We start from the raw sequence: 93,957 nt of genomic DNA on the forward strand, positions 1-93,957 counted from the left end.
AATTTTGATAGAGTTTTTTAAGAAAGAAAGCGGAGAGCCGGATTGACGAACCGATGTAATCATGCTAGAATTTCTTGTATGAAAAGAGGAAAGAAAATGTCTGTTATGAAATGGATTGTCCGTATCCTGCTGGTCTTTCTGTTATATGTGATTGCAGGAGCGCTGCTCCCCTTCGCTTTCCCTAAAAAGGTAAGCGAGGACTACAGCAGCAAGGTGGATCCCTCCGCCTTTTACGGGACGGGAACCGGTGTGGATCGGGCGGCGATCGTGGAGACCAATAAGGAAGCCCTGGATGTTCGGATACAGATGATACAGGAAGCGAAGGAGCGCATTATCCTGACCACATTCGATATACGTCCTGGGGACAGCTGCAACGACGTATTTGCGGCGCTTCTGGCGGCAGCCGACCGCGGGGTGAAGGTACAGGTGATGGTGGACGGATTGTACGGCACAGTGCATATGTCGGGCGATCCGCTGTTTTATGCCGCCGGCAGCCACCCGAATTTTGAAATCAAGTTTTATAATGTGCCGAATCTTCTGATGCCCTGGACAGCGAACGGCCGCATGCACGACAAGTATGTAATCGTGGACGATAAACTTCTGCTGGCAGGCGGGAGAAATACTTTCGATTACTTTCTGGGGGAAAATCAGACATCAAACCCCAGCTACGACAGGGAAGTGCTGATCTACAATACCGCCTATGAGGATGCCGCGAACCGCGAAAGCGTCCTGTTTGAGGTAAAGGATTATTTTGACGCGCTCTGGGAGGAAGATTCCTGTCAATATGTGTTTGACAGCGTTCCCGGCCGCCTTAAGGCGAAAACAGAATCCTCCGCCGAGTGGCTGCGCAGCCATTATCAGGAGATGGCGGATCAACAGCCGGAGCTGTTTGCCGAGTCCTTTGACTATGAGGCCGTGACAATGGAAACGCATAAGATCTCCTTTATCCATAACCCCACGCATATTATGGCGAAGGAACCCTATGTATGGTATGAACTGGAGCAGCTGATGAAGCAGGCAAAGAGCGGTGTCTACATACAGACCCCCTATGCGGTTTTCAGCAAGGATATGTATCAGGGGATGAAGGACATAGACCGAGCGGTGGGACAATTTTCCATGCAGGTCAATTCCGTTGCCGTGGGAGATAATTTCATGGCATCATCGGACTATGTCCACAACCGCGGTAAGATATTGGATACGGGTGTGGATCTGTATGAATTTCAGGGAGACCATTCCTCCCACGGCAAATCCATACTCGTGGACGATGATATCGCGGTGATCGGATCCTTCAACCTGGATATGCGCAGTGTTTATATTGATACGGAAGTGATGTTTGTCATTCACAGCGAAGAGATTAACCGGGATTTGAATGGAAAGATTGCCGCCATGCATGCGCAGGCGTTAAAGGTGGGACAGGACGGAAATTATGAAGAGAATCCGGATGTGCCTGCGGTACAGCTGCCCGGGCCGAAGAAGTTCCTCTTCGGTATCACCTCATGGGTGTTCCAGCTGTTCCGATATTTGATCTGAAAAAAGCTCCGGCGCCAATGTGCTGTATACGCATTGACGCCGGAGCTTTTTATTTCAGACAGGGCATTATGCCGCTAAAGCGATCCGCAGCAGCAAAGAATCCTGTTTGCAGCTTTTATTTAACAGGGCGGTTATATCGTGAGGTCGTTTTCCTGCTTCATCTGCCAGGCCTTTTCGATCAGATGGGACAGGACGGCGGCAATGACTGCAATAGCGATACCTGCGGCTATGATGAACAGGGCTGCGATAAAGAGAAAGATATGCAGCGAGTTGGCCAAAAGCAGCACCAGTATACCGATCAAACAATATGCGGTATCGATCAGGGCAAGGCGGCCGATGTTCTGCAGCGATTTTGCATTTTCATGGCTGAAGGAATTGTCCTTTCCGATCTGGACGCAGACCTTCCAGAACTGGTAGAGCGCCAGATAGCAGGGGATGGCGCCGATCCAGATCATGATCAGGTATAGATAGAACAGTGAAGAAAATTCCGGATAGAGCGTCAGCATATTCCTGCCATAGGTGGGAACGAATAAAAAGAAGAACAGCCCTCCGATGATTCCTACAAATATGGTAACGCCCTTTAGCCATTGTGATAATTTTAACTGCTGCATAATGTGTTTTCTGCTCCTCCCGCTCCGTCCGTTCTGCCGGATATTTGTTACTTGAATTATATAAGAAGAAAAACTGAAAGTCAACATCTATTTATCGAAAAACGATAACTTACCCTGTCTTGCGCGGGAACTTTACGGTAACTGTGAACGGTTACTTACCTGCCTTTGCATCGGTTTTCCCGCTGCCGAAACTGTTATATACAATAAATTATGGTTGCCGGAACGTTTTTATTTCGCTATAATTTAGATCAGATACAGACGGTGAAGGAAGGAGAGCTATGATTGAAAAAAATATATTAGAAAAAGTGCTTGCCAGGGCTATGGCCACCGGTGCGGATTTCGCAGAAGTGTTTGTGGAACGGACAAAAGAAAACGAAATCGTGATGACCGGAGGAAAACTGGATTCCATACATGACGGACTGTTGTCCGGAGCCGGTATCCGTGTATTCAATGGCCTGCGTTCTGTCCATGTTTCCACCACGGATATCACGCAAAGCGGTCTCATGGCATGTGCGGCGAAAGCAGCGGATGTGATCGGACAGAGCCGTTCAGAGAGGATGATCCGCTTGACGGAACGCTTAAACGGCGACCGGCATCCGATTAAAACAGTGCCGTCCAGCGTGTCAAATGCGGTAAAACTGGAGATTGTAAAGGAGGCTGATGCGGCGGCCCGGGGGTATGACAGCGCCATCGCACAGGTTAAGACCAGACTGATGGATTTTGACCACAATATACTGATTGCCAACAGCGAGGGGCTTTATACGGCTGACCGGCAGATACGGACCAGACTCATGGTGGTCTCCACGGCCAGCGACGGCATGTCCAACCAGCAGGGCTTTAGTTCACCGGGCCGGCGCATGGGTCTGGAGATGTTTGAAACCATATTGCCTTCTGAGGTTGGAAGGGCCGCGTCGGCGCAGGCAATGACCATGCTTAAGGCCGGATACTGCCCGGCTGGCAGGATGGCGGTGGCCATTGAAAACGGTTTTGGCGGTGTTATCTTTCATGAGGCATGCGGGCATTCGCTGGAAGCCTCGTCGGTGGCCTACGGCCAGTCTGAATTTGCCGGGAAACTGGGCTTACGGGTGGCCTGTCCCAAGGTGACAGCGGTAGATGACGGCACGATCCCAGGGGCATGGGGCTCGGTCAATATCGATGATGAAGGCACTCCCTCCCGGCGCAATGTACTGATTGAAAACGGCATCTTAAAATCCTACCTGGTGGATCGCTTTAACGGCCGGCGTATGGGCATGCCGTCTACCGGCAGCGCAAGGCGCCAGAGTTATTTGTTTGAGCCGACTTCACGCATGACAAACACATTTCTCCTAAATGGGCCGGATCGCAATGAGGATATTATAGCTTCTATAGAATACGGTCTTTACGCAAAAAGTATGGGCGGAGGATCTGTGAACCCTGTGACAGGAGCGTTTAATTTCAGCGTCAGGGAAGGGTATCTGATCAGAAACGGAAAAGTATGCGAACCTGTCCGTGGAGCGAGCCTGATCGGCAATGGGGCAGAGGTGCTGTCCGCAATCGATATGGTGGGGCAGAATCTGGCAACGGCACAGGGAATGTGCGGGTCATCCAGCGGAAGTATCCCGACAGATGTGGGGCAGCCGCTGATCCGTGTGTCTTCTATAACCGTGGGCGGAAGATAGGAGGGGTCAATATGGATTTTAATAGATGGAAAGAGCTGGCAGTTAAGGAAGCGAAAAGGCGAAACCTTACAGATTACGAACTATATTATGTGGAAGAAGAAATGGCAAAGATCAGCGCCTTTCGGGAGGATGTGAAGGGGTTTTCCAGCCAGAAGCAGGGAGGAATCTGTTTAAGGCTGACTGCGGACGGTCGGACCGGCTATGCGTCCACAGAGCTGCCGGATGAGAGTCAGATCGGAATGCTGTTCGACCGGGCGCTGGAAAATGCATCGCTCTTTGAGACGGCATCGGCGGAAGGGCTGCGTGCCGATGAAGAAATATATGGAGAGAAAACGGTGGAAGCATATGACATTCCCGATGTTGCAAGCCTTACGGAAGAAGTCCTTGCGCTCCAGAAAGCGGCCTATGCCGCGGATGCGCGGGTATCGGACGGCACAGAGAGCTGCGTGATCAGCCGCAGGCGTACAGTCAGGCTGTATAATCCCCTCGGACTGGATCTGGAAAATAGCACCGGCTATTCCGTGGCGTTTATTGAGGCGCTGGTAAGGCAAGGGGATGAGACCAATGTGGGCCGGTCTTTGGCAGTCGGTGATATGGCGCAGTTTGATCCGGATGGGATGGCAAAGGAAGCGGCCGGTGACGGATGCGCTAAGCTGGGCGCAGTTTTGGTGCCATCCGGAAGCTATCCTGTGATCTTTGACAGCCGACAGATGATTACATTTTTAGAGGCGTTTAGCGCAGTGTTTTCGGCAGAGAATGCGCAGAAGGGCTTATCGCTGCTTTCGGGACTGGAAGGACAGCAGACAGCAGCAAAGTGCGTTACCCTCATAGAGGACCCGCTGTGCCGTTATAGTCCGGTGCAGACGCCTTTTGATGATGAGGGAACAGCGGTTCGGGAAAAGAAGATCATAGACGGAGGAATACTGACCACACTTTTGTATGACCGAAAGACAGCCGGGGTGGCAGGCACGGTGAGCACAGGAAACGGAATAAAGGGAAGATATGACCAGACCGTCTCGCCGGGATATTTCTGTCTGTATCTGAAACCGGGAGTGAAAAGCCGTGAGCTGCTGTGTGCAGGAATCAAAGAGGGCGTACTTGTGAATGAAATTAAGGGGCTGCATGCGGGAACCAATGAGGTGACCGGAGATTTCTCTATTGAAAGCGCGGGATTTTTTATCAGAGACGGCAAAGTATCACACCCGATCAAGTCTTTTACGGTAGCCGGCAATTTCTTTGACCTGCTGAAAGATATTCTGGCGGTGGGTTCCGATCTGCATTTCGGCATGCCCAAAGGGGCATCCGTGGTCGGATCCCCCTCTGTTTTGATTTCGCATTTGTCCGTGGCAGGAAAATAACCGAACCGATCAGAGCCGCAGAAACGAAAAGCAGGATCATGTAAGCGGATGCTGCTCCAATAAGCTGTCAAAATCCGTCCGGTTTTTTAGAAATTCCATATCCTCATCGCTCTTAATGGAAGCTAAAAGACCTGGCAGTATTTCTGAAAGATCAGATTTATTCTGCGGGATCTTCTGCGGGACATGGCGGTAGAGCCTGGATTGGGAAAACAACCATGGCTTCTTTAATGCATCAGCCATCCCTGTCAGCATCTCCATACAGGTATCGCCGTCTTTTTTGGCGGCGGCCAGTTCGAATGCTGCCACATAGGAGTTGTATTCCCAGCTCTCCAGCAAACGTGAGGATTTTTGTGAAACCTCCGCGAGATAACCGGCGGTTTCCATATCATTTTCATTTAATGCCAGCGTCATGAGCGCCAGCAGGGCAGACTGAACATCGCTTGCCGCCGCCATCAGCTTGCGTTCCAGTATCTGCGCGGCCTCATCCAGCCGCCCCAGCTTGACGAACAGATTGGCCTTCATGTGGTTCTTGTCCACGGCCGGCTTATCGGTCAGCTGATCTAACAGTTCCTCGGCTCTGTCATAGTCGCCGTGCTGCATGCAGCGGGCAGCCAGCATATAATTGGCAAAGTCCCTGGTCGCCATATCGTCACACAGCGCGGCCCGCTCATAAAGCTGTTCAAGCTGTTCGGAATAGCTTTCCCTGGAGGCAGGAGCGAACATGAACAGCGCGCCGTCCAGCGTAGATGCGGTCATGCCAATCAGCGGACCGCAGTCCGGGTACTCCTGCAGCTTTTCCATTGCCACAGCATAACCTTTTTCAAAACCGTCCTGTTTTATGATGCTGCTAAGCTCTTCGCAGAACAGGCCGATTTCCTGTTCGGTCAGTTCTTCTCTGAAGGAGAACAGCGTATTCAGATCGGTTTTCAGGAGGCGGGCCAGCGCCGGAAGTACGGCAATATCCGGACAGGCGTTTCCCTTTTCCCATTTGTTAAAAGCTGAAGCGGATACGCCGAGCCGTTTGGCGGCCTCCTCCTGTGTCAGGTTTTGTTCTTTACGTTTTATTCGTATGATTTCGTTTAGTTTCATTTCTATCCTTTCCGCGCGCTCTAATATCATCGATCGATGTATTCATGTAGCTGCTTAGACGGCGCATCTTCTTGACCGAGAAAGCCCCGCCCTCCGAAACTGCTACATATTTATCATACCAGATACGGTCTGCGCATACAATGGAGCAGCATTCAAGAATCTCCGGCAAAAATTTACTGTACAGAAAGTTTGTTTCCAGCAGATCAGATCCCACCGTTTACGTCCGTAGTTCGCGCGTGGTCAGTGGCTGCCTGTAGTTCATGCGAGGTTCGTGGCTGCCCGCTGCTTGACAGCCGGCAGGGAAACATCTATACTAAACAGAGCTGATTTGGGCCGCATAGGGTGCGGCCGCACCTTACCGGCAATAAGGAGAAGTAAATAGAAATGGAAAAGGAATATCTGATACATAAAAAACCGATAAAAGCGCTCTTTCTGTTTGCGCTGCCGATGATCATCGGCAATCTGTTCCAGCAGTTCTATACCATGGCGGATTCAGTGGTGGTGGGCCGTTTTGTAAATGAAAATGCCCTGGCGGCGGTAGGCGCATCTTACTCGCTGACAACAGTATTCATATCTGTCGCCATCGGAGGCGGCATGGGCGCTTCCGTGATCACCAGCAGGTATTTTGGCGCCAGGGAGTACGGAAAGATGAAACGGTCTGTTTCCACCGCTCTGCTGTCGTTTCTGGTTCTGAGCATTATTCTGGGGATCGTAGGAGCGCTGTGCGGAAAGTCGATCATGCGGGCTTTAAATACGCCGGCACAAGTGCTGGATATGGCGTCGGAATACTTGAATATTTATTTTCTGGGCCTGCCCTTTTTGTTCATGTATAATGTGCTGTCGGCGATGTTTAATGCGCTGGGGCGTTCACGCATACCGCTGTATCTGTTGATCTTTTCTTCTATATTTAATATCCTTCTGGATATTTATATGGTGTGCTCTCTGCATATGGGAGTGGCAGGGGTGGCATGGGCTACGCTGATCGCACAGGGAATTTCCGCAGTGGCGGCTTTCCTGCTCTTCCTGAAGGAAATGTCCACTTATCCGGCCGACCGGCAACCTCTCTTTGACGCTGCAGAATTGGGCAGCATGGTCCGCATTGCGCTTCCGTCTATACTGCAGCAGTCCACGGTGTCCATCGGCATGATGCTGGTGCAGTCAGTGGTAAACAGCTTTGGCGCGGAGATGCTGGCAGGCTTTTCGGCCGCTATGCGGGTGGAAAGCATTTGCGTTGTGCCGATGGCGGCCATGGGCAATGCAATTTCCTCCTACACTTCGCAGAATATCGGAGCCGGAGAGATGGAGCGTGTTCCAAAAGGATATCACTCCGGTTTATGTCTGATTGGGGGATTTGCCATGGTGATCTGCGCGGCACTGGAGCTCTTTTACAGGCCGATCATCACCATGTTTCTGGGGGCGGACGGCACACAGCTCGCTATGCAGACGGGCATAGGCTACCTTAAGTTTATGGGCTGGTTTTTCGCTCTGATCGGATGTAAGATGCTGACGGACGGGCTGCTGCGCGGAGCGGGTGATATGAAGATGTTCACTGTGGCTAATCTGGTAAACCTGGCGATCCGCGTCATTATCGCTGTTACGCTGGCACCTGCCTTTGGTATACAGATGGTATGGTTTGCGGTTCCGATCGGCTGGCTTGCGAACTTCGTCATATCTTATCTGGAATACCGTACCGGGAAGTGGAAGAGGACGGGCAAAGCGATATCATAAAATAATTCATGTTTGGACGTTTTCGGGTACAGGGCTGTTTCTAGCGGATGGCTTGTCCGGAGGACCGATAAAGCAGCAAGTGCCAAGCAGAGAGATTGGCACTTGCTGTTATTAAAAAAGATCAAAGGTCCTTCTCTATTTTTATTCCGTACTCATGATATAGACGATTTCGAAATATCTCATCACCGGCTGCACGAAGAAGATCATCTGAACGGGAGTCTTGCAGCAGACGTGAGGTCAATTGGGCGAAATAGTCTTCGCCCTTTTTCACACCCTTTTTCACACCGAGTTCTGTATAGTATTCTCTGACGGTAGCTTCATCCGATTCCCGCATTTCACGGCGCGAGAGCGTGTCCCAATGAGGACCATGCTCTCTTCTGTCATATGCGGGAAGTTAACGGCAACAGTTTACGGCAACAGCAAAAAAACTGTTGAATTATTTCCAAACCTATGCTATTTTAGAGTAACAACCAATCAGATCGGGCATTTCTGCCCCTCCCAATCCCCAATAAGAGAACTGAAATAACAACAGCAGGCAGTCAGGAGACACCTGATGATAGTTTGTACAATTAAGGAGATCAATCCATGAGAAGACCTTATTTTTCTGCGCGCTCATTTTGGATAAGAGCGCTGGCTTATGTCTGTGCCTTGATTGCCGCATTCGGCATGTTTTGGGCACATCCTCTGACCGCGGAGGCGGAGGATTCATTTTACTCTTCAAAGGTGGGGACGCATTACATATCGGACAGCGATCCTGTCTACAGCCATGGCATGGCCTATGGGGTATACAACGCGTATTATCATAACGGAGTCCGCTGCTTCTGCTTAAACGGGGGGCTGGACGATCCGAAGGCATCCGATGCCTATGCTCCGGTGGACTCAGGGCAGATTCATTCAAGCGGGGGGATCCGGACCATACTGGAAAACGGCTTTCCGTACAACAGCGCCTATTGGTCGGCGCGGGGGCTTAGTGAGGAGGCACAGTGGCAGGCTACACAGCTTGCGATCTGGATGTATGTGCAGATTAACGATTCCTCCTACCATGGCAAGAACTACAATGCCAACCACCATACTCGCTATGGGAATCTGACCGGTGAAGACGCGGCCGGGATGGCGGATACCCTTTACCGTATTGCCCATTACGGAGATGCGTCTGTAAAAATTCCTCACAGCGTGGGGGTACAGGAAAAGAGTGTGGAGGGGGACCGGCTGACTTTCGTGATTCAGGCAGAAAATCTAAGCGGTTATGACGGGATCATAACTGGAATAGACGGCGGTGACAGCCTGTGGCTCAATGGGGAACCGATTACCCTGACGAACGGACAGTTTCACTCGGAAACCGGTAACGGAACAGACAGGCTTACCGTACAGCTTAAAAAGTCTGCCTCGGTACAGCTGGATCTGACCGGGTATTATGGGGAATACAACGCGGAGCTGGTGTGGTTTGAGAGCGGGAAATCCACCACCCAGGATATGCTGGAACTTCGCAGCCTTACATTTGGCACAGGACAGACAAACGCATCCGGACAGGAAAATGTGCAGGTTTACGGCTTTGGCAAGATAAAGAAGGTATGCTCGGAAACCGGTCGGGAGCTTGACGGCGCGCTGCTGGGATTTTATCGGGATAAAGGCTGCAGCGAATTGGCCGCACAATCGGCAGGCGGCCAGGAGGTACAGCTGGAACCGGGTATTTATTATGTAAGAGAGATTACAGCACCGCCCGGCTATTATAACGGACGTTCGGTGATTCAGATCGAGGTGAAGAGCGGTGAAACGGCAGAGATCACCTTGAAAAATGACCGCATAAAGGGCAGGATCGAGCTTGTAAAGAGAGATCTGGAGACGGGACAGCCGGTACCGCAGGGGGACGCGGCATTGTCCGGTGCAGTATACGGCCTGTATGCGGCAGAGCCGATCCTGCATCCGGATCAGAAGACGGGGCAGCTCTATGAAAAGGACCGGCTGGTTGCCGAGATGACCACCGACGGTCAGGCAAGAGCGGTATTGGAGGATCTGTATCTTGGCAGCTACTATATCCGTGAGTTACACAGAAGCACGGGATATGAGCTCTGCGCCAAAACTTATCCGGTAACGATCGCGGATCCGGGCCAGGACACGCCGGTAGTGACCGTAGAGGCCTCTGTGGAGGAACAGGTGATCCGCCAGGCGGTGGAGCTGCATAAAACTACCGATGAGGGAACACTGCTGGATCATTCGGGATTCTGCTTTTATCTGCGCAGTGATCTGGTGAAGCAGGGGCTAGGGCAGAACCCGGACGGCAGCTATGATTACAGACATTTTGACTTTTCGCTGGCAGAGCCTCTGAAAGCGGGAGAAAATGGGGAGACGGTGATCTATACAAACACCGATCATTTAAATCAGAGCATTGTGAGGACCGGGCTGCTTCCTTATGGTGTTTATACTGTGGCGGAACAGCAGCCCACGGAGCTTCCCAACAAGGAATATGAAACTGCGGCGCCCATAGAGATTGAGATACCCTTTGACGGTGTCCATAGGATGGAAGATATCGAGTGGAGCATGCTGCCGGAGCCGGGGAACCTGGCTGACCCGGATAAATCGGAAGGGTATCAGCATGTAAATGTCATGAATAAAGTTTACCGCTGCAGGCTGAAGCTGGTGAAAAAGGATAAAGAGAATAAAGAGCCGCTTTTGAAAGCAGGCGTTCTGTTTGAGCTTTACGACAGCGATAATCATAAGGTGATCCAGTATCAGGAGACCGGCAGCAGGCGCATCGGATATGAGGTTTACGAGACATCCGCAGACGGCAGCCTGCGCACCTATGAACCGCTTAGAGCGGGAGTATACCTGTTGAAAGAAATACAGCCTCCGGAAGGATACCTGCCGGCAAAGGATATCCTCATTGAAATCTATTCCGACCAGGTGAGCTTTACGGAGGAGGGAGAGCGCGTGCAGGAAGCGGAGGTGATTTCGGGAAGCGGAGGGGATACAGCTGTTGTGGAGGTATTGGATCAGCCGATACGGGTGTGTGTCCATAAAGTGGAAACCGGTTCAGAGGGAGAAATCCATGTCCCGGACGCCAGATTATGCCTGTACAAAGCGGAAAAGGTCGATCCGGAGCTGATTGAGATAAGTGAAACGGATGGCGAAATGGCAGCACTGTATCCGGCCGTGCGGGAACGTTTTGTCTGGAAGGAGAGAACGTTAGCTGATCAGACGGTGGTGCGCTATGTGGAAAAAGAAAATGTCACGGAAACCGTCCGCCTCTATTGTGATACAAAGTTAAAGGAACCGACGCTCATCGAAACGGATGAAGGGGATCTGCTGGCCTATCTTACCGATGAAACAGGAGCAAAGGAAGCCGTGCCAGGCGCGGCCTGGACTACGGAGGATGCCGGCCGCAGCCTGATGAGAATCCCTTGCGGCCATTATATACTGGAGGAGCTTCAGGCACCGTGCCATCTCGGATATGTGGCTTCTTTGCCCATGGGAATTTATGTTCCGGCGCTTGAAGAAGAACTTAATGTGTATTTTGAAGACAGCTATACCACCCTGGAGGTACACAAACTGGATGCAGAGAACGCAAAACCGCTCTCCGGAGCCTCTTTTGCCATTTACTGCTCAGATAAATCCGGCGGCAGAGGAGAGCTGTATGAAGAATTTGTTACAGACGGGACGCCGGTCGAGTTCACCCACATCCCTCCAGGTTTTTATATAATGGAAGAGACAAAAGCTCCGGACGGATATCAAAAAGCAAAGCCCATGCATTTTGAGATAATGGAAACCGTCGACAGGCAGAAGCTCATTGTTTATAACAGGACGGTTACAGAAAGCGTGCCAGAAACTCCGGTGGAGACAACACCTGCCCCGGAAACGGTGCCGGCTCCCACAACACAGGCTCCGGTTCAGACAACGCCGGCACCTTCGGATGCGTCATTGGTGCCGAGTCCTTCCGCCGATACCGGAGACGCTTTCGCGGCTCTCGTCTGGATTGCTATTTTTTGCTCATCTTTTGGCCTGATCTTATTCATATCGCATAAACTTTCAAAAAAACACCGTTAATCGGTTGCATTTTTCGTCAAAATGGGGTACGATACTTTCCAATAAAGTATGATCGCAAAAGACAAGTGTGCGCAAAGCGCATACGCACTGCGGAGGCGGTGCCGAAAATGGCAGCTTTTTTCCGCGGCGGATTTCCTGCGGTAATACCGAATGAGTAAGAAAAAGGAGAGTACGTTATGAGTGAAAAGCTTAAGGTAGGTATCCTTGGCGGTACCGGAATGGTGGGACAGAGATTCGTGTCCTTATTGGAGAATCATCCCTGGTTTGAGGTCGCGGCGATTGCTGCCAGCCCCAGAAGCGCGGGTAAGACATATGAGGAGGCTGTCGGTGGACGTTGGAAAATGAGCACTCCGATGCCGGAAGCTGTGAAACATATCATCGTTAAAAATGTAAACGAAGTGGAAGAGGTAGCTTCCTGCGTGGATTTCGTATTCAGCGCGGTGGACATGACCAAAGATGAGATAAAGGCCATTGAGGAAGCTTATGCGAAAGCGGAAATCCCCGTAGTCTCCAACAACAGCGCCCACAGATGGACGCCCGATGTGCCGATGGTGATCCCGGAGATCAATCCGGAACATCTGGAGGTAATCCCGTTCCAGAAAAAGCGTCTGGGAACTTTGCGCGGATTTATTGCCGTTAAACCCAACTGCTCCATACAGAGCTATACGCCCGCCCTCCACGCGTTAAAACAGTTCGGACCCAAGGTGGTGGTTGCTACCACCTATCAGGCGATCTCAGGCGCGGGTAAGACCTTTAAAGACTGGCCGGAGATGGTGGACAATGTTATTCCCTTCATCGGCGGAGAAGAGGAAAAGAGCGAGCAGGAGCCTTTAAGAATCTGGGGCAAGGTGGAAGACGGCGTGATTAAGAAGGCGGATGCGCCTTTAATCACCACACAGTGCATCCGTGTGCCGGTTTCTGACGGACATACGGCCGCCGTGTTCGTATCTTTTGAAAAAAAACCAACAAAAGAAGAAATCCTGAAATGCTGGGCCGAGTATAAGGGGGAACCGCAGGAACTGGGACTTCCCAGCGCTCCGAAGCAGTTCATCAAATATTTTGAGGAAGACAACCGCCCACAGGCAAAACTGGATCGCGATTACGAAAAGGGCATGGGCGTCTGCCTGGGCCGTTTGAGAGAGGACACGGTATACGATTATAAATTCGTGGGTCTGTCCCACAATACCTTGAGAGGCGCGGCAGGCGGGGCCGTTCTGGTAGCGGAGCTGCTGACAGCAAAAGGATATATAAAAGCAAAATAAGACAGGCGGAGGATGGTATGGCGATTACAGTCAGGGAGTTCGGGGTTACAAAAAGCGGGGAAAAGGCATCCCTTTACACGATGACAAATGAAAACGGCATGCGTGTCAGTGTCAGCGATTATGGCGCTACGCTGGTATCCGTATTGGTTCCGGATAAGGCTGGACAGATGGCGGATGTAGTTTTGGGTTATGACGATGTGGCTGAATATGAGGAGAAAGCCGGGCATTTTGGCGCTACGGTGGGAAGAAATGCCAACCGCATCGCGGGCGCGGCGTTCTTACTCGGCGGCAGACGGATTCAGCTTTCCACAGCCGGCGGTATAAATAATCTGCACAGCGGTCCGGACTATTACGGCAAGCGCTTCTGGGAGGCGCAGGCGGAGGAAGGAAGTCTTGGTTCTTCCGTGGAATTTTCTCTTTTCAGTCCGGATGGGGATCAAGGTTTTCCTGGCAATGCGGACATTACGGTCGTCTATACGCTGACGGCAGATAATGCGCTTATGATTTCCTATCATGGCGTCTGCGATCAGGACACGGTCATGAATATGACAAACCACAGCTATTTCAATCTGGCGGGACATGATTCCGGAACCGTGCTGGATCAGGAGATATGGCTGGATTCGGATTATTTTACGGCGGCTGACGAGGCGTCCATTCCTACAGGAGAGATCCGCCCTGTTAAGGGTACGCCGATGGATTTCACGGTTCCTAAGCCGATCGGCAGAGATATCGGTGCTGAGTATGACGCGCTGATTTTCGGCAAGGGTTATGATCATAACTGGGTGCTGAAAACAGACGGGGAACAGAAGCTGGTGGCCAGGCTGACAGACCCTGTATCCGGCCGCGTCATGGAGGTATATACGGATCTTCCGGGCGTACAGATCTATACCGGCAATTTCGTGGATACCGTCGGAAAGAACGGTGCGAAATACGATGCCAGAAGTGGAGTCTGCTTTGAAACACAGTACTATCCGGACAGTGTGAACAAGCCGGAATTTCCTTCACCGGTCGTTAAGGCGGGAGAAGAGTATGACACTGTGACAGTCTATAAGTTTTTATAATGTATGAAAATAAATAATCTGGGAGCTGGCGCACGGAGTGATTCGCGCGTCAGCTCCCAGATTATTTAAGCATGTCGTTAAAGCGGCCCGCCGCAGGCGGAAAGTCCCGAAAGAAGATTTTTACATATCTATGTATTTGCTGTTTACCATATACCGAGGACATGCTGCATCCCCAGGCTGACCAGCGCGATTCCGATCCAGCAGCACATGCCCATGAAGATGGGCTTGCCGCCGGTCTTTACCAGCTTGACAAGATTGGTGTTCAGGCCGATGGCCGCCATGGCCATGATGATAAAGAACTTGCTCAAATCCTTTAACGGGCCGGTTACGGAAGCGGGCAGAGAGAACACTGTGGTCACAACGGATGCCAGCAGAAAGAACAGTACAAAATAAGGAAATATTTTTTTAAGGCTCACATGATTCGCGGTCTGGCCGGCTTCTTTTTGGGTGCGGATAAAAGCCAGAACCAGCGTGATCGGTATGATGGCCAGCGTGCGGGTCAACTTGACGATAGCGGCTGAATCCAGCGTATTGCTCCCATGGATGCCGTCCCAGGCGGTAGCTGCAGCAGTGACGGAGGAGGTGTCATTGATAGCCGTGCCTGCAAAAAGGCCGAATCCTTCATTGGACAGGCCCAGCATGCTGCCAAGCGTCGGAAAGATCAGCGCTGCCGCCACATTGAACAGGAAGATTACGGATATGGCCTGAGCGATTTCCTCATCGTCCGCTCCGATGACAGGAGCGGTCGCGGCGATAGCGGAGCCGCCGCAGATAGAGGAGCCTACGCCGATCAGCGTGGAGATCCGTGAGGGTATTTTCATCAGTCGGCAGACCACAAACGCGATAATCAGTGACGTGGAGATCGTGGATAAAATGATCGGCAGAGACTGCCTGCCTTTGGAGAGTATATCGGTCAGATTCATGCCAAAACCCAGCAGTATCACCGCATACTGGAGGATCTTTTTGGAAGTAAAGGTGATGCCGGGCTGCAGCGTATCCCTGGATTTCAGAAACAGCGTGATAACCATACCGAGAAGAATGGCGAAAACCGGACCGCCCACCACCGGGAGCAGATGCCCCAGATACCAGGAAGGAACAGCGATGCAGAGACACAGAAGAAGACCCTTCCAGTTTTTCTTGATAAAGTTCATAATAAACTCCTTTCACCGATGCGTACATTATTGCCGCCCATTTTCAGCACAGACAGCGTGGACAATTATATCATTTTCTAAAGATAAAATGAAATTATAATTATTTATTTATAAATAAGATTATGTTATTATATTATACGATCCTAAGCGGCGTGTTGAACGCAGGCGGGTTGCTGGGCGGCTAAGCTGACTGCTGCTATATTTTAGTTTATTTCCATAGGAAATGTTTACGGAGGAAGAAAAATATGCTGGATTTTCGGATCGACACTTTTCTGGCGGTGTGCGCCCATATGAATTATACAAAAGCGGCAGAGGAATTAAACATCACACAGCCCGCCGTTTCACAGCACATACGGTATCTGGAGGAAACATACCGGACAAGGCTGTTTCAGCACAGGGGAAAGAAGATCGAACTGACAGCTGCCGGACGCCTGTTCCTAAGTTCCGCCATCACGATGAAGCACGATGATCTGCGCCTTAGGGAAAAGCTTGCCGAGGTGAGCCGCAAGAAAAACCGGCTGAATTTCGGAGTGACGCTGACCATCGGAGAATATGTAATGCCTGGGCCCATCGCTTCCTATCTGCAGAAATATCCGGATACCGCCATACGGATGCTGACGGCGAATACATCCGAGCTTTTAAAGCGGATGAATTCCAGTGAAATTGATTTTGCTCTGGTCGAGGGATATTTTCCAAAGGAGGAGTATGATTCATTGGTTTATTCCAGAGAGCGCTATATCGGCGTATGCAGGAAGGACTATCCTTTTCATAAAAAGGTACGCAGGATTGAGGATCTGCTGCCGGAACGGGTGATCATACGGGAACCCGGATCGGGCACAAGGGAGATTTGGGAGAACGTGCTGGAGAGCAAGAACCTCGGTGTTCACGATTTTCGGAATGTGGTGGAGATCGGCAATATCAATGCGATCAAGCAGCTGGTGGGAGACGGGCTTGGAATCACCTTCCTGTACCAGGCCGCAGTGCAGAAAGAGCTGGAAGAAGGACTGCTTGCAGAGATCTCATTGGAGGATTTTCATATAACGCATGATTTCACATTTATCTGGAGAAAGAACAGCATATTCGCAGAGGATTACCATGAACTGTTCGAACTGCTGGCCGGACGCGATGCCGTAACGGTTAACTAATAGAGCTGCTGTTCACAGTTACTGAAAAATTCCCGCGTGTGAACAGTAACAAACTGTTACTGAAATAGCGAATCAAAAACAGAATTTGCTGGAAAATTTCGATAATTTATATTATAATAAGGTATAGTTACATAAATAAGATGACAGTAATCGGAGGCCGGAGCATGAGATGCAGATCAGTCACGGATATAAGGATGGCATGCCGCGGCAGATGAACGGAAAGGCAGGGATTTTGTTATGAAGATGATTTATGCGATTGTACGCGCTGAAGACGGCAGTATTGTAATTGAAGAACTGAACAGGCAGGGGTTTAGCGTTACAAGGCTTTCAACCACCGGCGGTTTCCTGCGTAAAGGCAACAGCACCCTGTTAATTGGAACGGAAGACGAAAAGGTTGACGAGGCGATCGACATCATACGGAAAGAGTGCGGCAAGCGGCAGCAGATCGTATATAATATGCCTTATACCGCGGAGGGAGTTCCGATGAACACCAGCCAGGCAATCCCGGTCAATGTGGATGCGGGCGGAGCTACCATATTCGTTCTGGATGTGGACCGGTATGAGAAGGTATAAGCGATGGCTGTCATGCAGAAAAATCACATCTATCTGTTGAATGGACAGCAGATACTAAAGACAGATACTTTAGAGGCGGCAGAGGACGGTTTCACTGCCGCCTTTTATGATATGGAAGAACTTGAGAAACTCTGCCTGCAGGGAAGGTATCCGCAACAATTGTTTAATGAGGGGAAAAATCTGCGGATTACGAAACTGGAGGAGTACGAAGAGTCCGTTCTTTGCGCACTCTGTGTGCCCATAAAAAGCGATATATTGAAGAGCCATGCGAAGTTTACCATACTGATCCGTAAAGATCAGATGATTTTTGCGCTTTACAACCGGGAAGCGGAGGAACTTCTGGAGACATTTACGCCGTCCCGCCCTGCTAAGGGGATGACGCCGGAGCGGTTTTTATACGAGTACTTGGGCAGCCTGCTGGAAAGCGATCTTGCATTTCTGGGTGAACTTGAAAATCAGATTACACGGCTGGAAGAGCGCACTCTGAATAATATGCTGGACAATTTCAACCGTAAGATCGTTAAGGTACGCAAGGAACTGATGTATCTCCACAGCTTCTATGCCCAGCTTCTGGATCTGGCGGAAGGGCTGGAGGCAAATGAATATGACTATTTTGAATCCGGCAGGTATTTTGACCATCTATCCAAACGGGTGGAGAGGCTTTGCCAGTATGCGGAGCTGCTTCGGGAATATTCGGTGCAAATCCGTGAGATCTATCAGGCTCAGATCGATGTCAGGCAGAATCAGACCATGAAGCTTCTGACCGTGGTATCCACGATCTTTCTGCCTCTGTCGCTGATTGCGGGCTGGTACGGGATGAATTTTGTCAACATGCCGGAACTGGAGTGGAAGTACGGATATCCGGCCGTAGCGGTGATCAGCATAGCGGTGGCGCTCATATGCATCTGGTATTTTAAAAAGAAAAAGATGTTTTAAGGCGTTTTAAAAGGGATGGGGGTATAACAGGATGGGATTGATGACAAGATGGGGGCGGCAGCTGTCAGAAGAGCCGGAAGAGCAGGCCCTGGATGAGTATCCGCGCCCAGCCATGGTCCGGTCCGGCTGGAAGAACCTGAACGGATATTGGGACTACTGTTTTACAAAAGCCCGGTCATGTCCGGAGCGTTTTGACGGACGGATCCGTGTGCCGTTCTCCCCGGAAACGGAGCTGTCCGGTGTGCAAAGACAGCTGCAGCCCGGAGAATGCCTGTGGTATCACCGCACGGTGGACTGTGACGCCGACCTGTCAAAAGAGCGGGTGCTGCTGCATTTCGGCGCGGTGGACCAGTACTGTGAGATCTTTCTCAACGGGAGTCTGGCAGGAAGTCATATGGGCGGCTATCTGCCCTTTGATATCGATATCACTTCTTACCTGCATGAGGGAAAGAATGATCTATTGGTGATGGCGGAAGATGAGACGGACGCTTCCTATCACAGCAGAGGAAAACAGAAGCTTAAGCCCGGAGGAATGTACTACAGCGCCCAAAGCGGCATCTGGCAGACTGTCTGGATGGAAAATGTCCCGGCAGGCTATATACATAAACTGCGGATCGTTCCCGACCTGGACAGACAGGAAATCCGCATAAGTGCAGAATGCAGTGAGCGCATGCAGGTAAAAGCTGTCGTTTATGAGGGCGATCTTGCGGTGGGGAAGGCTGAATTTCTGTCGGGCAGCGAAGGGATGTGCCTTGCCATACCGTCTCCGAAGCTGTGGAGTCCAAAAGATCCCTACCTGTACCGGGTTGTGCTGTGTGCGGGAAAGGATCGGGTGGAGAGCTATTTTGCCATGCGCAAATGTTCCGTTCTGCCGGATAAACGGGGAATCCTGCGGTTTTACCTCAACAACCGCCCCTATTTATTTATCGGACTGCTGGATCAGGGATACTGGCCGGAAAGCCTGTACACGCCGCCTTCAGATCAGGCGATGGTTCAGGATATCCTCATGGCCAGACAACTGGGCTTTAATCTGCTTAGAAAACATGCAAAGGTGGAGCCGGAGCGCTGGTACTACCACTGTGACCGCCTGGGCATGCTGGTATGGCAGGATATGGTGAATGGCGGGAGCCCCTATAAGGACTGGTTTGTCACCTATCTGGGCACGGTGCTGTCCTGGACGCCCATCCGTGTTTCCGACCGCTTCCGCGGGCTTCTGTCCAGAAAAGATGTGGAAGGAAGGGACGAGTACAGGAGAGAGCTGGCGGATATGACAGAGCGCCTGGGAAATCATCCCTGCATCATAGCATGGGTGCCCTTTAATGAAGGGTGGGGGCAGTTTGATGCAGAGAAGATAACGGAGCTTCTCGTGCATCTGGATCCGGGCCGTCTGGTGGATCAGGCCAGCGGCTGGTTTGACCAGGGCGGAGGCGATGTAAAGAGCATCCATAACTATTTCAGAAAGCTTAAGGTTAAGCCCGGAAAGCGAGCGGTAGCCCTGACGGAATACGGCGGCTATTCGTGGCTGGTGAAGGGGCACAGCAGCAAAGAAAAGGTATACGGTTACCGCTGTTATGAGAGCGGCGAAGCGCTGACGCATGGGTATGCCGGCCTGATGCGTGACCAGATACTGCCCGCGCTCAAGAAGGGGCTCTCCGCGCTGGTGTATACTCAGCTGTCCGACATAGAAGAAGAGGTGAACGGACTTATCACCTATGACCGGGAGGTGATGAAGATGGATGCCGATACCGTGAGACAGTTAAACAGGCAGCTTTGGGAGGAATTTAAGAGAGTGACCGGAAAGGAAGACGCGTAAGGCTTATAACAGGATGTTCCAAAACACTCCGCAAAGTGAAGGCGATATGCCTTTGTTCTGCGGAGTGTTTTCTATCTTAAAGTTCCGGCCTCTATAGGTAGGGAACGGTGGCGCCGATTGCGGTGGCAAAGACGGCATTGTGGGGTATGATGAAATTCACGCTGTGCATATGGCTTAATTCGTTAAATACCGTTTTGGCCTGTGGGACATGGGCCAGGGAGCCGGTCAGAACGATGTCCTTTACAGGAGTATCCAGGCACGCGAAAACAGCCAGCATACCGACGGTCTGGTACAGCATGTTGAGAAGTCCCAGGGCAAAGTCTGCGCTGTCGGCGGTGTTTTCTATCTTGCCGAAGTTGGATGCCGTCGCGTGAGGGGGCAGCGACGGAATGATCGCATTGCTGATATCCTGTATGGAGAGATCCACCTTCTGCAGGTTGCCCTTAGAGGCCAGATCGGTGATGACGGAGAAGTCGTTCTCCTTAACCAGACGGGAGGCGAGGCCCATCAGCGTGCCGCCTCCCACGCCGCTGCCGCCGATATGCTTCATGCCGTCTTTTCCGGCCCTGACATAGGCGGTTCCGGTTCCCATGCTGACCACCAGCGCATCTGTAAGGCCGGACAGCTTCAGGCCGCCATAGCCGATTGCCTGGAATTCTTCCATTTTCACCGTGGGGATATCATAGATATCCTCCTGAAAATAGGAGGCACCCACCCCGGTCAGCACAATTTTGGAGACCTCCTTCAGCGACAGACGTGCCTTGCGTAAAAAGCTGCCGATGGCCCCATACATGGAGGTGATCTGATCCCCCGCTTTGACCTGAACTGTGTCCACCAGTGACTTATCGGATTGGAAGCCCACAATCTTAGTTGTGGAGCCGCCCACATCAATGCCCAATATAATACTCATAGATGATTCCTCCTAACTTTCCTGTCACCAACCGAAGGCCGATGACCGCTTCCACTCTAAGTGGTACTTATTAGTTTATCCTCCGCGCAAATCCTTGTCAAGCGCTGTTCAGGGCGAGGTTACTGTTCACGCTGCCGCAAACGCCCCACGCATAGTGGGGCAGCCGTGAGCAGTAACGCGGCGGGAGTTGCTGCCGACAGCGATTGTGCGTGAGAAAGATTTCTGATATAATGTCATCATCCGAAGATGAATATACGGAGGGCTATACGGCATGAAGAAAGTATTGTTCTGGGATTTTGACGGCACCCTGGTTTATTCCAATCATCTGTGGAGCGGATCCGTTTACCGGGTATTAAAACACAATATGCCGGAGAATCAAACCTCGTTCGACCGGGTGAGGGCATTTATGCGCACGGGCTTTCCGTGGCATACCCCTGACTGTGATTTTACCCGATGTCTGGACGGGCTGTGGTGGGAATATATGTATGCGAAGCTGGAGGCGGATTATGTGGGCATGGGCGTTGAACAAACACAGGCGCAGCAGTTTGCCCGACAGGTCAGAGAGGAGATCTTAAATCCCGAAAATTATCTGCTGTATGAGGATACTCTGGAGACGCTTACACGCTGCATGCAGAAAGGGTATCACAATTATGTGCTGTCCAATAATTATCCCGAGCTTGTGCAGGTCATGGAGCAGTTAGGGTTGATGTCCTATTTTGAAGAGGTGGTGGTTTCAGCCAGGGTGGGGTATGACAAGCCCCGCAGAGAGATCTTTGACTATGCAAGAAGGCTGGCCGGGATGCCGGAGGTCTGCTATATGATCGGAGATAATCCGGCGGCGGATATACTGGGAGCCGCCCGCGCGGGCATACCCTCCGTGCTGGTGCACAGAAAATTCGGTTCCGGAAGAATTTCCGATGCAGCCTATGAGTTTGAACGGCTTGAGAGCATACTTCTCATTCTGTAGAACGCAGGATTACTCTTGTCAGTAAATGTAAAAGGAAGATCCGCAGCGGATCTTCCTTTATACGTACGCCTGGCGGCGCACATCGCTATAACGTTTTATTATACATAATACAGGTTGGATGACTGATACTCCGGATCACAGGTGATATCCACGCCCAGCTTTCGAAACAGCTGCTCTTCAGGCTGTCCCAGCATGGCGCTGGAATGGGCCTGACACCCTCTTAAGCCCTTCAGATTGTCCACAGCCAGCTTTGCCACGGGGTTGGTCGCACAGCAGACACACAGGGCGTTTAAGATCTCCTGCGCGGTGAGAATGCCGTCCTTGCCTTCCAGGACCTCGATTTTTAATGTTACAATCGGCTTTATTACAACCGGAGAGATCATATGGATTTCATCGGCTATATTGCTTAAATACTTGATCGCATTGAGGATACAGGCCGCGCTGGCCGTCATCAGGCCGGATTTTTTGCCGGTGACAATGGTGTGATCATGCAGTTCTAAAGCCACAACCGGTGTCAGCTCACCGTTTTCTTCCGCCAGGGTCTCTGCGCGCATTCTTGCGGGCATTACCGTGCGGCGGTCGGTCACCTTCAGCCCCAGTTCGTCCATCAAAAGGCTTACGCGTTCAAATGTTTCCTTATCGACATACCCTTTTTTATATTCGCAGGCCGTTTTGAAATAGCGGCGGATGATCTCCTGTCGGGAAGCTTCTTTCACCACGTCATCGTTGATGATGCCGCAGCTGATGCGGTTAACACCCATATCCGTAGGAGACTGGTACATGGATTCTCTGCCGGTAATCTTTTCAATGATCCGTTTGATGACCGGAAACATTTCCATATCGCGGTTATAGTTTACCGCCATAATGCCGTAGGCATCAAAATGAAAGGAGTCGATCATGTTGACATCCTTTAAATCGGCGGTGGCGGCTTCATATGCAATATTCAGCGGATGCTTCAGGGGCACGTCCCACACCGGGAAGGTTTCAAACTTGGAATACCATGCTTCATTGCCCATTTTTTGTTCATGATACAGCTGGCTTAGACAGGTAGCGAGCTTTCCGCTGCCCGGGCCGGGGCCTGTTACGACCACGATTGGCTTGGTGGTTACAATATATGGATTGGCGCCGTATCCTTCGTCACTTACGATGGTCTCCACATCGGTGGGGTACCCCTTGGTGGCCTTATGGGTATAGGTGCGGATACCGCGGCGGTTCAGCTTATTGATAAATACTTTGGTGGCCGGCTGTTCTTCATAGCGGGTGATCACCACGCTGTTGACATCCAGATTGTATTCACGGAAATTATCGATGAGGCGGAACACTTCCAGATCATAGGTGATCCCATAATCGTCCCTCATCTTGTTGCGTTCAATATCCCCGGCGTAAACACAGATGATGATCTCTGCCTGATCTTTCAGCTTCTGCAGAAGCTTCAGCTTTACATTTTCATCATAACCGGGCAGAACACGCTTGGCATGCAGATCATTCATGAGCTTTCCGCCGAATTCCAGATACAGCTTCTGGCAGTTATTGACCCGTTCCAGGATATACTTGGACTGGTCAGTCAAATACTTTTCAGAGTCGAATCCTAATTCCATCTCTCTTTCCCCGCTTCTCATTCATTCGTCATTCCTGTTGTGCATGGGAGATCCCCCAGGCACACACATCATCCTATTATAGCATTGACGATACAGCAAGTAAACTAGAAAATCGACAAGATTTGTCATTGGAATTTGGTGAAATCACAGAAAATAATCGGGAACATGCGCACTTGACAGAAAGGCAGAAATAAACTATACTGATCACGTAAAAATCTGGGGAGCTTGCCATTTAAGCAGGCTGAGAGGAAACGTTAGCCGTTTCGACCCATAACCTGATGCGGATAATGCCGACGTAGGAAGATTGCAGCAGAAGCTTATTTTTTGTGAAATCTTGTGAGAGGATATATCCGGCCGGATGTATGCTCTTTTTTTGTTTGGCAGATAAGGATGTCTTTCTGAACAAACGCTCCACGAAGAATACTGCGGCCCTTCTCTTTAGCCGTGCATGCTCCGTATCCGCAGATCCGCCGTCCTCTATCCGCCGTTTTTTTTTCGACAGACGGCCGGGACATGGTAGAGCGTGTTTTGAAATTCATTTCCGCAATCTGCACGCCCCACATTGCGGTATATTACGGAAAGCAATTTTCAAACACGCTCTAGCGCAGGTACGGCCGCACAGGAGAAAGGAAGGGTATGGAATATAAGACACAGATGGAAGCTGCCAGAAAGGGTATTCTGACAGCGCAGATGAAAAAGGTTGCTTTAAAGGAGGCTTATGAGCCGGAAGAGCTTCGTAAGCTGGTAGCTTGTGGTAAGGTGGCAATTCCCTGCAACATACGCCACAAATGCTTAAGTCCCAACGGAATCGGCTCCATGCTAAAGACAAAGATCAATGTAAATCTGGGCATATCGCGGGACTGCAGGGATTTGGATGCGGAATATGAGAAAGTGGAGGCCGCGGTAGCGATGGGCGCGGAATCCATCATGGACTTAAGCAATTTTGGGAGAACCAGGGATTTTCGAACTAAGCTCATAAAAGAATGCCCGGCGATCATCGGAACGGTGCCGGTCTATGACGCCGTGGTCTATTATCACAAGGCGCTGAAAGAAATCACCGCCAGGGAGTGGCTGGATGCTGCGCGGATGCATGCGGAGGACGGGGTGGATTTCATGACGATCCACTGCGGTTTGAACCGGTCGCTTGCCCAGCGCTTTAAGGAGAACCGGAGGCTGACCAACATTGTATCCAGAGGCGGCTCCATGCTGTTTGCCTGGATGGAAATGACCGGAAATGAAAATCCCTTTTATGAGTATTATGATGAACTGCTTGCCATCTGCCGGGAATATGACGTGACATTAAGCCTGGGGGATGCCTGCCGGCCGGGATGCATCGCGGATGCCACCGATGCGGTCCAGGTGGAAGAACTGATCACTTTGGGTAAACTCACGAAAAGGGCATGGGAGAAGGATGTACAGGTGATCATTGAAGGGCCGGGACACATGCCTTTAGATCAGATTGAAGCCAATATGAAGCTGCAGCAGTCAGTCTGCCACGGGGCTCCCTTTTATGTGCTGGGGCCGCTGGTAACCGATGTGGCGCCCGGATACGATCATATCACAGCGGCGATCGGCGGAGCCATGGCCGCAGCCAGCGGGGCAGCATTTTTATGCTATGTAACGCCGGCCGAGCATCTTAGGCTGCCGGATTTAAACGATATGAAGGAGGGGATCATCGCGTCACGCATCGCCGCCCATGCGGCGGATATCGCTAAAGGAGTGAAGGGCGCGGCGGATTGGGATCATGAGATGAGCCTGGCCAGAAAGAATCTGGACTGGGACGGCATGTTCCGGCTGTGCATTGATCCGGACAAAGCGAAAGCATATCGGGCGTCATCCCGTCCGGAGAAAGAGGATACCTGCACCATGTGCGGAAACATGTGCGCATTAAAGAATATGAACAGAATACTGGACGGCGAAACCGTCAGCATCTTTGATGAGTGAAAAAATAGGCAGCACACTGAAGTGTGCATATGTCATCAGCCTTCAGCTGGTGACAGGAAAAGGAGAAAAAGATATGAACAGACTGAATCTGAAAAAACTGGCGGCCGCCGGGATGCTTACCGCCATTGCGGTGGTATTATCTTCGATTTCCATTCCTGTGGGAGCTTCCAGATGCTATCCGGTCCAGCATCTGATCAATGTGATGGCAGGGGTATTTCTGGGACCGCTCTACGGAGTTTCCATGGCATTTTGTACCTCGCTGATCCGAAACCTGATGGGCACCGGCAGCCTGCTGGCTTTTCCAGGAAGCATGGTGGGCGCTTTTCTGTGCGGCATGCTGTATAAAAAGACGGGGCACTTAAGCCTGGCGTATCTGGGAGAAATACTCGGCACAGGAGTGCTCGGGGCCCTTCTGTGTTATCCTGTCGCCGTGTTCTTTATGGGGAAGGAAACCGCGGTATTCGCCTATGTGATTCCGTTTTTGATGAGCACGGCCGCTGGGACCTGCATAGCGGCAGTGCTGACAGGAGCGCTGAACAGATCCGGCGCCATGGACTATATGAAACGTGCGCTTGAGGTGCACGCCGTATGAAACGGGCGCTTAGCATAGCCGGTTCCGACTGCAGCGGAGGAGCCGGCATACAGGCGGATTTAAAGACGTTTCTGTCCTGCGGAGTCTACGGCATGAGCGTTCTGACCGCCGTGACTGCGCAGAACACTGTGCATGCGGGCAGTATACTGTTGGTACCGGCAGAGCTGGTTGCCGAGCAGCTGGACGCTGTGTTTCAGGATATCGGAGCGGACTGTGTTAAGATTGGAATGCCGGGAACGGCCGGGACCGTCCGTGCCATCAGCGAAAAGCTTAACCTATACCGTGCGTGCAATGTGGTGGTGGATACGCCGGTCTGCGCCAGCACCGGGCGGATTCTCGCAGAGCCGTCCGCTGTTTTGGCGGTCAGGGAATATCTGTTTCCGCTGGCGGATCTGATCACACCCAACCTCTCGGAGGCCGGGCTGTTTACCGGCCGGCCCGTGGAGAAGAAGGCGGATATGGTAAGAGCGGCCGAAGAGCTAAAGAAGCTGGTGAAGGGTGCGGTGCTGGTAAAAGGCGGGCATCTGCCGGACTGTGCGGACGATCTGCTGTTTGACGGGGAGAATATGCTGTGGCTTGCCGGCGTGCGCTATGAAAATCCAAATACCCATGGCAGCGGATGCACGCTGTCCGCAGCGGCCGCCGCAGGAATGGCAAAAGGATTGTATGTCCGGGAAGCGGCAGAGGAAGCCAAGCGTTATATCACGGGAGCGATTGAAAGCGGTTTAAACCTTGGAAGAGGCTGCGGTCCGCTGAATCACGGATGGAGGATGAAGCTATGAGCGGGATCGGAGAAAGGGCCGTTTCTGCGGCAGCAAAAGGGCTTGCGGCAATCCGGATGCGGCGGCCGCTCATCCATGTGATTCCCAACAATGTATCAGCCGCATTCATGGCGGATGTGCTGTGTGCGGTGCGGGCCAGGCCGCTGATGGCAGTTGCGCCGGATGAAATGGAGGAGATCGTGTCGGGCGCCGATGCGCTGGCGGTCAATCTGGGACAGCCGGTGCCTGAAAAGTTTGAGGCCTGTAAGAAAGCCCTGTGGGCTGCGGCCTTGACGGACACTCCGGCGGTACTGGATCCTGTGGGAGCTGGCGCTTCCTCGTACCGGCTGTTTATGGCCCTTGCACTTAAGGAGATTCCCTGGAAAGGGATCATCAAGGGGAACCGGACGGAGCACCTGGCCCTGGAGGAAAACCGCCTAAGCTATACCGGAGTGGATTGCGTGGATGATGGCGTGGATTGTATGGACGCTCCTGATAGAGCCGCAGATAGGATAAAACCCTGGAGGCCCGCCGCAAAAGAGGCCGGGGGCCGGACTCTAGTCTTCACCGGCAGGGAAGATACGGTGCTTTCCGACCGTATGGAACTCACGCTGCTTCATACAGGAGACCTTCCCTATGATCTGACCGGCACCGGCTGTGCGGCCGGCGCACTCTGCGGAGCCTTTCTGGCAGTGCTGAACGAGCCTGAATTTGCGGCGGCGGCCGCACTGTCGCTGTTAGGCCTCGCCATGGAAAAAGCGGATGGCGCTGCAGGATATGGCAGTTATCGGATCCGTCTTTTGGATATGCTGTCAGATACGGGACCGGAGGAGCTGGCAGCCTTTACGAGCCGGTGTTTGTCCTATAAAACAAAAGAACCGGAACAGGAGTTAAGATGAACCTATTGAAAAGAGACCATGACATTCTATATCTGATTGCCAGCCTGGAGGCTGGCGAAGACCGCATAAATGAGGCGCTGAAGGCGGGAGTGGATGTGATCCAGCTTCGTGAAAAAGGCATCAGTTCTGCAGAATATCTTAAACGGGCCCGACTGATCCGCAGGATGGCATCCCTGTATGATGTGACCTTCATTATAAACGACAGGGTGGATATCGCTGTCCTTTCCGATGCGGACGGCGTGCACCTGGGACGGTCCGATCTTCCGGTAAGCGAAGCCCGTAAACTGATGGGGGAACACCGCCTGATCGGAGCCACGGCCCGCACTCCGAAAGAGGCACAGAAAGCACAGGCAGACGGTGCGGATTATATTGGAAGCGGAGCCTGGTTCAGCACCCGGACAAAATCGGATGCTGTATTTCTCTCCAGAGAGACCTACGGGAAAATACGGCGAAGCCTTGTTATCCCGAGTCTTGCGGTGGGCGGAATCACCGCGGAAAACTGCAGGGAACCCATAGCGATGGGCGCGGACGGCGTGGCGGTATCCGCCGGCCTGCTTGGCGAATCGGATATTCAAAATGCTGTGCTCCTGTTCCGGGCTAATATGCAGCAGTAAACTTATTGCTCCAATTTAACATGTGCTCATTCCCGTAAGAATAAATTAATATTTTTACCTCCAACAGCGACAGGGATTTATGTTACAATGTCGTTAGACATTGTTGCGCTGATTTTCGTCTGCAAAGCAGACAACTACTCTTGAAAATCATGCGCATCCCCCGGAGGGGCATGTCAGCTTGCTGACATGCGGCAATGTCGTTAGACATTGCTGCGCTGAATAGATCTATCCTATTTAGCCCACATTAGATATAGGTATGAATATAGAGGAGGAGCGGGATGAGCCTGACTGAGATAAACGGTCTGGTGCTGCGCTGTTTTGCTACCGGTGCGGCTGTGACCCTGTTGTTAATTCCCTTCTTTTTGATCGGATATTTTTTTGTTTACCGCAGGCTGTTTGGCGGGAAAAAACGGATTGGCAGGAAGCAGGCGGCAGCCTGGATGATTCTGTGCATTTATTTTATAATGGTCCTCGGGGTGACTTTTTTTAACCGGGACGGTGAGAGCGGAGGTGGGACAAACCTGCATCTGTTCAGCTCCTACCGGAATGCCTGGAACAGCTTTACGCTGAAAAACTGGCAGTATGTCACGCTCAATATCGTCATGTTTGTACCTCTGGGCATGCTGCTTCCGGTCTGTCATAAGAATTTCAGAAAAGGTTATATGACCGTGCTGGCCGGAGCACTGTTTACCGTCGGCATTGAGTGTACACAGTTGATGACGGGCTATGGGGTATTTGAATACGATGACATTCTGAACAATCTCATCGGAACTGTTGCAGGATATGGGCTGGTTATGGCATTTATGCCTCCTGCCGGGAAACGGCGCAGGATTCTTAGATCGGCGTTGTATCTCATGCTGCCGCTGTCGGTGCTGGCGTTGTTTGCGGGGATTTTTATCAAATACAGGAGACAGCCGTTCGGAAATCTTCCCGGCGATTATATCTACCGCATGGAGGTGGACGGCGCGAGGATATTTCTCAATACGGATTTAAACGAGCAGGAAGCGGAGGTTTTCGTGTACGGCCCAAAAGAACGGTCAGAGCAGGAAGGGACAGAGGAGGCATTGCGGTTGTTTGCCCTTTTGGGAGCGCCCAAGGAGAACCCGGCATCGGTGAAGCGCCAGGACGGAAACGTGATCGTAAGGTCAGCTTCGACGGATGAGTCCCTGGAATTTTGTTTGTCGGACGGAACCTTTATATATAGGAATTCCAGTAAAACACAGGCTGGGACGGGAAATGGAGATGGGGAGTACCTTCAGGATCTCTTAAGGAAGCTCGGGATATTTGGAAGCCGCATACCGGATCCGGAACAGCGCGCGGATGGGGGATACAGCTATAAGGCTGAGGATGAGCCCGGAGGGGATGAGTTCCGTAAAGGAGATCTGGAGGTGTGGCTTAACGCGGACGGAACGATAAGAACGCTGGCAAACGGGATCACAGTCTACCGTCCGGCCGCAGAGGTCCCGATCATCAGTGAAAAAGAGGCTTTTGAACGGATGGCCGGGGGATATTTCAGAATCTATCAGGAAGGCGACCGCATATCGTCTCTGGAGGTAAACCGTGTCCGGCTGGATTACCGCAGGGATACCAAGGGGTATTACCAGCCTGTTTATCTGTTTTCCACTAGAGCAAATGAGGTTGGCACCACGGTCATGATACCGGCGCTTCGTCGTTAACTGTGTGCAGGATGACGTTAGGGGGAGCATATGATGAAGAAAATGTTAAAACCGGCCATACCGGATGGGCTGCTGGAAGGCATGCCGTTTGAGGAGGCCGCGGCGACAGAAAAGATGGAAGAATACCATTTTTGCGGCGAATATGTGGAGGAATGCAGCATCCCTTCCCTGCTTGCGGGCGCCTGCCGCTTTACCAATATGACGTTTGCGGACTGCCGGTTTGAGAAAGCATCCTTTACCGATGTGATTTTTGAAAAATGCGATCTGTCTAACAGCAATTTTACAGGGAGCTATTTTGCCCGGGTGGAATTTAAAGACTGCCGCATGATCGGAACGAATTTCAGCGAATCGTCCATGCACTATGTGAGGATGGACGGCTGCAGCGGTTCTTACCTGAATGCTTCTTATGCCATGCTTAAAAATGCCATATTTCAAAACTGCAAGCTGGATCACAGCTTTTTCCAATACGTGAAATTACAGAACCTGGAATTTGAAGGGATCGACTTCACCGGTGCCAGTTTCGCGGAAACGCCGATGAATGGGCTGGATCTTAGCAGCTGCAAGCTGGATAGGATGTCTGTGTCCATGGATAAGCTGAAAGGTCTGACGGTGACCACGGAGCAGGCGCTGGATTTTATAGCGCTGCTGGGACTGAAGCTGAAGTAGCGAAAGCTCCGCTTTTTCTCAAGGAACTGAATAGTTATAACAAAACTACAGATATTAGTAACAGTGAGCAGTAAATTTCTGTAGGAGGGCGGGTCGATGGAAGCTCCCATTATACGGATTCAGCAAATTGAGATTGAAAACCTGAAAAATGTTTCCTGGGGCAGGATCAACATGTCAAAATACGGGAAACGCCGCTTTTATGACGGTGAAAGCAGTGTCATCGGGCTCTATGGCCAGAACGGATCGGGAAAGACTGTGGCCATAGAGGCTTTTTCTATTGTGCGGACAATGCTTTTGGGTGAAGCGCTGCCTAAAAATTTTGCCCGATGCATCCGTAACGGGGAGAGCTGCGCTTCCATAAAAGTGTGTTTTTATATAGAAGAGCCTGGCGTGCAGTGCCTGGCGGACTATCAGTTCGTGTGGGAGAGGGACGGAGAAGAGAAGACCGCTTTAAAGAGTGAACGTTTATCCGCCTCTGTAGGAAAGGACGGCCAATGGAAGCCCCGGCGGGATCTGTTTTACTGTGAACGGGCTGAGGGCGGTCTCTCCTTCGCGCCCAAATACCGTTTTGAACAATATGCGAAGCGGCCGGGCGCAGGGGACCTGCTTGAGCGCGCGGCCGGCAGAGCTCTGGGATGGAACGGGACGGGCTGTGAAACCGGCAGCTGCCTGTTTTCCGGCAGCATGCAGAAGCTGCTTGGCACGGAAGCGGATGAGGAGCTCGCACAGCTGACAGAGACGCTGAAAAACTACGCGGCGGAGAAGTTTACGGTACAAAAAAGTGGATGCGGTTTTGCCATGACAGTACCGTTTTCGGACTCGAATGTTTCATTGGACCTTTATGGTGTAAACATGCTCCCGCAGGCACAGGCGAAGGCTCTAACAGAGGCGGTGAAGGCTTTGGATACCGTGATGCAGTCGCTGGTTCCGGGCATCGGCCTTAGACTGCATACGGTATCTAGCGGCGGGAAAGAAAGCGAAGGGATGAGAGAGTGCCGGCTGGAGACTGTGAGAGAAGGAAGTCCCATACCGATGGCCCAGGAATCGGCGGGGATTTGTAAGATGATCACCCTGATCCTGATGTTTGCGGCCTGTTATCACGATCCGTCCTGCTGTGCGGTGATCGATGAGCTGGACTGCGGCATTTACGAATATCTGCTTGGAGAACTTCTGGTGCTCATGAAAAACGACGCGAAAGGTCAGCTGTTTTTCACCTCCCACAATCTGCGCCCGTTGGAGGTGCTGGAAAACGATTCCCTCACTTTTACCACCGCCAATCCAAAGAACCGTTATCTGCGCCCTTTTTCCGTGAAAAATACCAGAAATACCAGGCTCTGTTATTTGAGAGCGGTGGTGCTTGGCGGCAAGCAGGAAAATCTGTATGAGGAGACCAGCCTGTATGATATCAGCGCTGCGCTGCGCAGGATCCGGAGGGCCTTTGATGGAACGGAAAGCTGAAAAGAAGATACTTCTGTTTCTGGTGGAGGGGCTGACGGATATGCAGGCGTTAAGCCTGCCGGTTTCCCATATTTTCAGAGACTACAATGTGCGATTCCAGGTGATTCGGACGGATGTGACCAGCGATGAGAGCGTGACGCCCAAGACAATTGAAAAAGAACTGACGGGACGGGTGGACAGATTCCTGGCTGAATACCCGTTTGTCCGCAAGGGGGACATCGGGCGGATCATCCAGCTCATAGATACGGACGGCGCATTTGTCGGGCCGCAGTATATCAAACAGGCCGGTGACAGGAGAACTGCCTATTCGGAAGAGGAGATTCTGGCTAAGGATAAGGAACGCCTGCTCCTTAGAAATATGCGCAAACGCACGATCGTCTACAAGCTGGTGCACACGCAGGCGCTAAAGAGCACCATACCCTATGAAGTATATTATTTTTCCAGAAATATGGAACATGTGCTGCAAAAAGATGCATCCGACCGCCTCACCAAGCAGGAGAAGGAAGCCTATGCCTTCTCTTTTGCCGACCGTTATGACGGAAATGAGCAGGGGTTTTTAAGTCTGCTTGGATCGGACGAGCTGAATGTGCCGGGCACTTATGAGGAAACCTGGCATTTTATCATGGAGGGAACCGCCTCCTTAAGGAGATATTCGAATTTTTACCATCTGTTCCGGCAATTGCTTTAAAATATGCTTGTCCCTTTTCCCACGTTTGTGTATAATTAGATGCAGCGGGCTTATAAGCTCTTAGCCAATAAGATTAAGCCGCACAAGCGGCAGAGATTTGAAAGGATGAACATAGTGAAAAAAAACAGATGGAAAAAATGGGCTGCGGTCTTATCAGCCGCTGCCATTGCAGTTACTCTTACCGCATGTATGCCCAACATGATGGGGATGCAGAACAACAAAGAACCTGAATCTCTGGCTTTGGATAAAAACGCGCTGCAGGAGATGGATCTGAATGCGTTCTATTCAGAGGAAAACGGCTATTCTTTTCATGGGGTGAAATGGCACAGCACACCGGATGAGGTGGAGAAACAGCTGGGATATCCCATGGGAGAGCCGGTTGACCTGAAAAATTCCAGCATCACCTGCTACCGCCCGGAAGCAGCGGCGGAGCTGATTTTAGGACGGGTCTGTTCGGTTGTGGAGCTGGCGTTTAATGAAGAGGACAAGCTCTATAATGTCAGCTTTCAGTACAGCGCCGGGCACGATATGGATTCCGCTGGCCTGGATGCGTTTGTTACGGAGCTGGTAGCGGAGTTTGAGAAGCTTTACGGAGAATATACGGTAGCTTCGGAGACTTCGCAGCTGCCGACGGTGGAGATGCATTCCACCACTTATAAATGGGAACTGCCCATCGGAAACGATATGTATTCCAGCCTTCAGGTAGCGTTTGCCAATACCACAACGGAGGACACGGATATTGTGGTGGTCGGCGTGGTTGGTTATACCGCCGAGGAACGCGCCAAGGAAATGGACAAAGAATAATAATGGAATAAAAACTGACTGCAGTAGAAATGGTGCCGCCGGGCTGTGATTTTGAAATTCACAGCCCGGCGGCTTTTTTACCCGGATTTTACAAAGTTTTGACATTACCATGCTGTTTTCATACTCTGATTCATGTTATTTTCATTTCGTAGAGATGAGAGAATGATGACGATATGAAGGAGAGGAGAACGCATGGAAGAAAATAAGAGTTTTTCCATCGCAGGAAGCCACAAAACAAAATCGGCGGTGGAGAAGACCGCACAGGCTGTGTTTGTGGTCTGCGGCTTTGCCGCCGTACTGGCTGTGGCTTCTATCACACTGTATATGATTATCAGTGGTGCGCCGGCACTGTTTGAGGTGGGCCCGCTTGAGATTCTGTTCGGCCATGTCTGGAAACCTGCGGCGGCCGACCCGAGCTATGGCATACTTTATGTAATACTCACATCCATTGTGGGCACTTCACTCGCCTTACTGATCGGCGTGCCCATCGGCGTGGGAACGGCTATATTTCTGGCGGAAACCGGCCCCAAGATGCTTGTTAGGATCGTGAAGCCCGCGGTGGAACTGCTGGCGGGAATTCCCTCGGTGATATATGGCCTTCTGGGCCTGCTGATCTTAAATCCGTTTATGTATAAACTGGAACTGGCAGTCTTTAAAGACTCCGCCACCCATCAGTTTACAGGAGGCGCAAATCTGATTTCCGCCGTGCTGGTGCTGGCGGTCATGATACTGCCCACCGTGATCAATATCAGTGAATCCGCTATCAGAGCGGTTCCGCAGCATTATAAACAGACATCGCTGGCCATGGGAGCCACCCATATGCAGACTATTTTTAAGGTGATTCTGCCGGCCGCCAAATCGGGGATCGTCACGGCGATCGTTTTGGGAGTGGGCAGGGCCATCGGAGAAGCTATGGCAATCAGCCTGGTAGCCGGAAGTTCCGTGAATCTGCCGCTGCCGTTTAATTCCGTGCGTTTCCTGACCACCGCGCTTGTGAGCGAGATGGCTTATTCCTCGGGAACCCATAAGAAAGTGCTGTTTACGATCGGACTGGTGCTGTTTGTGTTTATCATCGTGATCAACCTGGTGCTGACCAAGGTGCTGAAAAAGGAGGATGCCGCAAATGACTGACACTTGTACATACAGTATCTGCCAGAAGAAGAGAAGGCCGGCAGACGACCTGCAGAAGGCATTGATCTATCTGGCGGCGGCTTTTTCCATCTTTATTCTGGCGGGCATCATGATCTATGTATTTTACCGGGGGATTACCTCCATCAGCATATCCTTCCTTACCACTGCTCCCAGCGCGCTGAACAATACCTTCGGCATTTTAGGCAACATTATCAATACACTGTATATCGTGGTGATTACGCTGCTCATCGCTACGCCCATCGGAGTCGGGTCAGCGATTTACCTCAATGAATATGCAAAACCGGGACGGATCGTCCGGCTGATTGAATTTACGACCGAGACGTTAGCGGGCATCCCATCCATCATATTCGGCCTGTTCGGCTATGTATTCTTCGGCACGACACTGAAGCTGGGATATTCCATTCTGACCGGTGCGCTGACGCTTTCACTCATGGTGCTTCCGCTGATCACCAGAAATACGCAGGAAGCTCTGAAAACCGTGCCCTTAAGTTACCGGAGCGGTGCGCTTAGCATCGGGGCGACCAAGTGGTACATGATACGTACAATTCTGCTTCCCAGCGCCATGCCCGGCATCATCACCGGAATCATACTGGCTGTGGGGCGGATCGTCGGCGAGTCGGCAGCACTTTTATTTACCGCTGGCAGCGGATACCTGCTTCCCAATCTGTCAAACGGAGCCGGAGCGCTGATAAGCAAGATCATGGAACCGGGCGGAACGCTGACGATACAGATGTATCTGTGCATGTCCAAGGCACAGTATGATTATGCCTTTGCTATCGCGCTGGTGCTGCTTGTTATCGTACTGAGCATTAATTTTTTGACCAAATACCTGTCGCATAAATTTGATGTTAACAGGGAGAAGAGGTGAACACATGTTAAGAGATAAAATAGTGACAAAGGATCTGGATCTGTATTACGGAAACAACCATGCCTTAAAAAAGGTGACCATGAGCATGAAGGAAAATGCGATCACAGCGTTTATCGGTCCGTCGGGATGCGGCAAGTCCACATTCCTTAAAACACTGAACCGGATGAATGACCTGGTTGAGAATGTGAGCATAAAGGGAACCGTATTGCTGGACGGCGAAAACATATACGATCCGAAGGTGGATACCACGCTGCTTAGAAAGAAAGTGGGCATGGTATTCCAGCAGCCCAACCCGTTTCCGATGAGCATTTATGACAATGTGGCCTACGGTCCGAGGATCCACGGGATCAGGAATAAGGCCAGGCTGGACGAAATCGTGGAAACGAGCCTGAAAGGCGCGGCGCTGTGGGATGAGGTGGGAGACCGCCTGAAAAAATCAGGCTTGAGCCTGTCCGGCGGCCAGCAGCAGAGGCTCTGTATCGCAAGGGCGCTGGCCGTGGAACCGGAAGTGCTTCTGATGGATGAGCCCACTTCTGCGCTGGATCCGATCTCCACTCTCAAGATTGAGGATCTGATGGAGGAACTTAAGAAAAAATATACGGTGGTCATTGTTACGCACAATATGCAGCAGGCTGCCAGAATATCGGATTATACCGCATTTTTCCTGGTGGGGGAGGTGGTGGAATTCGCGCCTGCCAATCAGATGTTTTCCGATCCTAAGGATAAGCGGACTGAGGATTATATCACGGGAAGATTCGGATGAGTACTGCGGCCGGCGCCGCGGCCCAAAGCATAATAATCTAATTTTGCGGCGCAGAAATGAGGAAATGATGACAGCGAGAATTACGTTTGAGCATGAGCTTCAAGTCCTGCATAATGATCTTAAGAAGATGGGAATCATGATCGAAGGCGCCATAGACTGCTGCATGGAGGCCTTTGAAAACCAGGATGAGGTTCTGGCAAGAGAAGTGATAGCAGGTGACCGCATGATCAACGACATGGAAAAGACGATCGAAACCGAATGCCTGTCCCTGATTTTAAAGCAGCAGCCGGTGGCCAGGGACCTGAGGGCCGTTTCCACGGCGCTGAAGGTGGTTACGGATATGGAGAGAATCGGTGACCATGCGGCGGATATTGCCGACCTGATCCAGAGGATGAAGGGAAAACCGCCTGTTTACCGCCTGGTGCAGCATATCCCGGAGATGGCCAGGGTGGCAAAGCAGATGGTAAAGGAGGCTTTGGAGGCGTTTGTAACGGGTGATATAGATGCTGCGAAGGATATCATCCCCAGGGATGATGTGGTGGATGAACTGTTTAATAATGTGAAACTGGAAGTGGTTCATCTGCTGCAGGATAGCAGTGAGCATGCGGATGAATGCGTGGATGTGCTGATGATCGCAAAATATATGGAAAGAATCGGCGATCACGCCGTGAACATCTGTGAATGGACAGAATTCGGTAAGACTGGCGTGCTGCAGGATGTGCGTATTTTGTAACTGCGCCGGTGAAAAGATGTAAAAAAGACACGCCGTACCTCCGGTTGAACCGGCAGTACGCGTGTCTTTTCTGGTGAGAGATATAACAAGTTTATCGGATAAATAACTGAACCCAGTAGGGAGTGCCTGAAGGGCTCTGCACATAGGCCACACCGATGGAACTGAAATTGCTGTTTAAGATATTTGCGCGGTGTCCCTGGCTGTTCATCCAGGCATTCATAACCTGCTTAGGCGTTCTCTGTCCCCAGGCGATGTTTTCACCGGCGCTTCTGAAAGAGATGCCATTATCCTTCAGAACGGTGCTGAAGCTGGTGCCGTTAGGACGGGTATGAGAGAAGCTCGTCTGGATTTCCTGCGCGCGCACCATGGCAGCAGAAGAGACCTCTTTGTTAAAGGCGAGTTCAGAGAGCCCGGCGTTTTTACGCTGTTCATTCACAAGGCTCACGACCTGCTCCGCATAAGAAAGGTTTTCATTCTGATCCGGCGCCGGAGTGGTTTCCTGCTCAGGTGTTTCCGGCTGATTCTGGTCCGGAACGGTCGGTATATCCGGAAGCGTCGGGAGATCAGGCACGGAAGGATTCGTTGGCTTTTCTTCCGGGATCACAGGCTTATCGGAATCGGGGGCTTCTGTTTCCGGCTGATTCTGTTCAGGCGTTTCCGGTGTATTGCTGCTCGGCGGTTTCGGCACAGAAGGCTTGTTGCCGGGTTTGATAATGATCGCACAATTCTTATCGTTTTCGACTTCCAGACCGAGAGCTTCCAGTTTTTCTTTCACAGCTTTGGTCAGTTCTGCCTTATTCTGCCAGACAGTCACTTTGCAGTTATCATCGCGCAGCTGTGAAGCAGTCTGCTGTGCGCCGTTTCCATTTGCTGAAAACGGGGTGAATGAGATTGCAGCTACAGCGGCAAGCGTCAGTATAGGTAATCGAGTCATAAAAAACCTCCTTCATATGTTACAAATTAATTATGTAAATGTTACATAATTGTTACGTTTGATATCTTAACATAAAAAGAGGCAGTTGTGAACTGGGAATTGCTGGAGAATAAATCCCGTCAGAGCAGCGTCTGCCCGTTGATATTGAGGCGGAAGTGCAGGCCCAGCTTTTCTGCAGCTTTACGGCATAGGATCATGCGGTCCAGAAAGATTTCAAAGTAATCCATAACGGAGCAGAAGCTGGTATCGATTTTCAGCTTCAGTTCAATATTGGTATGTGTGCTGTCGATGATCGTGGAAGATTCCTTTACGGAGTAGTTGACCCGGTCGTGGATGTCAAAGGTTGAGACATCGCTGTTGCGGACCCGTGTATGGCGCACATCTGTTTTGTCGGCCAGTATGAGTGCGGCGGCCACAGGATTGACCGCCTCGGCGGTATGTTCGTCATGGTTGCCGATCGCAGTGATGATGGTGGCGATATCGCAGTCATCCGCCCCCATTTTATCCAGAATACGGAACGCCATGACGGCTCCGCTCTGCGCATGGTCGATGCGGTTGACCACATTGCCGATGTCATGCATGTAGCCGGCGATCTGCGCCAGTTCCGCCTCCCGCTCGCTGTAGCCCATAGTCAGCAGGATATAGCGGGATACCGCCGCCACATGGCTGACATGGGCAAAGCTGTGCTCCGTATAGCCCAATGCGGTCAGAGACTCATCCGCTTTCTGAATATAGGTTTGAATGGCCGGGTTCTCTTTTACATCCTGAAATGTTATCATACGCTTTTTCTTCTTTCCTTAATAGATGTTGTATGTAAACATTATAACAACGTAATGTATAGAAAGATAGGGATTGAGGTAAAATTTAAGTAAACGATCATAAAATTTGTACTATTTTTCACATCGGATGGACATCCGATGCTTCTTGACCGGTTCCTTCGGTCAAGAAGATGAGCCGTCTGAACTGATACCAAAATTTGTAAGGAGGCGCTTGCTATGATGAATCAGGATTGGGTGAACGTACGGAAACGCTGTCCTTACTGCGGCAGCTTAAGAATGAAGCAGGAATCGGAAGAAGTGAAGGGATCGGCGCCGTCGGATGAAAGCGGCCGGACCGGGGATGATAAAATCTGGATTTGTCAGGACTGCCACAGCCAGTTTGGTGAACGCAGGTATAATAAGAAGTTCTTTTAAATGATAAAAATTTATCAATTATTAAATAACTATAAACAATGAGGTCCGGATATTGACTTTTGGCCCCAAAGACGCTAAACTTTAAATCACTAAAAGGGAGTAGCTTACATCGCATATTTCAGAGATGTTCTATATTGCGTCAGTACGATTAGGAGACTAATCCGCAAATAGCTTAAGAGCAAGACTTTTAACACAGATGGTGTTAAAAGTCTTTTTTTTATAGGAAGTACATCAGACTTAAGAAGCTGCTGCCACAAAAAGGCATTTATATCAGGAGGAAAAGAAATGAGCAATGCAGTGAAAAATGCAAAGGCGATTATCATTACTGTAATCGTGGTGCTCGGATTATTGATTGTGGGTTTAAATTCATTTTACACAATAACCGAGCAGGAAAAGGCGGTGATCACCACATTTGGAGTTGCCAGAGCCGAGGGGGAACCGGGGCTTCACTTTAAGGTCCCTTTTGTACAGAGTGTCCAGAAGGTGAGCACCACGAGCCAGGGATTTACGGTCGGCTATAACGACAATAAGGAAACGATTGAAGAAGAGGGTGTGATGATCACCTCGGATTACAATTTTGTCAATGTGGATTTCTATGTGGGCTACAAAGTAGTGGATCCGATCAAGTATGTGTATGCCTCACAGCAGCCGGTAACGATATTAAAGAACATATCGCAGAGCTGTATCCGCACGGTGATCGGAAATTACGATGTGGACAGCGTATTGACCACCGGCAAAAATGAGATACAGAATCAGATTAAAGAGATGATCGAAGCCAAGCTGCAGCAGCATGATGTGGGGCTGTTCCTGGAAACTATATCGATTCAGGATTCACAGCCGCCCACACAGGAAGTTTTGTCGGCGTTTAAGGATGTGGAAAATGCGAAGCAGAATATGGACACCTTGTTAAACAATGCGAAACAGTACCAGAGTGAACAGATGCTTTCAGCGGAAGCCACTGTCGATCAGATCCTGCAGGAAGCGCAGTCCAAGAAGACTCAGAGGATTAATGAGGCTAAGGCGGAAGTGGCCGTGTTTAATGCGATGTATGATGAGTTTATCAAAAATCCCATCGTTACCAAACAGCGGATGTTCTATGAGACGATGGAAGAGGTTCTGCCGAACTTAAAGGTAATTATTGACGGTACTAATCAGGCGGATACGCTGATCATCGACCAGCTGAACAACGGCGGCATGTCAGGCGCTGAAACAGGAGCGGTGGCACAGAACGGGACGGGAGCGGAGGAATAAAATATGAAGATATTAAAAAGAGTTATAATCGGAGCGGTCGCGCTGTTTGCGCTGCTCACCGTGGTATCATCTGTCGTTGTGACGAAAGAAAATGAATACAGCCTGATCCGCCGTTTCGGCAAGGTGGACCGCGTAATTACAGATGCCGGACTGACCTTTAAAGTGCCGTTTATTGAGCAGGTGGATTCCCTTCCGGACAAAATACTGATTTATGACCTGGATGCATCGGACGTGATCACGAAGGATAAAAAGACGATGATCACAGACAGCTATGTGCTCTGGCAGATCTCCGATCCATTAAAATTTGCGCAGACCATGAATTTCTCCATGGAAGCGGCGGGGGTCCGCATCGGCACCTCTGTCTACAATGCGATAAAGAATGTGATCAGCAACATGGAACAGAATGAGGTGATTGACAGCCGTGATGGGGAACTGACCGATATGGTGATGGAGAATATCGGAAACAATATGGACCAGTACGGCATACGGCTTCTGACGGTGGAGACCAAGCGTCTGGATCTGCCAGAAGACAATAAAACCTCCGTTTACGAGAGGATGATTTCCGAGCGTCAGAAGATTGCGAAGACCTATCAGGCGGATGGCGAGGCCCAGGCGAAGATGATCCGCAACAGCACCGATAAGGAGGTCGCCATCAGCATATCAAACGCCAGGGCGGAAGCTGCCAATATCGAAGCCGAGGCTGAGGCTGAATACATGAGGATCATGGCGGAGGCCTATTCCGATCCCCAGAAAGCGGAATTCTATACGTTTGTCCGTTCTCTGGAAGCGGCGAAATCCTCCCTTAAAAATGGCGGCAACACGCTGATCCTGCCGTCAGATTCCCCGATCGCGGAGATTTTTATGAATAGGTAATATGCAGTATTTATGGCTGCTGATAAAGGCAGCACTGAATAGTTACTGTTTACACACTGCCGATAAAGCAGCATATGAGAGGGCAGGGTATGGTCCTCATAGGGATCCCTTGAAGCCCGCCGGTACTTATTGCTGTGTATTTTACAGCATTAGTACCGCTGCGCGCTTCACGGAGCGAGAGCGGGTCCCAATGAGGACCATACCCTGCCCTCTCATACGCGGGAATTTTTCGGTAACTGTGAACAGTAACACTGAATAGCAATGCATAAATAATGCGGATAACTCCTATTGGAATTTGCGGTTTAACATGCTATAATATCGTCAGATATTTATTCCGTTCAGCAAAAGAGGAGGAACAACATGGAAAACTATTTCAAACCGGAGACAATCTGCATACAGGGCGGTTATGAGCCCAAAAAGGGAGAGCCCCGTATACTGCCGATTTATCAGAGCACGACATTCCGTTATGAGAACAGCGATGAAATGGGCAAACTGTTTGATCTGGAAGCGGAAGGATACTTTTATTCCAGACTGCAGAATCCCACCTGTGATATGGTGGCGAAGAAGATCTGCCAGCTGGAAGGCGGCACAGCGGCGCTTTTGACCGCGTCCGGCCAGGCCGCCAACTTTTATGCGGTATTTAATATCGCATCTGCCGGCGACCATATCGTAAGCTCCGCCACATTGTATGGAGGAACCTCCAACCTGTTTACGGTCACGATGAAAAAGATGGGCATCGAGTTCACGCTGGTGGATCCGGATGCGCCTGAGGAAGAGATCGAAAAGGCATTCCGTCCCAACACTAAGGCGGTGTTTGGAGAGACCATCTCCAACCCGTCCCTGGTGGTGCTGGACATTGAAAAATTTGCCCGCCTGGCCCACAGACACGGTGTGCCTCTGATTGTGGACAATACCTTTGCGACGCCGATTAACTGCCGTCCCTTTGAATGGGGCGCCGATATTGTGACGCATTCCACCACCAAATATATGGACGGCCATGCGATGACCGTAGGCGGATGCATCGTGGACAGCGGTAATTTTGACTGGATGGCCCATGCGGATAAATTCCCGGGCTTAACTACTCCGGATGACTCCTATCACGGCCTGGTATATGCCGAGGAGTTCGGCAAGACGGCATATGTGCAGAAGGCCGTGGCGCAGATCATGCGCGATCTGGGCTCCTGTCAGTCCCCGCAGAACGCGTTTCTGCTGAATATGGGGCTGGAGACACTGCATCTTCGCATGGAACGCCATTGCTCCAACGCATTGGCGGTTGCCAGATATCTGAAATCCAATGAAAATGTAGCGTGGGTGGAATATCCGGATCTGGAAGGTGACAAATATAATGGGCTTGCCAAAAAGTATATGCCCAAGGGCACCTGCGGTGTGGTAGCATTCGGCTTAAAGGGCGGAAGAGAAACCAGCATCCGCTTCATAGATAATCTGAAGCTGGCTGCGATAGTGACCCATGTGGCCGACTCCAGGACTTCGGTGCTGCATCCTGCCAGCCATACCCACAGGCAGCTCTGCGAGGAACAGCTGATCGAGGCCGGCGTAAAGCCGGATCTGATCCGTTTTTCCGTCGGCACGGAAAATGAAGAGGATATCATCGCGGATATCGAACAGGCGATAGCGGCAGCGGTGAGATGAGCCGTCTGGGACCGTACCCCGCCATGCCACGCGAGGGAAGTGTGCGGTAACTGTGATTAATAAAGAGCTATGATATAAAAAAGCGTCAGCGGCTGAAAAAAATCCGCTTGACGCTTTTTTATGGAGGGAATCTTTTAAAAAAGGTATTGACAATACTTAGTAGTTAATATATACTAAGCACAAGAAAGTAGCAAACTGCTACTAAGATAGGAGCTGATGAGGATGGAAAGCAACCTGCCAAGAAACCGGAAAGGTCAGACCGAAGAAGAATTTCTGGCCGCTTATCATCCCGGCAACTATGAGCGCCCCTCGGTAACGGCGGATATCCTGCTATTCACCGTTGATGATATGAAAGATGGGACAGCGCTGGTTCCGGATAAGGAATTAAAGCTGCTGCTGGTAAAGCGCAGGGATCACCCATTCATATACCGCTGGGCCATACCGGGAGGTTTTGTGGATATCAGTGAATCCATTGAGGAGGCCGCATACCGGGAGCTTAAGGAAGAAACCAATGTGGAGAATGTTTATGTTGAGCAGCTTTTCACATGGGGGGACGTGGACCGGGACCCGCGCATGCGTGTGATCTCCGTTTCCTATATGGCGCTGATCCCTAAGAATTCGGTTCACCCCAGGGCTGGGGATGATGCTGCCGAAACTGCGTGGTTCACCGTGCGCAAGAATAAGCTGATGGACTTAAGTGAAACGAAGTCGGCATGGATGCTCTCACTGGAGAGCGAGGATAAGCAGGTTAAAATCGCCTACCATGTGACACAGGAAGGAAACGAGGTAACGCTGACTCCCTTTGATGGCTGCGAGGAGGGGCTGGCATTTGATCACGCTAAAATCGTCAATCTGGCTCTTGACCGGATACGCAACAAGGTCGAGTATACTACCATTGCCTTCCATCTGATACCGGAGAAGTTTACGCTGACGCAGCTGCAGAAGGTATATGAAACACTGTTGGGAAAGACGCTTTATAAAGCCAACTTCCGTAAGAAAATCGCCCCGATGGTTTTAAAAACAGAGGAGTATATGGATGAGGCCAGGCACCGGCCCAGCCAGTATTACCGGTTTAATCCGGGATATAAGGAAACGTATTACTGATCCCCGCCAAAACGGCGGACAACAAAATAAAGAAACATAGCGAGGAGGAATTTCTGTGAACAGGCGACTGATCGTAATTGATATGCAGAATGACTTTGTGAGCGGAAGTCTTGGCAGTGAAGCTGCGGTGGATATTCTGCCAAAGGTGGAGAAGAGAGTCGAAAGCTTTGACGGTGAGGTATTGTTTACCAAGGATACCCATGATGCGGATTATCTGAATACACAGGAGGGAAAAAAGCTTCCGGTGGCGCACTGCATCCGTGGCAGCGAAGGCTGGATGTTAGCGGGAAAGCTGGAAGAGCTTGCAGAAAAAAACGGCGCGGCCGTTTGTGAAAAGGAAACTTTTGGAAGCCTGAAGCTGGGGGAGCGCCTGATGGAAGAAAACCGCAAAGAGCCGATCGACAGCATTGAGCTCATGGGCGTATGCACAGATATCTGTGTGATATCCAATGCACTGATATTAAAGGCTTGTCTGCCGGAGACAGAGATTATTGTGAACGCGTCCTGCTGTGCCGGCGTGACCGCAAAAAGCCATGAAAATGCGCTGGATGCCATGAGGGCATGCCAGGTCACTGTGGTCTGAACCGACGGCAAAACGGATGCCGGATGTTGGAAAATGCATCCTGGACGGTTGTGAAAGGTTGAATAAAATATGCGTGTTCAACCGGTATAGATGAGCGCGTCGCAGCGCGCGGACAGGTAATGAAAATGGAAGAGAACAGAAATCTGACAATGCTGATGGACTTTTATGAACTGACGATGGCCAATGGCTATTACGTGAAAGGACTTAAGGATGTCAATGTGGTGTTTGATATGTTTTACCGCAAGAATCCGGATGACGGGGGATATGTGATCTGCGCAGGTCTCGAACAGGTGGTCCGTTATATTGAAAATATGCATTTTACAAAAGGCGATATCGAATACCTGCGCGGCAGAAACATGTTTGACGAGGGCTTTTTGAAATATCTGGAGGACTTTAAGTTTAAGGGAACCATCGAAGCCGTTGCGGAGGGGACGATCGTGTATCCTGGAACACCTCTTTTAACAGTGACCGCGCCTTTGATCGATGCGCAGATGATTGAGACCATGATCCTTCTCACAATCAATCATGAGTCACTGATTGCAACGAAAACGAACCGTATCTGCCGTGCTGCGGCCGGAGCCGCCATTATGGAATTCGGAGCGCGCAGGGCTCAGGGACCGGATGCCGCCGTATACGGCGCGCGGGCCGCATATATCGGAGGAGCCGGTGCGACGGCGACCACCATTGCCGATGAGATGTTCGGAATTCCTGCGGTGGGCACGATGGCGCATTCCTGGGTACAGTTTTTCCCCACGGAATATGAAGCCTTCAAGGCTTATGCTGAGGTATATCCGGATTCCTGCACGCTGTTAATCGATACCTACGATATAATGGACGGCGTGGAAAATGCCATACGCGTGGCGAAGGATGTGCTGGAGCCCATGGGCAAACGCTTGAAAGGCGTGCGGATTGACAGCGGAGACCTGGCGTATTTTTCCAAGAAGGTCCGGGCGGCGCTGGATAAAGCGGGGCTGAAGGACTGCAGCGTCGTAGTCTCTAATAGCGTGGATGAATATCTCATCCATTCGCTGAATACGCAGAAAGCCAGAATCGACTCTTATGGGGTGGGTGAGCGGCTGATCACAGCCAAATCGGATCCGGTATTCGGCGGAGTATATAAGCTGGCGGCCATTCAGAAGGCGGACGGGACTTATGAACCTAAGATCAAGATATCTGAAAATGTGGAGAAGATCACGAACCCCGGCAAAAAAGCTCTATGGAGACTTTACGATCCTGAGACCGGATATGGCGTGGCGGATCTGATCACGCTCTATGATGAAGAAGTGAATGAGGAGGAACCGTTTCCGTTTGTAGATCCGATGAAGCCATGGAAGAAGATGGCCTTTCACCACATGAGGGCGGAACGGCTGCATAAGACTATTTTTAAGGATGGTGAGCTGGTATATGAGCTGCCTTCGCTCAACGAAATCAGAGACTATGTAAAAGCACAGATGGATACCACGGTATGGGAAGAGGAAACGCGTTTCGAAAATCCTCATATCCATTATGTGGATCTTTCTAAGAAGCTCTATGAATTAAAAGAGGAACTTTTAAACCAGAAGCACTGAAGGTTTCCCAGAATTATACTTGCTGAAACGTTAGGAGAAACAATGGCACTTAGACAGTTAAGGTATAATGACGACCCGATATTAAGAAAGAGAAGCAAGGAAGTACCTGTGGTGGACGATAAGATACGCAGCCTTTTGGAAGATATGGCGGATACGATGTATCATACGGAAAATGGAGCGGGGCTTTCCGCATGCCAGGTGGGAATACTCAAAAGACTGGTGGTGATCGATATGGGAACCGGGCTTTATAAGCTTGTAAACCCTGTAATCGTTCAAACCTGGGGACAGCAGGAATGCGTGGAGGGCTGCCTAAGCTTCCCAAACCGTTACGGAAAAACACGCAGGCCCCAAAAAGTGACCATAAAGGCTTTGGATGAAGAGGGGAATGAGATGGAGCTGACCGGCGAGGATGATATGGCGAAATGTATCTGCCACGAGCTCGATCATCTGGACGGCGTAGTATTTTTGGATAAGGTTTATGAATTTCTGGAGATTACAGATTGAGCGTTAAGATTTCTTAATATCGCTTCAAATCCGTGGCGCGCTCTGTTATAATTAATATGGATAGTGCGCCGGAAAGGCCGGATCGTGGGACAGTCATCTGCCCTGACCCTCCGGCCTTTCTGATTTCCGGACGCATATGAATATATTAAGAAAGAAGAGGTGGTGCAATGGCTCCTGCATTAAAGAACAAGATCATGGAATCCCTCTCCTCGGTGCTTCCGATCACCGCGATCGTCGTGCTGTTAAGCTTTACTGTGGCCCCGATGCCCATTGGAACGCTGATGCTGTTTTTAACAGGTGCGTTTCTGCTGATCGTGGGGATGGGATTCTTCTCATTGGGAGTGGACATGGCCATGCTTCCCCTGGGAGAGGGAATCGGTGTGGCAATGACCAAAACCAAAAAGATCGTAAGCGCTACGGCGCTGTGCCTGCTGATCGGCATTGTGATCACGGTAGCGGAGCCCGATCTTCAGGTCCTGGCGACTCAGGTGCCGGTGCCCAATCAGGTTCTGGTACTTACAGTGGCCTGTGGTGTCGGTATATTTCTGGTGGTGGCGATGCTGCGCATCATATTTCATATCCCGCTCACCTGTCTGCTGATCGGATTTTATGGACTGGTATTCCTGCTGGCCGCTTTTGCGCCAAAGGATTTTATCGCCGTCGCCTTTGATTCCGGCGGGGTGACCACCGGTCCTATTACAGTTCCATTTATCATGGCTCTCGGCATCGGTATGGCGAGGCTTAGGGGAGATAAGTCCTCACATGAAGACAGTTTCGGTCTGATTGCCTTATGCAGTATAGGACCCATCCTTTCGGTAATCCTGTTAAGTATCTTTTATCATCTTTCACAGGCTTCTTACACTCCGGTAACGATACCGGAAATAGCTGTTTCCAGCGAAGTCCCGTCACAGTTTGCCGCAGGACTGCCTGTCTATCTCAAAGAGGTAACGGTTGCTCTGTTGCCAATCCTTTTGCTGTTTTTAATTTTTCAATTGATTTCCCGCCGGTTTCATGGCAGCGGGCTGCTTCGTGTGGCTGTGGGCATGGGGTATACGTTTATCGGTCTGGTTACGTTTCTTACCGGAGTAAATATCGGATTTATGCCTGCGGGAAGTTATCTGGGCAGAGCCCTGGCGGGATCTTCCAGCCAGTGGCTGATGATTCCGCTGGGCATGGTGATCGGATTTTTTATCGTAACCGCTGAACCTGCGGTGCATGTTCTGGCAAAGCAGGTGGAAGAGGTCTCCAACGGTTCCATATCCTCCAAATCGCTGTATTCGGCTCTGTCCGTGGGCGTTGCTTGTTCGGTAGGCATTGCCATGCTTCGGGTGCTCACAGGGATTTCAATTTTCTGGTTTCTGATCCCGGGCTATCTGCTGGCACTGGCGCTTTCTTTTGCTGTCCCCCATATTTATACTGCGATTGCATTTGACTCCGGCGGAGTGGCAAGCGGACCGATGACCGCCACATTTCTGCTCCCGTTTGCGATGGGCGCCTGTGAGGGGCTGGGAGGGAACATGCTGACCGATGCCTTCGGCATAGTGGCTATGGTGGCAATGACACCTTTAATCGCGATTCAGGTCCTAAGCTTTATTTCACAGTTAAGGACAAAGACCCAGGCCGACGGCAGAACGGCGCCGGATTGGGAAAACCTGGCCGATACGATCGTATATTACGAATGAACGGCCGGAGAATAGGAAGGTGATAGTATGAGCGATGCTGCGGAAAGAATCAAATGTATGGTTTCTATTGTGGATAGGGGAAGCGGCATTATCATTAAAGATATGTGTGAGAAAAACAATATCAGATTCTGCTATATCTGTTTTGGAAAAGGAACCGCGAGTTCGGAGCTCCTTGATATGCTCGGCATCGGCAGCAGTGAAAAGGATGTGGTGTTAAGTCTGGTACCCGAAGGCAGAATACCGCTGGTCCTTTCATCGGTCAGCCGGCGCATGAATATGAGAAATCCCGGCAGAGGGATCGCTTTTGCGGTTTCCTTATCCGGAATCAATGCGCTGGCAGCCCGGCTGGTAACGGAGAACGGCGCAGAAAAGCCAGAATACGAGGCTTTAAGAAAGGTGGATGATTTTGTGAAATTCAGTTTAGTGCTCGCGGTCTATAACGCAGGATACTCGGAGGATATCATGGAAGCGGCAAAGCAGGCCGGCGCCACGGGAGGAACAATTTTAAATGCCAGAGGAGTTTCAAAGGAGAAGAACGAAACCTTTTTCGGATTCCCTCTGCAGGAAGAAAAAGAGATCGTGGCAATTTTGACTCCGGAAGACCAGAAAAAAGAGATTATGGAAAATATAAACCGCAAATGCGGTTTAAAAAGCGCTGCACAGGCAGTGGTTCTGTCCATGCCGGTAGAGGATGTAGCGGGGCTGTAGATAATTCCCACATCCCGGACTTGGGGAAAATGCTGTTATTTTTTACAGAGTGGTGGTATAATGTCGTATGATATTATACCGGTGCGGATTTTGTCTGCGCCAGAACACAAGTACTGTGGATAGGAGCTATAACGTGACCGATCGAATTAGAAAAGCAATACAGGACCTTAAGACGCCCCCGTTCGGGAAGGAAATGCAGCACAGTTTTCTGTGTGAAAGAATACGGTCCCTGTCGGATGTTTGGATTCTGCTGCTGGCCTTCATAGTTTGCAGCCAGATGTTTAATATGGTTATGATGGCCTGGGTACGGGAAGGCGGTCTGGCAGTTTATTCGCACAAAGTCTATTTTGGTCTCTATATTGTCCTATGCATCGCTGCCCTTTCCAGCATGGTCCTGCTGTTGGTCTGGAAACGGAATGTCCAGGCAAATGCAAAGCGGATACAGACTGCGTTGTTTATATTCGGCCTTATTGCGAGCTTATGGAGCGTCGCAGTCACCCTCTATGACCAGCGGGTTACGGAGAACGTTACCGTATATACATATATGGTTTTAACTATCTCCATACTGGCATTTTTAAAGCCCTGGCAGGCCCTTGCGATTTTTGGAGGCAGCCAGCTGCTACTTGTGGTATTGTTTCCAACCTTTCAGCCTGTGCCGACGAATAATATGGGAAATATCATGAATACCACTTTTTGTGCGATTATGTCTGTCATAATCGCCTGTTCCAGATATCTGACCGCTGTCAGGGAGTACTGGTCCAGGGATATTATTAAACGGCAGACAGAGGAAATACAGAGGATTAATGCTGGCCTGAATGTGCAGGTGATTACAGATGAGCTGACCGGACTTTACAACCGGAGGTTTCTGGATGAGAGACTGCCCAGTCTGTGGGAAAGCTATGCGGGCAACAATGTGCGGGCGGCGGTTATGATGCTGGATATAGATGATTTTAAGCGTTTTAATGACCGTTATGGCCATCAGGCCGGAGATCGGTGTATTCAGCAGATTTCGGATCTGATCAAAAAATATTTCAGTGAAAGCACCAGCACTGTCATACGGTACGGCGGCGAAGAATTTTTGGTGATTGATGCTGCCAACAGCGTGGATGAGCACATCCGGACCAATGCTGACGGGTTGCGCAGGGCGGTGGAACAGCTTCATATCGAAAATACTGCTGTGGGCAGATATGTGACGATCAGTGCCGGCGTCTGCATTGGAAATGTAATGTCAGGAGATATCATCGATTTTATTGCGGCCGCCGATGAGGCGCTGTACACGGCAAAAAAGTCCGGAAAAAACCGGATAGAGATTTCAGAACAGGGCACCCGTTGAACGGGTGCCCTATAGTTTGCAGCGTTAGAACCGCTGCACGCTTCACGGAGCGAGAGCGTGTCCCAGTGAAGATCATACACCGCTTTGACATGCGCGGGAAGTTTACAGCAACTGTGAATAGCAACTATCCAATTGTAACAGTTCAGACGGCTCATCTTCTTGACCGAAAAAACCGGTCAAGAAGCATCGGATGTCCATCCGATGTGAAAAATAGTGCAAAAACAGTCTTATGAGCAAGCTCAACGCCTGCTTTTGCACTATTTTTCCCGCCGTCTGAACTGTTACATCCAATTTCTGGAAGATGGAAAGCTTAGCGAAATCTGTATGGACTTTCTGGGCAGATGGGCTTATAATGTATCTCAATTGTCTCTGAAGAGATAATCTTTTATGGGGACAAAGAGAGGAGAACTGTCATGAGACTGGTTTTACATGATCTTGAAGCAAACGATTACCATGCGATGTTTCCGGATCATAATGATGACACCCGGGTGATGGAAGAATACGCAGCTGCAAGGGCTGTTACGGCTGCTGGACCGGAGCATCCCTTATCTTCATCCTTACTTTGTGATAAAAAATGGTGAGATGCACCATAAAAAGCGTTATAACCATCAGTTTTGTCTTAAGGTCTGGTTTTATGGTGAGGAAATAGATGAAGCCGATAAACAGACAGCACAGAAACTTGTGAAGGCGAATGCAGTGAATCTGTACTGCAGCGAGGTGCAGATCCGATTTATGGAGACTGCTGGTCTTAGCGGATAAGTTAACTTTGATAATAGTCTGAAAATTGTTAATTATAATTTGAAGAGAGGTATAGTATGAAAGCGGCATTGATCAATGGAAGCCCAAAACAGGAGAACAGTGCTTCCGCTGTGATTGTAGACGAACTAAAAAGTATACTGCATGAGGATATGCGGTTGACGGAATATTCATTCCGGGAGCCAGTGGTTACGATGGAACGCATGCGGGAGATGTCGGAGTGTGATGTATGGATTTTTGCTTTTCCTCTATATGTGGACAGCATTCCTTCCCACTTACTTAGCTGCCTCATGCAGTTGGAGGATTATCTCACGGAACTGGAGGACAAGGAGATTACGGTCTATACTGTGGTAAACTGCGGCTTTTATGAAGCGAGACAAAATGCTCCTGCGCTTGATATCATGAAAAACTGGTGCAGAAAGTGCGGGCTGATCTGGGGGATCGGCGTAGGTGTCGGAGGAGGCGGTATGCTGCCCATGCTAAGGGAGATACCATCCGGCCGCGGACCGAGAAAGAGGCTTAGCCGCGCGCTGGCGGAGCTTGCCGATGATATAAAGAGCAGGACTGCCGCACCCGATCTCATGGTAAAGCCGGGTATTCCGCGTTTCCTCTATAAAATCGCCGCCGAAATGGGTTGGAGGCAGCAGATTAAAAAGAACGGGAAAGATGTAAAGGATTTATCTATAATGGTATGAGAATGAGGTGTCAGGAGTACTTCCTGGCACCTCAAGCTATTATGGGTTGAAGCCGCCCATAATGAGAGGTAAAAATATGTCCGAAAAACAATCATATGGATGATTGACATATATGGGCGGAGAGGTTAAAATTTCATCAAGATCAGCGAAAAAAGACGGGAGAAAGAATATGGACAACAGCAAAACTTATTTTCAAATGGCTGAACCGGTTTGGGCTGCGGGGATGGAAACTGAAAAAAACATGACACTGGGATTTACCTGTCATTTTATCCGCAGTGAGCTGACGGATGAAGCCCCGCTAAGACTGTGTATCACAGGCTCTACGATATACCGAGTGTTTCTGAACGGCAAATTCCTGGCTCATGGTCCGGCGCGTGCCGCCCACGGTTATTACCGCGTGGACTGCCTCAATTTGCCCGAGGAGCTTCTGGCAGAGGAAAATACGCTGGCCGTAGAAGCGGTGGGGTTTAACGTAAACAGCTTTTATACGCTGGATCAGCCATCTTTTCTGCAGGCTGAGCTCACTGCCGGCGGCAGAGTGGCGGCGGCGACGCTGGAGGATGCCAATGCGGCATCTTTTGAGGCGCATACTTTTGCTGCAGTAAGGCTGACAGACAGGATACAGAAGGTACAGCGTTACAGTTTCCAGCGTCCGTTCATTGAAGCATACAGCCTGGCGCCGGGGTATGACAGCTGGAGGATGGAAAGCAAACAGACGGTCAGCCTTGCAAGGACAGAGGACAAACGGCTGCTGGATCGCAGAACCCCCTATAACACCTATCCTGTAACGAAGAGCAAAGAAATCATATCTGACGGCACTTTTACGGCGGGGCATACGGACCGGCCTTTGTGGAAGGACCGGGCGCTCTGTGAAATCAGCCCTATATTAAAGGGGTATCCGAAGGAGGAGCTTAAGCTGTGCGTATCCGAGGAGCTGGATGGCATCCAAACGGAATCCCTTGCGGTAAGAGGAGATGATACGGACAGGCCGCTGTGCCGGGAAGAGGAGACACTGGAAGCCGGCCGCTTTGTGATCCATGATTTCGGCAGGAACCTGACCGGATTTCTGCGGGCGGAGTTCACCTGTAAAGAGGATACCAGGATATATCTTGTATTTGATGAAGTGCTGACTGAGGAAGGCGATGTGTCCTATAACCGGATGTCCTGCGTAAATGCCATCAGTATCCAATGCCTGGCAGGAAGCTACTGCGTGGAAACCATACAGCCTTATACGTTCCGATACCTGAAGGTGATGGTGCAGGAGGGAAGTGCTGATTTTAAACCCTTCTCTGTGCGGGAACTGAAAAATCCGCAGGACAGTCTGGCAGAGTTTTCCTGTGATGACCCTGTAATCTGCCGTATCTTTGAGGCCGGCAGGGAAACCTTTCTGCAGAACGCGGTGGATATCTACATGGACTGTCCGTCCAGGGAGCGGGCAGGGTGGCTGTGCGACAGCTTTTTCACCTCCAGGGTGGAGATGGATCTGACCGGAAAAACAGTGGTGGAAGACGCCTTTCTGGAAAATTACCTGCTGCCGGAGCGCTTTTTATATCTGCCGGAGGGTATGGTGGCGATGTGCTATCCTTCCGACCATAATGACGGAGTATTCATCCCTAACTGGGCCATGTGGCTGATCATGGAGTTGGAAGAGTATCAGAAACGGAATCCGAATCAGCAGATTGCGGCCGGAATGGAAAAAAGGGTGGAAGGGATACTGAATTATTTCAGACCGTTTGAAAACGAAGACGGACTGCTGGAGGATCTGAAGGGATGGATTTTCGTGGAATGGTCCCGGGCCAACCAGCTGGTGGACGGTGTGAACTATCCTTCCAATATGCTCTATGCGGCGGCCCTGATGGCTGCGGGGCGTCTCTACGGCCGGCCGGAATGGATCGCAAAGGGCGAAAGGACAGTGAAGGCTGTCAGAGAACAGTCCTATAACGGGAAATTTTTTGAAGATCATGCGGTCAGAGAAAACGGCTGTCTTAAGAGAACCGGCGATGCGACCGAAGTCTGTCAGTACTATGCCTTCATGCTGGGGATTGCGGACCGCGATACATATCCGGAACTCTTTGAAGTGCTTCTTACAAAGTTCGGGCCTTCCAGAAATCCGGAGACCACCTACCCGGAGATAGCCGCCGCCAATGCATTTATCGGCAACTACTTAAGGGTGGAGATACTCTCACGTTACGGTCTGGCAAAGCAGATCCTGGCGGAGACCAAGGATTTCTTTGATTACATGGCGGTGCGCACCGGCACACTGTGGGAAAATACCGGCGCGTATGCCAGCTGTAATCACGGATTCGCTTCCCATGTCATCCACAGCTACTACCGGGATCTGCTGGGAGTAAAGGAAATTGATATCAAAAACGCGGTTATAAAGCTCTCCATCCCGGATTCCGGGCTGAAGCGCTGCAGCGGTAAGCTTCCGGTCGGCAGCGGATTTCTGGAGGTGAACTGGGAGTTTAAAAACGGCCGCCGGCAGACCCGGGTGAAGGTGCCGGATGGCTATGCGCTCGTACTTGAGGAAGAGAACCCGTGACAAACCGCCGATAACTGTATCCTGACGGTAATTAACCGCGGATGAGCCTGCGGGCATGGCCTGATAAAAAGGCGCCTTACACACAGCAGAACGCTGCTGCAGTAAGGCGCCTTTTTATCAGGATGACAATATGCACGGGCTCTTATGCTCGCCCGTAAAATACATAATTTCCTTTTTTAACGGAATGCTCCCGGCCGTCTATGATAATCCGGGCGGGGACAGGGGTGGAGATCTCATAGCGGACAGAACCACCCTGATAAGACCATTTAGAGCGGATCGTACCGTGCGCGGTTTTCAGAGACACGTCCAGCCAGTTCAGCCTTTTGCCGGGAACCGGAGCGATGAGGGCGCGTTCAAAGCCGGGACAGTCAGCGTCCGTCCGGATGCCGCCCGCGACACTGTAAATCCAGTCCATCACGGATCCGTAGGCATAATGGTTATAGGAATTCATATCGCTGCTCCAGAGCGTTTGGTCGTCGCGGATGCCGTCCCAGTGTTCCCAGATGGTGGTGGCACCGTGATTCACCTCATAGAGCCAGGAGGGGTATGCCTCCTGTAAGAGCAGGTCGTAGGCCACTTCCGGATATCCGTTTTCGCTTAGCACATGCAGCAGATACGGCGTTCCTACAAAGCCGGTCTCAAGCCTGTTCCCATTGTCACGGATCATCCTGACCAGGTTTTGTGCGGTGGTTTCCCTGTCATCCGTCAAATGAAAATGCAGAGCCAGCACATGTTCCGTCTGTGTGGTCAATACGGAAAAACGCTCTTTAAAAGCGGCGGCGATCTTTTCATAAAGCGCTTCGTATTCCGACATATCCCTGCCCAGGACCCTGCCGGCCGCAATTAACAGGGAAACGGAGTGCGAGTAGAACGCGCTGGCGATAAAGTCGTCGTTTGTGCGCCCTTTGTAGCTGCCCTGCGGGGCGTCCAGCGCCAGCCAGTCCCCGTAGTGTTTGCCCCACAGCTTCTTTTCGCTGTCCGGACAGGTCCACAGATAAGGATCCAGACTGTCCTCCGTGATGAAATCAACCCATTTTTTCATGGCATCGAAATTATCCGCCAGTATATCCGGGTCTCCATACATCTGATATACCTGCCAGGGGATGATGGCGATCACGTCTCCCCATGCTGTGCTGGAGCGGTTCATCTTCCAGAAATTCGGCACGGTATCCGTAATCCCGCCGCTTTCCAGCTGCTCTGCGCAGACATCGCGCATCCATTTGCGGAAAAATTTCCGGACATCATAGTTATAGCAGGCGGTCTTTGCGAATACCTGAGCGTCCCCCGTCCATCCCATGCGCTCGTCTCTCTGCGGACAGTCGGTGGGGATATCTATAAAGTTGGACCTTTGAGACCATAGTGTGTTGGAATAGAGCTGATTGACTAGGGGGCTTGCACAGTTCATATATCCGGTGCGCTCCATATCGGAATACAGTGCGATGCCTGTGAAATCATCCAGATTCACCTCATCGGGATATTCATCCAGCCGTATATAGCGGAATCCGTAGAACGTAAAGTGGGGCTTGTAACTCTGACGACCCTCCCTGCATATATAAGTCAGCTTCGCGCAGGCTTTACGGTAGTTCTCGGTATAGAAGTTACCGTCTTTGTCCAGTATCTCCGCATGGGAGAGCACGATTCTGGTCTTGGCGGGCGCGTCTACAGACAGCTCGACGTATCCTGCAAAGTTCTGACCGAAATCGATAATCCGCTCGCCATTGGGCGAAACGATCAGCGACAGAGGTTTCAGACGTTCCTGTTCACAGATGATTTCACCTTCCTGCGGTATGAGCGTATCTTTGGAAAATGCGATTTGCCGAACCTCATAAACCTCACTGCCGGAAAGGGAGGCATCGTAGACCTCACCGTCATAGATATCGGAAAACAGTATGCGGCTTTTCCGGACAGACCAGCTTTCGTCTGTACGGACCGTCTCTTCTGTACCGTCCTCATAGCGGACGGAGAGTTCAGCGATCAGGGCGCAGGGCGCGGACTGAAGATCCTCGCTGGATGCGCTGATATGTCCTCTGTACCATCCGGTGCCAACGGTTACGGACAATTCGTTGCTTTCACTTAGAAGACTTGTGATGTCGTAGCTTTGTACCTGAAGACGCTCCCTGTATACGGTGCACCCGGGCGCCAGAATAAAATCTCCGATACGCACTCCGTTGATGCGCGCCTCATAGACGCCGATGGCGGTAACCGTTAAAATGGCGGATACGGCTTTTTTGACAATTGGAACTGCTCTGATGAATTCGGGGCAGATGTCACCGAAGTCCTCTTTGCAGCCGATCCAAAACGCTTTTTCTAACATATTGTTCCTCCCTGTAAATTAAGTATGGCGCAGATACACATGATATGATATCATCGGGTATATACACCGCAGTATACGGATATCATTGTAGCGCGGATGCGGGAATTGTCCATCAATTACGGTATGATATCTATAAAAAGGTACGATAAATTGTAACTGTTCAGACAGCCGCCAAAGCGGCTGCGGATACAGAAAAGAGATGACAGAAATGGAAAGAGAAATCAGCTTTCATGAGATTCAGCCCTATATCAGGTTTGTCAATAACTATAAGCCCGGATACTCCTATACCGAGCAGGAACGCATCCTGTTTGACCACGAGCTGATGCATATTATGGAGGGTGAAGTGGATATGTTTTATGACGGCAGAAAATACAGCCTTCATAAAGGGGACACCTTTTATCTGAAGCCCTTTGTTAAAAATCATATTGTCGTGGAGGAAAGCAGCGGGTTTCGGACCCACTGCGTGCATTTTGACTGGATGATGCCGAAGCCGGAGGAAAATTTTACAGCAGAAGAGTACTATATGCATTCGGTGATATCGAGCGACCATAACGAGAAGACAATACGTCTTATGGAACGCACGGTTTTTGTTCCAGCTGGCATCCGGCTGCCGGATTTTATAGCCAGGGGATCTGACGATGGCCTTTCCGGCCTTTTTGCACAGTGCTACAGCGCTTTCTGCGAATCCGGCCCGGCTTCCGTGCTTAAGATGAAAGGCCTTTTTTTTGAAATTGTCGCCCTGCTGCTTGAACGGTCGGGCCTGGGACATAGAGGTCAGCCCATGCATCCGGGCATACGTCATGGGCTGAAGTATATTAAAGACCATTATACCGAGGATATTTCCGTGGTACAGCTTGCCGGAAAATGCAATTTATCGCCCAAATATTTCGGAGCTCTGTTTAAAGCATCCGCCGGCAAGTCTGTCGGTGAATATATCCTGGATCTGCGCATGTATGATGCGAAGGAAATGCTGATCGGCACGGATTTGAGCGTGGAAGAAATTGCAGAAAGGGTCGGTTTTCATAACTCATTTTATTTTTCGAAATGTTTCCGTTTAAAAGAGAAGGTAACACCTACGAAGTACAGAAGCATAATGCGGCTTCAAATATAAAAAGAATAGATTGGCTTATAAATTTGCCGCTCTATGCGATCGAAAAGATTGCTGAAACATAGTAACTCAATGAAGTATTTAGAACGATTATGGAGATTTGATTATGGCAAAAAATATTGAACCCAAACTTAAAAAGATTGGCGACTATCTGAAACTTGAAGAAGATACTGTTTTTACCATACCAGAATACCAGCGCGCGTATTCCTGGGGTATTGATCATTGCGATAAGCTGTGGCAAGACATAAATGACTTTGTTGAAAGCGAAAGCAGGGACAGATACTTCTTCGGAACAATTATTATCAACTGTCAGGATGATGACACAAAGTACGGACTTATTGACGGTCAGCAGAGAACTACCACATTTTTGCTGTTATTAAAAGCGCTGCTTTTCAGAATTAATATTGCAATTGAGAGAACCGCAAGCGATGAGGACTCTGCAAGCCTCTGCCGCGGTTTGCAGGAACGCAGAAGAAGAATTATGGGCATTCTGTACAAGGCAGAAACAGAAGATATTTCAGACAAGCCCGATGCAGCTAAAGATGCTGAAATATGCCGCCGTGGAATCATCCTTGAGAACTTTTCTATAAACGAGCAGTACAAGACAGAATTGGCAGCAATTCTTCAGGCTACGGATTACGCTTCAGCAGAAGCAAGAGTGATCAAGATCAAGTACAAGCAAAAAGACAACAGATATACGAACTTCTTTAGAAATTTTAAATTCTTCTATGGAATGATCCGTGAGCTGTCAGATTCTCAATTGAACAGTATTGCAAAATCCATTACGGATAACTGCGAAGTAATTGAAATTAAGAGCTGGCAGGTTGAACAAGCTATCACTATGTTTAACTCCCTCAACTCCGATGGGCTTCCTCTTTACGACTCTGATATCATCTCAGCAAAGCTATATGCGGAAGCAGAAAAAAGAGGCAAAGAAAAAGAGTTTGCGGATTTGTGGAAACAACTGAACAACTGCATAAACGAGTTGGAAAGTATTCGTTTAGCAGATATCAATTCGATTTTGATGCAGTACATGTATTACATACGAACTGTTAACAAAGAAACGATAAGCGAAACAGGTGCAGTCAATGTAACCACACCTGGCTTGAGAAGGTATTTTACCGAGATTAATAAAATGCCAATTACTAATCCGATCGGTATGTGTTCTGATATGATGAAACTGGCTAAGGTTTGGAAAAAGGTTTCTGAATATCCTCAAATGAAAGTTCTGCTGAAGTTCAACGAGAACACAAAGCTGTTTTTGGCAAGTTACTTTTTTAGATTCGATGAGAATCATATCACAGAAGAAATCGTAGAGCCGATTCTTACGTGTTTGCTTCGGCTGTTTTCTCTTCTCGAACTTGTCGATGTTGGTTATTCCAGTAAGTATTTTAAGACATTTTTGTTTGGAGAAGAAGCCAAGTTCGTTAGCAAAAGCACCGCTATCGATGAAATCATACATGATTTTAACGAACATATTCATTCTAATTGGGATAAAGAAACTGTTCGGGCAGCATTACATGACTATGATGGCAATGTGCTGGTATATCTGAACGAGTACCTTTTTGCAAAAGAAAAAGGGCTGGATTTCACACTTGGAACAAAATACGACATTGAACACATTATGCCATATAGCGGCAACAATCTTCAGGAGATCAGAAAGGATGCCGAAATTGACAGCGAAGAAGAATTCTACGGCATTGTAAACAAATTAGGCAACAAGATTCTTCTTGAAGAAAAGATTAACCGGGCAATCGGAAATGAATGGTTTAGAACAAAGGTTTCGACTAAGCTCGAAAACAGGACAGGATATATCGACAGCCAATATCCTATAGCTCGTGCCTTAGTTTCCAAATATCAGAATGCTGACAAGCCTTATTGGAAGAAAGAGGATATTATATCCGCTGCAGACAAAGCAAGTGACCGAATCGTTGGATTTATCTTTGGCGAGTAAATTCATCTTCCATTAGCGCAAACGGGACATCAGCTACAACTATATCGGCATACTTCCCACCAACTTACTCTATGACATTCAAAACGGAGAAACGGCATGACCGAAATCATGCCGTTTTTAGAAAACTAATACACTGTTTTATTGAGCCGCCTCTTGCGGCGGATCGTTTCAGCGGCATACTGCCTTCCAGCCGCAGTGCGAATTTTACATAGCGGCATTAATGGCTGCTACCGCCCCGTCTGCAACAGCAGTTGCGGCCTGACGAACCTGCTTGACGCAGATATCGCCGGCGGCATATACGCCTGGAATCGATGTTTCCATCTTATCATTCACTGCGATATAACCGTCCTTTAAGCTTAATCCCGCATAAAGCCCAGTGTTGGGAGTGGAGCCTGCATAGATGAATATGCCGCAGCCACTGTCATTTACGGTACGGACCTCGCCGGTTCTTATATCTGTAAGTGTAAGGCTTTCCACCCGGTCTTCCCCGCTGACGGCGGTCAGCCTTGTATTCAGGAGCACTTCAATATTGTCTGCGGCTTCGACTTTTCTTAAAAATTCCGGAATTGTACCCAGTTTCTCCTCAAAATGTATGATGGTGAGCTTATCGGCAAAACGAGCCAGATAGAGCGCTTCCTTCACCGCGCCGTCCGCTCCTCCGACCACATAGATATGTTTGCCCGTAAAGGCTGCCCCATCCTTCGTTGCATTGCCGCCCACGCCTTTTTTAAACAGCTTCTCCTCACCGGGTATGCCCAGCTTTCTGGGCGTGGTACCGTTTGCGAGAATCAGACGGCGGGCTTTATAGGTCTGACCTCCTGCGGTCACCTCTTTACACTCGCCCTCCAGGCTGACCGCAGTCACTTCTGCAAATAAAAATTCAACACCCGCGCCCCTTGCCTGCGCCTCCAGCCTGGCGGCAAAGGTCCCGCCGGTTTCCTCTTCCATAATCGCGCTGTAATGAGTTACTGTAGAAACCTTGCCGATCAGGCCGCCGATTCTGTCCTTTTCAATGACCAGAGTGCTTTTCCCTCTGCTCACCGCATAGATGGAAGCGCTGATCCCGGCCGGGCCTGCGCCTATAATAATGATATCATATTCTTTCATGTACATCCTCCTGTATACTCCCGAACTGTTGCATATTGCCTGTTGCGTGTTAGAAATACTCATAAAATTATAACAGACATTAAGTATAATGTTAAATTATTTATATTAATATATCAATAAATTGTATTTATTATATTTTTATTGCTGCCGAAACAATCACTCATGACTAAGTATGGTTCTCTCATGCGTGGGAGGTCTACACGGCAGCATGCGGCAGTTCTGATCTGCCAGTAAAGCAGCGTATGATGCGGCGGGCTTAAGGCAGCTGTGGACAGCGCTGTGTATTGTTACACTTTATTTGACATACCCCCCGCCAGATATTAAACTATATAGGAACAAACACAATCTATAAAACAGGAGAGAAGTGAAGCGCTATGAAATCATCCGAAATCAGAATCAGAGATCCCTTTATACTAAGCGATGCCAAGAGCGGAACCTATTACCTCTACGGAACCACAGACAAACTGCCGTGGGGCGGTCCGGGAGAGGGGTTTGATGTCTATGCAGGCCGGGATCTTGTAAACTGGGAAGGGCCGTATCCGGCATTTCGAAAGTCGAAAGATTTCTGGGCCGAAGAAAATTTCTGGGCTCCCGAGGTACATAAAGTTGACGGCACTTATTATATGTTTGCCAGCTTTAAAGCCAAAGGTAAAAGCCGGGGAACGCAGATCTTAAAGTCAGAGAGCCCTCTGGGCCCATTTGTCCCGATCTCGGAAGGGCCTGTGACGCCTGAGACTTGGGAATGCCTGGACGGCACCTTTTATGAACAGGACGGTGAGCCCTGGATCATATTCTGCCATGAATGGACACAGATCAGAAACGGCGCGGTATGCGCCATGAGGCTGTCCGCAGGGCTTAAGGAGGCAGCAGGTGAACCGCAGGTGCTCTTTCACGCTAAAGATGCGCCCTGGGTGCGCGCCGCCGGGGAGGGGGATAACTATGTGACGGACGGCCCGTTTCTTTTTAACGAAGGAGGGCGGCTCTATATGCTCTGGTCAAGCTTTGCCGCTACAGGGTATGCCATGGGGCTGGCGGTGAGTGAGAGCGGCAGAGTGGACGGCCCCTGGAGACAGATGGAGCGGCCGCTGGATGTGAAAGACGGCGGGCATGGAATGATCTTTGAATCCTTTGAAGGGAAAAAATATTTGATCTACCATGCGCCCAATAAGACCCCGCTTGAGAGGCCGGTCATGGTGGATTTTAGTTTTTAGTGCTGATCCTGTTCCTTGTCTCATAAGTATGTAAGAGTAAAGGAAACAGGAGGATTACTATGGATCAGGAAACGTTTATCTATCAGGACAGCGCTCCGTACCCGCCCATAGAGGTGTGCGGGCCGAATTTAGTATATGCGGCGGAGATGCTAAGCAACATCGGCTCCTGTAATTCGGAGATGTCGGCGGTCAGCCTGTATTTTTATAACAGCCTGATATCAAAAGAGCCGTATGCGCAGATCGCGGAGTGCTTCCAGCACATCATGATCGTGGAAATGCATCATCTGGATATGTACGGGCAGCTGGCGTACCGGCTGGGCGCGGATCCCAGGCTGTGGAGCTATTCCGGCCGGCGGGCTTCATACTGGTCGCCGGGCTGCAATCAGTATCCGTGCCAGCTGGAGCCGCTGCTTAGGAATGCGATCAAGGGAGAAAATGAAGCGATAATGAAATACCGGCGTCAGGCGGAGCGGATTAAGGACGAGAATATAGTGGCGATTCTGAACCGGATCATACTGGATGAAAAGTGCCATATCCACATATTCGACCAGCTCTACCGGACCTATGTGCTGGACAGGGGCGGTCAGGAGTCCTGACAGAGGGCTGTATCCGAGGTGTGCGCGCAGAATCCGCGTGCACCTTGGATCCGCCGCAGGAGAACTAGTGTACTGACATATTTACATAAATTGTCTATTGACTGTTAGCAAGGATCAAGGCGCGTGCAAATGGATGTTCAGTCAGGGAGATAAAAATATTATGAGTAAGCTATCAGAGAAAAAAACAGCTAAAAAAGCCAGGCAGAATACGGCGGCAGGATATCTGGGACTGTTGTGCACCGGCTTTTTAGCCGGGATTTTAGGCGGCCCGGGAGCATTCGCGTGCATTGAAAGAGCTGCGCGGCCGGCGCAGTATCTGATTGTGCTGGCGCTGATGCTGTTTATTGCGGTACTGGCGTTTCAGATGCAGGTGATTGTGCATGAGGGTGGACATCTGCTGTTCGGACTGCTGTGCGGATACCGTTTTCTTTCCTTCAGGATCGGAAGCCTTATGTTAATAAAAACCGGAGAGGGGTTTCGGATCAGAAGGTTTACTCTGAAGGGAACGGGGGGACAGTGTCTGATGATTCCCCCGGAAAGAAAACGGTACAGAAACGGTGCAGTTTGCTACAACCTGGGCGGAATTGTTTTAAACGGGATGCTCTCCGTTCTGTTTTTGATCCTGTATCTTTTATATCCGGACATGCCTTTTCTGTCCTTTTTCCTATTTACTATGGCGTTTACCGGTCTGTTTATCGCATGGACGAACGGGGTGCCGAAACTTAGAATGGGACTTCCCAATGACGGCAGCAACGCAGTCTCCGTCAAGCGGGATGAAGCAGCCGACCGGGCTTTAAACCTGCAGCTTACGGTAAGCGCGGAGCTGGCGGAAGGGTTTAGAATCAGGGATTTGCCAAAGGAATGGTTTCTCCTTCCAGAGGATGCGGATCTGTCCGACCCTCTGATCTGCGGCACTCTATATTTGGAATGCTGCCGATACGGCGATCTGCATGAATTTCAGGAAGCGTCCGGCAGGATACGTCAGTATCTAAGGGAAGCGCCCGGACTGACGGAAATCCATAAGTATGAGATGCGCTGCGATCTTTTGTATTACGAACTGCTGGGCGAGTGCCGCAAAGAGGAGATAGAGGCGCTCTGCACAGAGGGGCTGAATAAATACCGTAAGATGACCTCCTCCTATCTGTCGAGAATCCGTCTGGCATATGCGTATGCCCTTCTGGCAGAGGAGGATGAGCAAACGGCGCTGGGCCTAAAGGAGCGGTTTGATAAACAGGCATTAAAGTATCCTTATTCCGGAGAGGCTCAAAGTGAACGGGAGTATATGGATGCCGCACTGGAAGCTTACAGGTGCAGAAGCGGGGCCGGAAGGACGGTGTGACTCATTTGTGCATATATGTTTCCATTGCAGGCAGGCTGCGGCGTAAGTACAATAGATCAATAAGGAGGCAGGCAGGTGGTAACCAGAGAAGATGTGGCGAAGAGAGCCGGCGTGTCCGTAAGCGCGGTGTCCAGAACCATGAATGGCAGAGGCTATGTGGCGGAGGATAAGAAAAAGGCAGTTTTACAGGCGGTCAGGGAATTGGGATACCGTCCCAATCCTGCCGGTGCCGTCAGTGAGAGCGCACAGACAAATCAGCTGTGTTTTTTGTGCCGCGATACCGCCAACCCCTTTTATATGGAACTGTTCAGCCATATGACAGGGTATGCGGATGAACTGGGATATACGATGTTTCTGTTCAGCAAGTTCAATGCAGATAGGTTCTGCCGATGCCGGATGGACGGAGTCATTGTGGAAAACGAAGACGATGCTCTTATGATACAGGAGCAGATCGGAGAGAATGCTCCTGTACCCATCGTCAGCGCGGCTTACGGCATACCGGTAGTTCATACGAAGCGCATTCCGTATGTCAATGCGGATACCTATGACGCGATGGAGATCGGCCTTCATTATCTGATGAAAAAGGGACACAGAAAAATTGCGTACGCGGCTCCCGGATTAAAATCGGGCACCGGACTCGTGCATTCCAGATATGCGGCCTATGAAAATATCATGCGCCCTCTCCTGGGAAAGCGTTACGAGCGGTATCTTTTTACCGGAGGCCGCAGCCAATCCGCCGACCGGTCAATTTTTGGGGATCCGTATTTTGAAAGCGGAAAAAGAGCTGCGCAAACGTTTCTTGAGAGCGGATGCGACGCTACGGCGGTGATCGGCTTTAACGATTCGTTTTCGCTTGGAATGTTGAACCGCTTTGCCCAGGCCGGCCGGAAGATCCCGGAGGAGCTCTCCGTAATGGGGATTGACGGGATCAGCAGCAGACAGTATGTAAGCCCTCTGCTCACCACGGTTTCCCTGTGCATAGAAGAACAGGCCCGGCGGTGTGTGGATGTGCTGCTGGATCGGATTGCCGGCAAAAAGGTCGGCATGGTCACTTCGGTGAGGCCGCATCTGCTGGAAGGGGAATCGGTGAACATCTGCCGCTGAATGAAAAAACAGGAGGGAGACAGAGATGAAGATTCATTTTGGAGTGGATTATTATCCGGAGCACTGGCCCGAAGAGCGCTGGGAGACCGATGCCCGGCTGATGCGGGAGATGGGGATACAGGTTGTGAGGATGGCGGAATTTTCCTGGCACAAGCTGGAACCGGAGGAAGGCAGATATGATTTTTCCTGGCTGGACCGTGCGGTCAGCCTGCTTGCAGACTATGGGATCAAGACTGTGCTCGGGACGCCCAGTGCGGCTCCGCCGGCCTGGATGATCAACCGTTATCCGGATATTCTGCCGGTGGACCGGGAGGGAAAAGTGAGAGGCTTCGGCGGCCGTCACCATGACTGCCAGTCCAATCCGGTATACAGGGCCATGATCCGCAGGATGGTTACCGCAATGGCGGAGCATTATGGCGGTAATACAAATGTGATCGGCTGGCAGCCGGACAATGAGCTGGGCAACAGCCATCAGGATCTGTGTATGTGTGACCACTGCAGGAGCGCCTTTCAGAGCTGGCTGAAGAGAAAATATCAGACGGTGGACAGGCTCAATGAGGCCTGGGGAACTGCTTTCTGGAGCCAGGAGTATAATGATTTTGCGGAAGTATTTACACCAAAGGTTACGGTGACCGGAGAAAACCCGTCCGCCATGCTGGACTGGAAGTGCTTTTGCTCGGATCTGATTGTGGACTTTTTAGAGGAGCAGACTAAGATTATCCGGAAGCTGTGCCCGAACCAGTTTATCACACATAACTATATGGGGTTTGCCAACAAGGTGGATTATTACGACCTGTCGGTTCCTCTGGATTTTGTCAGCCATGACCAGTATCCGGGAGGGTTTTCCACATCGGATACCAAAGCGAATGGCTGGAAATCGGCGGCAAATCTGGACGTTGTCCGCAGCTATAAAAATAAAAATTTCTGGATTATGGAACAGAAATCCGGCATAACCGGCTGGCAGCTGATGGGACGCGCTCCGGCGCCCGGGCAGCTGTCCGCCTGGGCGCTTCAGTCGGTGGCCCACGGTGCTGACTGCATTGTATTCTTTAGGTGGCGCGTATGCGCGATGGGCACGGAACAGTATTGGCACGGCATCCTGCCGCACAGCGGCAATCCCGGACGGCGTTACTATGAACTGCAGGCTACGGTAAAGGAAATGACACCAATCATGGAGCGCATCCAGGGAAGCATGCCGAGGCCGGAGACCGGCATTGTTTTTTCTTTCAGACAGGAATACGCTCTGCAGATTCAGCCCCATCATCCGGATCTGTCCTATACCGGCCAGGTGCAGAAGTATTACAAGGCGCTGTATGAGAAGAATATCCCCGTGGATTTTGTCCCGGAGGACGGTGATTTTGGCAGGTATAAGCTGCTGATTGCACCGCTGCAGTACCTGATGAATCCAAACCTTGAGGAAAAGTATTTTGACTATGTAAGAAAAGGCGGCCGGCTGGTGCTGACCATGCGCACCGGCGTGAAGGATGAGCACAATATCTGCATGACGGACAGGGAGCTGCCCGGCAGACTGACGGAACTGACCGGCACCGAAGTGCTGGATTATGACTGTCTGCGGGGAACGGATGTGCCGGTGCGCATCGATGGCAGGGAGTATACGGCGGCGCTCTGGAGCGATCTGATGAGGGTGACAAAGGATTCCGTCAGCGTGCTGGCGGAGTACGCAGGCGAGTTCTACAGCGGTACGCCCTGTATCACGGTGAATTCCTATGGGGACGGCATATGCTATTACGTCGGAACAGAGCCGGGCGAGGAACTGATGAACGTTCTGATGGAACGCATGACCAAAGAGGCGGGCGTAGAATGCCTCGGAGATACCGAATACGGGGTCGAGCTTTCAGCCAGAGAAAATGAGCATACGAGATGGCTCTTTGCGGTGAACCATACCAACCGGACAAAGACCTATCATATAGATCCCTCCTATCACATGATCAGGGGACGGGAGAAAGATGTGCTGGAGGGCTTTGAGGTTCAGATACTGGAAAAGAGTCTTTAAAGTTTCTTACTGTCATACGCTGCTTTATCGGCCGTAAACAGTAAGTAAAGTTTCAGCCCGTGACAGGGGGCATTCGCCTCCCGCCGCGGGCTGAATTTTTAATAAGATGGTCTTACAGATCAAAATGAATGGCGCCATATTTGCGGATATTCATTACATAGGCCGTGTCTTTGCCCAGCTTGGATTCCATATATTCCATGTAATCCGCAGTGTGTTCCTTAGGGATTACCGCCATGATCACTCCCGCAAATCCGCCGCCGTGGACGCGGCAGGCACCCCGGGACAGCTTTTTCAGATAAAGTTCTGTCAGCGCCAGAGCGACCGTGATGGACTGCTCTTTATAGCTGTCGATGCAGTAGCAGTTCTGCAGCCACTTCCAGGAGGAGTTGCCGGAATCGCTGATCATGGTAAGGAATGCGTCATAACGCCCCTCCTCCAGAGCCTTCACCTCTTCATCCACACGGCTGTTTTCCTCCAGAAAATGCATGGCGCGCAGCACCGCGCGGTCCCCTGCCTCCCGGCGCACGCGGGGCAGGTCGCTAAGCAGCTCCTCCATCGTAATTTCAGCCAGCACTTCTCTGCCAAAGCAGGCGGCTACTTCCTTCATTTCAATCGGGATGGAAGAGTATTCGGCGCTTAAATCCGCATGGCCTTTACCGGTGTTGACGATCACCAGGTCACAGCCGATCTGATTGAAGCTGAAATCCATCTTTTTTACAACCGGATGCGAGGTGTCCTTAAAATCGATGGAGATTACGCCGCCCACCGCGCAGGCCATCTGATCCAGCAGCCCTGACTGCTTGTTCCAATAAACATTTTCGGAATACTGACCGATCTGGGCACAGGTTACCGCGTCCAGCCTGCCGTCATTAAAGAAATAGTTGACGATGCAGCAGATCAGCATCTCAAAGGAAGCGGAGGAGCTGACGCCGGCAGCGCTGATCACATTGCTGGTGATATAGGCATCAAATCCCCCCACAGCATATCCTTTTTGCAGAAATCCGTTCAAAATGCCCTTGAGCAGAGGGAGGGTTCCTCCTGTTTCTTCGCCGGCCTCCAGCTCATCGAGCCGTATGCGGATATCCTGATGATAGGTTTCGCTTACAATATGTACCGTATCCTGACCGTTTTTCGCGGCGGCGGCCACACAGTCCAGATTGATGCTGCCGGTCAGGACCTTTCCGTGATTGTGATCCGTGTGATTCCCGCCGATCTCCGTACGGCCGGGGGAGGTAAAAAATTCAAAATCCTTCTGACCGAATACACGGCAGAAGCCTTCCGCCACATGCAGGTAGCGTTCCTGATTGGTAACTGCGCCGGCTTCGGTATAGAGTTCCTTTAAAAGAGTCTGCGCCTTGCTGCCGGACAGAGCCTGGCTTACATGATCCAAGTTCATGAGTGTTCTTCCTCTCTGTTTCGTGATCGATATTGCTTGACCCATATGATGAATATAATTATAATGAGATTATCATTATAAAACAACAACTATATTCTCAATTATGATAACGATATTGAGATATGGCCCATAAAATACAGGAGTACCCATGCAGCTTAGGATCAATGAAGAAAGAAAAGAACTGAAAAGCCATGGAAGCGCAGAGTTTCCGGTGAATGTCAGTCTGGAAATGCTGTCGCGTTATGAGAGAGGCGCCTTTTTATGGCACTGGCATCCGGAGGTGGAACTGACTTATGTGATGCAGGGAGAGATCGATTATCAGGTCAATGACGTGCTCTATCATCTGAAAGCCGGGGAAGGTCTGCTAGGCAACGCCAATACGCTTCATACAGGTCATATGCATGAGAATCAGGACTGCCTCTATCTCTCCGTCACTTTTCATCCGCGGGTGCTGGGCGGATTTGAAAACAGCCTGATTCAAAAGAAATATGTGGATCCGCTGATAGGCGATCCGGGATTTTCGTCATTGCATTTCGATGGAAGCAGCATTTGGCACGGACAGGTGCTGTTGGATCTGCAGGAAATCTACCGCTGCCACAGCCGCCGGGACCGGGCGTATGCATTAGAAATCATTCTTCTGATCGGGCGGATCTGGCTCGCCGTCACCCAAAATGCAAAGATCAGCGGGGATTCTACGGATCTGGCCAGTGAGAAGAACCTGGACAGGCTTAGGGCAATCCTTTCCTATATACATTTCCACTACGCGGATCGGATTACGCTGGAAGATATCGCTGCTGCCGCGAACATCTGCAAAAGCGAGTGCTGCCGTTTCTTCAAAAAATATATGAAGGAGTCGCTGTTTGAATATCTTCTGCACTACCGGATTGAGCAGAGCCTGCCCTTATTGTCCGGACAGGAGGAAAGCATTACGGAAATTGCAGGCAGATCCGGTTTTTCCAACCCCTGCTATTTCGCAAAGGTCTTTAAACGGGAGATGGGCTGTTCACCCACAGAATACAGGTCTTCTTTTTTGTAAAAAGAGTACATAAGAGAAGCAATTTTCATTGCAGGGCTGGTAAAAAGGAAGAAAAACTACAAATTCAGAAAAAATACTTGCTATTCCGGATAAAAAAGTGTATTTTAAAAGAACCGATGTTTTTATAGCAAGGACATGTGTTTATGTCGAAAGAACAACAGGAGGAATCAGAAGATGAAAAAGGTAGTGAAATTCGGAGGAAGCTCTCTGGCCAGCGCGAAGCAGTTTCAAAAGGTGGCGGATATTATACATGAGGATGATTCCAGGAGATATGTAGTGCCTTCTGCTCCCGGAAAGCGGTTTTCCGATGATACCAAAGTGACCGATATGCTGTATCAGTGCTACGATCTGGCTGTGGAAGGAAAAGACTTTCTGCCGCTGTTGAAAAAAATACAGGCGAGATATGAGGAAATTATCCAGGGGCTGGGCTTAAAGCTTTGCCTGAATGAAGAATTTGTGAACATTAAGGATAATTTTGAGAAAAAAGCCGGATGTCAGTATGCGGCATCCAGAGGGGAATATTTAAACGGAATCATAATGGCGGCCTATCTGGGATACGAATTTGTGGATGCGGCCGAGGTAATCTTCTTTGATGAGGACGGGTCTTTTGATGCGGAACAGACAAACGCTGCATTGGCGGAAAGGCTTAAAGGTACGGAGCGCGCGGTGATCCCGGGTTTTTACGGGGCGGCTGCGGACGGCACTGTGAGAACCTTTTCCAGAGGCGGTTCCGACATCACAGGTTCTCTGGTGGCCAAGGCAATCAACGCGGATCTCTATGAAAACTGGACGGACGTGCCGGGTTTTCTGGTTGCGGATCCCAGAATCATCAACAATCCGGAAGTGATTGAAACCATTACATACCGTGAGCTGCGCGAGCTGTCCTATATGGGAGCCACCGTGCTGCATGAGGACGCGATCTTCCCTGTCAGAAAAGAGGGCATTCCCATCAATATCCGCAATACCAATGCTCCGGAGCAGAAGGGAACCATGATAGTGGAGAGCACCTGCCGCAGTCCGAGATATACAATTACCGGAATTGCGGGTAAGAAGGGATTTGCTTCCATCAATATAGATAAGGCCATGATGAACTCGGAGATCGGTTTCGGCAGGAAGGTGCTGGAGGTGTTTGAGAAAAACGGCATTTCTTTCGAGCACATGCCTTCGGGTATTGATACGATGACGATCTTCGTGCATCAGTCCGAATTTGTAGAAAAGGAGCAGCAGGTGATCGCCGGCATCCATCGGGCGGTGCAGCCGGATTTCGTGGATCTGGAATCGGATCTGGCTCTGATCGCGGTGGTGGGCCGCGGCATGAGGGCAACGCGGGGCACCGCGGGCAGGATCTTCTCAGCGCTGGCCCATGCCCATGTCAACGTGAAGATGATCGACCAGGGATCCAGCGAGCTGAACATCATCATCGGCGTGAAGAACAGTGATTTTGAGACGGCGATACGGGCAATCTATGATATTTTTGTGACATCACAGCTATAAATTTGCGCTGTTATCCCCTGTCTTTCTCTCCACCGCCTGTACCGGACAATGCTCAAAGCAGCTTCCGCAGTGCAGGCAGTGCTCCTGTATGATCCGATAGGGGCTGCCCGCTTCAATACACTGCTGCGGACAGCCCCTTACGCATGTCCCGCACCCGATGCACCGGTCGCTGATTTCGTAACCCTTCTGCCTTATCTTACCTTTTCCCATACTGTACTGCTCCCTAAAAATCGGATTGCTCCCTAAGTTAAAATATTCAATCCGCATATCGCGGACAGCGAAAACAATTCCGATATCCCGTGTGGAACCGGGGTATACATTGGCAAGGTAAGGCTGCTCCTCAAAAATCATATCTATATATTTTTTCTGCTCATGCTCTGATACCGCGGCAGCCGTTGCAAAGACACGGATCATTTCCTTGTAACGGGTATATGCCAGAATTTGCACCTGGCCGTCTAAAAGCAGCTCTCTGCAGAAATCCTTTCCTCTCGCGGTGAAAAAATAGAATGCATCCGGTTCAAAGTGAACCGCGCTGATACAGCGCAGCTGGGGCGTCCGATCAAGGCCTACGGTGGCAAAATATAAAACGCCTGTATAGCTCAACTTTTTTAAACATATCTCTGCATTCATTATATGACCTCTTTCCAGCACTGCGGGTCCGCTGCATAAAAGTTACCGCTTTTTCCGCCTGCCACAGCCGGACAGCCCCGGCAGTAGGCTAATAATTCGCATTTGGCGCATTTTTCAAATTTGGTGTAATCCCGGTACTGTTCCATCTGGCAGACCCACACATCTGCTATGCGGTCCTGATACACATTGCCGACCTTGCTGTTTTGTACGCGGCGGCAGGCGTAAAGATCACCGTTAGGGAGAATGGTCATGTGACAGTTCCCGCAGTTGCAGCCGCCGTACATTATGCCGTCTTTTGCGTCCTCCGGGATTTTGAAAATCCCTTTTTCATACTCATACAGCGTCCATAGATGATCTTTTTTGTTGAAATAAGTGGAGCAGCCTTCCGCTTCATATTTCTTAAATATGTGATAACAGGTGTCCAAAAGTTCACGGTATTCCTTGGGGCTTATGCCAGTGTCTTTTTCCTCACTGGTGGGACAATAGCGGGCAAAGGCAAATACATCGGCGCCATACGCGGTAACCGTGTCGATGACCGCGGGTATTTCTTTGATATTCATTCCGGATACCGTTGTCATAATCACGGAGCGGATGCCGGCTCTTTTGATACAGCCGATTTTTTCAAGGGTGCAGTCAAACGAACCCGGCTTTCGGAACCAGTCATGTGTCTCCCTCATTCCGTCAAGAGACAGCTGATATTTTTGGCAGCCATACATTTTTAATCTGCGGCAGACCGCATCATTTAGATGGAACGGATTTCCTAAAATCGTAAACGGTAGTTCGTGCGACTTTAACAGGGAGAGAAGCCGCCAGAAGTCCGGATGCAGGATCGGATCGCCGCCCGTGATATAAAAATAAGGCAGACGGCCGTATACCTTGCAGAAGTCAAGACAGTTGTAAAAGGTATCCCGCATTTGATTCCAATTCATGGCGTCCGTGTTCCTGCTGCTGTCCTCAGAAAATATGTAGCAGTGCTTGCAGCGCTGATCGCATTCGTCAGTGATATGCCATTGGAAGGCAAAATATTCTTTCATATCGTTCCTCTCTTTGATATCGTCTTTTCGATAAAAGCCGATGCGGACTGTTCTGAACCTGTTCCCGGTAAAGAGTAATCATTTACCGGGAACACTTTGCCGCCGGGCTGTTTATTTATCGCCTGCCCCACATGCAGAACCGCAGGCTGCAGGTTTCTCCTTCGGCGTATCGCCCGCCCCGCATGCAGAACCGCAGGCTGCAGGTTTCTCTTTTGGTGTATCGCCTGCCCCGCATGCAGTGCCGCAGGCAGAAGCTGCTGTTTCCTCATTCTCCTTTGTCCATCCAATCAGATTTGAAAGTGCCATGATACTTGCCTCCATTTTATTATTTGGAGCATTTGCTGTTCCATGAATCCATTGTACGTCTCGGCAGAGTAGAAAAAAAGTACGCACCTTTTTATTACTTAGTTACCTTTTGGTAACCCGTTCTTGTTGTTTTGCTGCCTTTATATTATAATCTGAATGTAACATTCTTTTTTGAACCTTTGGAAAGGAGCGCTCCTATGCTGACAAAAGAGGAAATGCCGGCTTGTCCTGTGGCAACTACGGTACGGCTGATCGGAAGCAAATGGAAACTGCTGATTATGCGGAACTTATTACAGCGATCCTGGCGATTTAACGAACTGCGCAAAGACCTGGAGGGGATCAGCCAGAAAGTGCTGACCGACAGCCTCCGTTCTATGGAAGACGACGGAATCATTACACGCACGGTTTATCCCGAAGTACCGCCCCGCGTGGAATATGCCTTAAGCGATTTAGGGGAATCCATGCGCCCCATTATTGACGCGATGGAAGTATGGGGAAGGAACTATATGAACTCAAAGATATAGTACAAAGAGAAAACTCACTGATGTGTGCGCAGGTCATCAGCCTTCGGCTGGTGACAGAAAAGGTAGCACACTGATGTGTGCGTAGGTCATCAGCCTTCGGCTGGTGACAGAAGGAGTAGCGAAATGAAAACTCTGTTAATGCATAAAGATGTGCCGGTACTCGAGGTGGCGGAGGACGGTACCTGCCGCATCCTGGAACCGAAACTGCTTCCGGTGGGCATCAGAAAGCCGGACGTTACGCTGGCTGATTATTATGGCGTATGGCTGTCCAACCGGGCGATCCAGCTTGGCAGAACCAATGCAAAGCTGATCTTAAATTCCCTAAGGCTGCCGCAGACCAATTCCATCGCTGTCTGTGAGGCCTGCCATGCCCTGAATCTGACCGACTGTTACTGGATTCGGAACGAAGAGGAGGCGCTGAACTGGCACGACATCAATCTGTACTGCAATACCATCTCCAAATCCCTGGCAGTCACCGCGCTTTTGGGGGAATCGCTTACGGAGCATGAAAAGATTCGGACACCGGAGCTTACCACACAGGGAATCAGCGCCAAGGCGTGGATCCGTAAGGAGAATGATCTGTACCTGTATAAAATCGGGCGGAGGGAGGTTCCTGCATCCCAGATATTGGATGCACTTGGGATTGAACATGTAAATTATTATGTGGTGGAGGGTGAGGAACTAAAGGAAGTCGCTTCCGATGATAAGCAGGAGCAGATAGAGCTGTGGAACGAAAAGGTCGTGAAGTCCGGCCTGATCACATCGGAGGAACGCTCCCTGGTCACCTTTGAGGATTATAAATATTACTGTGAGAGCCAGGGCAGGGATCCTTTCGATGAGATCCTGAAGCTGGACCGCACACATTACCTGCAGATGCAGGTGGCGGATTACATTCTGAACAATATGGACCGGCATACCGGCAATTGGGGGCTGTTTATGGATAACCGCACCGGTGCGCTGATGAGGCTTCATCCGCTGATGGACCATGACCATGCATTTGCGAAGATGAATAAGATTTATTCACAGACCACTGGCCGTCACATGACGCTGCAGGAGGCCGCGGTCATAGCTCAAAGCGAACTGCACCTGGATGTCTCAGGGCTGTTTGACATGGAAAAGCCGGAGCTGTTGACGCAGGAGGAATGGGATCAGGTACAGGCCCGGGGGGCCGCATTGCAGCGGCTGGTTCCTATTTACGAGGAATTCCTTCGCGAAGGCAGTGACGTGAATATAGAAATGCTGGAGAAGATGGACCGGTGGACGAAGCTCTTACACAGGAAGATAAAGGTTTCCGAATTTCAGGAGCTTTCTGCCGCTGAAACGGCAGAAAGCATAGGAACAGGCCTGTGCTAGTTCTGTGTTTCCTGACAGTAAACTTTGTATAGAAAAATCAACTGCCGTTCCTTTGTAAATTCACCGCAGATCCGGTATATTGTAAATATATCTCCTGCCGTATCAGCCGCAGCTTTCAATTACTGTTTACGGCTGCGGATATGCGCGGGAAGTTTACGGTACTATAAGCAGCAACAATTTACCAGGTATCAGATATCTTAGAGGACGGTGAAAAGCTATGAAAGAAATCAACATTGCCAGGACGATCTGGCAGAAACGTCGGGAGAAAAAGATAACTCAGGAAGAACTGGCATCCCATATCGGTGTGACCAAGGCATCCATATCCAAGTGGGAGAGCGGAGTTTCCCATAGTTAAAGATACCACACCCAATATCACAAACTCACGCTTAAACAATATTCCTTAGTCAACCACATACAATAACAAATACAAAAAAGCTGGAAGCAGACTTAATTTTGCTCCCGGCTTTTCTTTATTGTTTTGATGAAGTCGTTCAATGATACTTGTTTTTGCTATCTGCTTACATAATGTGCATACTTGTCACTTGTGTTCTGATATATCTGTCCCTCTTATTGCCTAAACTCATATTAAGGGTGTGATATATCCAAGTGCAATAGCCTTGTTATAGGCTTCGATAGCATTTTTAGCCCCCAGCTTATCATAGATGCTTTGGATATGGTTGTAAAGTGTCCGTTCACTGATATACAGTTCTTGCGCTATTTCATGCTTTGTTTTCCCTGTTCCAATCGCCTTAATAATTTCCGCTTCACGATCTGTCAGGGGATCTAATAAAGGGGGCGTAGTGGACTTGTGACCTTTACTAATAGCTGTGAGTTTTTTTACCAACTCGTCAGCAGAAGCAGACTTATCAATATAACTTACGGCGCCTTTTTTAAGTGCCTCCTGTCTATAAACTGGCATATCATAAGAGGATAGCATAACCACCTTTATTTTTGGCTTTTTACTATATATCGTTTCTATCAGATCAATGCCAGAACTTTTTGACTGCTCTCTTAGGTTGACATCAAGTAATACAATGTCCCATTCGTCTACGGAAAGAATATTCCAAAACTCTGTTTCATTACTTACATAGCGACAGATAGAGATTTCATCCCAATCTTCCAGAAGTTTGCTTAAACTCTCTCCAAATATCCTGTGATCATCAAATAGTAATATCTTCATTTTTTCTCCCCAAAACTGCCGTTGCAGTTAAAATACCATCTTTCTCTAAATACTGAATGTTACCACCATTCCCATTTATCAACACCGTCAAGAACAGCATACCACCTTTGGAAGAAAGAATATTTTCAATGTCATTTGGTTTCGCTCCATCATTTTGACAGGTAATTACGAATCTACTTTCTTCATTTAGCGCGATTTCCAAATGAATAAAAGTAGCGGCAGCGTGTTTATAAACATTGTTGACAAGTTCTTTGATTATCTGCATAGTCTGTTCCAAACTGTTATCTTTTTTCAAAGCAATCCTTGCTTCGCTGTCAATCGTGAAATCTACAAGTATATTCTTCTTTGGGTACAGCTTCTTAATCGCGTCAAGCATATATCCGATATGTTCCCATGAAGCATACCCCGAAAAGATATTAGAGGAATAGAAATTCATCATATTTCTTACCCGCAATTCCAAATCAGACAATATCCTTTTTGTTTCATCAACATCTGGTGAGCGAAGCGACAGGAGATTTTTGGCACCTCCAATGTCTTGAAGCACATCGTTATGAAGCAGTCTTGAGAAATCTTCCCTCTCATTTGCAATATAGTTCGTTAATTCATAATACTTTGTCAACTCCTTGTAACGGGCCTCCATGTCGCCAAGATGAATGACAGCAAAGGCCTCAAATAAAAGCATTATAAGCTGAAAAAACACATTGACTTGCAGGGTGGACAAATCAAAGCAATAAAGTACGATTGTAAGCAAAGGAATCATGAAAACAAGGACATATCTTGCTTTCCTCTGGGCAATCGGAAGAATATTAACCTGTTTCAAATTTATATATTTATAATCAAGGAAAATTCCCACGAACATTCCAATTAACATAGTTATCGCAGGTAGAATTCGGAAATTGAAAAACGACAGTATGATAGACGCAATTCCAAACAGCAAGCGAACCATTTTTCCCCGGCTTGCGTCAGTTCTTACCAGCATTATTCCGATAATCAATGCAAAAACCAGAAATGCACCCGTGTATAAGGTGGAAAATCCATCATACATCAGCGCCGCAATAAAGGAAACAGAAAGCAGGTTCCAGCCACATTCGGATATTGTTGCTTCTCGCCGTGATGTCATTACATGAAGATAGAGCAGATTGAAATAACAAAGCAAGACGGCAATCGACAATAAGTTGATGACTCCATCATTCGCAATCCCTTTATGTATTCTATCCAATATAACCCATAAAGTCACAATACCCGCATGAAGAAACAGATACGGATAGAAGCGTTTATCCTGCATAGCCCCCCCTCCTTTCAGCTAAAATTCATTATGTTAGTAATATGATGATACGATCCGTTCTTTAGTCATCAGACATAAACCACACGCAGTCAAAACTATTATACTCACTGGAGAAAATAGTAGCAACACCCACACATTATTCGTTTTCATAAATATCCCACATTTTAAGACAACCAGCAAAATATGAAGCAGTGTTGCAAAGATAGGAATACTCTTAAACCAGTTCATATTTCTAATCCAGAGAATCAAAACATTTATAAATGCCGAATACAATATGCTAAGGATCAGAAAATAGGTGCTTAATAACAAGATAAGGTTTGGCAGACGAATGGAAATCATCAAAAGTAGAGGAAACAAAAGGATCAGCGTTCCAATCCATAGTGATAGCAGATTCTCCTTAACAATACTTGAGATTTTAATACCATTAGCAAGTTTCCATTCTATTCTCTTTGTGATTTTTTCTTGCTGCAACATATCCTTGCTTATTTCTCCGGCAAAAAAGATAAATAAGCACAGGTATCCATCAAGCATAAAATACTTTATATCAACGCCAAATACAATGTTCTCTGAAATATCCCCAAAGTTCATCAGAGAGATCATGCCGAAGATAGCTGCTACCGCACTCATAAATATAAAATTCCAGTTCAATACCCTTTTAAGGTTTAATGTTATCAAACCCATTCGCCATCCCTCCTGATGACTGTTTCGTTGCTCATGTGCCGAGCCTTAAAGAAACTTAATAGTGCAAACATCATGCAAAGTGCAACATCAACCACAATAATCAAATAGTCAATTCCTATATGATGTTGATTCACAAACTCTGTAATCTGTTCTGCCGACATCGCAATCAAATAAACCAGTGCAAAATTACCAAAGAACAGAACATTTTTGAACAGTTTTACTCGTTTTACATCCAGTACAATGATATTCAAAGCGACAATCTCACAAAAACTAAGTACAAGAATACTAAGATAAACGCATACGATCCGCCCAAAGCTCATTGTCCAGTCGGTAAAGTAATAGCAACTCATAAAAACAAAGAACGGGATAATACCAGAAAATCGGAAAATCTGTATCGAATACTGTTTTATAATCTCTTTTACCGCAATTCCAGAAGCTGCAAAAAATTCAACTCTCCGGCTTAACTTATCCTTTGCTGTCAAATCTACAATCATAGCACCGGATTGCAGGGAGGTAAGACCAAAAATAACCGCATAGAGCATTAGGACTAAATAATCTTCTCCCTTAGACTGCAAGGCGTCCATCTGCATTGCAAAGCTCATAAAAATCGCCAGAATGGCAACAATCGCAGTATCAATTAGGAGGCTTTTACTTCTGGTAAGATAGTAGCCTGCGCCTTTTCCCATGTTACTCATGCCGATTGCCCTCCTTAATAAAGATTTCTTCCAATGATTGTCCTTGCATTTCTTGAATACCCTTATCAAACAGCAATCTGCCATTTTTAATCATAGATACATCATCAGCGCACTTTTCAATCTCGCTAAGGTCATGTGAAGTGATAATAACCGTTTTTCCGTCAGCTTTTAGAGCCTCTATCAAACTACGGATTTCTACTCTGGATATGGGGTCTACACCCGATGTTGGTTCATCCATGAGCAGAATATCCCGTCCCATCATAATCACAATCAAAAGGGACAGTTTTCTTTTCATTCCTTTAGAATAAGTGCTAACACGCTTTCCTAAATGCTCGGTCAATCCTAATTGCGTACAATAACTGTCTGAACGATCATTTATTTCAAATCCAAAGTATTTCCCAAAAATTCTCAAATTTTCAAGACCAGTCTGTTCTTCATACAGATAGTCATTTTCAAGCTCCATTGCATATTTCCCTGCAATGTTGATTGTCCCTGCATTTGGCTGGTATACCCCTGTAATCAAGCGTAGCAGTGTTGTCTTTCCAGAACCGTTCGGGCCAATAATCGCATGGATTGTATTTGCTTTTACATTCAGGCTAAAATTCTCAAACAAAACTCTGCCACCAAAACCTTTTTTTAAGTTCTTTACTTCAATCGCATTTTGAATCTCAGACATATTTTTTGCTCCTTTCATTTGGTGCTCCACCATATAGGTATAGTGTATAAAACGAAGAAGCATTTTGCATGAGTAATTACTGCAATTTCGATACTGCCATCAGGCAAATGTCACAGAAACCTCACAACGAGAAAAAAATTTAGTATTCTGTCAGTTCCACAATTACATTACTTTGCAGATACAGCCAGTCCGTAAATTCTTTCGGGCTGGCTGTTCCTGTTTTTACAGCCTTTTTTCTCTGCAAGGCTTCTTTCTTAAAGTCGGAAAAGGCAACCTGTATTTTTTCCAGACGGTCAGCCGGAAAGCCTGCGGTATTCTTTACTCGGTTTATTTTGTTGCGCCAGTTCTGGCATTCATTTTTATAAAGCAGGTCATAGTTGTTTTCTCTTGCCCTCTCGTCAAATTCCCGCTTGTTTTGAAGCGCCTGTACTTTTCGGCACTTGTCGCTGCACAGCTCATACCGCTGGCTCTTTGCCAGAAAATATTTCCCGCAGACCTTGCACTGCCGGAAGCAAAGCCCCCAGTCATTCAGCCTGTTCAGATAATAGGTAATCAAGGGGTAGAGGGACGCATAGGCAGACACACATTCTTCTGTGCGCCGGTTGTCCGGGAACCAGAGGTCAAGCCGGGTATCTTCTGACGGTGCGCCTTTGAAATAAAGGCTGCCAGTTTGAAAATGTTTCGGTTTTCCTGTTTCTCTGTCAAAGATCATGGTTTCGTTATGGAATACCCCGGTCAGGCTGCTCATTTTATCCATGAAGCGGTCACAGGCAGCGTTACGGTCACGAGGTTCTCTGGCAAGCAGATAGCTGTTCCAGATACGGAACGCCACATACATTTTCAGAGGGTCGTTGCTAAGATATTTCTCCCAAAGAAATTCGCTTGCCGCCTGCTCCAGCTCCGGCTGTTTCCATCGGTTGGAGTGGAGAGCTTGCCGCAGCGGAGAAAGCCCGTATAAGTTCCAGTCTCTGTCCGTGTCACGCTCAAAGTTTATCAAAAAAGTTCCCAGTGGGCGTGTCATATCACAAAGCACCTCTGCGTTTTGGCCCCCGTTCAGACGGAAGCGGATCTGCTGTTCTTCCCCAATCAAAATCCGCTCTTTCATTTTCTTCCTGTCCAGCGTCAGGACAAACAAAATCCTCTCAAAACATGGCTCATGCCGTATAAACTGATTCTCCATCCCTATCCCCTGCCTTTGTTTATGGTAATTATATAATTCAGTTATATCCGTTACACTCATGGTATCGCAGAAGTATTGTTTTGTCAAGGATAGTCCGCTATGATGATTGCAGTTGGTAATTTCGTACCGCACAGTACCTTGACAAGTGAATGACCGTCCAAAAGGGATATGACCGGCAGGAGAAGTGACGCATTCGGCGCACCAATGCAGGGAAACACCGCAGGAATGGGGCAGGAAAACGGCTTTTGGGGAGAACGGCAACAGGAAGCATTTTAACCTATTTGATTTATGGGAGGAACAGAATGAACGATAAAAAGAGATTGAACAGCTACGAGGATTTACCGCTGGTTCTGGATGTGGCGGACATTCAGCGGATTATGGGAATTTCAAGAGCGAGCGCCTATGAGCTGGTACACACACCCGGCTTTCCAGCGTTCCGCAGGGGCAGACTTATCAAGGTCAGCAAAATTGCTTTCTTTGAATGGATGGCAAAAGGCTCCGAAACCGTACCGGGAAGCGACAAATAAGCGTGAGGTATCATTCCCTGACTTGCAATACTGCCGCACTTTCCAAAGGGGCATACAGAGGAAAAAAACTTAAAAATGATACCGAGACGCTACATCAAAACAGCCTATCTGCGTACATCAGATAGAAACGGAGAAAGGAGCCGGTTATGGCAAGAATGAGTAACAAGCGGCGGTTGGAATGGTCTTTTTTCTTAAATGACCGCAGCCGTATCACTTACAACGAACTGTGCCGGAAATGCCAGCACGAATGTAAACAGAGCTTCCGGGCGGTTGTGGTTGACTGCCCGAAGTATCTTTCCAAGCGTTCCAAGAAAAAGGACAAGACTGCCGGAAACGGCAAAATCCCTTAGGAACTAAGGGCGCACTTCTATACATAGTCTAAAGACCATGTATCGTGCGTCCTGCGGAGCTTACCTCTGCCGCTGATAAAATCAACAGTCCGAGGTCTGCGTTCGCTTCGCTCCGACAAGGTGGCTGCACCCCCCCCTTGCGCCGCTAAAGCGGCTATCCCCTGTGTACCCGATGGAAAGGGAAATCCGCTCTGCGGTTTTCCCTTTCCATCGGGTTTTATAGAAGCACTGACACACAGACTGTCTGCGGATGGTCTTTCTTTATCTTATCGGCAAAGGATGTGAGAATATGGAAAAATCTTTGGAACAGTTGAAGCAGGAATATGAAAAAACCACTGTCCTGCTGGAACGGGAAAAACGGAAAATGCAGCGTTTGAAAAACCGGCAGGCGTATCTGGAAAGCGGTTCCCGAAAACAGAGGACGCACCGGCTGATTACCCGTGGGGCAGCCGTTGAGAGCATTGCACCACAGACAAAGGGGCTGACCGAAACGGAATTTTATTCCCTCATGGAAAACATTTTGAATCTGCCGCAGGCGGAGCATTTCATCCGGTCTGCCGCAGAGAACCACGCCCGTATTTCCGGGCAGGAGAAAGGCGGTGACTAAGGATAGCACTTTATCATTTTTCAATCGCACAGATCAAGCGCAGCGCCGGTCAGAGCGCCATTGCCAGCGCAGCCTACCGAGCCGGGGAGCGTCTTTACAGCAGCTACTATGGAGAAGTTAGCGACTACACCAAAAAGGGCGGCGTGATCGCTTCGGAAATCATGCTGCCGCCCCATGCGCCGGAAATATATCTTGACCGGGCGACCCTCTGGAATGCTGTGGAGAGCTGCGAGAAACATCCAAAAGCACAGCTTGCCTATTCCTTTGATATTGCCATGCAGAATGAATTGACGCTGGAAGAAAACATGGAGCTGGCGAGGAAGTTCGTGCAGGAGCAGTTTGTGGCAAAAGGCATGATTGCCGACCTTGCTTTTCACAGCCCGGAGAAAGAGGACGGCGGCATCCCTAACCCGCATTTCCATGTGATGACAACCATGCGCCCCTTGAACCCGGATGGCACATGGGGACAAAAACAGCGGCGGGAATATCTTCTTGATGAAGATGGGAACCAAATCCGGGATAAAAACGGCGATTATATGTTTAACGCTGTCCATACAACAGACTGGCATGAACCGGAAACGCTGGAACACTGGCGGGAGCAGTGGGCGGCTGCCGTTAATACAAAATTTGAGGAAAAAGGGCTGGATGTGCGTATCGACCACCGTTCCTATGTGCGGCAGGGACTTGACCTGATACCTACTGTCCACGAGGGAGCTAATGTCCGGCAGATGGAAGCAAAGGGCATCCGCACCGAGAAAGGGGAACTGAACCGCTGGATTAAAGCCACCAACCGGCTCATGCAGGATGTGAGGAAGAAGATCAAAGCCCTGTTTGTCTGGATGGCAGAGGTAAAAGAAGAACTTTCCAAACCCCAGACACCGAGCCTTGCCGACCTGCTGATCGCTTATTACAACCAGCGCAACGCAGGGGCATGGAGCAATAAAGCCAGAACCGGAAACTTAAAGCAGTTTGCCGAAGCCGTCAATTATCTGACGGAAAACAAGCTGCTCACATTAGAGGATTTGCAGGAGCGTCTTTCCTCTGTCAGTGAAGAATTTGAAGCATTAAGCGGCTCCATGAAAAAGAAATCTGCCCGGATAAAGGAATTGCAGGAATTGATACGGGAGGGCGAGAATTACCAGCGGCTAAAACCTGTCCATACGGAATTGAACAATATCAAGTTTAAGAAACAGAGGGAGAAATTTGAAACATCCCACGATGCGGAGTTACGGCTGTTTTATGCCGCCCGCCGTATTCTGAAAGAAAAACTGGACGGAAAACCCATTGCCCTGAAAGCATGGAAACAGGAATATGCACAGTTAAAAACAGAGTATGCCGAACTGTCTCCGCAGCACAAGCCACTCCGGGAGGAAGTCATACGGCTGCGGCAGGTGCAGAACGCCGTAGATACCGCACTGCGCCGGAGGGAGCAGCCACAGGCAGTACAGAGAAAGAAACATGAGATGGAGCTATGATATAACCGGCAGCTTTACCGCTACCGGTATTTTTATGGAGGGAGTATTTGAATGTATTTGAAGCGGTGAAACAGTCTGTTACCACCCGGCAGGCTGCTTCATTCTATGGAATCCGGGTGGGAAGAAACGGCATGGTCTGCTGTCCATTCCACAATGACCGCACGCCCAGCATGAAAGTGGACAGCCGCTTTTACTGCTTCGGCTGCGGGGCTTCCGGGGATGTGATCGACTTTGCCGCTTTGCTGCATGGATTGGGGAAACGGGAAGCTGCGGTCAGGCTTGCGGAGGACTTCGGCGTTTCCTATGAGAAATCCGGCAATGCGCCGCCAGATAGGAAGCGTCACAACAGGTCACAGCCCCGACAAAAATCAGCGGAGCAGAGATTTCAGGAAACGGAACGGTATTGTTTCCGGGTGCTATGCGATTATCTGCGCCTGCTGGAGCATTGGAAAACAGCACACGCCCCACAGCCGCAGGATGCCATCTGGCATCCTCTTTTTGTGGAAGCGTTGCAGAGGATAAGCTACACAGAATACCTTTTGGATATTTTGTTATACGGAGAAATAGAAGAAAAAGCGGCATTGATCGCCGCACAGGGAAAGGAGGTGTTGCGGCTTGAACAGCGAATTTCAGAACTTGCCGCCGGAAACGCAGGAAGCGGTCAAAAGGACGATGGACACAATGGAACCGGCGCAGACTCCAGCAGAAATCCGGGAGACGTTAGAGGGGACGCAGAAAGGCGGCGTGAAGAACAGCATCCGAAACTGCCTGACGGTGTTCCAGCGTGACCCTCTGTTTCGCGGGGCGCTGCGCCTGAACCTTTTGACGGAGCAGATTGACATTGTGAAGCCGCTGGGCTGGGAGCGCACCAGTACCACGCTGACCGACATGGACATGAACTACCTGCTTTTGTATCTGGAAGAAAACTACGGGCTTACCAGCGAGAAAAAGGTGCAGAGCGCCATCAAGATTGTTGCCAATGAAAACCGCTACCATCCGGTCAGGGATTACCTGAACAGCCTGCAATGGGACGGCACAGAGCGCATCCGTTACGCCCTGCATCACTTTCTGGGAGCCGATACGGACGAATACACCTATGAAGCCTTGAAACTGTTCCTGATGGGAGCCATCCGGCGGGTATTCAGACCGGGGAGCAAGTTTGAGGTCATGCTCTGTCTGGTTGGTGGTCAGGGAGCCGGGAAATCTACCTTTTTCCGGCTGCTGGCAGGCAGGGACGAATGGTTTTCAGACGATTTGAAAAAGCTGGACGATGAAAATGTGTACCGCAAGCTGCAAGGGCATTGGATTATCGAGATGTCGGAGATGATTGCCACAGCCAATGCCAAGAGTATTGAGGAAATCAAGTCATTCTTAAGCCGCCAGAAAGAAACCTACAAAGTGCCGTATGAGACACACCCGGCAGACCGGCTGCGGCAATGTGTATTTGGAGGGACGACCAACCGGCAGGACTTTTTACCTCGTGACCGCACCGGCAACCGGCGCTTTCTCCCCGTGACGGTGTACCCGGAACGGGCGGAGGTTCACATACTGGATGATGAAGCGGCGGCGAGGGCGTATATCGAACAGATGTGGGCGGAAGCCATGACGGTTTACCGCAGCGGGAAGTATAAGCTATCATTCAGTATGGAAATGAACCGATATCTGAACGCCCACCAGCAGGACTTCATGCAGGAAGACACACAGGCCGGCATGATCTACGCCTATTTGGAGGACTACACCGGCGACAGGGTATGCTCCAAGCAGCTTTATGAGGAAGCATTGGGGAACTTAAATTCCCCGGCAGACTGGGAGACACGGGCAATCTGCGAGATTATGAATACCGGCATTGCGGGCGGCATCATACAGGGCTGGGTAGCCTACAAAAGCCCGAAGCGGTATAAGAAATACGGTTCTCAAAAAGGCTGGGAGCGTGTCAACCAAGCTCCGCCGGAGGGGGACGGTTTTCAGGAAATCACGGAAGAAGAAGCCCGGCAAATGGAACTGCCATTCTGAAAAGCCACCGGTTGACAGTTTGGTTGACGCTTTGGTTGACAGCCGGTTGACGGGGAAAAGCCTGATATTTGGGGCATTTCTCCCCTTTGTCAACCATGTCAACCAAGAAATTAAAGAAAAAGTAAAAAGTAATCATAGAGCGCCTATGGATTGTTTTCAAAGTCTTTTCTGCCGGTTGACACGGTTCGGTTGACATGGAGACAGTCTGCGGCTGTACACCTGCCTGACATTCCCTTGTCGGGCATATTTCATTTATGGAGGTAACTGCCTATGGCAAAAAGCAAAAACGAGAGCAATAACAAAAACAGCGGCACCCTGCTTACCGAAAAAGACGGCACCCAGTATTTTGTCATGGGGAAAGTCCGTATCAAGGTATCGGAGCATTTCGCACAGGATGGGAAGCCGCTTGACAGCCTACTGGAAGATGTGATCCAGCACGCTGCCGCCGCTTCCTGAAAAAAATACGGAATAACGACTGTCAATCAGCCCACGCTTATGATATACTTGTACCAGCGAGTATTGTATAAGCGTGGGTTGTTTCTTTTAGAAGGAGGATTTTTAACCGTGAAACAACCATACAATACAACGATTTATAACACTGCACTATATTTGAGATTGAGCCGTGACGATGAATTACAGGGGGAAAGCGGCAGTATCCAGACCCAGCGCATGATGCTTAGGCAGTATGCCGCAGAGCATGGGCTGACTGTTGTAGACGAGTACATTGACGACGGATGGAGCGGGACAAATTTCGAGCGTCCAAGTTTCCAAAGGATGATTGATGACATCGAGGACGGGAAAATCAACTGCGTTGTCACAAAGGACTTATCCCGTCTGGGAAGAAACTATATCCTGACCGGTCAGTACACGGAAATCTATTTCCCCAGCAAAGGAGTACGCTACATTGCCATCAATGACAATGTGGACACCATCAACGGAGAAAGCGAGCTTGCCCCATTCTTAAACATCCTGAATGAAATGCACGCCCGACAGACCAGCAAAAAGGTCAAGGCTGCCATGCGCACAAGATTTGCCAATGGCGCACACTATGGAGCCTATGCACCGCTGGGGTATGTAAAAGACCCGGACAAAAAAGGTCATCTTCTGATCGACCCGGAAACACGCTGGATTGTAGAGAAGATTTTTGACCTTGCAGTACACGGGAGGGGTGCCGCCAGCATTACACGGATTCTGGTGGAAGAAAAAGTACCTACCCCCGGCTGGCTGAACTATGAAAGATACGGGACTTTCGCTAATATCTACGCCGGTGCGCCCGCAGAAAAAGCCTATGCGTGGACGATTGCACAGGTCAAGAGCATTTTGAAAGAGGAAACCTACATCGGTCACAGCGTTCACAACAAGCAGAGCAACATTTCATTCAAGAACAAGAAAAAGGTGCGGAAGCCGCAGGAAGAATGGTATCGTGTGGAAAATACCCACGAAGCCATCATTTCCGAAGAAGTGTTCCAAAAAGTTCAGGAGCTGATTGCAAGCAGACGCAGGAAACGCAGAAACGGTACGACACAGATTTTCGCAGGATTGATAAAATGTGCAGACTGCGGATGGTCTTTAGCCTATGGGGAAAACAAGCAGAACAAAAACCCATACGGGTACTACCATTGCAGCAAAAACGGACAGGGATTACGCCAGTGTTCCATGCACTATATCCGCTATGATGTACTGTATGCCTATGTGCTTGCAAGACTGCAATACTGGTCTATGATGGTACAGAAAGACGAGGACAAGCTGCTGAAACGGCTACTCAATGCCAGCGACAGGGAAAGAAACTCTGCGAAGAAAAAGCAGGCTGCGGAGCTGAAAAAGGCAGAGAAGCGTAAAGCCGAGGTTGACGGGCTGTTTGCTAAAATGTATGAGGACTGGTCTGCCGGACGCATAACCGAGTATAACTTCAATATGCTGTCCGAGAAGTACCAGAACGAGCAAAAGGAACTTGAAACAAAAATAAGACAGCTTCACGAAACGATGGAAGCCGCCGTACAGACCGCAGCGGATGCTGAAAAGTGGATTGCCCTAATGAAACAGTATGTCAACCCTGTGGAGCTGACCGCCGAACTTCTGAACACTCTAATTGAAAAAATAACCGTCCACGAAGCTGTCAAGGGCGAGGACGGAAGTCGTGAGCAGGAAGTAGAAATCTACTACCGCTTCATCGGCAAAATCGACTGACCTTTCTTTTTTACCCAACAATATCTTTAATTAAGGGAAACGGGACAGAGTTACCCGGATATTACACTCCTGCCGGTGCTGGCCTCTTATTTCGATATATCCATCGATGAACTGGTGGATTATCAGCCTCAGATGAGCCGGGAGGAGCTTCGGAAAACCTACCTGCGCCTGTCAGATGCCTTTGCTGAAAGCGGGTGGGATGCGGTATATCCGGAATGCAGAGAGATCGTTCACAAATATTATTCCTGCTTTCCGCTGCTTTTGCAGATGGGGATACTGTATATTAACCACATGGAGCTGATTACGGACAGTACCAAAAGGGAGAGGCTGACGGAGGAGTGCGGGCAGCTGTTTCTGCGTGTTGAAAATGCCTGTGAGGAGCCGGACCTCGTAAAGCAGGCGCGGTGCATGCGCGCATTTCTCTTTCTTATGTCAGGAAAACCGGAGGAGGTAATTGATCTGTTGGAAGGGGAGACGGTACCCACGGACGGTTCTGCGGAACTTTTAGCCGGAGCATATCAGCAGAGAGGCCAGCCGGATCAGGCCAGAGCGGTGCTGCAGAGCCGGATCTACGCCTCACTGGTGGCAGTTCTCGGAGCCGGCTGCCAGCTGCTGGGGCTGTATATGGGCGATAATGAAAAACTGGATGGCTGGATGAAAGAATTTCAGGAATTTATCCATGCGTTTGCGCTGGAACAGCTGCATCCGGCCGCTGTTTTGAATATATACCTGCAGGCAGCATATCTCTATCAGCAGTGCGGTGAGACGGATCAGGCGCTGGATTATCTGGAGGCATATGTGCAAACCGCATGCGAGGAAGGCTTTGACGATCCGAAGCTGAAAGGCGACGGCCTGTTCGATCATCTGGAAGGTTATCTGGACACCTTTGTGCTGGGAAGCAGCGCCCCTAGAAACGCATCTCTGATCCGCCGGTCGATCCGCGATGCGGTGCTGCAAAACCCTGCTTTTACGGCGTTAGAGAGCAGCGAACGCTTTCGCCGCCTGAAGCACAGACTGGAACTTCTGGCGGAAAGCAGCCGCTAAAGCGGCCGGCCGCAGGCAAAGAGCCGTGCCTGCTATTAACTTTCATAATTATATGCACGCTTTTCGTGCGGACAGGAGGCTTTATGGATACCATCACCGAATATCTTCCGTTCTTACTACCGATAGTGCTGGTGGAGCTTGCGCTTGGCATTACCGCGTTCGTTCATGTGCAGCGACACAGACAGTACCGTTTTGGAAACCGCTTGCTATGGAGCATTGCGGTGCTGATTTTACAGATCATCGGACCGGTAATATACTTTACGGTCGGAAGAGGAGACCGATAATGGAAATTCTTAAGCTCACAAATGTGACAAAAAGTTTTGGCGCAAGGACGGTCGTAAAAGACTTGAGCCTTTCTGTTGAAGAACACAGCATCTACGGCTTCATCGGCAAGAACGGCGCGGGCAAAACGACGACCATGAAGCTGATTCTCGGACTTTTAAAGCCGGATTCGGGAGAAATCCGCGTCTGTGGGGAAACAGTGACCTACGGAAATACAAAGACCAACCGCTTTATCGGATATCTGCCGGATGTGCCGGAGTTTTACGGTTACATGAAGCCATCCGAATATCTGGAACTGTGCGGAGGCATAAGCGGCATGGAGAAAGAAGCCGTTCACAGGAGATCGGAAGAATTGCTGCAGATGGTGGGGCTGTCCGGCGAAGACCGGAGAATCAGCGGATTTTCACGGGGCATGAAGCAGCGGCTGGGCATTGCCCAGGCCCTGTTGGGCAAACCCAGACTCTTTATCTGTGATGAACCCACATCCGCCCTGGATCCTCTGGGACGCAGAGATATCCTGGACATATTGAAACAGGTGAGCGCCCATACCACCGTTTTATTTTCCACCCATGTGCTCGCAGATGTGGAACGGATCTGCGACCATGTCGGATTGCTTGACGGAGGCCGTCTCATACTGGATGGGGAGCTGGAGAGGCTAAGGGAGCAGGAGAGAAGAGACAGCGTGTCCGTAGAGGTCATGCCGGAGTATGATCACATGGAGGAGCTAAAGGCTGCCTTTAAAGAGCTGCCGGTTGTGACCGATGTGCTTTTAAAGGAACACCATCTCACGGTACAGCTGCGAAATGCCGCAGGAGCAGGCAGTCAGATAATAAAGTATCTGACCGATCATCAGGTTCCAGTTAGAAAATATGAGGTGGAGGAACCCACCCTTGAAAATCTGTTCATGGAGGCGGTAGAAGAATGAAACCATATACAGCATTTCTGAAAAAGGAATTTATAGAAGCCATCCGGACCTACCGCATTCTGATTCTGGCGGCTGTCTTTCTGCTGCTGGGCATGATGAGCCCGCTGACAGCGAAGCTGTTACCGGAGCTTTTGCCCTCGCTGATGGAGTCCATGCCGGAAGGAGGCGTTACGATCACCGTCCCCGATCCCACCGCGATGGATGCATACACTCAGATGTTTAAAAATCTGACCCAGATGGGGCTGATTGTCCTGCTGTTTGTCTATGCGGGAATGCTGTCCGGTGAAATCGGAAAAGGGACGCTGATCAACCTTCTGACCAAAGGGCTCAACAGAAACGCGGTGATTCTGACAAAGTATTTCAGCTCACTTCTAATCTGGACCGCATCGGCGGCCCTGATGACAGGCGTGTCCATAGGATACACCTGGGTTCTGTTCCCCGCAGACGCCGCGGTGCCCCATCTTTTTTTATCCGTCGCATGTGTCTGGCTGTTCGGCGCATGGCTGCTTTCCCTGATTCTGTTTTCCTCGTCAGTTATTCCAGGCTACATCGGCGGCCTGGCTCTCCCGGTCCTCTGCTTTTTCGCCCTGATGTTTCTGGATATCCTGCCTTCGTTTCAGCCCTTAAGCCCGATCCGCCTGGTAACCGATAACCTGGCGCTTCTGAAAGACGGCCCTGTTTTCGACACGGTCATACGCCCCCTATCGAGTACTCTGTTACTCACAATCCTGAACCTGTTTACCGCTGCAGCCATATTTAACCGAAAACCGCTGTAACGCTTTTACGGCCCCGCAGCCAGTAACCGAAATCCTCTTTCGCTCTCTGGTAAATTGTGCTATAATAAGAAAACATAACGGAAACGCCATTTGACGGGAGGATTTATGAAAAACAGTAAATATCTTGAAACCAACGGCGATTTTGCCATGCGCCAGCTGACGGAGGAGGATCTGGATCAGTTCAACGCATTGCTAAGGTACGCGTTTCAAGTGACAACGGACGAATTATTAAAGACGGGATGGACGGAGGACGAAATCAAATACGCGAAAGCGCCGGTACTTGGGTCATCTTATGTGCTGGGCTGGTTCTATAAGGGCAACCTGGCATCTATGATTGTTGTTTATCCTATGAAGGTGAATATACATGACAATATCTGTGATATGGGCGGAATAACCGGAGTGGCCACTTACCCCGAATATTCCGGCCGGGGCCTGATTCATTCGCTGATGAAGCACATATTGGAATATATGCGGGAAGAGGGCCAGACCATTTCCTTTTTATATCCTTATTCAATTCCTTTCTATCGCAAGCAGGGCTGGGAAATCGCATCCGATAAAATCACATTTACGATCAAAGACGTACAGCTGCCCAAACATCACCCGGTCTCCGGCATGGTGGAGCGGGTGAGCCTGGACTGTGAGGACTTTCACAATGTCCATGAATATTTTGCGCTGCAGCGCCACGGAGCCCTGATCAGGGATGAACTGGCCTGGGAAGAGTACTGGCGCTGGGACAATGAGGATATGATTGCCGCTGTCTATTACAGTAGCGAGCATAAACCTCTGGGGTATGTGGTTTACTATATAGAAAACGAAATCTTCTATATTAAAGAGATGGTATACCTCAATAATGAGGCCAACCATGGGCTGTGGAATTATATCAGCGCTCACTGCTCCATGGTGGAGCTTGTAAAAGGCGCTAATTACAGCGGGGAGCCCATGGCCTTTCTGTTTGAGGACAGCGAAATCATGGAGACCATTGAACCCTATATTATGGCCAGAATTGTGGATGTGAAAGAATTTCTGCTGGAATACCCGTTCCAGATCACGCCGGAAGATTTAAGGATTCATTTCAAGGTGAACGATGGCATGGCACCGTGGAACAACGGCGATTTTCTGGTGTACTGGAAGGATGAGGAGACGCTCTGTGAACAGGTGGCCAACAACCAGTCCATCAATGTGGTGGAGCTGGATATACAGACCCTGACCACAATGCTGATGGGATATAAGAGACCGACCTTTCTGTATGAGCATGAAAGGCTGAAGACAGAATATTATATGCTTCAGATCCTGGAGCGTCTGATACCGGTGGAGAAACCGTATTTCTCGGACTATTTTTGATAATGTCATCAACCTACGGTTGGTGACATAGATAAGGAGAAGCAGGTATGGAAAGAACATTTATGACACACGAAATAAGAAAATCGCAGGAGATCTGCGGTCTGTGGGATTTTTATCCCGCCATAAGCCCGGATGAAAAGAGAAGAGTAACGGTTCCGAGCTGCTGGGAGACATATCCCGGACTGGAATCCTATCAGGGAATGGGAATTTATGAGAAAGAGCTATATCTGGACGGGAGGGCGCGCTTCCTGTTTAAAGGCGTCAGCCATACCGCTCAGGTTTATCTGGACGGGAAGCTGATTGCGCGCCATTACAATGCGTACACCCCGTTTGAGGCGGAGGCAGAGGCCGCGCCTGGCATGCATACCCTAAGGGTGGAGGTGGATAATTCCTTTAATGAGGAATCCGCACTGCATGTGCCGAATGACTACTACACCTACGGAGGGATCACCCGGCCGGTGATTGTGGAGTCCGCAGGGGATCTTTCCATCGGGAAACTGCATTTTACACCATATACCAGGGATGAAAAGTGGTATGCCAGGATATCCGCGGAAATCAAAAACAGCAGGACAGAGGCTGTGGGCGTAACGCTGAAAGTATTTTTAGGAGAAGAGACCTGTGCAGAGTTCTGCCTGGCTGTCCCCGCCGGAAACTCCGTCCTGCAGCAGGATACCGCTTTTCCCAATGCCGTTTCCTATGAGCCGGACAAGCCCATATTATACCGCCTTCAGGCAGTGCTCTATATAGACGGGGAGCCGGTGGACGATCTGATCGACCGGGTCGGATTCCGCGAGATAAAGATAAACGGCACGGATATACTCTATAACGGAAACAAATTAAAAATCAGGGGCTTTAACCGCCATGAGGATCACGGGCAGTTTGGCTGTGCCATACCGGTGGAAGCGATGGCCGCGGATCTGCGCCTGATCATGGATACCGGAGCCAACGCGGTGCGTACCTGCCATTATCCCAATGATGAACGGTTTTTGGACCTGTGCGACGAGCTGGGTCTGCTGGTATGGGAAGAGGCTCATGCCAGAGGGCTTAGCGAGGAACAGATGCGCCATAGAAATTTCCGCAGGCAGAGCCTTGACTGCATCGATGAAATGGTGGAAAATCATTACAACCATCCCTGCATCTTTACCTGGGGGATTTTAAATGAATGCGCCAGCATGACGAAATACGGGCGTGAGGTGTACAGCGAACAGTTTGAACGGATCCGCAGCCTGGATACCTCCAGGCCGCTCACCTTTGCCAGCTGCCACATCGATAAGGACATATGCCTGGATCTGCCGGATATTGTTTCAATGAATATCTATCCTCTATGGTATATTGATGAATCGCCGGAAGCATTTCTGGATCATGTATACCGCTGGGTACAGGAAACACCTGGCAAAGGAAAGCCCTTTATCATCAGTGAGATCGGCGCGGGTGCGATTTACGGCTGCCACGCATCGCATAACCCCAAGTGGTCGGAAGAGCGCCAGGCACAGATCCTGAAAGAGCAGCTTACCTCTGTTTTGTCCCATGAGAAGACATCAGGCGTATTTATCTGGCAGTTCTGCGACTGCCGTGTGTCCGAGGAATGGTTTGCCAGACGGCCCCGGGGCATGAACAACAAGGGAATTGTGGACGAGTACCGCAGGAAAAAGATGGCATATGAAACCGTTAAGGAGATCTACCATCAGATGTGAACACATAAATGTCATAAGAAATAGAGTAGGAGGCGGTGATTAACGGGTTTGTCAAGTAAAGTGTGTAAATTTTTTTGATTTTTTATCGGCGGTC

General features: G+C 49.8%; 85 protein-coding genes, 1 pseudogene and 1 riboswitch. Of the genes and pseudogenes, 66 read left to right on the forward strand and 20 right to left on the reverse strand.

From position 1 onward, the window contains the following. The first annotated feature begins 96 nt into the window (after positions 1 to 96). Positions 97 to 1,530 (forward strand): phospholipase D family protein, encoded by a 1,434-nt coding sequence (locus DWZ56_RS18715; RefSeq protein WP_243095364.1) that lies wholly within the window; start codon positions 97 to 99, stop codon positions 1,528 to 1,530. A 131-nt stretch (positions 1,531 to 1,661) separates the two neighbouring features. On the opposite strand, the gene DWZ56_RS18720 is transcribed toward DWZ56_RS18715, so the two are convergent. Continuing rightward, entirely contained in the window at positions 1,662 to 2,141 is a 480-nt protein-coding gene (locus tag DWZ56_RS18720) for a DUF2975 domain-containing protein (protein WP_158584658.1), read from the reverse strand. 278 nt (positions 2,142 to 2,419) lie between these two features. Between DWZ56_RS18720 and DWZ56_RS18725 the strand changes: the two genes are divergently transcribed. Next, positions 2,420 to 3,799: a TldD/PmbA family protein gene (locus DWZ56_RS18725; RefSeq protein ID WP_118558134.1), complete on the forward strand. Its 1,380-nt coding sequence runs from the start codon at positions 2,420 to 2,422 to the stop codon at positions 3,797 to 3,799. Between the two features lie 11 nt (positions 3,800 to 3,810). Further along, on the forward strand, positions 3,811 to 5,157 hold the full coding sequence (locus tag DWZ56_RS18730) for a TldD/PmbA family protein (RefSeq protein ID WP_118558135.1): 1,347 nt from the start codon (positions 3,811 to 3,813) through the stop codon (positions 5,155 to 5,157). 36 nt (positions 5,158 to 5,193) lie between these two features. On the opposite strand, the gene DWZ56_RS18735 is transcribed toward DWZ56_RS18730, so the two are convergent. Next, positions 5,194 to 6,246, reverse strand: coding sequence for a helix-turn-helix domain-containing protein (locus tag DWZ56_RS18735; protein ID WP_158584659.1), 1,053 nt, complete (start codon positions 6,244 to 6,246; stop codon positions 5,194 to 5,196). Positions 6,247 to 6,630: 384 nt separating this feature from the next. On the opposite strand from DWZ56_RS18735, the gene DWZ56_RS18740 reads away from it, so the two are divergent. The 4 genes from DWZ56_RS18740 (at position 6,631) to DWZ56_RS18760 (ending at position 14,338) form a co-directional block, all read left to right on the forward strand. Further along, positions 6,631 to 7,974, forward strand: a complete 1,344-nt coding sequence (locus DWZ56_RS18740; RefSeq protein WP_118558137.1) for an MATE family efflux transporter — start codon at positions 6,631 to 6,633, stop codon at positions 7,972 to 7,974. A 585-nt stretch (positions 7,975 to 8,559) separates the two neighbouring features. Further along, complete coding sequence (locus tag DWZ56_RS18750) at positions 8,560 to 12,015, forward strand: MSCRAMM family protein (protein WP_118558139.1); 3,456 nt, start codon at positions 8,560 to 8,562, stop codon at positions 12,013 to 12,015. Between the two features lie 176 nt (positions 12,016 to 12,191). Beyond that, positions 12,192 to 13,277, forward strand: coding sequence for an aspartate-semialdehyde dehydrogenase (gene asd / locus DWZ56_RS18755; protein ID WP_118558140.1), 1,086 nt, complete (start codon positions 12,192 to 12,194; stop codon positions 13,275 to 13,277). Positions 13,278 to 13,294: 17 nt separating this feature from the next. Further along, a complete protein-coding gene (locus DWZ56_RS18760; protein WP_118558141.1) occupies positions 13,295 to 14,338 on the forward strand; it encodes an aldose epimerase family protein in 1,044 nt (347 codons plus the stop codon). A 143-nt stretch (positions 14,339 to 14,481) separates the two neighbouring features. Here DWZ56_RS18760 and DWZ56_RS18765 read toward each other — a convergent pair whose 3' ends face one another. Beyond that, positions 14,482 to 15,489, reverse strand: a complete 1,008-nt coding sequence (locus DWZ56_RS18765) for a YeiH family protein (RefSeq protein ID WP_118558142.1) — start codon at positions 15,487 to 15,489, stop codon at positions 14,482 to 14,484. A 245-nt stretch (positions 15,490 to 15,734) separates the two neighbouring features. Between DWZ56_RS18765 and DWZ56_RS18770 the strand changes: the two genes are divergently transcribed. From DWZ56_RS18770 to DWZ56_RS18785, 4 genes are all read left to right on the forward strand, one after another. After that, a complete protein-coding gene (locus DWZ56_RS18770) occupies positions 15,735 to 16,634 on the forward strand; it encodes a LysR family transcriptional regulator (RefSeq protein WP_118558143.1) in 900 nt (299 codons plus the stop codon). 237 nt (positions 16,635 to 16,871) lie between these two features. Beyond that, a complete protein-coding gene (locus tag DWZ56_RS18775; protein ID WP_118558144.1) occupies positions 16,872 to 17,207 on the forward strand; it encodes a cyclic-di-AMP receptor in 336 nt (111 codons plus the stop codon). A 3-nt stretch (positions 17,208 to 17,210) separates the two neighbouring features. Further along, on the forward strand, positions 17,211 to 18,143 hold the full coding sequence (locus DWZ56_RS18780) for a magnesium transporter CorA family protein (RefSeq protein WP_118558145.1): 933 nt from the start codon (positions 17,211 to 17,213) through the stop codon (positions 18,141 to 18,143). Between the two features lie 40 nt (positions 18,144 to 18,183). After that, on the forward strand, positions 18,184 to 19,956 hold the full coding sequence (locus tag DWZ56_RS18785; protein ID WP_243095366.1) for a glycoside hydrolase family 2 protein: 1,773 nt from the start codon (positions 18,184 to 18,186) through the stop codon (positions 19,954 to 19,956). A gap of 91 nt (positions 19,957 to 20,047) precedes the next feature. Here the strand turns inward: DWZ56_RS18785 and coaW are convergent, their stop codons facing one another. Next, the gene (coaW, locus tag DWZ56_RS18790) at positions 20,048 to 20,866 is read right to left on the reverse strand and encodes a type II pantothenate kinase (protein ID WP_118558147.1); all 819 of its coding nucleotides are present in this window, start codon (positions 20,864 to 20,866) and stop codon (positions 20,048 to 20,050) included. Between the two features lie 271 nt (positions 20,867 to 21,137). Between coaW and DWZ56_RS18795 the strand changes: the two genes are divergently transcribed. Continuing rightward, positions 21,138 to 21,833, forward strand: coding sequence for an HAD family hydrolase (locus tag DWZ56_RS18795; RefSeq protein WP_118558148.1), 696 nt, complete (start codon positions 21,138 to 21,140; stop codon positions 21,831 to 21,833). 98 nt (positions 21,834 to 21,931) lie between these two features. Here the strand turns inward: DWZ56_RS18795 and DWZ56_RS18800 are convergent, their stop codons facing one another. Then, positions 21,932 to 23,452 (reverse strand): DUF1846 domain-containing protein, encoded by a 1,521-nt coding sequence (locus DWZ56_RS18800; RefSeq protein ID WP_330424921.1) that lies wholly within the window; start codon positions 23,450 to 23,452, stop codon positions 21,932 to 21,934. 186 nt (positions 23,453 to 23,638) lie between these two features. Beyond that, a riboswitch (TPP riboswitch) is annotated at positions 23,639 to 23,750 on the forward strand. Then, positions 23,749 to 24,000, reverse strand: a pseudogene (locus DWZ56_RS23860) (DUF6783 domain-containing protein); the annotation flags it as partial. It overlaps the preceding riboswitch by 2 nt. A 67-nt stretch (positions 24,001 to 24,067) precedes the next feature. Between DWZ56_RS23860 and thiC the strand changes: the two are divergent. The 14 genes from thiC (at position 24,068) to phoU (ending at position 37,049) form a co-directional block, all read left to right on the forward strand. Beyond that, positions 24,068 to 25,375: a phosphomethylpyrimidine synthase ThiC gene (gene thiC / locus DWZ56_RS18810; RefSeq protein WP_118558150.1), complete on the forward strand. Its 1,308-nt coding sequence runs from the start codon at positions 24,068 to 24,070 to the stop codon at positions 25,373 to 25,375. Positions 25,376 to 25,448: 73 nt separating this feature from the next. After that, positions 25,449 to 25,967, forward strand: a complete 519-nt coding sequence (gene thiW, locus DWZ56_RS18815; protein ID WP_243095368.1) for an energy coupling factor transporter S component ThiW — start codon at positions 25,449 to 25,451, stop codon at positions 25,965 to 25,967. After that, entirely contained in the window at positions 25,964 to 26,749 is a 786-nt protein-coding gene (gene thiD, locus DWZ56_RS18820; RefSeq protein WP_118558152.1) for a bifunctional hydroxymethylpyrimidine kinase/phosphomethylpyrimidine kinase, read from the forward strand. The genes thiW and thiD overlap by 4 nt, the downstream gene beginning before the upstream one ends. Beyond that, entirely contained in the window at positions 26,746 to 27,627 is an 882-nt protein-coding gene (locus DWZ56_RS18825) for a hydroxyethylthiazole kinase (RefSeq protein WP_158584660.1), read from the forward strand. The genes thiD and DWZ56_RS18825 overlap by 4 nt, the downstream gene beginning before the upstream one ends. Then, positions 27,624 to 28,241, forward strand: a complete 618-nt coding sequence (thiE, locus tag DWZ56_RS18830; RefSeq protein WP_118558154.1) for a thiamine phosphate synthase — start codon at positions 27,624 to 27,626, stop codon at positions 28,239 to 28,241. The genes DWZ56_RS18825 and thiE overlap by 4 nt, the downstream gene beginning before the upstream one ends. Before the next feature lie 278 nt (positions 28,242 to 28,519). Continuing rightward, a complete protein-coding gene (locus DWZ56_RS18835; protein ID WP_118558155.1) occupies positions 28,520 to 29,917 on the forward strand; it encodes a VanZ family protein in 1,398 nt (465 codons plus the stop codon). Between the two features lie 30 nt (positions 29,918 to 29,947). Beyond that, positions 29,948 to 30,583 carry a pentapeptide repeat-containing protein gene (locus tag DWZ56_RS18840; protein WP_118558156.1) on the forward strand — a complete coding sequence of 212 codons (636 nt, stop codon included), beginning with the start codon at positions 29,948 to 29,950 and terminating at the stop codon, positions 30,581 to 30,583. A 96-nt stretch (positions 30,584 to 30,679) separates the two neighbouring features. Further along, positions 30,680 to 32,041: an ATP-binding protein gene (locus tag DWZ56_RS18845; RefSeq protein WP_118558157.1), complete on the forward strand. Its 1,362-nt coding sequence runs from the start codon at positions 30,680 to 30,682 to the stop codon at positions 32,039 to 32,041. Continuing rightward, on the forward strand, positions 32,025 to 32,729 hold the full coding sequence (locus DWZ56_RS18850; protein ID WP_118558158.1) for a hypothetical protein: 705 nt from the start codon (positions 32,025 to 32,027) through the stop codon (positions 32,727 to 32,729). Before DWZ56_RS18845 ends, DWZ56_RS18850 begins: the two co-directional genes overlap by 17 nt. Before the next feature lie 114 nt (positions 32,730 to 32,843). Beyond that, positions 32,844 to 33,533, forward strand: coding sequence for a hypothetical protein (locus DWZ56_RS18855; protein ID WP_147369453.1), 690 nt, complete (start codon positions 32,844 to 32,846; stop codon positions 33,531 to 33,533). A gap of 192 nt (positions 33,534 to 33,725) precedes the next feature. Next, positions 33,726 to 34,664: a phosphate ABC transporter permease subunit PstC gene (pstC, locus tag DWZ56_RS18860; protein ID WP_118558160.1), complete on the forward strand. Its 939-nt coding sequence runs from the start codon at positions 33,726 to 33,728 to the stop codon at positions 34,662 to 34,664. Continuing rightward, positions 34,657 to 35,553, forward strand: coding sequence for a phosphate ABC transporter permease PstA (gene pstA / locus DWZ56_RS18865; protein WP_243095370.1), 897 nt, complete (start codon positions 34,657 to 34,659; stop codon positions 35,551 to 35,553). The genes pstC and pstA overlap by 8 nt, the downstream gene beginning before the upstream one ends. Positions 35,554 to 35,557: 4 nt before the next feature. Then, positions 35,558 to 36,316 (forward strand): phosphate ABC transporter ATP-binding protein PstB, encoded by a 759-nt coding sequence (pstB, locus tag DWZ56_RS18870; RefSeq protein ID WP_118558162.1) that lies wholly within the window; start codon positions 35,558 to 35,560, stop codon positions 36,314 to 36,316. Between the two features lie 67 nt (positions 36,317 to 36,383). Then, positions 36,384 to 37,049 carry a phosphate signaling complex protein PhoU gene (phoU, locus tag DWZ56_RS18875; RefSeq protein ID WP_118558163.1) on the forward strand — a complete coding sequence of 222 codons (666 nt, stop codon included), beginning with the start codon at positions 36,384 to 36,386 and terminating at the stop codon, positions 37,047 to 37,049. A gap of 91 nt (positions 37,050 to 37,140) precedes the next feature. Here the strand turns inward: phoU and DWZ56_RS18880 are convergent, their stop codons facing one another. Beyond that, the gene (locus DWZ56_RS18880) at positions 37,141 to 37,983 is read right to left on the reverse strand and encodes a CAP domain-containing protein (protein ID WP_118558164.1); all 843 of its coding nucleotides are present in this window, start codon (positions 37,981 to 37,983) and stop codon (positions 37,141 to 37,143) included. A 119-nt stretch (positions 37,984 to 38,102) separates the two neighbouring features. Continuing rightward, entirely contained in the window at positions 38,103 to 38,762 is a 660-nt protein-coding gene (locus DWZ56_RS18885) for an HD domain-containing protein (protein WP_118558165.1), read from the reverse strand. Between the two features lie 216 nt (positions 38,763 to 38,978). Here DWZ56_RS18885 and DWZ56_RS18890 point away from each other — a divergent pair, with 216 nt between their 5' ends. The 14 genes from DWZ56_RS18890 to DWZ56_RS18955 all read left to right on the forward strand — a co-directional run bounded on the left by DWZ56_RS18890 (position 38,979) and on the right by DWZ56_RS18955 (position 54,425). Next, positions 38,979 to 39,176, forward strand: coding sequence for a hypothetical protein (locus tag DWZ56_RS18890; RefSeq protein WP_118558166.1), 198 nt, complete (start codon positions 38,979 to 38,981; stop codon positions 39,174 to 39,176). 285 nt (positions 39,177 to 39,461) lie between these two features. Next, entirely contained in the window at positions 39,462 to 40,427 is a 966-nt protein-coding gene (gene hflK, locus DWZ56_RS18895) for an FtsH protease activity modulator HflK (protein WP_118558167.1), read from the forward strand. A 3-nt stretch (positions 40,428 to 40,430) separates the two neighbouring features. Then, complete coding sequence (gene hflC, locus DWZ56_RS18900; protein ID WP_118558168.1) at positions 40,431 to 41,300, forward strand: protease modulator HflC; 870 nt, start codon at positions 40,431 to 40,433, stop codon at positions 41,298 to 41,300. 360 nt (positions 41,301 to 41,660) lie between these two features. Then, a complete protein-coding gene (locus DWZ56_RS18905; protein WP_118558169.1) occupies positions 41,661 to 42,950 on the forward strand; it encodes an O-acetylhomoserine aminocarboxypropyltransferase/cysteine synthase family protein in 1,290 nt (429 codons plus the stop codon). A 222-nt stretch (positions 42,951 to 43,172) separates the two neighbouring features. Next, the gene (locus tag DWZ56_RS18910) at positions 43,173 to 44,054 is read left to right on the forward strand and encodes an NUDIX hydrolase (protein ID WP_118558170.1); all 882 of its coding nucleotides are present in this window, start codon (positions 43,173 to 43,175) and stop codon (positions 44,052 to 44,054) included. 55 nt (positions 44,055 to 44,109) lie between these two features. Then, positions 44,110 to 44,637: a cysteine hydrolase family protein gene (locus DWZ56_RS18915; RefSeq protein ID WP_199679623.1), complete on the forward strand. Its 528-nt coding sequence runs from the start codon at positions 44,110 to 44,112 to the stop codon at positions 44,635 to 44,637. Between the two features lie 119 nt (positions 44,638 to 44,756). Continuing rightward, the gene (locus DWZ56_RS18920; protein WP_118558171.1) at positions 44,757 to 46,205 is read left to right on the forward strand and encodes a nicotinate phosphoribosyltransferase; all 1,449 of its coding nucleotides are present in this window, start codon (positions 44,757 to 44,759) and stop codon (positions 46,203 to 46,205) included. Between the two features lie 42 nt (positions 46,206 to 46,247). Beyond that, complete coding sequence (def, locus tag DWZ56_RS18925) at positions 46,248 to 46,709, forward strand: peptide deformylase (protein ID WP_118558172.1); 462 nt, start codon at positions 46,248 to 46,250, stop codon at positions 46,707 to 46,709. Between the two features lie 167 nt (positions 46,710 to 46,876). Continuing rightward, positions 46,877 to 48,391: a DUF1538 domain-containing protein gene (locus tag DWZ56_RS18930; RefSeq protein WP_118558173.1), complete on the forward strand. Its 1,515-nt coding sequence runs from the start codon at positions 46,877 to 46,879 to the stop codon at positions 48,389 to 48,391. Positions 48,392 to 48,418: 27 nt separating this feature from the next. Then, complete coding sequence (locus tag DWZ56_RS18935; protein WP_118558174.1) at positions 48,419 to 49,099, forward strand: hypothetical protein; 681 nt, start codon at positions 48,419 to 48,421, stop codon at positions 49,097 to 49,099. Positions 49,100 to 49,232: 133 nt separating this feature from the next. Next, positions 49,233 to 50,432, forward strand: coding sequence for a GGDEF domain-containing protein (locus tag DWZ56_RS18940; protein ID WP_158584661.1), 1,200 nt, complete (start codon positions 49,233 to 49,235; stop codon positions 50,430 to 50,432). Positions 50,433 to 50,845: 413 nt separating this feature from the next. Then, a complete protein-coding gene (locus DWZ56_RS23235; protein ID WP_243095372.1) occupies positions 50,846 to 51,013 on the forward strand; it encodes a hypothetical protein in 168 nt (55 codons plus the stop codon). A 234-nt stretch (positions 51,014 to 51,247) separates the two neighbouring features. Continuing rightward, positions 51,248 to 51,883: a hypothetical protein gene (locus DWZ56_RS18950; protein WP_118558176.1), complete on the forward strand. Its 636-nt coding sequence runs from the start codon at positions 51,248 to 51,250 to the stop codon at positions 51,881 to 51,883. Positions 51,884 to 52,052: 169 nt separating this feature from the next. Continuing rightward, positions 52,053 to 54,425 (forward strand): family 78 glycoside hydrolase catalytic domain, encoded by a 2,373-nt coding sequence (locus DWZ56_RS18955; RefSeq protein WP_158584662.1) that lies wholly within the window; start codon positions 52,053 to 52,055, stop codon positions 54,423 to 54,425. A 142-nt stretch (positions 54,426 to 54,567) separates the two neighbouring features. On the opposite strand, the gene DWZ56_RS18960 is transcribed toward DWZ56_RS18955, so the two are convergent. After that, positions 54,568 to 56,739: an alpha-L-rhamnosidase gene (locus DWZ56_RS18960; protein WP_118558178.1), complete on the reverse strand. Its 2,172-nt coding sequence runs from the start codon at positions 56,737 to 56,739 to the stop codon at positions 54,568 to 54,570. Between the two features lie 208 nt (positions 56,740 to 56,947). Here DWZ56_RS18960 and DWZ56_RS18965 point away from each other — a divergent pair, with 208 nt between their 5' ends. Both DWZ56_RS18965 and DWZ56_RS18970 read left to right on the forward strand, forming a co-directional pair. Further along, positions 56,948 to 57,850 (forward strand): AraC family transcriptional regulator, encoded by a 903-nt coding sequence (locus DWZ56_RS18965; RefSeq protein ID WP_158584663.1) that lies wholly within the window; start codon positions 56,948 to 56,950, stop codon positions 57,848 to 57,850. Between the two features lie 103 nt (positions 57,851 to 57,953). Then, on the forward strand, positions 57,954 to 59,801 hold the full coding sequence (locus DWZ56_RS18970) for a DUF262 domain-containing protein (protein ID WP_118558180.1): 1,848 nt from the start codon (positions 57,954 to 57,956) through the stop codon (positions 59,799 to 59,801). A gap of 204 nt (positions 59,802 to 60,005) precedes the next feature. Here DWZ56_RS18970 and DWZ56_RS18975 read toward each other — a convergent pair whose 3' ends face one another. Further along, positions 60,006 to 60,908, reverse strand: a complete 903-nt coding sequence (locus DWZ56_RS18975; RefSeq protein WP_118558181.1) for an NAD(P)/FAD-dependent oxidoreductase — start codon at positions 60,906 to 60,908, stop codon at positions 60,006 to 60,008. Between the two features lie 374 nt (positions 60,909 to 61,282). Between DWZ56_RS18975 and DWZ56_RS18980 the strand changes: the two genes are divergently transcribed. From DWZ56_RS18980 to DWZ56_RS19000, 5 genes are all read left to right on the forward strand, one after another. After that, positions 61,283 to 62,119, forward strand: a complete 837-nt coding sequence (locus DWZ56_RS18980) for a glycoside hydrolase family 43 protein (RefSeq protein WP_118558182.1) — start codon at positions 61,283 to 61,285, stop codon at positions 62,117 to 62,119. 59 nt (positions 62,120 to 62,178) lie between these two features. Next, positions 62,179 to 62,715, forward strand: coding sequence for a ferritin-like domain-containing protein (locus DWZ56_RS18985; protein WP_118558183.1), 537 nt, complete (start codon positions 62,179 to 62,181; stop codon positions 62,713 to 62,715). Positions 62,716 to 62,875: 160 nt separating this feature from the next. Further along, the gene (locus tag DWZ56_RS18990; protein WP_147369454.1) at positions 62,876 to 64,054 is read left to right on the forward strand and encodes a site-2 protease family protein; all 1,179 of its coding nucleotides are present in this window, start codon (positions 62,876 to 62,878) and stop codon (positions 64,052 to 64,054) included. Positions 64,055 to 64,129: 75 nt separating this feature from the next. Continuing rightward, entirely contained in the window at positions 64,130 to 65,158 is a 1,029-nt protein-coding gene (locus DWZ56_RS18995) for a LacI family DNA-binding transcriptional regulator (RefSeq protein ID WP_118558185.1), read from the forward strand. Between the two features lie 25 nt (positions 65,159 to 65,183). Continuing rightward, entirely contained in the window at positions 65,184 to 67,172 is a 1,989-nt protein-coding gene (locus DWZ56_RS19000) for a beta-galactosidase (protein WP_118558186.1), read from the forward strand. Positions 67,173 to 67,284: 112 nt separating this feature from the next. Here the strand turns inward: DWZ56_RS19000 and DWZ56_RS19005 are convergent, their stop codons facing one another. Further along, entirely contained in the window at positions 67,285 to 68,568 is a 1,284-nt protein-coding gene (locus DWZ56_RS19005; RefSeq protein WP_118558187.1) for a galactokinase, read from the reverse strand. Positions 68,569 to 68,716: 148 nt separating this feature from the next. Between DWZ56_RS19005 and DWZ56_RS19010 the strand changes: the two genes are divergently transcribed. Together DWZ56_RS19010 and DWZ56_RS19015 are read left to right on the forward strand one after the other, a co-directional pair. Next, positions 68,717 to 69,604 (forward strand): AraC family transcriptional regulator, encoded by an 888-nt coding sequence (locus tag DWZ56_RS19010; protein ID WP_118558188.1) that lies wholly within the window; start codon positions 68,717 to 68,719, stop codon positions 69,602 to 69,604. A 174-nt stretch (positions 69,605 to 69,778) separates the two neighbouring features. Then, positions 69,779 to 71,098, forward strand: a complete 1,320-nt coding sequence (locus DWZ56_RS19015) for an aspartate kinase (protein WP_118558189.1) — start codon at positions 69,779 to 69,781, stop codon at positions 71,096 to 71,098. Here DWZ56_RS19015 and DWZ56_RS19020 read toward each other — a convergent pair. The 3 genes from DWZ56_RS19020 to acgA form a co-directional block, all read right to left on the reverse strand. After that, positions 71,093 to 71,728 carry a 4Fe-4S binding protein gene (locus DWZ56_RS19020; RefSeq protein WP_118558190.1) on the reverse strand — a complete coding sequence of 212 codons (636 nt, stop codon included), beginning with the start codon at positions 71,726 to 71,728 and terminating at the stop codon, positions 71,093 to 71,095. The two genes, DWZ56_RS19015 and DWZ56_RS19020, sit on opposite strands and share 6 nt — an antisense overlap. After that, positions 71,728 to 72,762, reverse strand: a complete 1,035-nt coding sequence (acgM, locus tag DWZ56_RS19025) for a radical SAM/SPASM domain protein, ACGX system (protein WP_118558191.1) — start codon at positions 72,760 to 72,762, stop codon at positions 71,728 to 71,730. Before acgM ends, DWZ56_RS19020 begins: the two co-directional genes overlap by 1 nt. A 111-nt stretch (positions 72,763 to 72,873) precedes the next feature. Then, the gene (acgA, locus tag DWZ56_RS19030; protein ID WP_118558192.1) at positions 72,874 to 73,068 is read right to left on the reverse strand and encodes an ACGX-repeat peptide; all 195 of its coding nucleotides are present in this window, start codon (positions 73,066 to 73,068) and stop codon (positions 72,874 to 72,876) included. Positions 73,069 to 73,265: 197 nt separating this feature from the next. On the opposite strand from acgA, the gene DWZ56_RS19035 reads away from it, so the two are divergent. The 3 genes from DWZ56_RS19035 (at position 73,266) to DWZ56_RS19045 (ending at position 75,300) form a co-directional block, all read left to right on the forward strand. Then, positions 73,266 to 73,592, forward strand: a complete 327-nt coding sequence (locus DWZ56_RS19035) for a winged helix-turn-helix transcriptional regulator (RefSeq protein ID WP_118558193.1) — start codon at positions 73,266 to 73,268, stop codon at positions 73,590 to 73,592. A 123-nt stretch (positions 73,593 to 73,715) separates the two neighbouring features. After that, complete coding sequence (locus tag DWZ56_RS19040; protein ID WP_118558194.1) at positions 73,716 to 74,945, forward strand: hypothetical protein; 1,230 nt, start codon at positions 73,716 to 73,718, stop codon at positions 74,943 to 74,945. Between the two features lie 217 nt (positions 74,946 to 75,162). After that, positions 75,163 to 75,300 carry a helix-turn-helix domain-containing protein gene (locus tag DWZ56_RS19045; RefSeq protein ID WP_118558195.1) on the forward strand — a complete coding sequence of 46 codons (138 nt, stop codon included), beginning with the start codon at positions 75,163 to 75,165 and terminating at the stop codon, positions 75,298 to 75,300. 225 nt (positions 75,301 to 75,525) lie between these two features. Here DWZ56_RS19045 and DWZ56_RS23370 read toward each other — a convergent pair whose 3' ends face one another. From DWZ56_RS23370 to DWZ56_RS19075, 6 genes are all read right to left on the reverse strand, one after another. After that, positions 75,526 to 76,125, reverse strand: coding sequence for a response regulator transcription factor (locus DWZ56_RS23370; RefSeq protein WP_009243057.1), 600 nt, complete (start codon positions 76,123 to 76,125; stop codon positions 75,526 to 75,528). Then, positions 76,106 to 77,410, reverse strand: a complete 1,305-nt coding sequence (locus tag DWZ56_RS19055) for a hypothetical protein (RefSeq protein ID WP_118558196.1) — start codon at positions 77,408 to 77,410, stop codon at positions 76,106 to 76,108. Before DWZ56_RS19055 ends, DWZ56_RS23370 begins: the two co-directional genes overlap by 20 nt. 33 nt (positions 77,411 to 77,443) lie before the next feature. Beyond that, on the reverse strand, positions 77,444 to 78,091 hold the full coding sequence (locus DWZ56_RS19060) for a hypothetical protein (protein ID WP_118344071.1): 648 nt from the start codon (positions 78,089 to 78,091) through the stop codon (positions 77,444 to 77,446). Further along, positions 78,082 to 78,786 carry a hypothetical protein gene (locus DWZ56_RS19065; RefSeq protein ID WP_118344070.1) on the reverse strand — a complete coding sequence of 235 codons (705 nt, stop codon included), beginning with the start codon at positions 78,784 to 78,786 and terminating at the stop codon, positions 78,082 to 78,084. The genes DWZ56_RS19060 and DWZ56_RS19065 overlap by 10 nt, the downstream gene beginning before the upstream one ends. Next, complete coding sequence (locus DWZ56_RS19070; protein WP_009321444.1) at positions 78,779 to 79,480, reverse strand: ABC transporter ATP-binding protein; 702 nt, start codon at positions 79,478 to 79,480, stop codon at positions 78,779 to 78,781. The genes DWZ56_RS19065 and DWZ56_RS19070 overlap by 8 nt, the downstream gene beginning before the upstream one ends. A 121-nt stretch (positions 79,481 to 79,601) precedes the next feature. After that, positions 79,602 to 80,642 (reverse strand): hypothetical protein, encoded by a 1,041-nt coding sequence (locus DWZ56_RS19075; protein WP_029472258.1) that lies wholly within the window; start codon positions 80,640 to 80,642, stop codon positions 79,602 to 79,604. Positions 80,643 to 80,944: 302 nt separating this feature from the next. On the opposite strand from DWZ56_RS19075, the gene DWZ56_RS19080 reads away from it, so the two are divergent. The 14 genes from DWZ56_RS19080 to DWZ56_RS19145 all read left to right on the forward strand — a co-directional run bounded on the left by DWZ56_RS19080 (position 80,945) and on the right by DWZ56_RS19145 (position 93,863). Next, positions 80,945 to 81,169: a helix-turn-helix domain-containing protein gene (locus DWZ56_RS19080; RefSeq protein ID WP_005362423.1), complete on the forward strand. Its 225-nt coding sequence runs from the start codon at positions 80,945 to 80,947 to the stop codon at positions 81,167 to 81,169. 146 nt (positions 81,170 to 81,315) lie between these two features. After that, on the forward strand, positions 81,316 to 81,519 hold the full coding sequence (locus tag DWZ56_RS19085) for a hypothetical protein (RefSeq protein ID WP_004614949.1): 204 nt from the start codon (positions 81,316 to 81,318) through the stop codon (positions 81,517 to 81,519). 289 nt (positions 81,520 to 81,808) lie between these two features. Continuing rightward, positions 81,809 to 82,126, forward strand: a complete 318-nt coding sequence (locus tag DWZ56_RS19090; protein ID WP_118344068.1) for a DUF3847 domain-containing protein — start codon at positions 81,809 to 81,811, stop codon at positions 82,124 to 82,126. A 2-nt stretch (positions 82,127 to 82,128) separates the two neighbouring features. Further along, positions 82,129 to 83,601 carry a MobQ family relaxase gene (mobQ, locus tag DWZ56_RS19095; RefSeq protein WP_199679626.1) on the forward strand — a complete coding sequence of 491 codons (1,473 nt, stop codon included), beginning with the start codon at positions 82,129 to 82,131 and terminating at the stop codon, positions 83,599 to 83,601. A gap of 47 nt (positions 83,602 to 83,648) precedes the next feature. Further along, complete coding sequence (locus DWZ56_RS19100; protein ID WP_118558198.1) at positions 83,649 to 84,389, forward strand: CHC2 zinc finger domain-containing protein; 741 nt, start codon at positions 83,649 to 83,651, stop codon at positions 84,387 to 84,389. Beyond that, positions 84,274 to 85,614 (forward strand): virulence-associated E family protein, encoded by a 1,341-nt coding sequence (locus DWZ56_RS19105; RefSeq protein WP_009321442.1) that lies wholly within the window; start codon positions 84,274 to 84,276, stop codon positions 85,612 to 85,614. Before DWZ56_RS19100 ends, DWZ56_RS19105 begins: the two co-directional genes overlap by 116 nt. Before the next feature lie 270 nt (positions 85,615 to 85,884). Beyond that, complete coding sequence (locus DWZ56_RS19110; protein WP_004849804.1) at positions 85,885 to 86,070, forward strand: hypothetical protein; 186 nt, start codon at positions 85,885 to 85,887, stop codon at positions 86,068 to 86,070. Positions 86,071 to 86,178: 108 nt separating this feature from the next. After that, entirely contained in the window at positions 86,179 to 87,801 is a 1,623-nt protein-coding gene (locus DWZ56_RS19115; protein WP_118558199.1) for a recombinase family protein, read from the forward strand. Positions 87,802 to 87,876: 75 nt separating this feature from the next. Then, positions 87,877 to 88,845, forward strand: a complete 969-nt coding sequence (locus tag DWZ56_RS19120) for a tetratricopeptide repeat protein (RefSeq protein ID WP_118558200.1) — start codon at positions 87,877 to 87,879, stop codon at positions 88,843 to 88,845. Positions 88,846 to 88,928: 83 nt separating this feature from the next. After that, complete coding sequence (locus DWZ56_RS19125; RefSeq protein WP_118558201.1) at positions 88,929 to 89,129, forward strand: PLDc N-terminal domain-containing protein; 201 nt, start codon at positions 88,929 to 88,931, stop codon at positions 89,127 to 89,129. After that, a complete protein-coding gene (locus tag DWZ56_RS19130; RefSeq protein ID WP_118558202.1) occupies positions 89,129 to 90,052 on the forward strand; it encodes an ABC transporter ATP-binding protein in 924 nt (307 codons plus the stop codon). Before DWZ56_RS19125 ends, DWZ56_RS19130 begins: the two co-directional genes overlap by 1 nt. Then, positions 90,049 to 90,828 carry an ABC transporter permease gene (locus DWZ56_RS19135; RefSeq protein WP_118558203.1) on the forward strand — a complete coding sequence of 260 codons (780 nt, stop codon included), beginning with the start codon at positions 90,049 to 90,051 and terminating at the stop codon, positions 90,826 to 90,828. Before DWZ56_RS19130 ends, DWZ56_RS19135 begins: the two co-directional genes overlap by 4 nt. Positions 90,829 to 90,933: 105 nt before the next feature. Continuing rightward, a complete protein-coding gene (locus DWZ56_RS19140) occupies positions 90,934 to 92,169 on the forward strand; it encodes a GNAT family N-acetyltransferase (RefSeq protein ID WP_118558204.1) in 1,236 nt (411 codons plus the stop codon). 47 nt (positions 92,170 to 92,216) lie between these two features. Then, entirely contained in the window at positions 92,217 to 93,863 is a 1,647-nt protein-coding gene (locus tag DWZ56_RS19145) for a glycoside hydrolase family 2 protein (RefSeq protein WP_118558205.1), read from the forward strand. Positions 93,864 to 93,957 lie beyond the last annotated feature (94 nt).

The organism is Lachnotalea sp. AF33-28, from assembly GCF_003477885.1.
GTDB lineage: Bacteria > Bacillota > Clostridia > Lachnospirales > Lachnospiraceae > AF33-28.

Excerpts from the sequence above, each read along its gene's own strand:
- DWZ56_RS19145 (WP_118558205.1), top strand. The coding sequence starts at position 92,217 with ATGGAAAGAACATTTATGACACACGAAATAAGAAAATCGCAGGAGATC.
- DWZ56_RS19070 (WP_009321444.1), bottom strand. The coding sequence starts at position 79,480 with ATGAAAGGAGCAAAAAATATGTCTGAGATTCAAAATGCGATTGAAGTA.
- DWZ56_RS18835 (WP_118558155.1), top strand. The coding sequence starts at position 28,520 with ATGAGCCTGACTGAGATAAACGGTCTGGTGCTGCGCTGTTTTGCTACC.
- DWZ56_RS18980 (WP_118558182.1), top strand. The coding sequence starts at position 61,283 with ATGAAATCATCCGAAATCAGAATCAGAGATCCCTTTATACTAAGCGAT.
- DWZ56_RS18990 (WP_147369454.1), top strand. The coding sequence starts at position 62,876 with ATGAGTAAGCTATCAGAGAAAAAAACAGCTAAAAAAGCCAGGCAGAAT.
- DWZ56_RS18730 (WP_118558135.1), top strand. The coding sequence starts at position 3,811 with ATGGATTTTAATAGATGGAAAGAGCTGGCAGTTAAGGAAGCGAAAAGG.
- DWZ56_RS18795 (WP_118558148.1), top strand. The coding sequence starts at position 21,138 with ATGAAGAAAGTATTGTTCTGGGATTTTGACGGCACCCTGGTTTATTCC.
- DWZ56_RS19040 (WP_118558194.1), top strand. The coding sequence starts at position 73,716 with ATGAAAACTCTGTTAATGCATAAAGATGTGCCGGTACTCGAGGTGGCG.
- DWZ56_RS19125 (WP_118558201.1), top strand. The coding sequence starts at position 88,929 with ATGGATACCATCACCGAATATCTTCCGTTCTTACTACCGATAGTGCTG.
- DWZ56_RS18825 (WP_158584660.1), top strand. The coding sequence starts at position 26,746 with ATGAGCGGGATCGGAGAAAGGGCCGTTTCTGCGGCAGCAAAAGGGCTT.
- DWZ56_RS18775 (WP_118558144.1), top strand. The coding sequence starts at position 16,872 with ATGAAGATGATTTATGCGATTGTACGCGCTGAAGACGGCAGTATTGTA.
- DWZ56_RS18910 (WP_118558170.1), top strand. The coding sequence starts at position 43,173 with ATGGAAAGCAACCTGCCAAGAAACCGGAAAGGTCAGACCGAAGAAGAA.
- DWZ56_RS18885 (WP_118558165.1), bottom strand. The coding sequence starts at position 38,762 with ATGATAACATTTCAGGATGTAAAAGAGAACCCGGCCATTCAAACCTAT.
- DWZ56_RS19090 (WP_118344068.1), top strand. The coding sequence starts at position 81,809 with ATGGAAAAATCTTTGGAACAGTTGAAGCAGGAATATGAAAAAACCACT.
- DWZ56_RS19110 (WP_004849804.1), top strand. The coding sequence starts at position 85,885 with ATGGCAAAAAGCAAAAACGAGAGCAATAACAAAAACAGCGGCACCCTG.
- DWZ56_RS18715 (WP_243095364.1), top strand. The coding sequence starts at position 97 with ATGTCTGTTATGAAATGGATTGTCCGTATCCTGCTGGTCTTTCTGTTA.
- DWZ56_RS18750 (WP_118558139.1), top strand. The coding sequence starts at position 8,560 with ATGAGAAGACCTTATTTTTCTGCGCGCTCATTTTGGATAAGAGCGCTG.
- DWZ56_RS19105 (WP_009321442.1), top strand. The coding sequence starts at position 84,274 with ATGGACACAATGGAACCGGCGCAGACTCCAGCAGAAATCCGGGAGACG.
- thiD (WP_118558152.1), top strand. The coding sequence starts at position 25,964 with ATGAAACGGGCGCTTAGCATAGCCGGTTCCGACTGCAGCGGAGGAGCC.
- DWZ56_RS18985 (WP_118558183.1), top strand. The coding sequence starts at position 62,179 with ATGGATCAGGAAACGTTTATCTATCAGGACAGCGCTCCGTACCCGCCC.
- DWZ56_RS18935 (WP_118558174.1), top strand. The coding sequence starts at position 48,419 with ATGAGCGATGCTGCGGAAAGAATCAAATGTATGGTTTCTATTGTGGAT.
- DWZ56_RS18840 (WP_118558156.1), top strand. The coding sequence starts at position 29,948 with ATGATGAAGAAAATGTTAAAACCGGCCATACCGGATGGGCTGCTGGAA.
- DWZ56_RS18975 (WP_118558181.1), bottom strand. The coding sequence starts at position 60,908 with ATGAAAGAATATGATATCATTATTATAGGCGCAGGCCCGGCCGGGATC.
- DWZ56_RS19000 (WP_118558186.1), top strand. The coding sequence starts at position 65,184 with ATGAAGATTCATTTTGGAGTGGATTATTATCCGGAGCACTGGCCCGAA.
- DWZ56_RS19005 (WP_118558187.1), bottom strand. The coding sequence starts at position 68,568 with ATGAACTTGGATCATGTAAGCCAGGCTCTGTCCGGCAGCAAGGCGCAG.
- DWZ56_RS18735 (WP_158584659.1), bottom strand. The coding sequence starts at position 6,246 with ATGAAACTAAACGAAATCATACGAATAAAACGTAAAGAACAAAACCTG.
- DWZ56_RS18800 (WP_330424921.1), bottom strand. The coding sequence starts at position 23,452 with ATGAGAAGCGGGGAAAGAGAGATGGAATTAGGATTCGACTCTGAAAAG.
- DWZ56_RS18720 (WP_158584658.1), bottom strand. The coding sequence starts at position 2,141 with ATGCAGCAGTTAAAATTATCACAATGGCTAAAGGGCGTTACCATATTT.
- DWZ56_RS19135 (WP_118558203.1), top strand. The coding sequence starts at position 90,049 with ATGAAACCATATACAGCATTTCTGAAAAAGGAATTTATAGAAGCCATC.
- DWZ56_RS18955 (WP_158584662.1), top strand. The coding sequence starts at position 52,053 with ATGGACAACAGCAAAACTTATTTTCAAATGGCTGAACCGGTTTGGGCT.
- DWZ56_RS18770 (WP_118558143.1), top strand. The coding sequence starts at position 15,735 with ATGCTGGATTTTCGGATCGACACTTTTCTGGCGGTGTGCGCCCATATG.
- DWZ56_RS18725 (WP_118558134.1), top strand. The coding sequence starts at position 2,420 with ATGATTGAAAAAAATATATTAGAAAAAGTGCTTGCCAGGGCTATGGCC.
- DWZ56_RS18920 (WP_118558171.1), top strand. The coding sequence starts at position 44,757 with ATGAAAATGGAAGAGAACAGAAATCTGACAATGCTGATGGACTTTTAT.
- asd (WP_118558140.1), top strand. The coding sequence starts at position 12,192 with ATGAGTGAAAAGCTTAAGGTAGGTATCCTTGGCGGTACCGGAATGGTG.
- def (WP_118558172.1), top strand. The coding sequence starts at position 46,248 with ATGGCACTTAGACAGTTAAGGTATAATGACGACCCGATATTAAGAAAG.
- DWZ56_RS19015 (WP_118558189.1), top strand. The coding sequence starts at position 69,779 with ATGAAAAAGGTAGTGAAATTCGGAGGAAGCTCTCTGGCCAGCGCGAAG.
- DWZ56_RS18785 (WP_243095366.1), top strand. The coding sequence starts at position 18,184 with ATGACAAGATGGGGGCGGCAGCTGTCAGAAGAGCCGGAAGAGCAGGCC.
- DWZ56_RS18965 (WP_158584663.1), top strand. The coding sequence starts at position 56,948 with ATGGAAAGAGAAATCAGCTTTCATGAGATTCAGCCCTATATCAGGTTT.
- DWZ56_RS18905 (WP_118558169.1), top strand. The coding sequence starts at position 41,661 with ATGGAAAACTATTTCAAACCGGAGACAATCTGCATACAGGGCGGTTAT.
- thiE (WP_118558154.1), top strand. The coding sequence starts at position 27,624 with ATGAACCTATTGAAAAGAGACCATGACATTCTATATCTGATTGCCAGC.
- DWZ56_RS19075 (WP_029472258.1), bottom strand. The coding sequence starts at position 80,642 with ATGGAGAATCAGTTTATACGGCATGAGCCATGTTTTGAGAGGATTTTG.
- DWZ56_RS18880 (WP_118558164.1), bottom strand. The coding sequence starts at position 37,983 with ATGACTCGATTACCTATACTGACGCTTGCCGCTGTAGCTGCAATCTCA.
- DWZ56_RS19035 (WP_118558193.1), top strand. The coding sequence starts at position 73,266 with ATGCTGACAAAAGAGGAAATGCCGGCTTGTCCTGTGGCAACTACGGTA.
- thiC (WP_118558150.1), top strand. The coding sequence starts at position 24,068 with ATGGAATATAAGACACAGATGGAAGCTGCCAGAAAGGGTATTCTGACA.
- DWZ56_RS18890 (WP_118558166.1), top strand. The coding sequence starts at position 38,979 with ATGATGAATCAGGATTGGGTGAACGTACGGAAACGCTGTCCTTACTGC.
- DWZ56_RS19080 (WP_005362423.1), top strand. The coding sequence starts at position 80,945 with ATGAACGATAAAAAGAGATTGAACAGCTACGAGGATTTACCGCTGGTT.
- DWZ56_RS18950 (WP_118558176.1), top strand. The coding sequence starts at position 51,248 with ATGAAAGCGGCATTGATCAATGGAAGCCCAAAACAGGAGAACAGTGCT.
- DWZ56_RS19010 (WP_118558188.1), top strand. The coding sequence starts at position 68,717 with ATGCAGCTTAGGATCAATGAAGAAAGAAAAGAACTGAAAAGCCATGGA.
- acgM (WP_118558191.1), bottom strand. The coding sequence starts at position 72,762 with ATGAAAGAATATTTTGCCTTCCAATGGCATATCACTGACGAATGCGAT.
- DWZ56_RS19130 (WP_118558202.1), top strand. The coding sequence starts at position 89,129 with ATGGAAATTCTTAAGCTCACAAATGTGACAAAAAGTTTTGGCGCAAGG.
- acgA (WP_118558192.1), bottom strand. The coding sequence starts at position 73,068 with ATGGCACTTTCAAATCTGATTGGATGGACAAAGGAGAATGAGGAAACA.
- DWZ56_RS23370 (WP_009243057.1), bottom strand. The coding sequence starts at position 76,125 with ATGAAGATATTACTATTTGATGATCACAGGATATTTGGAGAGAGTTTA.
- phoU (WP_118558163.1), top strand. The coding sequence starts at position 36,384 with ATGACAGCGAGAATTACGTTTGAGCATGAGCTTCAAGTCCTGCATAAT.
- pstA (WP_243095370.1), top strand. The coding sequence starts at position 34,657 with ATGACTGACACTTGTACATACAGTATCTGCCAGAAGAAGAGAAGGCCG.
- DWZ56_RS18960 (WP_118558178.1), bottom strand. The coding sequence starts at position 56,739 with ATGTTAGAAAAAGCGTTTTGGATCGGCTGCAAAGAGGACTTCGGTGAC.
- DWZ56_RS19140 (WP_118558204.1), top strand. The coding sequence starts at position 90,934 with ATGAAAAACAGTAAATATCTTGAAACCAACGGCGATTTTGCCATGCGC.
- thiW (WP_243095368.1), top strand. The coding sequence starts at position 25,449 with ATGAACAGACTGAATCTGAAAAAACTGGCGGCCGCCGGGATGCTTACC.
- DWZ56_RS19055 (WP_118558196.1), bottom strand. The coding sequence starts at position 77,410 with ATGCAGGATAAACGCTTCTATCCGTATCTGTTTCTTCATGCGGGTATT.
- DWZ56_RS18740 (WP_118558137.1), top strand. The coding sequence starts at position 6,631 with ATGGAAAAGGAATATCTGATACATAAAAAACCGATAAAAGCGCTCTTT.
- DWZ56_RS18970 (WP_118558180.1), top strand. The coding sequence starts at position 57,954 with ATGGCAAAAAATATTGAACCCAAACTTAAAAAGATTGGCGACTATCTG.
- DWZ56_RS19060 (WP_118344071.1), bottom strand. The coding sequence starts at position 78,091 with ATGGGTTTGATAACATTAAACCTTAAAAGGGTATTGAACTGGAATTTT.
- DWZ56_RS23235 (WP_243095372.1), top strand. The coding sequence starts at position 50,846 with ATGAGACTGGTTTTACATGATCTTGAAGCAAACGATTACCATGCGATG.
- hflK (WP_118558167.1), top strand. The coding sequence starts at position 39,462 with ATGAGCAATGCAGTGAAAAATGCAAAGGCGATTATCATTACTGTAATC.
- DWZ56_RS18845 (WP_118558157.1), top strand. The coding sequence starts at position 30,680 with ATGGAAGCTCCCATTATACGGATTCAGCAAATTGAGATTGAAAACCTG.
- coaW (WP_118558147.1), bottom strand. The coding sequence starts at position 20,866 with ATGAGTATTATATTGGGCATTGATGTGGGCGGCTCCACAACTAAGATT.
- DWZ56_RS18930 (WP_118558173.1), top strand. The coding sequence starts at position 46,877 with ATGGCTCCTGCATTAAAGAACAAGATCATGGAATCCCTCTCCTCGGTG.
- DWZ56_RS18850 (WP_118558158.1), top strand. The coding sequence starts at position 32,025 with ATGGAACGGAAAGCTGAAAAGAAGATACTTCTGTTTCTGGTGGAGGGG.
- pstB (WP_118558162.1), top strand. The coding sequence starts at position 35,558 with ATGTTAAGAGATAAAATAGTGACAAAGGATCTGGATCTGTATTACGGA.
- DWZ56_RS18780 (WP_118558145.1), top strand. The coding sequence starts at position 17,211 with ATGGCTGTCATGCAGAAAAATCACATCTATCTGTTGAATGGACAGCAG.
- DWZ56_RS19085 (WP_004614949.1), top strand. The coding sequence starts at position 81,316 with ATGGCAAGAATGAGTAACAAGCGGCGGTTGGAATGGTCTTTTTTCTTA.
- hflC (WP_118558168.1), top strand. The coding sequence starts at position 40,431 with ATGAAGATATTAAAAAGAGTTATAATCGGAGCGGTCGCGCTGTTTGCG.
- DWZ56_RS19045 (WP_118558195.1), top strand. The coding sequence starts at position 75,163 with ATGAAAGAAATCAACATTGCCAGGACGATCTGGCAGAAACGTCGGGAG.
- DWZ56_RS19065 (WP_118344070.1), bottom strand. The coding sequence starts at position 78,786 with ATGAGTAACATGGGAAAAGGCGCAGGCTACTATCTTACCAGAAGTAAA.
- pstC (WP_118558160.1), top strand. The coding sequence starts at position 33,726 with ATGGAAGAAAATAAGAGTTTTTCCATCGCAGGAAGCCACAAAACAAAA.
- DWZ56_RS18760 (WP_118558141.1), top strand. The coding sequence starts at position 13,295 with ATGGCGATTACAGTCAGGGAGTTCGGGGTTACAAAAAGCGGGGAAAAG.
- DWZ56_RS18765 (WP_118558142.1), bottom strand. The coding sequence starts at position 15,489 with ATGAACTTTATCAAGAAAAACTGGAAGGGTCTTCTTCTGTGTCTCTGC.
- DWZ56_RS19020 (WP_118558190.1), bottom strand. The coding sequence starts at position 71,728 with ATGAATGCAGAGATATGTTTAAAAAAGTTGAGCTATACAGGCGTTTTA.